Annotated in this window: 102 protein-coding genes, 3 pseudogenes, 1 CRISPR repeat array and 1 riboswitch (2 of these 107 running past the window's edge); of the genes and pseudogenes, 50 read left to right on the forward strand and 55 right to left on the reverse strand. The window is 64.6% G+C overall.

Annotation, left to right across the window (positions count from 1 at the left end; all coding sequences use genetic code 11):
- The 4 genes from A0O31_RS11510 to A0O31_RS11525 all read left to right on the forward strand — a co-directional run.
- Positions 1 to 961, forward strand: partial view of a di-heme oxidoredictase family protein gene (locus A0O31_RS11510; RefSeq protein WP_071678087.1) — the 3' portion only. 227 nt of this gene lie to the left of the window's left edge; only the last 961 of its 1188 coding nucleotides appear in the window; its start codon lies off the left edge, out of view; its stop codon occupies positions 959 to 961.
- A gap of 94 nt (positions 962 to 1055) precedes the next feature.
- Positions 1056 to 1196, forward strand: a riboswitch (adenosylcobalamin (AdoCbl) riboswitch).
- A 129-nt stretch (positions 1197 to 1325) separates the two neighbouring features.
- Positions 1326 to 1679 (forward strand): acyl-CoA thioesterase, encoded by a 354-nt coding sequence (locus A0O31_RS11515; RefSeq protein WP_071678272.1) that lies wholly within the window; start codon positions 1326 to 1328, stop codon positions 1677 to 1679.
- The gene (locus A0O31_RS11520; protein ID WP_071678088.1) at positions 1679 to 2650 is read left to right on the forward strand and encodes a ribonucleotide-diphosphate reductase subunit beta; all 972 of its coding nucleotides are present in this window, start codon (positions 1679 to 1681) and stop codon (positions 2648 to 2650) included. The genes A0O31_RS11515 and A0O31_RS11520 overlap by 1 nt, the downstream gene beginning before the upstream one ends.
- 12 nt (positions 2651 to 2662) lie before the next feature.
- On the forward strand, positions 2663 to 4333 hold the full coding sequence (locus A0O31_RS11525; protein WP_071678089.1) for a ribonucleoside-diphosphate reductase subunit alpha: 1671 nt from the start codon (positions 2663 to 2665) through the stop codon (positions 4331 to 4333).
- Here the strand turns inward: A0O31_RS11525 and A0O31_RS11530 are convergent.
- The 9 genes from A0O31_RS11530 to A0O31_RS13625 form a co-directional block, all read right to left on the reverse strand.
- Positions 4330 to 5025 carry a glycosyltransferase family 2 protein gene (locus A0O31_RS11530; RefSeq protein WP_071678090.1) on the reverse strand — a complete coding sequence of 232 codons (696 nt, stop codon included), beginning with the start codon at positions 5023 to 5025 and terminating at the stop codon, positions 4330 to 4332. The genes A0O31_RS11525 and A0O31_RS11530 overlap by 4 nt on opposite strands.
- On the reverse strand, positions 5018 to 5752 hold the full coding sequence (surE, locus tag A0O31_RS11535; RefSeq protein ID WP_071678091.1) for a 5'/3'-nucleotidase SurE: 735 nt from the start codon (positions 5750 to 5752) through the stop codon (positions 5018 to 5020). Before surE ends, A0O31_RS11530 begins: the two co-directional genes overlap by 8 nt.
- 81 nt (positions 5753 to 5833) lie before the next feature.
- Positions 5834 to 7153, reverse strand: coding sequence for an ABC transporter substrate-binding protein (locus tag A0O31_RS11540; RefSeq protein WP_071678092.1), 1320 nt, complete (start codon positions 7151 to 7153; stop codon positions 5834 to 5836).
- 12 nt (positions 7154 to 7165) lie between these two features.
- On the reverse strand, positions 7166 to 7981 hold the full coding sequence (locus A0O31_RS11545) for a carbohydrate ABC transporter permease (RefSeq protein WP_071678093.1): 816 nt from the start codon (positions 7979 to 7981) through the stop codon (positions 7166 to 7168).
- Complete coding sequence (locus tag A0O31_RS11550; RefSeq protein WP_071678094.1) at positions 7974 to 8828, reverse strand: carbohydrate ABC transporter permease; 855 nt, start codon at positions 8826 to 8828, stop codon at positions 7974 to 7976. Before A0O31_RS11550 ends, A0O31_RS11545 begins: the two co-directional genes overlap by 8 nt.
- A 58-nt stretch (positions 8829 to 8886) precedes the next feature.
- Complete coding sequence (locus tag A0O31_RS11555; protein ID WP_071678273.1) at positions 8887 to 9639, reverse strand: sugar phosphate isomerase/epimerase family protein; 753 nt, start codon at positions 9637 to 9639, stop codon at positions 8887 to 8889.
- 1166 nt (positions 9640 to 10805) lie between these two features.
- Entirely contained in the window at positions 10806 to 11414 is a 609-nt protein-coding gene (cas6, locus tag A0O31_RS11560; RefSeq protein WP_071678095.1) for a CRISPR-associated endoribonuclease Cas6, read from the reverse strand.
- A 513-nt stretch (positions 11415 to 11927) separates the two neighbouring features.
- Positions 11928 to 12143: a DUF4926 domain-containing protein gene (locus tag A0O31_RS11565; protein WP_071678274.1), complete on the reverse strand. Its 216-nt coding sequence runs from the start codon at positions 12141 to 12143 to the stop codon at positions 11928 to 11930.
- A gap of 119 nt (positions 12144 to 12262) precedes the next feature.
- Positions 12263 to 12421 carry a DUF6883 domain-containing protein gene (locus A0O31_RS13625; protein WP_420855820.1) on the reverse strand — a complete coding sequence of 53 codons (159 nt, stop codon included), beginning with the start codon at positions 12419 to 12421 and terminating at the stop codon, positions 12263 to 12265.
- A 305-nt stretch (positions 12422 to 12726) separates the two neighbouring features.
- Between A0O31_RS13625 and A0O31_RS11570 the strand changes: the two genes are divergently transcribed.
- From A0O31_RS11570 to cas2, 7 genes are read left to right on the forward strand one after another with little or no spacing between them, the layout of a single operon-like run.
- Positions 12727 to 14973, forward strand: a complete 2247-nt coding sequence (locus tag A0O31_RS11570) for a CRISPR-associated endonuclease Cas3'' (protein WP_071678096.1) — start codon at positions 12727 to 12729, stop codon at positions 14971 to 14973.
- Positions 14974 to 14981: 8 nt separating this feature from the next.
- Positions 14982 to 15668 carry a type I-C CRISPR-associated protein Cas5c gene (gene cas5c / locus A0O31_RS11575; RefSeq protein WP_071678097.1) on the forward strand — a complete coding sequence of 229 codons (687 nt, stop codon included), beginning with the start codon at positions 14982 to 14984 and terminating at the stop codon, positions 15666 to 15668.
- Positions 15652 to 17406, forward strand: coding sequence for a type I-C CRISPR-associated protein Cas8c/Csd1 (gene cas8c, locus A0O31_RS11580; RefSeq protein ID WP_071678098.1), 1755 nt, complete (start codon positions 15652 to 15654; stop codon positions 17404 to 17406). The genes cas5c and cas8c overlap by 17 nt, the downstream gene beginning before the upstream one ends.
- Complete coding sequence (gene cas7c / locus A0O31_RS11585; RefSeq protein ID WP_071678099.1) at positions 17403 to 18560, forward strand: type I-C CRISPR-associated protein Cas7/Csd2; 1158 nt, start codon at positions 17403 to 17405, stop codon at positions 18558 to 18560. The genes cas8c and cas7c overlap by 4 nt, the downstream gene beginning before the upstream one ends.
- Positions 18550 to 19131, forward strand: a complete 582-nt coding sequence (gene cas4 / locus A0O31_RS11590; RefSeq protein WP_071678100.1) for a CRISPR-associated protein Cas4 — start codon at positions 18550 to 18552, stop codon at positions 19129 to 19131. The genes cas7c and cas4 overlap by 11 nt, the downstream gene beginning before the upstream one ends.
- Entirely contained in the window at positions 19128 to 20147 is a 1020-nt protein-coding gene (gene cas1c, locus A0O31_RS11595) for a type I-C CRISPR-associated endonuclease Cas1c (protein WP_071678275.1), read from the forward strand. Before cas4 ends, cas1c begins: the two co-directional genes overlap by 4 nt.
- Before the next feature lie 2 nt (positions 20148 to 20149).
- On the forward strand, positions 20150 to 20449 hold the full coding sequence (gene cas2 / locus A0O31_RS11600; RefSeq protein WP_071678276.1) for a CRISPR-associated endonuclease Cas2: 300 nt from the start codon (positions 20150 to 20152) through the stop codon (positions 20447 to 20449).
- A 193-nt stretch (positions 20450 to 20642) separates the two neighbouring features.
- Positions 20643 to 21273: a CRISPR direct-repeat array (repeat unit 38 nt; unit sequence GGTTGCACCGGTCCGAAAGGACCGGTGAGGATTGAAAC).
- 175 nt (positions 21274 to 21448) lie between these two features.
- On the opposite strand, the pseudogene A0O31_RS13265 reads toward cas2, so the two are convergent.
- From A0O31_RS13265 to A0O31_RS11625, 5 genes and pseudogenes are all read right to left on the reverse strand, one after another.
- A pseudogene (locus A0O31_RS13265) lies at positions 21449 to 21766 on the reverse strand (PD-(D/E)XK nuclease family protein); the annotation flags it as partial.
- Positions 21661 to 23382 (reverse strand): PD-(D/E)XK nuclease family protein, encoded by a 1722-nt coding sequence (locus A0O31_RS11610; protein ID WP_071678101.1) that lies wholly within the window; start codon positions 23380 to 23382, stop codon positions 21661 to 21663. The gene A0O31_RS11610 and the pseudogene A0O31_RS13265, both read right to left, overlap by 106 nt.
- A gap of 10 nt (positions 23383 to 23392) precedes the next feature.
- Complete coding sequence (locus tag A0O31_RS11615; RefSeq protein ID WP_071678102.1) at positions 23393 to 23590, reverse strand: hypothetical protein; 198 nt, start codon at positions 23588 to 23590, stop codon at positions 23393 to 23395.
- A gap of 2 nt (positions 23591 to 23592) precedes the next feature.
- Positions 23593 to 24063 (reverse strand): beta propeller repeat protein, encoded by a 471-nt coding sequence (locus A0O31_RS11620; RefSeq protein WP_071678103.1) that lies wholly within the window; start codon positions 24061 to 24063, stop codon positions 23593 to 23595.
- Between the two features lie 53 nt (positions 24064 to 24116).
- Entirely contained in the window at positions 24117 to 25121 is a 1005-nt protein-coding gene (locus tag A0O31_RS11625) for a hypothetical protein (protein ID WP_071678104.1), read from the reverse strand.
- A gap of 1178 nt (positions 25122 to 26299) precedes the next feature.
- Here A0O31_RS11625 and A0O31_RS11630 point away from each other — a divergent pair.
- From A0O31_RS11630 to A0O31_RS11650, 5 genes are all read left to right on the forward strand, one after another.
- Positions 26300 to 27235, forward strand: coding sequence for a transposase (locus A0O31_RS11630; protein WP_071676838.1), 936 nt, complete (start codon positions 26300 to 26302; stop codon positions 27233 to 27235).
- Positions 27236 to 27307: 72 nt separating this feature from the next.
- Complete coding sequence (locus A0O31_RS11635; RefSeq protein WP_152024476.1) at positions 27308 to 27634, forward strand: hypothetical protein; 327 nt, start codon at positions 27308 to 27310, stop codon at positions 27632 to 27634.
- Positions 27631 to 28650 carry a hypothetical protein gene (locus A0O31_RS11640; RefSeq protein ID WP_071678106.1) on the forward strand — a complete coding sequence of 340 codons (1020 nt, stop codon included), beginning with the start codon at positions 27631 to 27633 and terminating at the stop codon, positions 28648 to 28650. Before A0O31_RS11635 ends, A0O31_RS11640 begins: the two co-directional genes overlap by 4 nt.
- 372 nt (positions 28651 to 29022) lie before the next feature.
- Complete coding sequence (locus tag A0O31_RS12795; RefSeq protein ID WP_152024477.1) at positions 29023 to 29811, forward strand: hypothetical protein; 789 nt, start codon at positions 29023 to 29025, stop codon at positions 29809 to 29811.
- 791 nt (positions 29812 to 30602) lie between these two features.
- On the forward strand, positions 30603 to 32192 hold the full coding sequence (locus tag A0O31_RS11650) for an ankyrin repeat domain-containing protein (protein ID WP_071678108.1): 1590 nt from the start codon (positions 30603 to 30605) through the stop codon (positions 32190 to 32192).
- A 140-nt stretch (positions 32193 to 32332) separates the two neighbouring features.
- Here A0O31_RS11650 and dnaE read toward each other — a convergent pair whose 3' ends face one another.
- From dnaE to A0O31_RS11680, 5 genes are all read right to left on the reverse strand, one after another.
- On the reverse strand, positions 32333 to 35377 hold the full coding sequence (dnaE, locus tag A0O31_RS11655) for a DNA polymerase III subunit alpha (protein WP_071678109.1): 3045 nt from the start codon (positions 35375 to 35377) through the stop codon (positions 32333 to 32335).
- A complete protein-coding gene (locus A0O31_RS12800) occupies positions 35350 to 36681 on the reverse strand; it encodes a Y-family DNA polymerase (protein WP_071678110.1) in 1332 nt (443 codons plus the stop codon). The genes dnaE and A0O31_RS12800 overlap by 28 nt, the downstream gene beginning before the upstream one ends.
- On the reverse strand, positions 36682 to 37308 hold the full coding sequence (locus A0O31_RS11665) for a LexA family protein (RefSeq protein ID WP_071678111.1): 627 nt from the start codon (positions 37306 to 37308) through the stop codon (positions 36682 to 36684).
- Positions 37309 to 37437: 129 nt separating this feature from the next.
- Positions 37438 to 38796, reverse strand: a complete 1359-nt coding sequence (locus A0O31_RS11670) for a M12 family metallopeptidase (protein ID WP_161489869.1) — start codon at positions 38794 to 38796, stop codon at positions 37438 to 37440.
- A 2084-nt stretch (positions 38797 to 40880) separates the two neighbouring features.
- The gene (locus A0O31_RS11680; protein ID WP_071678114.1) at positions 40881 to 41177 is read right to left on the reverse strand and encodes a hypothetical protein; all 297 of its coding nucleotides are present in this window, start codon (positions 41175 to 41177) and stop codon (positions 40881 to 40883) included.
- Positions 41178 to 42640: 1463 nt separating this feature from the next.
- On the opposite strand from A0O31_RS11680, the gene A0O31_RS11685 reads away from it, so the two are divergent.
- The gene (locus A0O31_RS11685; protein ID WP_152024478.1) at positions 42641 to 43279 is read left to right on the forward strand and encodes a hypothetical protein; all 639 of its coding nucleotides are present in this window, start codon (positions 42641 to 42643) and stop codon (positions 43277 to 43279) included.
- A 296-nt stretch (positions 43280 to 43575) separates the two neighbouring features.
- Positions 43576 to 45168, forward strand: coding sequence for an MBL fold metallo-hydrolase RNA specificity domain-containing protein (locus tag A0O31_RS13405; protein WP_071678116.1), 1593 nt, complete (start codon positions 43576 to 43578; stop codon positions 45166 to 45168).
- A 216-nt stretch (positions 45169 to 45384) separates the two neighbouring features.
- On the opposite strand, the gene A0O31_RS11695 is transcribed toward A0O31_RS13405, so the two are convergent.
- Together A0O31_RS11695 and A0O31_RS11700 are read right to left on the reverse strand one after the other, a co-directional pair.
- Positions 45385 to 45828 carry a hypothetical protein gene (locus A0O31_RS11695; protein WP_237259075.1) on the reverse strand — a complete coding sequence of 148 codons (444 nt, stop codon included), beginning with the start codon at positions 45826 to 45828 and terminating at the stop codon, positions 45385 to 45387.
- A 242-nt stretch (positions 45829 to 46070) separates the two neighbouring features.
- On the reverse strand, positions 46071 to 46298 hold the full coding sequence (locus A0O31_RS11700) for a ribbon-helix-helix protein, CopG family (protein ID WP_071678117.1): 228 nt from the start codon (positions 46296 to 46298) through the stop codon (positions 46071 to 46073).
- A 361-nt stretch (positions 46299 to 46659) separates the two neighbouring features.
- Between A0O31_RS11700 and A0O31_RS11705 the strand changes: the two genes are divergently transcribed.
- Together A0O31_RS11705 and A0O31_RS11710 are read left to right on the forward strand one after the other, a co-directional pair.
- Positions 46660 to 46917 (forward strand): AbrB/MazE/SpoVT family DNA-binding domain-containing protein, encoded by a 258-nt coding sequence (locus tag A0O31_RS11705; RefSeq protein WP_084720346.1) that lies wholly within the window; start codon positions 46660 to 46662, stop codon positions 46915 to 46917.
- On the forward strand, positions 46914 to 47345 hold the full coding sequence (locus A0O31_RS11710; protein ID WP_071678119.1) for a PIN domain-containing protein: 432 nt from the start codon (positions 46914 to 46916) through the stop codon (positions 47343 to 47345). The genes A0O31_RS11705 and A0O31_RS11710 overlap by 4 nt, the downstream gene beginning before the upstream one ends.
- 830 nt (positions 47346 to 48175) lie before the next feature.
- Here the strand turns inward: A0O31_RS11710 and A0O31_RS11715 are convergent.
- The 10 genes from A0O31_RS11715 to A0O31_RS11760 all read right to left on the reverse strand — a co-directional run bounded on the left by A0O31_RS11715 (position 48176) and on the right by A0O31_RS11760 (position 55631).
- The gene (locus tag A0O31_RS11715; protein WP_071678120.1) at positions 48176 to 48379 is read right to left on the reverse strand and encodes a hypothetical protein; all 204 of its coding nucleotides are present in this window, start codon (positions 48377 to 48379) and stop codon (positions 48176 to 48178) included.
- Positions 48376 to 49821 (reverse strand): HD-GYP domain-containing protein, encoded by a 1446-nt coding sequence (locus A0O31_RS11720; protein WP_071678121.1) that lies wholly within the window; start codon positions 49819 to 49821, stop codon positions 48376 to 48378. Before A0O31_RS11720 ends, A0O31_RS11715 begins: the two co-directional genes overlap by 4 nt.
- A 79-nt stretch (positions 49822 to 49900) precedes the next feature.
- A complete protein-coding gene (locus A0O31_RS11725) occupies positions 49901 to 51577 on the reverse strand; it encodes a putative bifunctional diguanylate cyclase/phosphodiesterase (protein ID WP_071678122.1) in 1677 nt (558 codons plus the stop codon).
- Positions 51574 to 52158 carry a protoglobin domain-containing protein gene (locus A0O31_RS11730; protein WP_071678123.1) on the reverse strand — a complete coding sequence of 195 codons (585 nt, stop codon included), beginning with the start codon at positions 52156 to 52158 and terminating at the stop codon, positions 51574 to 51576. Before A0O31_RS11730 ends, A0O31_RS11725 begins: the two co-directional genes overlap by 4 nt.
- Before the next feature lie 10 nt (positions 52159 to 52168).
- Positions 52169 to 52534 carry a roadblock/LC7 domain-containing protein gene (locus A0O31_RS11735; protein WP_071678124.1) on the reverse strand — a complete coding sequence of 122 codons (366 nt, stop codon included), beginning with the start codon at positions 52532 to 52534 and terminating at the stop codon, positions 52169 to 52171.
- A gap of 3 nt (positions 52535 to 52537) precedes the next feature.
- Complete coding sequence (locus A0O31_RS11740; protein ID WP_071678125.1) at positions 52538 to 53134, reverse strand: protoglobin domain-containing protein; 597 nt, start codon at positions 53132 to 53134, stop codon at positions 52538 to 52540.
- Positions 53131 to 53679, reverse strand: a complete 549-nt coding sequence (locus A0O31_RS11745; RefSeq protein ID WP_071678126.1) for a protoglobin domain-containing protein — start codon at positions 53677 to 53679, stop codon at positions 53131 to 53133. Before A0O31_RS11745 ends, A0O31_RS11740 begins: the two co-directional genes overlap by 4 nt.
- A 19-nt stretch (positions 53680 to 53698) precedes the next feature.
- On the reverse strand, positions 53699 to 54232 hold the full coding sequence (locus A0O31_RS11750; RefSeq protein ID WP_071678127.1) for a GTP-binding protein: 534 nt from the start codon (positions 54230 to 54232) through the stop codon (positions 53699 to 53701).
- A complete protein-coding gene (locus tag A0O31_RS11755) occupies positions 54229 to 54870 on the reverse strand; it encodes a DUF4388 domain-containing protein (protein ID WP_071678128.1) in 642 nt (213 codons plus the stop codon). The genes A0O31_RS11750 and A0O31_RS11755 overlap by 4 nt, the downstream gene beginning before the upstream one ends.
- Positions 54849 to 55631, reverse strand: coding sequence for an IclR family transcriptional regulator domain-containing protein (locus A0O31_RS11760; RefSeq protein ID WP_071678129.1), 783 nt, complete (start codon positions 55629 to 55631; stop codon positions 54849 to 54851). The genes A0O31_RS11755 and A0O31_RS11760 overlap by 22 nt, the downstream gene beginning before the upstream one ends.
- A 152-nt stretch (positions 55632 to 55783) precedes the next feature.
- Here A0O31_RS11760 and A0O31_RS11765 point away from each other — a divergent pair, with 152 nt between their 5' ends.
- From A0O31_RS11765 to A0O31_RS13285, 3 genes and pseudogenes are all read left to right on the forward strand, one after another.
- Positions 55784 to 56719, forward strand: coding sequence for a transposase (locus A0O31_RS11765; protein WP_071676838.1), 936 nt, complete (start codon positions 55784 to 55786; stop codon positions 56717 to 56719).
- A gap of 598 nt (positions 56720 to 57317) precedes the next feature.
- A pseudogene (locus A0O31_RS13280) lies at positions 57318 to 58532 on the forward strand (GAF domain-containing protein); the annotation flags it as partial.
- A 54-nt stretch (positions 58533 to 58586) separates the two neighbouring features.
- Positions 58587 to 60242, forward strand: a complete 1656-nt coding sequence (locus A0O31_RS13285) for a putative bifunctional diguanylate cyclase/phosphodiesterase (RefSeq protein ID WP_237259079.1) — start codon at positions 58587 to 58589, stop codon at positions 60240 to 60242.
- Positions 60243 to 60383: 141 nt separating this feature from the next.
- On the opposite strand, the gene A0O31_RS11775 is transcribed toward A0O31_RS13285, so the two are convergent.
- Positions 60384 to 61349, reverse strand: coding sequence for a site-specific integrase (locus A0O31_RS11775; RefSeq protein ID WP_237259054.1), 966 nt, complete (start codon positions 61347 to 61349; stop codon positions 60384 to 60386).
- 1284 nt (positions 61350 to 62633) lie between these two features.
- Between A0O31_RS11775 and A0O31_RS12805 the strand changes: the two genes are divergently transcribed.
- Both A0O31_RS12805 and A0O31_RS11785 read left to right on the forward strand, forming a co-directional pair.
- The gene (locus A0O31_RS12805; protein ID WP_237259055.1) at positions 62634 to 63554 is read left to right on the forward strand and encodes a tetratricopeptide repeat protein; all 921 of its coding nucleotides are present in this window, start codon (positions 62634 to 62636) and stop codon (positions 63552 to 63554) included.
- Complete coding sequence (locus tag A0O31_RS11785; RefSeq protein ID WP_071678133.1) at positions 63551 to 63994, forward strand: hypothetical protein; 444 nt, start codon at positions 63551 to 63553, stop codon at positions 63992 to 63994. Before A0O31_RS12805 ends, A0O31_RS11785 begins: the two co-directional genes overlap by 4 nt.
- Before the next feature lie 464 nt (positions 63995 to 64458).
- Here the strand turns inward: A0O31_RS11785 and A0O31_RS11795 are convergent, their stop codons facing one another.
- From A0O31_RS11795 to A0O31_RS11805, 3 genes are all read right to left on the reverse strand, one after another.
- The gene (locus tag A0O31_RS11795) at positions 64459 to 64758 is read right to left on the reverse strand and encodes a DUF6992 family protein (RefSeq protein ID WP_084720348.1); all 300 of its coding nucleotides are present in this window, start codon (positions 64756 to 64758) and stop codon (positions 64459 to 64461) included.
- A gap of 320 nt (positions 64759 to 65078) precedes the next feature.
- Positions 65079 to 65564 carry a PIN domain-containing protein gene (locus A0O31_RS11800; protein WP_071678135.1) on the reverse strand — a complete coding sequence of 162 codons (486 nt, stop codon included), beginning with the start codon at positions 65562 to 65564 and terminating at the stop codon, positions 65079 to 65081.
- Positions 65515 to 65757 (reverse strand): AbrB/MazE/SpoVT family DNA-binding domain-containing protein, encoded by a 243-nt coding sequence (locus A0O31_RS11805; RefSeq protein ID WP_071678136.1) that lies wholly within the window; start codon positions 65755 to 65757, stop codon positions 65515 to 65517. The genes A0O31_RS11800 and A0O31_RS11805 overlap by 50 nt, the downstream gene beginning before the upstream one ends.
- A gap of 1351 nt (positions 65758 to 67108) precedes the next feature.
- Here A0O31_RS11805 and A0O31_RS12810 point away from each other — a divergent pair.
- Positions 67109 to 69001, forward strand: coding sequence for a sialidase family protein (locus A0O31_RS12810; protein ID WP_152024481.1), 1893 nt, complete (start codon positions 67109 to 67111; stop codon positions 68999 to 69001).
- Positions 69002 to 69584: 583 nt separating this feature from the next.
- Here A0O31_RS12810 and A0O31_RS11820 read toward each other — a convergent pair.
- On the reverse strand, positions 69585 to 70178 hold the full coding sequence (locus A0O31_RS11820; RefSeq protein WP_152024482.1) for a hypothetical protein: 594 nt from the start codon (positions 70176 to 70178) through the stop codon (positions 69585 to 69587).
- Positions 70179 to 72128: 1950 nt separating this feature from the next.
- On the opposite strand from A0O31_RS11820, the gene A0O31_RS11840 reads away from it, so the two are divergent.
- The 3 genes from A0O31_RS11840 (at position 72129) to A0O31_RS13475 (ending at position 77307) form a co-directional block, all read left to right on the forward strand.
- Positions 72129 to 73628 carry a multicopper oxidase family protein gene (locus tag A0O31_RS11840; protein ID WP_071678142.1) on the forward strand — a complete coding sequence of 500 codons (1500 nt, stop codon included), beginning with the start codon at positions 72129 to 72131 and terminating at the stop codon, positions 73626 to 73628.
- A gap of 229 nt (positions 73629 to 73857) precedes the next feature.
- Positions 73858 to 76254 carry a heavy metal translocating P-type ATPase gene (locus A0O31_RS11845; RefSeq protein ID WP_071678143.1) on the forward strand — a complete coding sequence of 799 codons (2397 nt, stop codon included), beginning with the start codon at positions 73858 to 73860 and terminating at the stop codon, positions 76252 to 76254.
- A gap of 315 nt (positions 76255 to 76569) precedes the next feature.
- A complete protein-coding gene (locus tag A0O31_RS13475) occupies positions 76570 to 77307 on the forward strand; it encodes a PD-(D/E)XK nuclease family protein (RefSeq protein WP_071678144.1) in 738 nt (245 codons plus the stop codon).
- A 329-nt stretch (positions 77308 to 77636) separates the two neighbouring features.
- Here the strand turns inward: A0O31_RS13475 and A0O31_RS13300 are convergent, their stop codons facing one another.
- Positions 77637 to 78182 (reverse strand): hypothetical protein, encoded by a 546-nt coding sequence (locus tag A0O31_RS13300; protein WP_237259056.1) that lies wholly within the window; start codon positions 78180 to 78182, stop codon positions 77637 to 77639.
- 292 nt (positions 78183 to 78474) lie between these two features.
- On the opposite strand from A0O31_RS13300, the gene A0O31_RS11860 reads away from it, so the two are divergent.
- The 4 genes from A0O31_RS11860 (at position 78475) to A0O31_RS11870 (ending at position 82216) form a co-directional block, all read left to right on the forward strand.
- Positions 78475 to 78801, forward strand: a complete 327-nt coding sequence (locus A0O31_RS11860; protein ID WP_071678278.1) for a nucleotidyltransferase domain-containing protein — start codon at positions 78475 to 78477, stop codon at positions 78799 to 78801.
- Positions 78779 to 78928 (forward strand): HEPN domain-containing protein, encoded by a 150-nt coding sequence (locus tag A0O31_RS13305; RefSeq protein WP_237259057.1) that lies wholly within the window; start codon positions 78779 to 78781, stop codon positions 78926 to 78928. Before A0O31_RS11860 ends, A0O31_RS13305 begins: the two co-directional genes overlap by 23 nt.
- Positions 78929 to 79003: 75 nt before the next feature.
- Positions 79004 to 79267: a HEPN domain-containing protein gene (locus A0O31_RS13310; protein WP_237259080.1), complete on the forward strand. Its 264-nt coding sequence runs from the start codon at positions 79004 to 79006 to the stop codon at positions 79265 to 79267.
- Positions 79268 to 81031: 1764 nt separating this feature from the next.
- Positions 81032 to 82216 carry an RCC1 domain-containing protein gene (locus A0O31_RS11870; protein ID WP_071678146.1) on the forward strand — a complete coding sequence of 395 codons (1185 nt, stop codon included), beginning with the start codon at positions 81032 to 81034 and terminating at the stop codon, positions 82214 to 82216.
- A gap of 636 nt (positions 82217 to 82852) precedes the next feature.
- On the opposite strand, the gene A0O31_RS12820 is transcribed toward A0O31_RS11870, so the two are convergent.
- Positions 82853 to 83335 (reverse strand): hypothetical protein, encoded by a 483-nt coding sequence (locus tag A0O31_RS12820; RefSeq protein ID WP_152024483.1) that lies wholly within the window; start codon positions 83333 to 83335, stop codon positions 82853 to 82855.
- A gap of 1259 nt (positions 83336 to 84594) precedes the next feature.
- On the opposite strand from A0O31_RS12820, the gene A0O31_RS11880 reads away from it, so the two are divergent.
- Positions 84595 to 85122 (forward strand): hypothetical protein, encoded by a 528-nt coding sequence (locus A0O31_RS11880; protein WP_071678148.1) that lies wholly within the window; start codon positions 84595 to 84597, stop codon positions 85120 to 85122.
- Positions 85085 to 85858, forward strand: a complete 774-nt coding sequence (gene cas6 / locus A0O31_RS11885; RefSeq protein WP_071678149.1) for a CRISPR-associated endoribonuclease Cas6 — start codon at positions 85085 to 85087, stop codon at positions 85856 to 85858. The genes A0O31_RS11880 and cas6 (A0O31_RS11885) overlap by 38 nt, the downstream gene beginning before the upstream one ends.
- A gap of 385 nt (positions 85859 to 86243) precedes the next feature.
- Here the strand turns inward: cas6 (A0O31_RS11885) and A0O31_RS11895 are convergent, their stop codons facing one another.
- The 9 genes from A0O31_RS11895 to A0O31_RS11925 form a co-directional block, all read right to left on the reverse strand.
- Positions 86244 to 86525 carry an SWIM zinc finger family protein gene (locus A0O31_RS11895; RefSeq protein ID WP_071678151.1) on the reverse strand — a complete coding sequence of 94 codons (282 nt, stop codon included), beginning with the start codon at positions 86523 to 86525 and terminating at the stop codon, positions 86244 to 86246.
- Between the two features lie 81 nt (positions 86526 to 86606).
- Positions 86607 to 86771, reverse strand: a complete 165-nt coding sequence (locus A0O31_RS12900) for a hypothetical protein (RefSeq protein WP_161489870.1) — start codon at positions 86769 to 86771, stop codon at positions 86607 to 86609.
- Between the two features lie 31 nt (positions 86772 to 86802).
- A complete protein-coding gene (locus tag A0O31_RS11900) occupies positions 86803 to 87048 on the reverse strand; it encodes a hypothetical protein (RefSeq protein ID WP_203226816.1) in 246 nt (81 codons plus the stop codon).
- A 372-nt stretch (positions 87049 to 87420) separates the two neighbouring features.
- Positions 87421 to 87813: a HEPN domain-containing protein gene (locus A0O31_RS13630; RefSeq protein WP_071678152.1), complete on the reverse strand. Its 393-nt coding sequence runs from the start codon at positions 87811 to 87813 to the stop codon at positions 87421 to 87423.
- On the reverse strand, positions 87813 to 88256 hold the full coding sequence (locus A0O31_RS12825; RefSeq protein ID WP_152024484.1) for a hypothetical protein: 444 nt from the start codon (positions 88254 to 88256) through the stop codon (positions 87813 to 87815). The genes A0O31_RS13630 and A0O31_RS12825 overlap by 1 nt, the downstream gene beginning before the upstream one ends.
- Before the next feature lie 118 nt (positions 88257 to 88374).
- Positions 88375 to 89115, reverse strand: a complete 741-nt coding sequence (locus A0O31_RS11910; protein ID WP_071678153.1) for a TIGR04255 family protein — start codon at positions 89113 to 89115, stop codon at positions 88375 to 88377.
- Positions 89116 to 89549: 434 nt separating this feature from the next.
- The gene (locus A0O31_RS11915; protein ID WP_071678154.1) at positions 89550 to 89996 is read right to left on the reverse strand and encodes a type II toxin-antitoxin system VapC family toxin; all 447 of its coding nucleotides are present in this window, start codon (positions 89994 to 89996) and stop codon (positions 89550 to 89552) included.
- A complete protein-coding gene (locus tag A0O31_RS11920; protein ID WP_071678155.1) occupies positions 89993 to 90283 on the reverse strand; it encodes a ribbon-helix-helix protein, CopG family in 291 nt (96 codons plus the stop codon). The genes A0O31_RS11915 and A0O31_RS11920 overlap by 4 nt, the downstream gene beginning before the upstream one ends.
- 632 nt (positions 90284 to 90915) lie before the next feature.
- Complete coding sequence (locus A0O31_RS11925; protein ID WP_071678156.1) at positions 90916 to 91863, reverse strand: TRM11 family methyltransferase; 948 nt, start codon at positions 91861 to 91863, stop codon at positions 90916 to 90918.
- Between the two features lie 137 nt (positions 91864 to 92000).
- Between A0O31_RS11925 and A0O31_RS11930 the strand changes: the two genes are divergently transcribed.
- Genes A0O31_RS11930 through A0O31_RS11940 form a run of 3 tightly spaced genes read left to right on the forward strand, consistent with a single transcriptional unit; the run spans position 92001 to position 93553 of the window.
- Positions 92001 to 92219 carry a hypothetical protein gene (locus tag A0O31_RS11930; RefSeq protein WP_071678157.1) on the forward strand — a complete coding sequence of 73 codons (219 nt, stop codon included), beginning with the start codon at positions 92001 to 92003 and terminating at the stop codon, positions 92217 to 92219.
- 34 nt (positions 92220 to 92253) lie between these two features.
- A complete protein-coding gene (locus A0O31_RS11935) occupies positions 92254 to 93267 on the forward strand; it encodes a hypothetical protein (protein ID WP_071678158.1) in 1014 nt (337 codons plus the stop codon).
- Positions 93268 to 93274: 7 nt separating this feature from the next.
- Entirely contained in the window at positions 93275 to 93553 is a 279-nt protein-coding gene (locus A0O31_RS11940; RefSeq protein WP_071678159.1) for a hypothetical protein, read from the forward strand.
- Here A0O31_RS11940 and A0O31_RS13320 read toward each other — a convergent pair.
- The gene (locus A0O31_RS13320; protein WP_071678160.1) at positions 93550 to 93732 is read right to left on the reverse strand and encodes a PIN domain-containing protein; all 183 of its coding nucleotides are present in this window, start codon (positions 93730 to 93732) and stop codon (positions 93550 to 93552) included. The two genes, A0O31_RS11940 and A0O31_RS13320, sit on opposite strands and share 4 nt — an antisense overlap.
- A gap of 606 nt (positions 93733 to 94338) precedes the next feature.
- Between A0O31_RS13320 and ago the strand changes: the two genes are divergently transcribed.
- Entirely contained in the window at positions 94339 to 96408 is a 2070-nt protein-coding gene (gene ago, locus A0O31_RS11950) for a protein argonaute (RefSeq protein WP_071678161.1), read from the forward strand.
- Positions 96409 to 96526: 118 nt separating this feature from the next.
- Here the strand turns inward: ago and A0O31_RS11955 are convergent, their stop codons facing one another.
- The 4 genes from A0O31_RS11955 to A0O31_RS11970 all read right to left on the reverse strand — a co-directional run bounded on the left by A0O31_RS11955 (position 96527) and on the right by A0O31_RS11970 (position 99325).
- Positions 96527 to 96829, reverse strand: coding sequence for a hypothetical protein (locus A0O31_RS11955; protein ID WP_152024485.1), 303 nt, complete (start codon positions 96827 to 96829; stop codon positions 96527 to 96529).
- Positions 96830 to 96948: 119 nt separating this feature from the next.
- Positions 96949 to 98220 (reverse strand): sensor histidine kinase, encoded by a 1272-nt coding sequence (locus A0O31_RS11960; RefSeq protein ID WP_071678163.1) that lies wholly within the window; start codon positions 98218 to 98220, stop codon positions 96949 to 96951.
- Positions 98217 to 98879, reverse strand: coding sequence for a response regulator transcription factor (locus tag A0O31_RS11965; protein WP_071678164.1), 663 nt, complete (start codon positions 98877 to 98879; stop codon positions 98217 to 98219). The genes A0O31_RS11960 and A0O31_RS11965 overlap by 4 nt, the downstream gene beginning before the upstream one ends.
- Positions 98879 to 99325: a c-type cytochrome gene (locus A0O31_RS11970; RefSeq protein WP_071678165.1), complete on the reverse strand. Its 447-nt coding sequence runs from the start codon at positions 99323 to 99325 to the stop codon at positions 98879 to 98881. Before A0O31_RS11970 ends, A0O31_RS11965 begins: the two co-directional genes overlap by 1 nt.
- Before the next feature lie 88 nt (positions 99326 to 99413).
- Here A0O31_RS11970 and A0O31_RS11975 point away from each other — a divergent pair, with 88 nt between their 5' ends.
- The 5 genes from A0O31_RS11975 to A0O31_RS11995 all read left to right on the forward strand — a co-directional run bounded on the left by A0O31_RS11975 (position 99414) and on the right by A0O31_RS11995 (position 103715).
- Complete coding sequence (locus A0O31_RS11975) at positions 99414 to 100643, forward strand: Nramp family divalent metal transporter (RefSeq protein WP_071678166.1); 1230 nt, start codon at positions 99414 to 99416, stop codon at positions 100641 to 100643.
- 109 nt (positions 100644 to 100752) lie between these two features.
- Complete coding sequence (locus tag A0O31_RS11980; protein ID WP_152024486.1) at positions 100753 to 101220, forward strand: NHL repeat-containing protein; 468 nt, start codon at positions 100753 to 100755, stop codon at positions 101218 to 101220.
- Positions 101221 to 101318: 98 nt separating this feature from the next.
- Complete coding sequence (locus tag A0O31_RS11985; RefSeq protein WP_152024487.1) at positions 101319 to 101597, forward strand: NHL repeat-containing protein; 279 nt, start codon at positions 101319 to 101321, stop codon at positions 101595 to 101597.
- 10 nt (positions 101598 to 101607) lie between these two features.
- Positions 101608 to 102726: a polysaccharide deacetylase family protein gene (locus tag A0O31_RS11990; protein WP_071678169.1), complete on the forward strand. Its 1119-nt coding sequence runs from the start codon at positions 101608 to 101610 to the stop codon at positions 102724 to 102726.
- Complete coding sequence (locus A0O31_RS11995; protein WP_071678170.1) at positions 102723 to 103715, forward strand: DUF5009 domain-containing protein; 993 nt, start codon at positions 102723 to 102725, stop codon at positions 103713 to 103715. The genes A0O31_RS11990 and A0O31_RS11995 overlap by 4 nt, the downstream gene beginning before the upstream one ends.
- A 106-nt stretch (positions 103716 to 103821) precedes the next feature.
- Here A0O31_RS11995 and A0O31_RS13580 read toward each other — a convergent pair.
- Positions 103822 to 104695 (reverse strand): annotated as a pseudogene (locus tag A0O31_RS13580) (transposase family protein).
- Between the two features lie 101 nt (positions 104696 to 104796).
- Here A0O31_RS13580 and A0O31_RS12005 point away from each other — a divergent pair.
- Entirely contained in the window at positions 104797 to 105291 is a 495-nt protein-coding gene (locus A0O31_RS12005; RefSeq protein ID WP_071678171.1) for a VIT1/CCC1 transporter family protein, read from the forward strand.
- 135 nt (positions 105292 to 105426) lie between these two features.
- Entirely contained in the window at positions 105427 to 105945 is a 519-nt protein-coding gene (locus A0O31_RS12010; RefSeq protein ID WP_071678172.1) for a YetF domain-containing protein, read from the forward strand.
- Here the strand turns inward: A0O31_RS12010 and A0O31_RS12015 are convergent.
- Both A0O31_RS12015 and A0O31_RS13585 read right to left on the reverse strand, forming a co-directional pair.
- Positions 105942 to 106880: a PIG-L deacetylase family protein gene (locus tag A0O31_RS12015; protein WP_071678173.1), complete on the reverse strand. Its 939-nt coding sequence runs from the start codon at positions 106878 to 106880 to the stop codon at positions 105942 to 105944. The two genes, A0O31_RS12010 and A0O31_RS12015, sit on opposite strands and share 4 nt — an antisense overlap.
- Positions 106850 to 107443: an ATP-binding protein gene (locus A0O31_RS13585; RefSeq protein ID WP_338061441.1), complete on the reverse strand. Its 594-nt coding sequence runs from the start codon at positions 107441 to 107443 to the stop codon at positions 106850 to 106852. Before A0O31_RS13585 ends, A0O31_RS12015 begins: the two co-directional genes overlap by 31 nt.
- Here A0O31_RS13585 and A0O31_RS12020 point away from each other — a divergent pair.
- The 4 genes in view from A0O31_RS12020 to A0O31_RS12035 are tightly spaced (at most 42 nt apart) and all read left to right on the forward strand, a layout consistent with a single transcriptional unit that may run on beyond the window.
- A complete protein-coding gene (locus tag A0O31_RS12020; RefSeq protein WP_071678280.1) occupies positions 107433 to 109106 on the forward strand; it encodes an ABC transporter permease in 1674 nt (557 codons plus the stop codon). The genes A0O31_RS13585 and A0O31_RS12020 overlap by 11 nt on opposite strands.
- Before the next feature lie 10 nt (positions 109107 to 109116).
- Positions 109117 to 110388: an ABC transporter ATP-binding protein gene (locus A0O31_RS12025; protein ID WP_084720351.1), complete on the forward strand. Its 1272-nt coding sequence runs from the start codon at positions 109117 to 109119 to the stop codon at positions 110386 to 110388.
- A gap of 42 nt (positions 110389 to 110430) precedes the next feature.
- Complete coding sequence (locus A0O31_RS12030) at positions 110431 to 111321, forward strand: tetratricopeptide repeat protein (protein ID WP_071678175.1); 891 nt, start codon at positions 110431 to 110433, stop codon at positions 111319 to 111321.
- A 2-nt stretch (positions 111322 to 111323) separates the two neighbouring features.
- Positions 111324 to 112442, forward strand: partial view of an APC family permease gene (locus A0O31_RS12035; RefSeq protein ID WP_071678176.1) — the 5' portion only. It continues 738 nt past the right edge of the window; 1119 of the gene's 1857 nt are visible here — the first part of the coding sequence; the start codon lies at positions 111324 to 111326; the stop codon falls past the right edge of the window.

Below are 112442 nucleotides of genomic sequence, written 5' to 3' on the forward strand. Positions count from 1 at the left end.
CGTGCGGGATGGCCGGGGCAGGTTGGCCTTTAACGAGCGCAGCGAGGCCTTGGTGCGCACCCGGGCCGAGAACGGGCTTGACCCCCATCCCCGTTTTGGCCTCCAGCTCCAGGACCACGCCCTTTTGGGATCGGTTCCGGAGGGACGGGTTCGCCTCCGCTTTGAGGAGGTGGAGGGGCGGTACGAAGACGGCACCCCTTACCGTTTGCGCCGGCCGGTGGTGGAGGTTCTGGATGGGCAGGGCGCTCCCGTTCCTGGGCGGTACAGCCTTCGCCTGGCGCCGCCCGTGTTTGGCCTAGGGCTTTTGGAAGCGGTGCCGGAGTCCGTACTGGCGGGTTTGGAAGACCCCGAGGACCGGGACAGGGACGGCGTATCGGGGCGGCTTGCCCGCCTTGCGGGCGGCAAATTAGGCCGCTTTGGTTGGAAGGCGAGCGTGGCTACCTTGGAGGAGCAAAGCGCCGTGGCCTACCTGGAGGACATGGGCCTTTCCACGCCCCTTTTCCCAGGGCCGGATGGCCGGTGGGAAGTGACCAGGGAAGAGTTGGAGCGGGTGGCTTTTTATTTGCGCCACCTGGCTGTTCCGGCCCCCCGGCACCGTCCGCAGGACCTTAAGGGAAGGCAGCTCTTTCGGGCGATAGGGTGTGCCGCTTGTCACCGGGAAAGCCTGGCTGGCTTGCCCGCTTACACGGACCTCCTCCTCCACGACATGGGCCCTGGACTGGACGACGGCGTGGCTGAGGGGGTGGCGCAGCCTCAGGAATGGCGTACCCCTCCCCTGTGGGGCCTTGGGCTAACCCGCAGGGTGTTGGGCGAGGAGCTTTACCTACACGACGGTCGGGCCCGGAGCCTCGAGGAGGCCATCCTCTGGCATGGGGGAGAAGCGGAAGGGGCCAAAAGGCGTTTTCTCGCCCTGTCCAAAGAGGACCGGGAGGCCCTCCTGGATTTTTTGAAAGGGCTATAGGCCCGATGCTTGACCCCATACCCAACTTGTGGTAGTTTCCCATGCGGGGTACCCAATACCTGGGGTACCCTGGCCGCGATGCCAGGCCGACAGGTCTGGACGCCTTTGGGCGGTGGGGGAAGTCCGGTGAGAGTCCGGCGCTGTCCCGCAACGGTAACCGGCCCCCTGGCCGGAAGCCCGAGTACCCGCTTCGCGGCCCTACCCCGTAGCCCTCGAGGCAAGGGTGAAGGTGGTGATGCGCATGGGACCTTGACCTAAACCCTTCCCCCAAAACCCGCAAGGACGGGTGTACGGCTCATCTAAGGAGCCAACGGCCCTAGGCTTTTGTCCGGTTTATGAGGAGGTGTTCGTGCGGGAAACCCGCATGGTATACCCGGTGTTCCCGGGAGAAACCAACCACTACGGGACCCTTTTTGGCGGCACGGTTATGGCCTGGATGGATCAGGCGGCTTTCGTGGCCGCCACCCGCCATGCCCGGCGTAAGGTGGTCACCGTGCACGCGGATGCCGTGGACTTCAAGCATCCCGTGCCCCTGGGCTCCATCGTGGAGCTGGTGGCCCGGGTGGTGGAGGTGGGGCGCACCTCCATGCGCGTGGCGGTGGAGCTTTGGGTGGAGCCCTTGGAAGGAGAACGGTACCTGGCTGCCCAAGGCGGTTTTGTGCTGGTAGCGTTGGACGCGTCGGGCCGGCCCACGCCGGTGCCACCTTTGGAGGGATGATGCTCACCGAGCCCAGGTTGCACTACCGCCCTTATGAGTATCCGGGGCTATTGCGTTTTCGTGACGCTATCCGCCATAGCTACTGGGTGCATACGGAGTATAGCTACACCGCCGACGTTCAAGACTACGCCCTGGTGGAGGAGAAGGAGCGCTCCATGGTGCGGCGGGCCCTTCTCGCCATCGCCCAGGTGGAGCTTGCGGTGAAGCTCTTTTGGGCCCGCCTCTACGAGGTCTTCCCCAAACCCGAGATAGCGGAGGTGGGCATGACCTTCGCCGAGAGCGAGGTGCGCCACGCCAACGCCTACGCCCACCTTTTGGACCTTCTCAGCCTAGAGGGCCTCTTTGCGAAAGCCTTGGAGGAAGAAACCCCCCTAAAAGAGCGAAGCCAGGCCCTTGCCCAGGTGCTCAGCCGGTGGCGGGAGGGCACGTTGCGCGCCCATGTTCAGGCCCTTCTCCTCTTTTCTGCTTTTACCGAACACATCTCCCTGTTTTCCCAGTTCTACGCCCTCATGGCGCTAAACCGCCGGGCGGGGCGTTTTAAGGGTATCTCCAACGCGATAGAGGCCACGAGCAAGGAGGAGAACATCCATGGCCTCTTTGGGGTGGAGCTCCTGCGCATCCTCCGGGAGGAGGAGCCCCAGCTCTTCGCGGAGGGCTTCGCCGAGGAGGTGCTCGCCTTTGCCCAAAGGCTTTACCAGGGGGAGGAAGCCCTTGTGGACTGGATCTTCGCCGCGGGCGACCTCGAGGCGGTATCCCGGGACGAGGTGGTGGAGTTCCTGAAGGGGCGGTACAACGAGGTCCTGTCCCTCTATGGCCTGCCCCAGCCCTTTTCCGTGAACCCCGAGCGCCTACGGGACACGGAGTGGTTTTCCTTGGAGCTTCTTGCCGACAAAGAGGTGGACTTCTTCAACAAGCGGAGCGTGGCTTACGCCCGCAGGCTAAAAAGCTACGAACCGGACGAGCTTTTCTGAGAGGAGGGGTGCATGATTCGTACGGAAACGGAATACCGGCCCTGGTACTGGGCCAACGAGTGGACCCGGCTCTACATGCCCCGCGGCTATCTCTTGCCCGGGGTGGGCGTGGAGGAGCGGGTGCGCCAGATTGCCCTTCGGGCCGAGGCACTTACCAAGATCCCGGGTTTTGCCGAGAAGTTTGAGCGCTACGTGGCCTACGGCTGGTACTCCTTGGCCACCCCCATCTGGGCCAACTACGGCCTCAAGCGGGGCCTCCCCATCTCCTGCTACGGCACCTACGTGGAGGACGACACTGCTTCCATTCTGCAGGCGGTGGCGGAGATTGGGATGATGAGCAAGCAAGGGGGGGGCACCTCGGTCTACTTGGGGACGCTACGGCCCAGGGGGGCACCTATCCGGGACAACGGGGAGAGCAACGGTTCCTACGCCTTTGCCAGCCTCTTTGACCGGGTGATTGAAGTTTTCAACCAAGGCTCCACCCGTCGTGGCCAGTGCGCCGCTTACCTGCCCATAGAGCACCCCGATTTCTGGGAGTGGACCCGGATCCAAAGGGAGAACTCCGAGATCCAGTCCCTCTTCTGGGGCGTTTCCGTGGGGGATGCTTGGTTGGAGGCGATGATCGCCGGGGACCGGGAGAAGCGGGAGCGCTGGGCTGCTGTGCTCAAGAGCCGGGCGGAGGTGGGGATCCCCTACATCTTTTTCCGGGACAACGCTAACCGGCAGGCCCCTGAGATTTTCCGCGGGCTCGGCAAAACGATTCACGCCAGCAACTTGTGCACGGAGATCATGCTCCCCTCCAGCCCGGAGGAGAGCTTCGTTTGCTGCCTCTCCTCCTTGAACCTCCTCCACTTTGATGAGTGGAAGGACACGGACGCCGTGGAAACCCTGGTCATCTTCTTGGACTCTGTTTTGGACGACTTCATAGAGAAGGCGGAGGGCATCCCCTACATGGAGCGGGCCGTGCGTTTCGCCCGCCGCTACCGGGCCATCGGCATCGGGGTGCTCGGGTGGCACAGCTACCTCCAGTCCAAGGGCATCCCTTTGGAGAGCGCGGAGGCCCTTTTCCTCAACAACCTCATCTTCAAGACCATCCGCGAGCGGGCTGAGGAGGCTTCCCGATGGCTTAGGAAGCGCCACCCGGAGGACGAGTTGGCGGGGCTCATGGAGCGCCGGAACGCTACCCTCCTGGCCGTGGCCCCCACCAAGTCCAGCTCCTTCATCCTGGGCCAGGTCTCCCCCTCCATTGAGCCCTATACCAGCAACTACTACCTCAAGGACCTGCAGAAGGCGCGGGTGCCCTTCAAAAACCCCTTTTTGGAGAAGCTCCTGAGGGAAAAGGGCAAGGACGAGGAAAAGGTGTGGCGGAGCATTCTGGAACACAACGGCTCGGTGCAACACCTGGACTTTTTACGGGACGAGGAGAAGGAGGTCTTCAAAACCTTCGGGGAGGTTTCACAAAAAACCCTGGTCAACCTGGCCGCTGCCCGGCAAAAGTATATAGACCAGGGGCAGTCCCTCAACCTGGTGATCCACCCCGACGCTCCGCCCAAGGACGTGAACGAGCTCGTACTCCATGCGTGGCGCTCGGGGCTCAAGAGCCTCTACTACCAGTTTAGCGCTAGCGCCGCCCAAACCTATAGCCGGGACCTGCTCCTTTCCTGCCGGGCTTGTGAGGGCTAGCGGAGCTGGAGGTGGTCCTTGAGGGGGATAAAGGGGAGGCCGTGCTTAGCCCGCAGGCGGTCCAGGTAAAACCTCCGCTCTTGCCAACGCTGCCCGTAGCTTTGGTTCCCCCCGTGGAGGCGCACGCCGATGTTTTGCCCGCGGAGGTAGTAAAAAGGGAGCCCCTTCTGGTAGGCGCGGAGCCAGAGGTCCCAGTCCCAGTAGTCCCCCATCTGGGGGTCAAGGCCCCCGAGGCCATGGAGGGTCTCCCGGGGAAGGGCTGTTCCGGAGGCTAGGATACGGTTGTCCCGGAGGAGCCATGGGCCCACGGTTCCTGGGGCGAAGGAAAGGGTTTCCGTACCCACCAGGAGGACCCCCTCCCCATAGGCAACCCCTTCCCTTTGGGCCAAGGCCCGCCACACCCGCTGTAGGTAGGCGGGGTCTAGCAGGAGGTCGTCATCGTCCAGGAAGAGGACGAGTTTGCCCCTAGCCTCTTCAAGCCCGGTAAGGCGGGCTTCAACCTGCCCACGGCCACGGTTCCTAAGGGCCCGGATGCGGGTATCCGGGAAGGAGCGCGCGGCCAAAAGACCTGCCCCGTCGCCGTCCTCTACCACGATGGCCTCAAAGTGGGGAAAGCTCTGCCGCTGAAGGGAGCGGAGGGCCTCGAGGAGAAAGTGGGGGCGGTCTTTGGTGGGTATCAACGCGCTAATCATGGGCCAACTCCGGCTGGAGCCGGCCTTCGTCCGTGAGGTCCAGCCGCAAGGGGGTGGCGGCGATGAAACCCTGTTCCACCGCCCAGCGGTCCGTGCCCTCCTCCGCCTCCTTAAGGGGTTTAGCGGCAAACCAAAAGAGCGGCCGGCCCATGGGGTCCTCCCCGGGCACCACTAGCCCCTCGTAGGCCCGCACCGACTGCCGGGTCCAGAGGAAGCCTTTGGGCCTTTGGGGGAGGTTCACATTCACGAGGAAGGGGGGTTCCAAACGGAGGAGGGTTTCCAGCGTCCGCACAACCCAGGGCTTTAGCAGGGCGAAGTCGGGCATCTTCCCGTTCACCGGCACGCTGAAGGCGGCGGCGGAGAGGCCGAAGAGCCTCCCCTGCTTGGCGGCGGCCACGGTGCCCGAGTGCCAGATCTCGTGCCCCAGGTTGCTCCCCAGGTTGATTCCGGAAAGGACCAGGTCTATGGGCCCAAAGAGGTGGAGTCCCAGGGCGACGCAGTCCGCCGGCGTGCCCCGGATGCGGTAGGCGGGGAAATCGGGCCCCGGCAAGGGGGCGGGATGGGGGAAGGCCCGCACGGGGTGGGCGATGGTGATGGCATGCCCCGTGGCGCTTTGCTCCGTTTCCGGGGCCACCACGAAGACCTCTCCCAGGTGGCTTGCCGCCTCGGCCAGGGCCCAAAGCCCCGGGCTAAAGATGCCGTCGTCGTTGGTTACCAGGATCCGCATGCCCTCAGGCTAAGGGGCAGGTGTCAGGGGGGTATCAGAAAACCACCCCGGGCCCGGCCCGGGGTGGCGCCCCGGTGAGCGCTAGCGACCCGCCACGCTGCGGTTGTACCGCTCCAAAGCGGCGTCTGCTCTGGCCTTGGCCTCCCTTAGAGCCTCGCGGGCGGGTTTACCCTTGAGTACCTCTTCCCATGCCGTCTGCACGTACTGCCGGATCTCGGGGAAGGAACCCATGAGGCAGCCGGCGCTGGCGGTGTTCACCTTGCTGGTGGCGAGCTGTTGGATGGCCGTGGTGTAGTTGGGTTGCCGCACGTGGGCCTGGCGCACCTCGGGAAGCTCCGTCACCCCCTTCACCACGGGGAAGTAGCCCGTGTCTAGGTGCCACTGGGCCTGGGTCCTGGGCTCCAGAAGGAAGCGCACGAACCGCCAGGCGGCCTGGGTTTCCGCCTCGGGGGCGCCCTTTAGGATGTATAGGGCCGCCCCGCCGATGGCCACGCCGCTCCGCTCCTTCAGGTAGGGGTAGAAGGCGGTGCGCAAGGGGAAACGCCCACCCACCTGCCGGAGAACCCCCGTGAGGCTTGCCGTGGAGTAGGCGGCTATGGCCGCCTGGCCTTGGGCAAAGAGGCTTTGGGAGTCGGCCCAGTTCCGGCCCGTGTTGGCCGCCACCCCTTCCCGTACCAGCCGGGCGTACATGTCCAGGAAGGCCACCGCCGCTTCGTTATCAAAGGCCACCGCCGTGGCCCGGGCCTTGCGGCCGTTCTCGTTGTTGCAGAAGTACTGGCCGGAGTTGTAGGAAATCTGCTCCACAAACCAAGAGTCAATGGGGATGGAAAGCCCATACCGTACGGTGCGCCCCTGGGCGTCCTTCTTGGTGAGGGCGCGGGCCGCCTCCTCCAGGTCCTTCAGGGACCAGGTGGGTTTGAAGGGGATACCCGCCTCCTGGAAGGCGGCCATGTTGAGGTAAAGGATGGGGTTGGAGGAGTTGAAGGGGAGGCCGTAGAGTTTGCCCTCGAGGGTGTAGTAGTTTCGGGGTTGGGGCAGGAAGCGGTCCAGGTCAAACCCGTCCCTGCGGGCCAGGTCCTCCAGGGGCACCACCGCGCCGGAGTCAGCCATGATCCGGGCGCCAATATCGTAAACCTGGATCACGTGGGGGTAACCCCTGCCGGCCCTTAGGGCGGCGAGGAGCTTGTTGATGCCGTCGTCGTAGCTCCCCACGTACTGGCTTTTCACCTGCACGTCCGGTTGGCTCCGGTTGAAGGCCTGTACCAGCTTTTCCGTAGCCTCCCCCAGCACCCCTCCCATGGAGTGCCAAAACTCCACGGTGGTCCGCTGGGCCAGGGTGGGGGAGAGGAAGAGCCAACCCAAAGCGCCCGCCTTCGCTAGACTTACAAGCCAGGTCCGCATACCACACCTCCTTCATCCCTTAAGCCCGCCCAGGGCGATGCCCCTTATAAACGCCCTTTGGGCGAGCAAAAAGGCCAACAGGGTAGGCAGGAGGACCAAGATGGCCCCCGCCGCCACCACGTTCCAACGGGCTACCTCCTCGTTCAGGAGGTAGTTCACGGCGATTTGGGCCGTCTGCATCTCCCGGCTTTTGGTGACCACGAGGGGCCAAAGGTACATATTCCAACTGCCGATGAAGGTGAGGGCGGCCAGGGCGCCTAGGGCGGGGGCGGCGAGGGGCAAGGCCACGTGGCGCAGAATCTGGCCATGGTTGGCCCCGTCAATGCGGGCGGCGTCAAAGTAGTCCTCGGGAATGGTTCTCAGGGCCTGCCGGAGGAGGAAGACCCCCAGGGGGCTCGCCACAAAGGGAACGATGAGGGCCCAGTAGGTGTCCAGCCAGCCAAGCCGGTCCACCAGGAGGTAAAGGGGCAGGAAGGTCACCTCCCCCGGTACCAGGAGGAGGGCCACCGCCAGGCCAAAGAGGGCCTCCCGGCCCCGGAAACGCATCCGGGTGAGGGCATAGGCGGCGAGGAGGCTCGTGGCCAGGACCCCGAGGGTGGTGCTGATGGAAACCAGGAGGCTATTCAGGAGGAAACGCCCCAAGGGGAACTTGGCCAGGGCCTCAGCGTACGGAGCGAGGGTGGGGTTGGGAGGGAGGAGGGTGGGGGCGTAGAGGTCCCCCTCGCTCCGGAGGCTTGCGGAGAGGAGGGTGAGGAGGGGGAGGATGAGGAGGAAGGCGTAGGCGGTGGCGAGGAGGTAGGTGGGGAGGAGCCTTAGGCCTCTACGCATAGTGCACCCTCCGGCCTAGGAGCCAGAACTGGAGGGCCGCAAGGCCCAGGAGGAGGAGGAAGAGGAGGAAGGCTTCCGCCGCTGCCAGGGGAACTTGGAAGTTGAAGAAGGCGTCCTGGTAGACCCGGTAGATCCAGACCATGGTGCTCTCTGCGGGGCCGCCCCGGGTGAGAAGGTGAATTTGCCCGAAAGCGGTGAGGCTTTTGAGCACCACCAGAAGCCCCACCAGGAAGAGGGTGGGGGAGAGGAGGGGCAGGGTGATGCGGAAGAAGCGGGTCCAGGGGCCTGCCCCGTCCACGGTGGCCGCCTCGAGGACCTCCTCGGGGATGTTCTGGAGCCCGGCGGTGAGGAGGATGGCGGTGAAGCCCACCCCAGCCCAGGCGGTGATGACCGCCAGGGTGGGCAGGGCGAACTCTGGTGAGGTAAGCCAGGGCTGGGGGGTAAGGCCCAGGGCGGCCAGGGCCCGGTTGGCCCACCCCCCCACAGGGTGGAGGAACCACCCCCAGGCCACGGCGGCCACGGCCGTGGGGACGGCGGTGGTGAGGAAGAAGAGGGTGCGGAAGAGGGCCACGCCCGGGTACGGCCGGTACACCAGAAGGGCGGCGAGGAGGCCCAAGAGGAGCTCCAGAGGGGCGGTGATGAGGGCGAAGGCCAGTGTGAGTTGGACGCTTTTCCAGAACTCGGGGCGGGAGAGGGCCTCGAGGTAGTTCCCCAGCCCCACCCATTCCCGCCCTTTGCCGAAAAGGTTTTCCTGGTGGAGGGAAAGCCAGAGGGCCTCCCCCACGGGTAGGACGAGGAAGAGGAGGAAGAGGCCATAGGCGGGGAGGAGGAAGGGCAAGGGCTCCAATGTGTAGCGTCTTGCCTTTCCCCTCCCGTGAGCGAGAACCCGTTCCACGGGCCTCACGCTACGCGCCCTCGGTCAGGGAAACGTCAAGCCCTTGGTGTAGGCGTGCCAGGAACTCTAGGGACGCCTGGGGGTGTCCCCTTACCTCCAGGACCAGGGGCAGGTCCAGGTAGGGGGGAAGCCAGCGGGCGTGGTCCAGGATGCCTTCGCCCAGGTTCCAGTGGCGGTCGTAAACCCCGTCGGTATCGTTGAGGTGAAGGTGCTCTGGGCGCAGGGAAAGCCAAGCTTCGGGCTCAGGTGTTCTGCTGAACACCCGGGCGTGGGCGGCGTCAAAGCAGTAGCCTAGGGCCTCGGGGTAAGCGGCAAGCACTGGCCGGAGGGCCTCGGGGTGGGGTTCATGCGTGTTTTCCAAGAGGAGGCGGATGCCCAGGGTTTGGGCCCTCCGCACCACGGGGCCGAGCCTTTCCACCAAGCCCTCTGCCCGCGCCCTGGCTTCCTCCGGCGTCCTTCCGTGGGGGATGCCCGAGTGGAAGACCGCCCGGTCCGCCCCGAGCTCCGCTGCCCGCTCCAGGCCGAAGAGGAGGCGCCTGAGGGAGAGGGTGCGCACCTCGGGGTCGGGGGAGAGGAGGTCCAGGTTCCAAAAGGGGAGGTGGACGGAAGGGGCCCGTCCCAAGGTGTGGGCAAAGCGGTGGAAGAGGGCATCGTCCTCCAGGTGCTCGGGATCCAGGTAGACCTCGAGGCCCACCCCCAAGGCTTCCACCTGGGCGCGCTTGGGGAGGACCTGGTCCACGGGCAAGGCCAGGCGGAGGTCCATGGCGCCCACCATAGGCGCCTCCTGTCATGGCCGTGTAAGGGAGCCGCCATGCCTTTCTAGGGCTGCGGGCAAGAATCACCCCCGACCCCGGCGGTGGGGGCGGCCCTGGCCCCGCCGCGCCCAGGAGGCCCCTCCAGGGGGCGAACCTCTGGGTCCCCTCCCACCGGGCCTTCCGCCCAGGCTTCACCTCGGAGGCCCTCTGGGCCCAGGGCCTCTCCCGCTTGGACCGGGTGGTCCTGGGGGCGGTGGGGTACCCGGGTAGCCTGCTTGGACCGGGTTTGGGCGGAGGCGAGCCCTCCCCGGATGCGTCCAGCGCGGCGACCACCTCCTTTTCCCCGACGGGCGCGCGGGCTACTTCGTCGGTTGGACGGGAGGGGAGGAAAGCCTTTGTGGGGGTGGATGGGGGGCCTACCTGGTGCCCAAAGAGCGGGTGGTCCGGGCGGAGGGGCTGGAAAAGCGAGTTTGCCCCCGATAACACCCCAAGGGGGATCTGCCGGGCAAGTCTAGGGCATGCCAAAGGCTACGCCTGCCCAGATGGGCAGGGGTAGGTTCTCCTGGTATTCCGCTTGAGCTTTGGTGTACTTTAGACATTTTACCTTCTTGGATTCCTCTACTCTTAGGTCCCCTTGCAAAGGGTCCGTTGAGTAGGCCCGGTGGGTGGGCCTAGGTTCAAGACCCACCGTAACTATACCACCACCGCAGGTCCGCGGCAGCCCCTGCAGTGGGCCCTCGTTTACCCCGTGGGGCAAGCCTGGCCCAGTCTGGGATTCTTCCCCCCGTTGGGGTTCCCCTTCCTACCCGCTAGAACGAGGAGGGGGATCCCCGAGGCCGCCCTCGGGGATCCCCCGGGGGTACGCCTACCGCCTCCCGGATGGCCACGAGGCCCGCACCGAGCACCTACCCTGACATATCCCCGCCGGGCGAGGGAAAGAGGGCAATGGCCTAGGCTCTTGTGTAAAAAATGATGGACGTGCCCCCCAATCCACCACCCCTTTACCTGCTGGGGTCATTACTCCCTGTCCTGTAGACCGGAGTTCTAGCGCCGCATAGGCTAACCAGCACGCCTCTTCTCCCATGTCCCTAGCGCACCTGTAAAACCAGGTCTCCACAGGTTAAGTACGGTGCGTTTCCCAATGCCTCAGGGCGTAAAACGGGCGGGGTTTCCTTTACCAAGGGCCGGGGATATAGCTCTTGCTACTTCGCCGCTGACTCTCCCGAACGAAGCCAAAGCCCTGGGGGTTCTTGGCTCCAAGCCCAGCGGTGAGGGCCAGGTGGAGGAGGTGCGGGTCCCCTAGGAGGGCGAACTGGCCTATCCACCCCTTCACCCAAAACCCCTTGTACCGCTCCATCCGGGACGTGTTCCCCCCAAGGGGAACCACCCGCACCCGGCCTGGGGGCAGGTGAAGGGCCTTGGCCTTCCGGTTGAGGTTGGCCTCAAGAAGGGGGGAGAAGTCGGGATCCTCTGGGGAAAGGTAGTGGGTTTCCCTCCCCACCGTACGATAGACGGTGATAGGGGAAAGGGCCTTCACCTGGAGGAAGTCCTGGGGCTCGGGTAGGGGCAGGGGCTCTAGGAGACGGAGAGGCCAAGGCCGGCCATAGAGGACAAGCTCCCCGGTCTCTTGCAGGGGGCGGAGGAAAGCCTCTAAAAGCCCCGGTAGCGGGGAGGCGAGGAAGAAGCGCACCTCTTGGCCCTCGGGGTGGAAGCGGCGGTCCTCTCCTAGGTGCAAAGGGGAGAGCCGGCTAAAGACGAAGAGCTTGAGGGGCCTGCCGTCCACCTGGAGGTCCTCCGGAGGGCTTCTTGAAAATGGGGATTAGAGGGAGATGACAGGACGATTTCCTGGAGGGCACTTTGGCTGTTTGTAACCTACCCATGGGGAATCCAAGCCGTCACATCCAGGATGGTGTCAGTGTGGTTCAGAACGGTTTGACGTGCTTACGAGGAATCCAAGTGAAGTTAGGATCTGTCCCGTAATAGCTTTCTCCGGTTTCCCGGATATAATTAATAGGGGGTGTAACTTACCTATAAGGAATCCCCGTTCCGGGAGGCCCAAGAGGTCCTGCGGGCTGGCTTCCTCCTGTTTTGTGCGAACCCATGAGGAATCCAAGCGAGGATGATGCCGGTCCAAGTGAACGCTTTTGAACCCGTGTTTGTAAAGAACCTATGAGCCCACTAGAACCACGCCCCGCCCGGGTGGAGAGAAGCACGGCCCTCCCGAACTTTACAAGTCTGGAACTCCCAAAGCCCCCCGAGAAAAGCCCCCCGCCAGGGGAGCTGGGCGGGGACAGGCTTAGGCGCCCTTGGCCCGGAGGAGAGCGGGGCCCTTGAGGGGCGCCACTTCCTCTTCGGAAAGATCCAGGAGGGCCAGGGTGTTGCCCTCGTGGTCCACGAACTCCACCAGGTAGCCCCCATGGGGGTAGACCAGGACCACGGTGCCCACATCCCCCGCCTTTAGGCCCCACGCCTCCTTGTCCCGCTTCAGGACTACCAGGTCGTGCTCCCGCATTCCTTCCTCTTCCTCCTCAAGGTACCAAGCGCTCTGCACGCACGCCTCCCCTTTGGGGCCCCGTAAGGGCCCCCTCAGGACCACCAGCACCCCTTGGCCTTGGAAGCCGAGCCGGCCCTCTACCTCCTCCGCTTCCCGGGCATGGCCCAGGAGGGCCGCCTCCAGGACCGCGGGGGAAAACCCAAGCCTGCGAAGATGCGGGCCTTGCCCCCTCCCGCCGGGTGCTTGGGGTCGAGCAGGTACCCTGCAAGCTTGGCCCGGGGCACCTGGAAGTGCATGGGGCCAGTATATTGCCTCCTTTGCCTCCCGTAGTGAAATCCCTTTTCCTCACCTCCAGCGGGCAAAGTCCTGGACGAAGGCTAGAGTCCTTGTAGAGTATCCGTTGAAGGGAAGGGCTGCGAGCAGGGTGAAGGTGAGGAATATGGTTGCGAGTGTTTAGGTATCCTCTTCGGCCTTGTGGCAAAGGAGGGGAGGAAGTTGGCCAGAGCGCAGAAGGCTGGTATAGTTTTTTGATGCATAGTGGCCTTTCTTTATTGCGTTTCTGGGGTAAGGGATGGGTAGAAACCTGGATTAGCATAAAAGCATGGAAACCGGCAAGACCTTACGCGCCCATACGCCCAACGGAGAGGGGAGATGGCATTTTCTGAAGGACCACCTCGAGGCCGTTGCCCAACGGGCCAGCGAGTTCGCTCAGGCGTTTGGGACCCCAAAGTTGAACAGAGCTTTGGGATATCTCCACGACGCAGGAAAGGCCACAGAAGAGTTTCAGGACTACCTCCAGAGAGTAGCGAGGGGTGGGCGCTTGCAAAAGGTGCCCCACTCCATCTGGGGCGCTGCTTTAGCGTATGCGCTTTTATCTTTCACCCACAAGGAAAAGGGCAAGTTTGCCCAAAGCGGCTGGGAGGCCTTGGCGCTACCCGTGCTGGGCCATCACGCAGGCCTTCCCAGCAGGGGCGAGGCGACCAGCAAGTTGGGCAAGACTGGGGAACGAGCCCGACAAGAGGGAGTGTTCCAGAGTATTCTTGACTTCCTCGAAGAGGAGGGTTTGAAGGAGGCCACACTCCAGGCCCTGAAGGAGGCTCTGGAGGAGGTGAAAACCAAAGTAGCGGGGCACGAGGCTACGAGCCTTAGGCTTGATCTCCTAATCCGAATGGCCTTTTCGGCGCTCGTGGACGCAGACTACCTGGACACGGAGGCGCACTTTGACCCCCACCTGGCCTCCCTCCGCCAGGGGCAACCTACTTTGGAAAGCCTTTGGCAAAGACTCCAAAGAGCTCAAGAAGCCCTCCTCCAAACCGCCCCCAAGTCCCCCGTGAACAGGGTTCGCAGCGAGGTGTACGAGGCTTGCTTGAAGGCGGCGGAGTTGCCTCCCGGCCTCTTCCGCCTCACCGTACCCACGGGTGGGGGTAAGACGCGTAGCGGCCTCGCCTTTGCCTTAAAGCACGCCCTAAAGCATGGCCTCAGGCGTGTGGTGGTGGCCATCCCCTATACGAGCATCATTGACCAGACCGCAGGGGTCTACCGGGAGATCTTGGGCGAGGAGGCCGTATTGGAGCACCACTCCGCCTACGAGCCCCCTCAGAACGGGGATGAGGCCCAGGACGAGGGGTTATTGCGCCAGCAACTTGCCACGGAGAACTGGGATGCGCCGCTCATTGTCACCACCACCATCCAGCTCTTTGAGAGCCTCTTCAGTAACCGCCCATCCAAGATGCGGAAGGTGCACCGCTTGGCCCGGAGCGTGATCCTCCTGGACGAGGTCCAGACCCTACCCCCTGAGCTCCTTGAGCCCACTCTGGATGTCCTCCGCTTGCTCGCTACCCCCGTAGAGCAAGGCGGTTACGGGGCCACCGTGGTATTCTCCACGGCCACCCAACCCACCTTTGAGGCCGTCCCTGGTTTCCGGAGCTTAGAGATACGGGAGATCGTCCAAGACTACCCCCAGCACTTCAGCGTCCTCCGGCGGGTGGAGTACGAGCTCCGCCAAGAACCCCTCTCGTGGAAGGAGGTGGCGGGAGAGGTGGGAAGCCGTGAGCAGGTGATGGTGGTCGTCAACACGCGGAAGGACGCCTTGGCGCTCCTCGATGCCCTGGGCGAGGAGGAGGGGGTTTTCCACCTTTCCACCCTCCTCTGCCCCGCCCACCGCCGGGAGGTCCTAGCGGAGGTGCGGAGGCGGCTTTGCGGGGGAGAACCCGTTCGGCTGGTGAGCACCCAGGTGGTGGAAGCCGGCGTGGACCTGGATTTCCCCGAGGTGTGGCGGGCCATTGGCCCCTTGGACCGCGTGGTCCAGGCTGCGGGACGGTGCAACCGGGAGGGCCGTTTGGAGGCGGGCCGGGTGGTTCTCTTTTGGCCCAAGGAGGGAACCAGCCCCCAAGGGCCCTACCGGGTGGGGACAGAAAAGGCCCGGATCCTCCTCAAGATGGTGTCCTCTCCCGAATGCCTCCACGATCCCGAACTCTACAGGAAGTACTTCAAGGAACTCTACGAGGCGGTAGAGACCGACCGGGAGATCCAGGGGTACAGGCAGGAGCTGAACTTCCCCGAGGTGGCCCAGCGCTACCGCCTCATCCGGGAGGACACCGTATCCGTTGTGGTGGACTACCGGGAGGGGCTTAAGTGGCTGGAGGCCTTTCGTAACGACCCCACCATTACCAACTGGCGGCGGCTTCAGCCCTACCTGGTGAGCCTGTTCCGGAAAGAGGCAGAGCAAAAGCGCCACTTCTTGGAGCCTGTGCCGGGCCACACCGATCTATACGTGTGGCGAGGTGCCTATGACCAAGTCCGGGGCCTTGCGGAAGGCTATACTGATCCTAGCGATCTCATCGTTTAGGGGGTAGGGTGGCAGGGGTTACTGTTAAGGTTTGGGGCGATTTCGCCTGTTTCTCTCGGCCCGAGTTCAAGGTGGAACGGGTTTCCTACCCCGTTCCCACCCCGAGCGCTGCCCGGGGTATCCTCGAGGCCATCTTCTGGAAGCCAGAGTTCCGATACGAGGTGCGCCGCATTGGAATCCTTAAGATGGGGACTCCCTTTGCCATCCTGCGCAATGAGGTGGAAAACCACATGGTCCAGCCCTTCTTCGTGGAGGACAAGCGCCAGCAACGGGCTAGCCTGGTCCTGAAGGGCGTGGCCTACCTGATTGAGGCGGAGATGGTCTTGCGGCCGCAGGCCACGGACCCCATCGCTAAGTACTGGGAGCAGTTCGCGCGCCGCCTGGAGCGGGGCCAGTACCACCACACCCCCTACCTGGGGACCCGGGAATTCCCCGCCTACTTCGCCCCGCCGGACGGGGAGGAGCCCGATGGCAGCCTGGACCTGGACCTGGGGCCCATGCTCTTTGACATCGCCTTTGTGGAGGACCCAGCCCGCCCCCAGTTGACCTTTAAGCGTCCGGGAAAGGGCGAGGTCAAGGGGTACGCCCTCCCCCTCTTCTTCCACGCCCGGATCAAGGGGGGATGGCTGGAGGTCCCGAAGGAAAAGTATCAAGAACTCTACCGCTTGGAGGGGGGCCATGCTCCGGGAACTTAAGGAAGCCTTCCGGCGGTTCCATGAGGAAGGCGTGTTGCTTCCGACGAATTACAAGGAGAAAAGGGTTTCCTGGCTGGTCCGCCTGGAGGGGGAAAAGGCTTGTTTGGAGCACTTGGGTAGGGGAAAGGGCGTTAAGCCAATCCCCGCCCCGGACCGCCAGCGCTCTGGGAAGGCAAGCGAAAACAACCTGAAGCCCTACCTTCTCGTGGACGACGCCCGTTACGTATTGGGGATTCCTGAGAAGGGGAAGGAGAAGGAGGCTCGACTCCTTCACCGAAGCTTTGTGGGGCTCCTGGAAGAAGCCTGTCACGAGACAAAGTTGCCCGCCTTGGAAAAAGTCCTCCAGTTACTCAAATCGCTGAAAGTAAGGACCATCAAGAGGCAGTTTCTTAACCAAGGGGGAAAGCCCAGGGACCTGGTGGCGTTTAAGGTGGATGGCGTTCTGCCTACGGACCTCGATGAAGTACGGGACTTCTGGAGCCGTTTTCTAGCCAGGAAGCTTGAGAAGGAAGAGGGCTACTGCGGCCTGTGCGGCGAGAAGAAAAAGGTTGTGAGCACTTTTCCTAGGGAGGTTGTGATTCTGGGACAAAAGTGCCAGATGGTATCCTTCAACAAGGGTGCTTTCAACTCTTTCGGAAAGAAGCAGACGGAGAACGCTCCCACATGCTATGCGTGCGCCTCCCAAGTGGTGGACGCCCTGGACTACCTGAGCCGGTCGGAACGCCACCACCGTACCCTGTACTGGGAGGCAAAGGGCGGGCTGCAGAACCAGCTCGCCGTCTTCTGGCTGAAAGAACCAGTGACGGTACCATCTGAGGGGCCCGCAGGTTCGCTGGACTTGGAAGCGGCCCTTGGGGGTCTCCTTAGCGAGGAAGTGGGGCCCGACACTCCCCTCCCCGATCTCGCCCAACTGCGAGAACTTCTAAAGGCTCCCTGGACGGGTAGCCAGTGGCCCACCCATCTAGACGAGGTGAGTTTCTACCTGGCTGTCCTTTCGGCCAATAAGGGACGGCTCGTGGTCCGGGAGTGGTTTGCCGTGTCCCTGGGCCGCCTGAAGGAGGCGGTGGCCCGGTTTCTCGAGGCCACCCGGCTTGTGGGCCCACGCGGGGAAGACCCCCGGCCCATGGCCATAGGCGCCCTGATTCAGGCCCTGGGGGAGGCTAACCCTACGCTTGCCCGGGACCTCATCCGCACCGCCTTCCTGGGTGCGGCACCGCCCCAGGAGCTCCTGTTGGCCCTTCACCTTCTCAGGAACCCTAAGCTCCTAAGCCCAAGCGGACCGAAGGAGTGGGGGCGGCTTCACGCCCTGATGGCAGCGGTAAAGCTTTGGCTCTTTTACAAGAAGGAGGGCACCTGTATGGCTGAGTTGGACCGGGAGCAGAGGAACCCCGCCTACCTGGCAGGCCGCCTGTTGGCGGTTTTGGAAGAGGCGCAGAAGAGGGCCTTACGCTACAGGGTAAAACAGACCTTGGTGGACCGCTTCTATGGGGCGGCCTGCACCGCCCCTGCCGCCACCTTCGGCAACCTGTTGCGGATCGCCACCACCGCTCACCTGCCGAAGGTGGGTTCGGAGCTACGGAAGATGGTGGAGGAGATCCTCGCTGCCCTGGACCAAGCTGGGGGGTTCCCCCGAACCTTGGACCTCACGGGACAGGCGGAGTTTGCCCTGGGGTTTTACCAGCAACGGGCGGAGCTTCGGGCGAAGTCCCATAAGGAAAGCGGAAAGGAGGCGCAATGAACGAGCGGCACCTTAATCCAGAAGTGCGGCACGAATTCGTCTTTCTCTTCGAGGTCTGGTATGGAAACCCCAACGGCGACCCGGATGCGGGCAACCTGCCCCGGGTGGACCCGGAAACCATGCACGGCCTGGTCACGGACGTGGCCTTGAAGCGCAAGATCCGGGACTACATCGCCCAAGTCTATGAGGGGCAGCCCCGCTTCTCCATCTTCGTCCAGAGCAAAGTGGCGCTAAATAGGCTAATCCTCGAGGGCTTTCAGGAGGCAGGGATTGAACCCGTATCCCTTCCTCTAGGCCAGCTTGGCTTCGCGGTAGACGAAACGCTATTGGAGTATCTGGATAGCCTCTCGGAGAAAGGCTTTAGCCGGGAAGGAGATACCCTCTACTTTACCGGCGAGGCAAAGAAGGAAGAAGAGTTCTCGGCAATTCTGGTTGATGAGGGAGAGAGCCTACCTGACCCGCTTAAGGAAAATTTGAAGAAGATAGCTAAGGAATTGGCCAAGGCGGCACGGAACAAAAAGCTCACGGACGAGGACCGGAAAAAGGTTAGGGAAAAACTTGCGGAACGCTTCTTTGACGTTCGCATGTTCGGCGCGGTCCTCAGCACGGGGCTCAATGCGGGGCAGGTCCGAGGGCCCGTCCAGCTCACCTTCGCCCGCTCCCTGGACCCGGTAGCGCCTCTGGACGTCCGCATCACCCGGGTAGCCATTACCCGGGAAGAGGACCGGGCCCGCAAGGAAACGGAGATGGGCAGGAAGCCCGTGGTGCCTTATGGTCTGTACCGAGCACACGGCTTCTTCAACCCGTTCCTAGGGAAAGAGACGGGCGTCCGCAGGGAGGATCTTGAGGCCCTTTGGAATGCGATGAGCGAGCTCTTTGAGCTAGACCGTTCTGCGGCGCGAGGTGAGATGGTGGTGCGCGGCCTCGCCGTCTTCAGCCACGAGGACCCTAAGGGGAACGCTCCCGCTCACCGCCTCTTTGATCTGATTAAGGTTGAGCGCCGCCAAGATGTGAGGACTCCCCGGAGCTTCTCAGACTACAGGGTGATGGCACCAATGGGCGGCTCCCTAGAAGCTTACGGCTTCCCCAAGGTGCACCTGACCTGGCTTGTCAGGCCGGAGGGCATGGAAGAGCTGCCAAGCGATGTGGGATGAGGCCATCCCCATCTCCGCCCTGCAGCACTTCGCCTACTGCCCAAGGCAGTGTGCGCTCATCCATGTGGAGGCGGCTTGGGAAGACAACCTCTACACCTTGAGGGGCCGCCGGGCTCACGAAGGGGTGGACCTGCCCGAGGGCCTTGTCCGGGAGGGGGTTAGGGTGGAGTTCGCCCTGCCTCTCTACTCAGAGCGCCTGGGGCTTGTGGGGCGGGCGGATGCGGTGGAGTTTCACGGGGGGGTCCCCTACCCTGTGGAGCACAAGGTGGGCCCGAGGCGCACCAGGCGGGCAGACGAAATCCAGCTATGTGCCCAAGCCCTTTGCCTGGAAGAGATGCTAGGGGTTGAGGTGCCCAAAGGGGCCCTTTTCTACCGAACATCTAGGAAAAGGCGGGAGGTAGTCTTTACGCCTGAACTTAGGGCCCTCGTGGCCGAGGTCACCGAGCAGGTCCGCACCTTACTCCACTCTGGCCACCTTCCCCCACCTGTTAAGGACGCCCGATGTCGGGACTGCTCCTTGGTGGAGGTCTGCTTGCCCCACCTGATGGACACCTTGGAGGAAACCCTCTGAACCGCATCCTGCTCAACTCCCTGTTTGTCCAGACCCAAGGCGCTTACCTTCGCCTGCAGGGCGATACCGTGCGGGTAGAGGTGGAAGGAGAGCTGCGGTTGCAGGTCCCCCTGCACCACCTGGGGAGCCTCGTGCTCTTCGGCAACGTGCTGGTGAGCCCCCACCTCCTGGCCCGGTGTTCGGAGGACGGTCGGTCCGTCGTCTGGTTGAGCGAACACGGAAGGTTCCAGGGACGGATGGTGGGCCGGGTCTCGGGAAACGTGCTTTTGCGGAGAGCGCAATACCAAGCCTTGGACGAGGAAGAAAAAGCCCTGGCCCTGGCCCAAGCCTTTGTCCAGGCCAAGGTGCGCAACGCCAGGGTGGTTTTGCTTCGGGCGGTCCGGGAAGGGGGCGCCTCCGAGGTCCTTAGCCAAGCGTTGCGCGAGCAGGAGGCGGTCTTGTCGGCCCTACCTCGCGCCAACAGCTTGGACGAGGTGCGGGGCCTCGAGGGGCAGGCAGCTGCCGCTTACTTTCAAGCATTCGGTGAAATGCTCCTAGTACCCGGTTTCGCCTTTGCAGGTAGGGTCAAGCGACCGCCCCGCGACCCAGTCAATGCCTTGCTTTCGTTCCTCTATACCTTGCTGGTTAGCGATGCGGTGTCCGCTTTGGAGGGGGTGGGACTTGATCCCCAGGTGGGCTACCTGCACGCCTTGCGCCCCGGAAAGCCCGCCCTTGCCTTGGACCTTGTGGAGGAGTTTCGTGCGTGGTGGGCCGATCGCCTGGCCCTAACCCTCCTGAACCGCAGGCAGTTGGGACCCAAACACTTCCTAGAGAGGCCCGGAGGTGTGGTGTACCTAACCGAAGATGGGCGAAGGGAGGTGCTTGTTGCTTACCAGAAGAGGAAGCAGGAAGAAGTAATCCACCCCCTCCTTCGGGAACCAGTACCCGTAGGACTACTGCCTCACTTGCAAGCGAGGCTCCTAGCCCGGTACCTTCGGGGCGATCTGCCTAGGTATCCGGGTTTTGTGGCGAGGTGAACGTGGGGCGTGTAGATGTTCTTGTAGCGTATGACGTGGATACCCTTTCGGAAGAGGGACAAAGGCGCTTAAGAAAGGTGGCCCAGATCTGTAAGAACTACGGGCAAAGGGTCCAGCTTTCCCTCTTTGAATGTCGTCTCAGCCTAGCTCAGTTAGAGGACTTGGAGGCCAAGCTTCTCAAAGTCATGGACCTGGAAAAGGATAGCCTTCGGATTTATGTGCTTCACGGAGGTAGGGCGAAATCTCTCCGTGCCCACGGTAGGGACAAGTACATAGACTTTGACGAGCCCCTCGTTCTATGATGTCAACGAAAGCGCGAACCTCCTTTGGGTGCGAAATATTTGGGGGGTTCGCGCAAGGCGGCAAACGCCGTCGGGGAGCTTGAAAAGGAGTTTTGGACCGTGTGCTCCAGGGGTGCGGGGGAAGGGGGTTTCAGGCCTGGTCCGCGCAAAAGGGGTTGGTCCTCACGTCCAGAAGGCTTATCATGGAGGGAGGAGTTGCACCGGTCCGAAAGGACCGGTGAGGATTGAAACAGGGTGAGGGCGTTCAGGAACCCGGTGACGATGCGGAGTTGCACCGGTCCGAAAGGACCGGTGAGGATTGAAACCATCGCTGAGGCAGCCCGCCGATAGTGCGGGGCTGCTCCAGGTTGCACCGGTCCGAAAGGACCGGTGAGGATTGAAACCTGGACCTCTCGTGGGAGACGGTCCACGGCCTGGGCGTTGCACCGGTCCGAAAGGACCGGTGAGGATTGAAACCTCATCTCCCCGGAAGGGGTGATGGCGCTAGGGAAGGTTGCACCGGTCCGAAAGGACCGGTGAGGATTGAAACCTCGTTTTCCGGGAGCGGTGGGAAGACGCCACCTGGTTGCACCGGTCCGAAAGGACCGGTGAGGATTGAAACTTCGTCATCCTCTCACCTCCACCCCCACGCTACCACGGTTGCACCGGTCCGAAAGGACCGGTGAGGATTGAAACCCCACCGCCTGGGGACAGTAGCCCGACTCCACCCAAACGTTGCACCGGTCCGAAAGTACCGGTGAGGATTGAAACATCTCCAGGGGGCGCCCCACCCGGGACACCATCCCTTGTTGCACCGGTCCGAAAGGACCGGTGAGGATTGAAACCTTCCAGGAAGAGGCCGTTTTCCAGGGCACGCTTGAGCAGGAAAACAAGCTTCCCCTTGCGGTATTCCCAAGCTCTTTGGCGGACGAGGTAGGAGAGGCTGGGCTCTTCCCTCCAGGCCGCCTCCACCTCCCTAAAGGCCTCGTCCAGGTGTTGCGCCACGTGGTCCTTAACCGCCGAAGCCTCCCTCTTGCCCGCCTCCAGGGCCCGCCGCACGGCCTTGGCCAGGACCTCGTGGAGGAACTGCCCCTCATCGGCCCGCTCCCCGTCCCCCGCTTCCCCATCCCCCCGGAGGCGGAGGCGGTGCTTCGCATAGAAGCGGAAGGGGCAGGTGACGAGGTCCTCGAGGGCGGAAACGGAAAGCCTCTCCGGAGGCCAGGGCTTCCCTCCTACCGCCAGAGCCGGGGCCCAGGGCTTTGCTCCTCCGGGCAGTACTTCGCCCCCTCCAGCTCCAAGGCCCTCTCCAACTGGGCCTTCAGGGGATCGCCCTCCCAGTGGCCGAGCCTCCTGGCCTCCACCAGGCTCCCCACGCGCCGGGCCTTGGGCGCTGGCGGGTTGGGGTGGAGGCCAAGCCGCTCCAGGAAGGGGCTTGGGGGGACGGGGTCCTTGCCCACGGTCTCCGGGTAGGTGAGGTGGAGGCTACCCCCTTCGGCGACGCTACCCAGGAGGGCGGCGAAGATGAGGGCCTCCCGCGCCGCTCCTTCCAGGGGCTCCTCCACGGGGATGCCCTTCTCCCGCAGGGCTTTCGCCTCGAGGAAGCCCAGCATGGGGTCCTCGCTCAGGGGAGGCGGGGTAAGGCCTTCGGCCATGCCCAGGACGACAAGGTGGCGGTACTCCCCCCCGTAGCGGGCCAGGGGCGTGTGGAGCTCCAAACCCCCATAGCCGGGTTGGGCGGGGACGGTGAAGTGGAAGAGGAGCTCGGGAAGGCCCAAGAGAACCCCTTCCCGGTCCTCCTCCTCCAGCTCCCTTAGCCCGGCCAGGAGGGCCTCGAGGGCCATTCGCTCCCGGGGCCAGGAGCGGACCCGATCCCGTATGGAGCGGAGGAGGTTCCTGAGGCGGGCTACCAGGTCCTTCCCATCCGCCACTTGGCCTAGCTCCCAAAGCGCCGAGGGCAGGCCCACCTTCCGCCAGGCTTCCCCTTGGGGCCGGAGCCTGCGGGCATGGTCCAGGTCTATCCCTCTCCACTCCTCGGGGACGAAGGGATGGAAGAGGAGGCGCAGGGTAGCCTCGTAGGGGAAACCCTTCAGAACCTCGGCCAGGAGGGCCACCAGGCTACCAAGCCGGGTTTCCCCCAAGGGGATGCGGTAGAGGAGCCGGACGGGCAGCCCGTACTCAAACCCCACCGCGGCCACCAGGGGGCCGTAGCGGCGGTCATCCCGAACCACCAGGGCGAGCTCCTTGGCGGGCGTTCCCTCCTGGAGCAATGCCTTAAGGTGGGCGAGGGCGTACCGCACCTCCTCCTCCATGCTCGGGAAGCGGAGGGCTTCCACCGTGAAGCCCCCCGGGACCCCCTTGCTCTGGAGGAAGGCCTCCCCCAATGGGGAGAGAACCAGGGGCTCCACGCGGACGCCCACCTCCTCGAGGGCCTTCTTGGCCCCTTCGTTGGCCTGGCCCCAGGGTCCTTCGGGAAGGAGGAGCTCCACCCGGCTACCGGGGGAGGCCGCGCCCTTCAGGAAGGCCAATTCCCCTTCCCCTAGGTAGGGCTGGCCACGCACGTTTAGGCGGTGTTTCCCTTGCGCGCTCTTTCCCGCCTCGGCGAAGACTTCGGCGGGGTCCACAAGGTTTTCCTTCCGGAGGAGTTCTCGGTAGCGGCGGGCCACCTCCACGAGGCGCGCTAGCCGTGGGGGAAGGCCCTTAAGATCCTCGAGGCTCCGTCCGGTCCGCAGGAGGGTGCGCACCCCTCCCTCCAGGGCCGCCGCCATTCCCTTGGGGTCCTTCGGGCAAAGGGCTTCCTTCACCGCCCTCACCAAAAGGCGGCGGGCCCGGTAGGGGGACGCCACATCCAGGCCCGACTGCACCACCACCTCCTCTGCCAGCCTCCTCAGGGGTCGGTAGGGCACACCCAACCGGCGGGCCACCGCCCGGTTAGGGGTTACAACCGGCTCCTCCATCCTCACCCCCCTAAAGGGGCCGGGTGCCCTTGATGCGGCCCCGGGCGTCGTAGTGGTAGACCCGCCGTCCCCGGCGGACGATCACCGTGTCCGCCGTCCAACCCAGGACCTCGTCCTGGCTTGAGATGCTGATGTGGCCGATGATCCGCCCCCGCTCGTCAAACACGTCCAAGACGTTGCCTCGCCTGCGCACGGATGCGATCCTCATGCTCATCGCCCCTTTCCCCAGTGCACGTCCACCGTCACCACCTGAAAGACGCTGCCGCCGAACACGAACCGCCCCTTCCCGAAATCCCCCCTGTATATCTCCAAATCGTCCCCGGCCACCTTAAAGCGATGGAAGCGGCGCAGGTCCCGGCTTACCAAGAGTTCATTCAAGCCAGACACGAAGACGTAGGTGCCGTTCCCATAGGCCACCCCGAAGAGGTCCCACCCCCGGTGGAGGCGAAGGGTTTCCCAATGGAGGCCGTCCCGCGAGCGCATGAGCACCCCGGCGTTGCCCACCGCCAGGAAACCCGCCTCCGTGTGGACAATGGCGTTCATGCGGGCCGGGGCCGGCACCTCCCGCCACACCTCCCCATCCTTTGAGACCAGGAGGCGGAAGGGGGTGACGGCCACAAAGACCCCCTGGCCGAAGGCCACGTCCTCTACGCTCCCACCCGCCTCGTCCACCGCGTGCACCCGGGCCTCCACTTGGGGCGTGGGCGAGGAGGAGGCCCACCAGGACCCACGCCCTACTCCACCGCCCGCAGGAGGAGTTCCTCGGCGAACCCCGCATAGATCCGCACCATATTTGAGTCATGGAACTCCCCTAGCTGTTTCGCTTTCTTCCAACGGAGGAGGTTGTATTCCACGAATGCGCTTTTTATCTCGACTACCCGTACACCGGGTTTAAGGGGCAGGAGTCCAGGGACAAGGAGGAAAGGTGGGCGCCCACGTGCCGGAAAGGCGTAGCCCCACTCTCCTAGCTCGTTCCAAAGGCGACGCCAGAAGTACCACCACTCGTCCCAGTCCCGATCAGGCCGGCGCCAAAGGTACTGCCAACGCAAGGCTCGCTCTTCCAGCCACTCCCACCACTCCCTGTCCCCTGGATCTACTATCCCCTCTTCCACGGCCAAGTACCCCCAGTATTCGGGGGGCTGCCCCTGGATGAGCCGTTGCACCCACCGGGCCTCCCGACCCCGGAAGCGGCTGTAGGCGATCCAGTTGGCCAGGCTTTCCTCAATGATGCGGCACCAGAGCTCCCCGTAGGGGGTGGGTCCTGTGTCCATGAGGGCGTGGCCCAGCTCGTGGTAGTAGACCTTGTCTAGGACCAGGTTGGGGTGCACCCCTTCCCGGCCCGCCCAGGAGAGGATGCGTTCCGGGCAGAGAAGGATGGCAGGCCCATCGTGGTGCTGGAGGGCCTCCACTTCCGGGTCCCCTTCCGCCAACCGGAGGAGCTCCCGCTTTTTCGCCCCATCCATTTGGTCTACGTAGAGGCCCACCGCTACCGTTTCCCGGTACCAGTCCCAGGGCGCTGTGTCCAGGCCCTGCAGGGGCTCGCCCTCGTCCCCGTCCCTCCGCCTGCGCCTCTCCTGGGCCCAGCGGCGGGCCACCTCGGGGTGGAGGAAGCGGAGGCGTTCCCGGGGGTAGAGGTAATCCATCTGGCGGGGATTTGCCAGGAAGACGGGTGTTTCCACCGCCTTCTTCCCCATGGCCCCGTCCATGCGCCCCCAGAGGACATCCCTGGAGAAGTCCATCTTTCCTGCCTCCTTAGAGCCGAGATTCGCCAACTTAACCGGTATAGGTTTTGCCATATCCTTCACCTCTTCCTCTAAAATAAAGGTAGGCTACATAGTCGCGCTCCTTGCCACGAAAAGCGAAGGGGCAAATCCCTTTGAGACGGCGTTTCTCTCCATTCGCTCTTCGCATTTAGGACTCAAACCAACCTGCATCCCGAAGACCCAGGATGCCGTCGGCGGAAGTCCAACCATCCGCTCTATGGGAGCCTAGCGCGCTTCATCCGAAAAATAGGTCCTTCCCCTATGGTCCCCAAGCCTAGGGTGGCCAGAACCTTGCGGGATGGGAGGAAGCGCTTTGGGGCTAAATCAGGCGTCGTGTGTGACAACTCCTCGGACTTCAGCCCGTGGAGTTGTCAAGGCTCCTTCATACCCGGATACTGGAACCAGAGGTATGACAACAACGGAGGAACAGCACAGCTATCTGCTCCCCAAGTACCTCTTTTACCAGGTCTTGGTGTGCGTGGTGCGCTACGGCCGCAAAGACGCTTCTCTAGGGCCCAAGGGGAGGGCGACCCTTTGTTTGCTCTTCTTGGCCTTGGAAGCCCTGGGGACCTTGGGGGAGACTCGGTGGTCCCAGGGCGTGCCTGATCTTCCGAAGGTGGCCAGGGCTCTAAAGGATGGGCGCGGCCGGCTGGGTACGGCTTTACGGCGGGCATTGGAAAAGCACTTAGACCTTCTTCTCCCCTTTGTACCAGAGGAGATAGGAAGGCTCCCGAAGACGAAGCGGGCATCGGCGCTACGCCGTTACCTGGCCCAGGAAGTCGGAGGCTATAAGGCGTGGGATCTTTGGCGGGAGTTGCTGAGGGGGATTAATGATGCACTCCCGGACCTAGGTAAACCCCTGCCCGATTCTCGGGGATGCGTCTGCTTGCCCCTGGTCCCGGAAGCAATCCTGGCCCTTCTCCCTTTTCCGGTCTTAGGGGTAGCTTTCTTCCAGGCTCTGGCCAACAGCTGGCGGTTCCAAAACGAGCGCTTGCAGGAGGCCACGGCGGCCCACTTCGTCTATGGCTTCGTGCGTCAGGAGGAGAGGTTTCCATTCAATAAAGGAGCGGCAGATCTTTTTAGGGACCCCCCTTTCGGATATTCAATGCATACCCCCTTGACAAGCCAAAGGAAAAGGGGGCGCTTGGTGAGCTGTGGAAGAACACCAGACGCCCCCTTCCATCCTACCCCTGCCCCTGGAGGAACTGGTCCCCCTGCTCCAGGCATGGCTCCAAGCCCGCTTGCCAGAAGGGGAGAGAAAACCCGGCAGGCCCAGGACCTTCTCCGACCTCAGCCTCTTTCTCTTCCACCTGGTCCGCGCCCTCCTGGGCTTCTCCAGCGAACGCATGCGCCGGGAACTGGCCCGCAACCCTAGGCTCCGCAAGCGCCTCGGTCTAGAGCGCGTTCCCTCCTCTGCCACCCTCAGCGAGCGGAGCCGGAAGCTACCCTGGCCCCTCCTGCGGGGAGGGAAGCGGGTGGGCCGGGGGAGGCGGGTGCTGGCCATGGACGCCACCCTTCTCCCCGCCCAGAGGTCGGATGGGGAGGCGGCTTGGGGCGTGGGCTCGGATGGGGGCTGGGTTTATGGGTACAAGCTCCACCTCCTCGTGGACCTGGACACGGGGGAGGTGCTGGCCCTACGGGTGACCCCGGCCTCATGGCACGACTCCCCGGTGGGGCGGGGGATGCTCTGGGGGGTGGAGAGGTTTCCTGGGGAGAAGCCCCCCGTGGTGGTGGCGGACGCGGCCTACGAGGGGGAAGCCAACTTTCGGTTGACGAGGAGGCGAGGGATGCTTCTGGTGACGGGGCATAACCGGAGACGGGGAAGGCCAAAGGGGAGGGGGCGGCTTTTGAACCTGCGGCGGCGGGGGAGAGGTGCGTACCGGAGGCTTTTGGGGCGGCGGTGGGAGCTGGAGACGGTCTTTGGTCTGCTGAAGGGGCCGATGGGGCTGGTGGGGGCGGTGGGGAGGGTACGGGGGCTGAAGGCGGTGGCCCTGCAAGTGGAAGCTTGGGTGATGGCCTGGAGCGTGGTGGCCCAGCTTCTTGGGCAGGCGGGTCTGCCCATCACCCGGGTGTTGCGGGCGGTGGCGTGAGGTGAGTACGCAGGTGAATATCCGAAAAGGGGGCTTTTTAGGGACATAAAGCCTTTGCGTAAGGAAGGGGACATGGACTGGGCCTATCTGGACTGTGACGCAAAGGGAACGGTATTGGAAGCCAAGCGAAAGGACGCCAACACCCTCTGCTTGTCCGCCTACCTGGAAGAGGACACCCGCCTGAAAGGCACCCGCCTCCGGAAGCATTTGAAGATGTGGTATGAATTCGCCGACGTTTTGGCCGCTCACTATCTGAGGTGTGGAGGAAGCCTCCACCCAGGAAATGGGGGGTATGATTGGGACCTGATTGAGGAGTACCATGAGGCCATCCTCCGGTGGCTGCGGGACGGTCGTTGCCCCTTCAAGGGGGACTTGGAGGGGGAAGGGGTACGTCGGTGAGGAGCTTCCGCGAACTCTTGCAGGAGGCCTTGGATGCGTTGCAAGCGGGCAGCCTGGACCTGGGCGAGCACTTCCGGAGGGAAGCCATTGCCCAGGTAACCCGGGGGCCTTTAGGGGAGGACCCCGTGGCCCAAGCTCTGGCGTTGGGGCGCAAGGCGCTTCTGGCCCTTGCTCAAGGCGCCAAGGACGAAGCCCGCCGCTTCCTAAGCCAAGCAGTACGCCTCCACCCTGGGCTGGGCGGTGGGTTAGCCTTGGAACTCCTGGCCAGGCTGGCCGAGGACACCCCGGAGGTAGGAGAGGTCCGCGCCCTCCTGGAGAGGGAGCGAAAGGCCTGGGAGGAAGCCCCTTTGGGCCTACTGCTCCTTCGGGCCCTTGGGGCGGTGCCCCCCGAAGGGTGGGTGGGCCTCCTAGCGCCTAAAGAAGGGGCGAGTGCCCGGGATTTGCCGGCCCGGCGGGCCTCGAAGGGTAGGTGGCGGGAAGGGGGTTCTAGGAGAGCTAGCCGGGAGCGGGGCCCCACCCGGCCAACCCTCCGCTTGCCCTTGTGGTACTGGGAAAGGGAACGAACATTTGACGAGAGGGGGAAGGTATTGGGCTTTCTTCCCGCCTTTTCGCGGGATAAGCCCAAGTCCGGGCGAGAGGGAGGGTGGCGTTCACCCGAAAGCATCCTGCGCCTAGACATGGGGGGATACCTTACCCTCCGCATGGACCGTCTACCGAAACCTTGGGGTGGGCTGTTGGTCCTCTCGGGTGGCCTAGGAAGTGTCCTTCTGCCCCTGCCGTGGAAGGCTCCCGAGCCGCGCCTGCGCGCCCGTATCCCCCTGCCGGCGGAGCCCGGGGAGGAGGTGGAGGCCCTCTTTTGGGCCTGGGAAGATCTCACGCCCGCGACCCTCCGGGCCCTCCTCACCGCACCGAGGGTCCTATACGGAAGGGAAACGCTCCTGCCATGGCTAGATGAAGCCGTCCGCAGGGGGGTTGCAGACCCGGTAGAGTGGGCGGAGATCTTGGACGCTCTCTAAGAAGTGGAGGCAATCCTGGGCCTTAGGAGGCCTCGTCTCCTGGTCGTCAGGTCCCGGAAAAGCTCCCACCGAAGCCGGAGAGAGCGCGCTTAGGGGAGGGAGGCGTTCCTGAAAACCGGGGGTGCCTGGCGGCCCGCTTGGAATCCAGGGTTAAAGTTATCTCGTGTGGGGACAAGTCATCACCCGCCTGTAGTTGGGGTTGAAACGCTGAAAGCTGATGGGGTTCTTTGGGATATGGCTTTTTTAGATGCATCTGCAGGCCTAATTCTGGAGGGGGGTAGATTGGTTTTTGTGATGAGGGAGAGGCGAGCGTTTAGGGTATGCGGTTGACTTTGGGGTGGTCCCATGGGCTATACTTAGGGCGAGGTCTATATGTTCTCTCAGGAGGAAGCGTACAAGGAGCTAATTGGCTCTGTGTTGCGATCTCTTAAAGATAGGGTATTGGACATCACGGGTGGTTATGCTCCGACTTTTTTGGAACAAAAGAAAGGCATGTCCAACATTTATTGTGCACATTTTCACGAGGAGGATTTGGACAGCGTTTTAGACATTTTTAAAGATGTAATGATTACCTTTGCGCGGCATTTCGCAGGAGACTTCTTCGGTGATAGAATAGAAACCAAAGTGGCACCAAAAGTTTTTTCTTTAAAAGTTGACATAGAGAGGACAAATGAGCTCGAAGTAAGCTTGGTTCCCGAACCGTATTTTGTGAAGATTACATCTTCTAAATATTTGCATGCTACGCTATCTATGAACCTCATTCCGGTCTTTTGCTCCATAAGCGGTAAAGAGTATAGCTTTTTTCAAAGGGCTATACTCCCCCTTTCTGAAGAAAATTCGGAAATAAAAGTTGCCGACGAATTATCCCTGACAACTGTGTTCACAGATACAAAAAGAATGCGTTGGGTATTTGATTATTTATTGGATCTTCGCGATTCGGGTTGGATACTTGGAGAGAAACCCCAAAAAATAAACCTTGAAGATGATTATAAAGTACATTACTACGCTACCCTTTATCATAAAGACGCGATTTCTAAAATCCAGTGGCGCCACAACCACGAGGGAACCAAAATTCATATAGGCAAAGAAGTTCTGAATGGGCCTCTGGCGGTAGCTCTCCTCCTGGAGATACATTTTACGCTCCCTCGGGCCAAAGTCTGAGGCTACAAGCCAGGCTTTGCCTGGCCTCGGAGTACAGAACGGCCTCCGCGGGAGCCCTTCCGAAGGGCCGCGTTCAGGTCCTGGCCAGGATGTTCGGCACAGTGGCAATGTTTCGGTACCATTTGGGCTACACGGCGGACAAGTGTGATCTCTTCCTAAAGCAGCACCTACTCCCGATAGCCACATGAAGGGCAACCTTAGCACGTATATCGTTTAGTCCCCTCCTACCTCCTTCCGCTATGTCGGCGACATTGTGTGGCATTCGCACCTAATCTGTGTCCTACACTCCCTTGGTAGTTTCATCGCAGGCTAAGCCAAGAGTTTTCTTGTAGACTATGCGAAATGCAAGCGTCAGGTAAGTAGAAAACCCTTTTAGAAGAGGACTTTTGTGCGTTTTTTCGTGCGGGAAAGCAGCCCGGTCGTTGTTTCCTTATCCTGAACCCAGAGGTGATGCCCATGAAAGACACGATTGAGATTGGGGCGCACGTGGATGGCCAAGTGTCCCTAGCGCCGGACTTTTTCCGGGAAGTCCTTTGGACGTCCATAAGATTGACTGCTTTCTGGGAGACGTGGTTAGGGTGGAGCCGATTTTCAGCCGCATCACCATCTCAATCCAGGACGAGGTCCTGGCTTGGGCGGCGGATGGGGTGACTATCCGCCGGGGGCGGGAGGTCTTCTCCTAATGACACCCGAGACTGGATTTACCCAACCCTAAACTAGGTTCTGGGAATGCCGACAATCGTGACCCATATAGGGAAGCCAAACCTAGGGACCCAAGAAGCAGGGCGGAGGTGAACGTGAACACTGGAGACAGAAAAGCGGACATTGCTCTTCTTGAAGCGGTTGAGCGTGGGGACTTGGCTCTTGTCAAGGCTCTCTTGGAAAGGGGCGCCGACCCAAACTATGACTCCCTTTTGTATGGGGGACCTCTTCACTTGGCAGCAAAAAAGGGATACGTCGAGATCGCCCAGGTCCTTTTGGAAATGGGTGCTGATCCCAATGTCCAGGACCGTGAAGGGGAAACCCCCCTCCACGTGGCGGTGGAGGAGGGACACGCCGAGTTTGTCCGGATTCTTGTGGGGGTGGGTGCTGATCCCAATGTCCGGGACCGTGAAGGGGAAACCCCCCTCCACGTGGCGGCGAGGGAGGGACACGCCAAGGTTGTCCGGATTCTTTTGGCAGCGGGTGCTGATCCCAATGTCTGGGACCGTAAAGGGGAAACCCCCCTCCTCAAGGCGGCGAGGGAGGGACACGCCGAGGTTGTCCGGATTCTTGTGGGGGCGGGTGCTGATCCCAATGTCCGGGACCGTGAAGGGGAAACCCCCCTCCACGTGGCGGCGAGGGAGGGACACGCCAAGGTTGTCCGGATTCTTTTGGCAGCGGGTGCTGATCCCAATGTCCAGGACCTCGAAGGGGAAACCCCCCTCCACAGGGTGGCGAAGGAGGGACTCCGGAAGATTTTTGAAGCCCTTTTTGAAGCGGAAGGGGAAACCCGGCACGTGGCGGCGGAGAAGGGACACGACGTGGCGGCGGAGGAGGGACACGCCGAGGTTGTCCGGATTCTTGTGGGGGCGGGCGCTGACCCAAACGCTAGGGAATGGCATCGTGCATGGACACCCCTCCACTGGGCGGCATGGGAGGGTTACCTCGAGATCGTCCAGCTCCTATTGGAAACGGGTGCTGATCCCAATGTCCAGGATGAGCACGGGGAAGCTCCTCTCCACAAGGCGGCGCAAAGGGGGCACATCAACATCGTCCAGCTCCTCTTGGAGAGGGGGGCCGAACCAAGCTCAAGGGACAAACGAGGAAACACCCCCCTCCACATGGCATTGAGGGGGAAACACTTCGGTGTTGTTCGGGTGCTTTTAACAGCAGGCGCCAACCCGAACGCCCGGGGCGAGAATGGGAAAACTCCCCTTCATCTGGCGGTGGGACAGGGGCATATCGAGGTCATCCGGGCTCTTTTAGCGGCGGGTGTCGACGTGAACGCACCGGACGATGTGGGTAATACCCCCCTCCACTGGGGGGCGGCGAGCGGGAACCTCCGCGTCGTCCAGCTTCTTCTGGAGGCGGGGGCCGACCCCAACCGAAAGGGTATATGGGGGAGGACTCCTCTTCACCGTGCGGCGTTTTTTGCGCACCCCGAGGTTGTCCAAGCGCTCTTGGGGGCAGGAGGTGATCCAAATGCTCAGGACGCGAACGGGATGACTCCCCTCCACCTGGCGGCGCGGGAGGGGCGCCTCGAGGTGGTCGGAGCGCTCCTAGATCGGGGGGCGGATCCGACGATAGCAAATGCTGAGGGGAAAACTCCCCTAGACCTCGCCCTCCTAAACGGACACGATAGCGTTGTTCACCTCCTCCGGGAGGCTTTGTCCAGGTAGCCGAGGATACCTCCCTCCCCCGCCTACCAAAGGCGGGGGTTTCTTCTGTCAAAACCGACCTAAGGGAAGCCCAGGGAACAGCGCAGCCCTGGCCCTTCCGGGAGACCATCGGCACACGGGGGACACGGATGGGGACGGGGCTAGGCGGTGGACCCTTCCAGGTCCCACACCTCCTCCACCCGCATGGCCCCTCCTTGGAGCGCTCCCTGGACCAGCAAGACCCGGGCGTCCCGCAGGGTGGGGTAGCGCCTCGCCCACACCTCCGGGGGGATGACCGCCTGGAGGCGGTGGGGGCCGTCCTCGAGGACATAAAAGGCGTAGCCCCGGGCGGTCGGGGGCTTCTGCTTGGCCACCACGAGCCCGGCGGTGAGGGCAGGTCCTGGGCGGAGGAGGGGAATGGGGGTGGCCCCGAGTTCCTCCAGCCGGCCCCGGAGGAGGTCCATGGGGTGGAGGGGGAGTTCGGAAAAACCCTTGGCCTCGAGGTCCAAGGCGAGCCGCTCCCCGGCCTCCAAAGGGGGGAGGGGTGGGGGCGGGACCCCTTCCGCCAGCAGGGGGCCCTGGGGGGCGAGGCCAGCGCGGAAAAGGGCCTCCCGCCTGGGGTGGAGGCCTTCAAAGGCCCCGGCCCGGGCCAGGGAGAGGAGGGCGTCCTGGGGTGGGTCCAGGCGGGCGCGGAACTCCTCCAGGGAGCGGAAAGGCCCCCGAAGCCTCTCCCGCAGGATGGCCCGGGCCACCCCTTCCGAAACCCCCTGGGCGGCGGTGAGGGGCGGGCGGAGGGCCTTCACCCCCCCTTGGACCTCCACCCGGTAGTGGAGGCCCGAGCGGTTGACGCAAAGGGGCAGAAAGGGCACCCCAAGCCGCCTCGCCTCCTGGCGCAGGGTGGAAAGGGGCCACATGCCGGGGGCCTCGGAGAGGAGGCCCGCCAGGAACTCCGCCGGATAGTGGGCCTTGAGCCAGAGCGTGGCGTAGGCGTGGCGGGCGAAGGCCAGGGCGTGGCTCTCCGTGAAGCCATAGCCCCGGAACCCCTCCACCATGCGCCACAGGGCCTCCGCCTCCTCCCCCGCAAGGCCCAAGGTGGCCGCAAGGCCCCGCAGGAACCTCTCCCGCAAGGGGCGGAGGTCCTCCTCGTCCCGGGCCTTGGCCACCGCCTTGCGGAAGGCCTCCGCCTCCGGCCAGTCCATCCCCGCCCCGTGGTGGAGGAGGCGGAGGAGTTGCTCTTGGAAGAGGAGGACCCCTTGGGTCTTCCCCAGGATGGGCTCCAGGGCCGGGGGCAGGGGGGGCCTCGCCTCCTGGCCCAGGCGCCGGGCCAGGTAGGGGCGCACCGTTCCCGACTGGATGGGCCCCGGGCGGACCAGGGCGATCTGGTGGGCCAGGTCCTCCAGGCTTCTCGGGCGGAGCTTCCGGCCCATGGCGGTCTGGGCGGGGCTTTCCAGTTGGAAGACCCCCAGGGTTTCCCCCCGCCAGAGGGGGCGGTAAACCGCCTCCTCCTGGGGGAGGCGCTCCAGGTCCAGCCAGACCCCCTCCAGGCGGAAGACCTCCTCCCGGGCCCTTTCCAGGGCCGAGAGGGTGCGCAGGCCCAAGAGGTCCAGCTTCACCAGGCCGAGGGCCTCGAGGTCGTCTTTGTCCAGGGTGAGCATGCGGATCCCCCCGGTGCTCCGCACCACGGGGGCGTAGCGGGTGAGGGGGCCGGGGGCCACCACCACCCCGCCCACGTGGGGGGTGAGGTGGCGCACCTGCCCCTTTTCCATGCGGGCGAGGAGGGCGAGGAGGAGGTCCTTCACGGGCGCCTCCCCCAGCACCTCCCGGAAAAGGGGCTCCGCCTCTTTTGCCCGGTGGGGGGAGAGGTGGCGGAAGTCCCGGCCCAGGGCCCGGGTGAGGCGGTGGCGCAAGGGGGCGGGCAGGCCTAAGGCCCGCCCCAGGTCCTGCACCGCCAGGGGCAGGCGGTAGGTGACGTAGGCGGCGGCCATGGCCTCCTCTGCCCCGTAGGCCTCCTCCAGGTGGCGGATCACCTCCTCCCGGCGGCGGCTCGCCAGGTCCAGGTCAATGTCCGGCAGGGCCTTCATCCCCCCGTGGAGGAAGCGCTCGAAGAGGAGGCCCTCCGCCACCGGGTCCACGGGGGTGAGGTCCAGAAGGTGGGCGAGGAGGCTCCCCACGGCGCTCCCCCGGGCGGAGGCCAGGATGCCCCGGCTCCGGGCCCAGGCGGCCACCCCGTGGGCCAGGAGGAAGAAGCCGGCGAGGCCCAGGGCCTCCACGGTGGCGAGTTCCTCCCTGAGGCGCTCCCGGTAGGCGGGCCTTTGGGGGTAGCGGCGCTCCAGGGCCTCCCAGGCCAGGCGGGAAAGCGCCCCCATGGGGGTCTGCCCAGGGGGGAGGGGGACGGGGGGGTCCAGGCTCCTTTCGGGCAGGAAGGGGAAGGCCAGGGCCTTCCCCAGGGCGCGGGCGTTGGCCCAGGCCTCGGGGAAGGGGAGGCGGTCCAGGGCCTCCTCCCGGCTGGGCAGGGCCAGGGCCTCGTTCCGGGGCCGGTCCGGGTGGGGCACCTCCACGCTCAGGCCCAGCCGGGCGCAGGTGAGGGCGTCCAGGAGGGGGTAGAGGTCCGGCGAGGCCTGGCGCACCTCGAGGGCCGCCACGTAGGGCAGGCCCCGGTCCTGGGCCAGGGCCCGCAGGACCCGGGCCCGGCGGTCGTCCCCCGGGAGGCGGGCGTGGTAGAGGGAGAGGAAAAGCCGATCCCCAAAGGCCTCCTTCAGGGCCTTCAGGAGGCGGTCCAAGGCCTCCAGGCGCCTTTGCGCCAGGAGGCGGCTTGGGAAGCCCTCCCGCCCCCCTGTGAGGAGGACCAGGTCCTCGTTGGCCGCCAGGAGGGCCTCCAGGGGGAGGCTCCCCTCCGCCAGGGCCTGGGTCAGGTGGGCGGAGAGCCGGGCGTACCCCTCCCGGCTCCCCGCCAGGAGGAGGACGGGGAAGGTGCCCTCCGGGGTTTTTAGGGGAAGCCCCGCCCCCAGGAGGGGCACCACCCCCAGGGCCTCGGCGTGGCGGTGGAGGCGCACCCCCCCGGAGAGGGAGAGCCAGTCCGTGAGGGCCAGGTGGGTGTGGCCCAGGGCCGAGGCCACCTCCAGAAGCCTCTCGGGGGAGGAAACTCCCCGGCCGAAGTAGGACTCCGTCCAGAGCAGGGCTAGTCCAGGATCCGGCTCAGCACCCATCCTTCCCCCTCCCGGTAGACCTCCAGGACAAGCCCCCCCTCCACCTCCAGGAGGAAGTAGTCCCGCCCGGGCTCAAGGCGCCACCAGCGCCCGCCGGCCCGCCAGCGGTCCAGGAGGCGCACCACCCGCCGCTTCCTGCCCAGGACCACCCACCGGGGTTTCCCCCGTGGCAGAGGACCTTTAGGGGCACCAGGTAAAGCCGCATCCTCCACCTCCAGGCTCCGGTAGCGGAAGCCCCATTCCGGGGCCAGGGCCTCCGGGTCCAGGACCTCCACCCGCAAAAGCGCCCCGGGGTAGCGGGCCAGGAGGGTTGCGAGCCCGGTTCCCGGCCGGCGGAAAAGCCCCTCCTGGTGGGCGGGGCGGTGGAGGCCCGAGGCCACCGCCCGCACCTCCTCCAGGGGCATCCCCCAGGCCCCGCTGCGCCGGAAGGCCAGCTCCAGGGCGAGCCGCACCTCCTTCTCCCCCCGCAAGGGGGCCTTGGCCAGGTGCTCCCCGCGGAAGCGAAGCCCCGCCCCCACCGCCTCCACCGCCACCCAGGTGGCGGCCTGGCCGGCGAGCCCCCGGTGGAGCCTCTGGGCCAGGTGCGCCAGAAGCCCAGGCCCCCCATCCACCTCGAGGTCCAGGGGGAGCCTGGCCTCCACCCATCGCCCCTCGGGGAAGCGGGCCACGCCAGGGCGCCAGGGGCCGTGGAGGTAGGGGAGAAGCCTTTCCCCTTCCGGGAGGTAGGCGCGGAGCTGGGCGGGGCTCCAGGCGAGGAGTTCGCCCACCCGCTTTAGGCCCAGGAGCCGGAGCTTCCCAAGCCCCTCGAGGCCCAACCCCACCCCCCTCAGGAGGTAAAGGGGGAGCCGGTCCAGGAAGGCCCGCTCCGCCCCTTCCGCCACCACCCGGGCTTCCCCTTCCCGGGCGGACCAGGCGGCCAGGAGGGCCACCTCCCGCCAGGCGGCCACTCCCACCCGCACCCCGTACCCCTCCGCCAGGAGCCGGGCCTCGGCGGGCGTGAGCCGGAGGAGGACGGCTCCCTCCGCCAAAGGCTCCACCCAGGGGGTGAGGCGGTAAAGCTCCTGGAGGAGGGCCCGCCAGGCGGGGGCGGCGTGGGCGGGGTAGGGGAGAAGGTGGAGGCCCGCCGCCCGTATCCGGGCCACCTCCACCCCCATCCCCTCCCGCACCCCGAGCCTTTGGGCCTGGGGGGAGAGGGCCACCACCCGCCCGCCCCGGTGGAGGGCCAGGGGGAGGTTTTTGAGCTCGGGCCGCTCCCGTCCAAGGAGCCAGACGGCCCAAGGGCGGAAGAGGGCGGCGGCCACCATCTAGAGCCTCCGCAGGATCTTGAGGGCCTCCAGGGCCTCCCGCCCCCGCAGGAGGAAGCGGAAGACCCCCTGCACCTCCACCTCCCCCGCGGGGAGGCGCAGGGTGGGGTAGGCGGGGTTGTGGGGCCTGAGGACCACCTCATCCCCCTCCAGGTAGACGTACTTCAAGGTGGTCCGCCCTTGGTGGAGGACCGCCGCCACCTCGCCCCGCCTCGGCCTGGGCCCCCGCTCCACCACCACCACGTCCCCCTCCAGGAGGTACTCGGCCATGCTGTCCCCCTCCACCACCAGGGCGAAGAGGCCGGGCCTGCCCGGGAGGGCCAGGAGGCCCTCGGCCTCCTCGAGGGACTCCTCCAGGGGGCCTGCGGGGATGCGGCCCACCAAGGGGATGGCCGTCCCCGCCACCAGGAGGCCCTCGGGGGTGAGTTCCAGGTGGGTGGGGCGGCCGTGGCCGGCGGGGTGGAGGCGGAGGAGGCCCTTCCTCTCCAGGGCCTCGAGGTGTTGCCGCAGGGTTTGGGGCCGCAGGCCAAGGAGGCGCGTGAGGTCGTGGGCCGTGGGGGAAAGCCCCTCCTGGACCATTTCCGCCACGGCCTTCAGCACCCGCTGTTGCCCGGAAGGCAGTTTCATAGGAACCCCCTAATACCTGTTATATAACAGGTATTAGGGGGCGTCAAGGCCCACGCCGAAGCGAGACCGTGAGCCCCGGACCACCCCCCTGGCGATCTCCTTGTGGGCTTGCCCGTTATCCCCTGGCCATCACGGGACGACGTGGCAAGCCTCGGCCGAGGTGGGGGGATTCACCGTGGAGTCCAGGGGCGTGAGGGTGAGGCACACCTCCTGACCGCTCCGCCCTTCCAGGCGGAGTACGGCAGCGTAAAGGGGCTGAGGCCGGTCCATCTGGATTTCGCTGTAGGGCGTGGAAATCGCTTGTTGGCCCACCTTGGCCTCCAAACGGTATCGCTTAGCCCAACTCCACTCGGCAAAGGTGAGCTGCAACGATTCGGGACCCACGGGGTCAAGCCGTAGCAGGGTCATCTGGCGGGGTTCTTGGTTGCGGTAGCAGGCCCGGGTGCGGGCCAGGGTGTAAACCGTCCCTCCTTCCAGCTCTAGGCGCAGGGTATCGGTTTGTAGGCCGGGCCCGGGGCAGGCCTTGGCTTTGAGGCCCAACGGGACGCTTGCACCAGGGGGGAGAACACCTGTGGGGGGCGTGGCGTCTTCCAACCAGGTCCCGCCCACCTCCACGCGCAAGACCTGGAAAGGCACCGCCCCGACATTGCGCAGTTCTTGCGAAAAGGCATAGGCCTCCAAGAAGGTGGTTTGGTGGAACCAGCCCTGAAGGCGCAAGAGCGGCGTCCCGTAATAGGCCTGGATGGCCGCGATGTCCCCCTGACTTAGCCCTTGGCGTTGCCCGAGCCGCTCTGGGGGCACCCCGTTCTTGGGCCGGATGGTGAGCTGGCCGTTCTTGGAGAAGGCCCGGGCGGAGTAGTGCATGACGGAGTCATAATCGTAAGCCCCTTGGAGGCGCCCTTTCAGGCCTAGCTTATCAAAGGCGTAGCGGTACTCGTCCACGATGTTGTCCCAAAGGATCTCCACGTACTCATCGCGGTCGCTGCGGCTATGCTCGTGCCAAAAGCCCAGGGCATGGAGGATCTCGTGAACCACCGTGCCCGTGGACGGAACCCCATCTCGGCCGCAGTACACGTCCAAGTCCTGCGCGCCACCTACCCACCCTACGGGTGACCAACAGGTGTCCTGGTCGTTGTCCACCATAAAGCGCACGTAATCCGGCTCGCTGGTGCGCTCTACGAAGCGGATGGAGGTCTTCTCCTCAATGTGCGCGATGGCCTCGAGGATCCGGGCCCGCTGGGCCTCGTTCACCGCTGGGTCAATGGTGTAAGGTACCCGGCCCTGGGGCCACAAAGCTCCATAGAAAAAGGGCTCCAAAGTAAACCCCTGCGGCGCAACCTCTCCAGGTCTTGGAAAGGAGCGCCGCGGCACCAGGATGTCCCCTTCTACCAGCAGGTGGTTGGGGTCGTGGGGAATGACCCTGCCCATTACCAGGGCTTCCCGTCCGTCCGGTAACGCCACCCACACGGGCTCCCAGGGAGCTGCCACGCCCCCCTCACGTTGCGTTGGCTGGGTGCACGACGCTAGCACCACGAGAAGGAGCCAAACCTTGCGCATACCCTACCCCCCGCATCCGGCCGCGCATGGGGTCGTGGCCAAGATAAAGTCCAGAGTTTTTTCCAGCGCGCCCACTTTCACGCTCAAGCGCGCTGGAGCGGCCAGGTACGTCCAGACCTGCTTTGGTTCAGGCCCCCTAAACTCCAACACCAACCGGTCTGGGCCCGAACGGTCGGGCCGGTACCGGCAGGCCACCTGGTCCACCGCGTCGCCCACCAATGGCCCCGTCAGGACCACGAGTAGGGCTTCCGGAGGAGCGTTAAAGCCCTCGACCCGCTGAAGGGGCACTGCTACCTCCACGACAGCTCCGGCCGGGACCACCACAGGATCGGGCACCGGTCCTAAGGTGAAGTCCCCTACCCGGGCCGCAAATCGCGCCTCTACCCGCCGGTTCTGGGCCATATCCAGGCTGCAAGGGGCGTAGCCGCTGCAATCCCCCACCCAGCCGGAAAAGAAATAGTCCCCTTCGGGAAGCGCCCGGAGCTCCACGCTCCTGTCGGGGCGAAGCCGGTAGGCGCACACTTGCCCTGATGGACAGACTTCGGTCAAGCCATCGTGTCGGACCGCTACCCGGCCACCTTCACCAACTTGAACCACGAGTTCCCGCAAGTTTGTGCTCCCGCCGGTGGGATCGGTACAGGAGGCTACGAATAGGAGTAGCCCCAGAAATAACGTCGCTCCTGCCCTCCGTTTACGCATAGGCTCCACCCGTCTTCAACAACCTACCCGGAACTTGCCACCCACCTTGTGCTTGGGTGCATAGGGATAGCGGCTAATGGGCTCCACAGCAGGGTGGCGAGCTTCCATATTGTAGCCGGCCCGCTCCAGGGGCTACAAGGGTGATCCATAGACCGAAATCTTCTCCAACGTCCTAACCCTTGCCCAGACCGCATCCCAAAGAGGCCTTTAGACCCTCTTGGGCAAACCACCGTGAGGTGCTGCACAGGCATGGGCGAGCGCGGCTTCCCTCGCCGAGAACCGACCCCCCAAGGAGGCCCCCAGTCCCGCTCCGCCTGGCCCAAGACGTAGCCCCTCCCACCCCCAACGGTCAAAGAGGTAGATCCCGGCGCTACCCCCGCGCCCTCTATCCCACCTCCCTCCACGACCTGTGAGGGGGAGTAGCCGCCTTCTGGAAAGGCCCTTTTTACTACAACCTTGCCTGCCTTTTGGACCGGTTGAATGGGTGGGGTGGACTAGCTTGCAAGGCGAGTAAAGTCTACTTGGCGGACTACCTACGGGGCACCCGGATTTCTCCCCGCTGGTTGGAGCGCAAGAGGCCCTCCTTTACCACAACCACAGGGTGCGCACCCTCATGGGCTCGGGGCTTGTAGCCTTTGCTAGCCTCGAGGACCTGGAGGCGCACCTCAAGGAACGCCCCGAGCGGAGGGGGGGCGGATCCTTATCTGGTAAGAGGCTTTACGCGAAGGGGCCAAGCGGACCTTTGTTCTCGTGGACATTTTCTCGCCGCGGAGCATTTCATGACCGGGCTTTTTTGGAAACAGGTGCCACCCCCCTTTCAATCTTTTTTTTGAATGCTCCCGGGACCCGGCGTGAGGATCAAGCGTCAAAAATAGAAGGGCTCGAGGGACCGTTCAGGAGAAAAAAGAGGGGGTAAAACCCCCGTTAAGAGAAAAAACGAAGGTTTATGAGTCGGAGGGGGTGTCCTTCGGTCAAAAAGTGCGCTCTCCGGGGGGAGACCCGGAGAGCGGACAGTCTAGAACCCTGCCCGGTTAGTGGGGGGTGGGGGCAGGTCGCGAGAGGGGGCAGAGCATCTCTATTGTCCTGAGAGCGGGGAGTTCGCTCCCCAAGCGGCTTCCGTGGGGGTGAACCCTCCCCGTTCTAATCCTCTTCTCAGCAAAAAACGGGGTACTATTGACGCCCCGATTTTCGCCGGAAAAGAGGGATGCCCCCCTCGTGGCCTCCTTACGGAACAAGGAGACCGCCTCGTGGTGAAGGAAGAGGCGGAGGGGCGCCCTACACATCAGGTTAACTATAGCGCCCAGGCTCAGCGCCGATCAGATTTTCCATCCCGCTTTTATCAAGTATTCCTCCCGCAACTTAGCGACAAACGCTTTCTCCTGCGCCGACCCATTCGGGGTTCCTGCTTTCATCCACCAAGAACTCCATTTGCCCTTGAGGTCCTCGTTCCAAGTGCCCTTTTTGTAGCGGGGAATGAGGTACCAGTAGCGGGCTCTCCACTCCCGAATACGTTTCTCGTCCTGCAACCCCATGAACACGGCTAGCTCCACGAAGATCTTCCGGTGTTCCATAGGGACCTCGGGGCGTTGAGCGTAGGTGATGTAGAGACCCATCTGGGGGGACCATTTGTTCCCCACCAGCTGTCGTAGGCGTTTCGGGGTAGTTCAAGGGCCTCCCGAGGAGGAAGAGGTACCGCAGGATGCCTGGGGGAATGTCGGGTAACTGGGGGATAGAGCGGAGACCCACGACCCACTCTTCCACCTCCAAGGGGTCCGGCCAGGGGAGGTTGTAGTAGAAGAAAAGGGTGCTCGCCTGAGAAGGGAAAACGTAGCCATAGAGGGCGCGTCTCACTCCTTCGTGGCCCCCAACAGTGGCTTCCCAAGAAGCGTACTTCTCTCGGGGTATGTCTATTTCCCGCATCCACCGGAGCACCTGGGACTCCGGGACGTTCCCTTGGGCGAGAATGGACTCGAACGTCAGTTGCGCATAGGCCACAAACTCGGCCATCTGGTAGCTGGGGGGTTGAGTGGGGGAAATATGTGAATGGGGGACGAATGGCTTCCCCTCGTAAATAGCCCAGAGAAGGCGGCTAAGGTTGTTGGGCTCGTCGAAGGGGGCTAGGGGGATGACCTTGGGGTCCTTCATAGGCATAAGGATAGAAACAGGGGCCCCTCTTCTTGAAAAAAGTGGGGTGGGGGCAGGAACGGGGCCCGCCTCGGCCCTGGCCTTCCTGCATGGGCGTGGAAAGGGGGGTAGGGTTCCCCTCCCCCTGGGCCTTCACCGAGCGCTCCCGGACCGAAGTCCGGGGAACCTTCACGCAAGGAAGCGCAGCTTCGGAGCGCGACATCGGGGGGGTCTCTCTGTGGGGCGTCTTAGTGCGCGGAAGGTTGTAGGTTACTGAAGGACGTGTTGGGTGAGCGCGTTTTCTCATCCATCCCCACCTCGCCTTAGGACAAACCCCTCCTGGGTCACAACGTGAATCGGCCTAGGGAATGTCCTACGCGACCTCCTTTCCGCTCTCCCCATCCATTGCCGCTTCTGGAGCGCCAAGCACCGCAACAGCGGCTATGTGGGGCGCAAGCCCATGGCCCGGCTTCCCCTTGCGTCCCGCCCAGGCGATGACTTGAACCGCCAGGTGGGCGGAGAGGCTCAGGGTCCGGAAACCCGGAAGACCAGGCGCTACAGCGTGAACCGTTGGGGTTCCCCGTTCCCTTGGCAACCTGGGAGGCGGGGATGCCCCCTTGGGTAATGCGCCCTACCGGGGCCTCGAGCGCCGCCTATCCCTAGGTGGCTCTAGAGGTGCACTGGGATTAGCGTTGGCAAGGAGGGTGTGTAGTATGTCGTGGAAAGGGGGTGAGGGGGTTCCGTTGCCTGATGGCAACCTGGGGTTATGCCTATCCGACCAAATGTTTGGTCGGGGTATCGTGCCCTAGACCCTAAGGGAATGGGATTGCAGGTGCTTCTCCTACTGGTCGTTTTGGCCCTGGGACCTCTAGGCCTCGCTCAAAGGCCCCTCAAAACCGTGGCGTGGGGCGGCTACACCCTGCGCATAGAGGGAAAGCCTGAAGGGGGTCAAGTGGCACGAATCCTGGCGGGCGAGCGCACCCAGTTGGAGATCCAGGGGTGGTTACTCAACGCCTCCTTTGGCGAGGTGACGGGTAAGGCTCCGAAGGAACTTCTGATCACTGACTTCTCGGGCGGAGCTCACTGCTGCCTTACCGTTTACCTGTTCACCCAGGAAGGGGGGGTGCGCAACCTGCTCTACGAGGAATTGGGAGATGGAAGTCTTGAGCTTCGGGATCTCGATGGGGATGGCCGCTTTGAACTGGTGCTGGCCCGTATCTACAGCTATTTCGGTGACCTGCCGTTTGCCCTCTCCCCGGGAGTGGTTCGGGTTTACGCCTACGACGGCTCGGTGTTTTACGAGGTTACCCGAAACCTTCCTAGCCTCACCCTCCGGGAGGTGGCGAGGTACCGGAAGGCGTTTCTGGAGGGGAAGCGCCGGGGCGATCTGGAGGCGATGAAGGGCAATGCCCTGGGCTACTGGGTCAACGCTTTGGTCGTTGGGCGCGGGGTGGCGGCCAAGAGCTGGCTGATGCAACATGCTCCTTTTGAGGTTAGGAGATGGCTTTTGGTTAACGAGGAGGCCCTTTTGCGGAGCGTTTCGGCGTTGGGTCTGAGTTACAACCGCACCCTACCTCCGAACACGCCCTAGCCTAAAGGCCCAGGCAAGGCTAGCCCAAAGAGGCTGCAGAAGGGCTCCAGGCTGGGTTTCCCAGTCGGCGCCCCCAGCCTCCATCTAGAACTTGGATGGAGCACCTGGTTCGGTCGGGGGTTAGCCTGAGGGCTCTCGGAGGAAAGGGGGGCTCTGATGCGCCCCACGTTCCTGTAGCGCTCGCGAACAAGGATCGCGGCCCCCTTATCTTCTGGGCTGAGCGGTAAGGTGCGCAGGAAGGTCTTGGTTGCAAGGTATAACCCGACCCATCTTAGAATCTATGCCGGGAGGAGTCTATGAAACGGGTGGATTTAGACCCCCTCCGCCTCACCCTCTTTGGGGGATGGGGGGAGATCGGGGGCAACCAGATCCTTTTGGAGGCGGGGGAGGGGGCGGTGCTCCTGGACTTCGGCAAGCCCTTCGCCCGCTGGGGGAAGTTCTTCACGGAGTTCCTCTCCCCCCGCTCCGCCTTGGGCCTTAGGGACCTCCTCCTCCTCGGGCTCCTTCCCCCCATCCGGGGCCTCTACCGGGACGACCCCCAGGACACCCTCTTCCTCTCGGAGGCTGAACGGAAGGGCCTCCTGACGGGGGAGCTGGACGGGGAGCGGATCCTCGCCCTCCTCCTCACCCACGCCCACCTGGACCACACCGGGGCCGTGGCCTACCTTAGGCGGGACATGCCCATCGTGGCCAGCGCCGCCACTGCCGCCATCGTCAAGGCCATGCAGGACACCGCCCAGGTGGGGATGGATGGGGAGGCCGCCTACGTGACGCCCCGGCAGCCGGGGAAGGAGGGGGTTTTGGAGGGGGACCGGAAGCGCTACCTGCGCCGCCCCTACCGCCTCCTCCACGGCACCCTGAAGGCCTTCCCCCACCAGAGCCCGGCCAAGACCAAGACCCTGGAGGGCCACCCCTGGGAGCCCGCGGAGGCCCCCTTGTCCCTAGGGCCCTTCCGGGTGCACCCCTTCCCCGTGGACCACTCCGTGCCGGGGGCGGTGGCCTACGCCCTGGACACACCCGCGGGCCTCGTGGTCTACACGGGGGACCTGCGGGGGCACGGGCGCTGGGGGGCGAAGACGGAGGACTTCCTCCGCGCCCTGGAGGGGCGGGAGGTCTTCCTCCTGATGGTGGAGGGCACCCGGCTTGGCCGCCCGGGGAAAGCCCCCACGGAGGGGGAGGTGCGGGAGGCTCTGCACGGCCTCCTGAAGGAGCACCCGGAGGCCCCCGCGGTGGTGGACTTCGCTCCGAGGAACCTGGAGCGCCTCCTCTCCTGCCTGGAAGTGGGGAGGGATCTGGGCCGGGCCCTGGTGGTCACCCCCAAGGACGCCTACCTCCTCTTGGCCCTGGCAGAGGCGGAACGCGAACCCTGGACGGGGGTCCTCCGGGAGGTCCTGGTCCTCCGGGAACCCAAGGGGCGCCGGGACGGGTGGGAGGAGGCGCTTTGGGCCCAGGGGGGCATCCGCCCCGTGACCCTGGAGGAGGTGGCCCAGGACCCCGCCGCCTACCTCCTCGCCCTGGGCTTCTACGAGATCAACCGCCTCCTGGACCTGCGCCTTCTGGAGAGGGCCTCGGGGCGGCCCTCCCGCAGGGGGGTCTACGTTTTCTCCAACGCCTTCTGGGCGGACCAGGAGCAGATCCTGGACCTTAGGGTCCTCCTGGAGTGGCTGAAACGGCTGGAATTTGACCTCTACCCCAAGTCCCTCCGCCCGCTTCCCGATGACCCCTCCCGGGTGGAGAACCCCTACCACACCTCGGGCCACGCCCCGGAGGGGGACCTGGTGGCGTGGGTGCGGCGCCTGAAGCCCAGGTACCTCCTGCCCGTGCACACGGAGGCCCCCCACCGCTGGCAGGAACTCCTGGCAGGGGAAGGGGTGGAGGTGCTCCTATAGCGGCTTCTGGGGGAAGGGGGAAGGCCCGCCGAGGGCCAGGGGGGGAGGTTGCCCTAGACCCGCCCCCCTCGTCCCACACCTCCAGGGCGTTGCCGCGCCTGGGCGTGGAAGGGGCCTAGGCCCCCGCACCGCCTCCGCGCGAGGCCGGGAGAGGGGCTGCAGGCCTGGGGCTGGACCGGGGAGGCGCGGATGCCCGCAACCCTTGCCGGCGGCGGCCTAGCGCGGTGGACACGTGAAGGGAACCGGTTCGGGTGGGGTCAGGGCCACCTCCAGGCGGTAGCGGTCGGGCAGGGCCAAGGGCTGGAGCAGGAGCCCCACCCCTTCCCCCCCACGGGCCATCCGCACGATCCAGTAGGCGTCCCCCAAGAGGGAGAGGTTCTCCCGCCGGCAGATCACGGAAAACCCCTGGGCCCGTAGCTGCCCCTCCAGGAGGGAGCCCACCCCCCTAAGGTCCTCCACGCTCCTGGGCCGGTAGCCGCTTTGGGGAGGATAGGTGAACTCGGTGATCTCCACGCTCCCCTCCTCCACGCGGGCGAGGAGCTGGGCCTCAGGCAAAACCAGGCCGAAGCGCTTGGAGACCAGCAGGGTTTCCGCTCCCACAAAGACGGGAACGCAAGCGGTAAGGAGGAAGAGGGTGAAGGGAAGGAGGCTGGTCCGCATGCCCTCATGGTGCCCATGGCCGTTCCTTCCCAACCTTGAGCCTTCCTTAACCTTCCGCTTGGGGCCACAATCAAGGGAGGCAGCCTGGCGGTGGGGGTGCCCATGCCGAATAGGCCCTCCGCGCCGCCAGGAGAGAAAACCTTCCCATTTGGGGGCGATCCGGGAGGGAGCGGGACGCTCCTGGGGGAGCCGGATAGCGAGGAATCCCGGTAGCTCCTTCGCCAGGTAGGAAGAACCCGGTGTCAAGGCCGGTCACGCCGCCCCTCTTCCAGGAGGCGGTGGGCTTCCTCGGTGAGGCGGGTGCGGCCGGCCACTTCCAGAACCTTCCGCCCTAGGGCGGTTCGGCGCCGGTCGCGCAAGTAGAAGGCGAGGGCCTTGGCGGTGAGGGCGCTTAAGGACTTGCCCTCGTGGGCGGCGGCTTCCCGCAGGAGGCGGGCTAAGTCCTCGGGAAGGTACACGGTTAGGCGCATACACGCATAGCATAGACCACGTTACCGGCTAGCCCCTCCTCCCCCCTAGGAGCCAGATACCGTGGACTAGGAGGGAGGCGAGAAGCTTCGGGACGAAACGCGTGAGCCTACCTTCCGCCTATCTCCCCCTTAGGACGGAGGACCTCATGAGTGTAGCGGCGACTCAGGGGTGGTAGCCCTCCTTTCGTCCGCCATGTCGGCGCGGGAAGGCCTCTCGGCTAGCCTCAGGAGAATCGGGAGGACCTCGGCCACATTTTCCTTCACCGCTTCCCGGGGGGTCGCCGGTAGGCTATCCCCCGTCCGTGGGGTACCTCCTTGTGCGAACCGGACAGGTTCATCTTACATTTGGTAAGATATTCGTATGCCGCTCACCCGTCTCTCAACCAAAGGCCAGGTGGTCCTACCCAAGCCGGTACGGGAAGCCTTGGGCCTCAAGGCCGGGGATGAGCTTCTTGTCCAGCTGGAGGGGGAGGCCATCCGCCTCATCCCGTGGAGGAGGCGGAGCCTTGCGGAGGTCCTGGATGCCCTTCCCGGCCATCCCCCCAGGACCAGCTTCCCAAGCCCAGAAGCCCTCTTCGCCGCAGAGCGGGAGGAGGCGCGCCAGAGGTGGCGCCGATGATCGTGGACGCCAACTTTCTCCTGCGCCTCCTCACCCGACACCCTGAGCCCATGTACCAGGCGGCCCGGGCCTTCGCCTTGGAGGCGGAACGCCGTGGCCTTGCCCTTGAGGTGCACCCAATACACGTGGCGGAGGTGGTCTACGTCCTGGAGGGACGCCTTTACGGCCTCTCCCCGAGGGAGGTGGCCCGCGAGCTCCTCGCCCTTCTTTCGGCACGGCCTTTTGTTCCGCGAGAGGAGGAGGCCTTGCGGGGCGCCTTGGAAGCATATCCGGAAAGCGGCCTGGACTTTCCTGACCTCTTCTTGGCCGAGCTTGCCCGGGCTGAGGGCAAGCCGGTGGTGAGCTTCGACCGCAAGATACGGCGGACCGGGGTCAAACTCATCGTGCCCAAAGGGCAAACTTGGACGGACCTCGGACCAAAGCCCTAGGCGTCGTCCCGTAACCGCGGTATGCCCCGATAGGGCCGGAAGCTGCGGAGGGGAGGCCCCTGGTGGCGACACGCGCGAACATCCGGCCCACCTGAGGGCCCACCTGCCTGGCCGGGGGTGTGGCCATGAACCCCCGGGATCACGGGGCTCTTCGCGCCCTTTAGGATAGCCGTTGGACGGGGCACGGGGTACCGGGCTATGCAGGTGGCTCAAGGAGGCGGTTATATCGGCTCTATGAAATTGAGTTGCACCGGTCCGAAGGGGCCGGTGAAGAATGAAACTGAACTGAGAGGCCGAACACCGCTTCCGGCTCGGGAAACCTAGGGTCCCGCACCTCCATCCCCGCTTCGCCTTCCGAATAGACCGTACGCCCTCTTTTCCTAGCTTTCGTCACCGCCACCAGAACACACCCTGCAAAAGCTTCCAAAGACGCTACTCCTAGGGTGGCCTCGGGGGGGCACAGCTGTAAACCTGGTGCCTGTGGGCCAAGGGGGCATGGACGTTTTGTAGGGTGCGGTAGAAGGGGAAAGGTCAGAGGGAGAGGAGAAAAAGGTTTGCGGAAAATTTTGGCAGTGAGCTTGGCCCTTGCCGAGGTCTTGGCCCGGGAAAAAGAGGACGAGGGAGAGGGATTTGGCGAGGGTATTTTCTAGATGCCGTTGAGGTCTTTGGAGTTTGCGGCCCTGGGTTTGGAGGGAGTCGTCTACTCCGACGTAGGTGGACACCGAAGGGGTTTGCGCGTCGCGATGGTAAGTCGGCCGTAGGCCAGGTTGTGGGGACGCTCAAGGTTGAGTGTCCCTATTGGGTGAAGGTATTCCCCTTTCAGGGGGTCCTCAGCGCTCGGGAACGTGGCCTAGCTCGATCACCAAGCGGAGCCACCTTCGCTCCCGCTCGTCCACCCCGGAAAGCAACCGCACGGGGTGGCCCGGCAGGTACCGGGCCACCACCGCTTCCAGGTCCTGGGCCAAGGCCTGCACCTCCGCCTCCGGGAGTTCCGGGGCGTCCAGCAGGATCTCCAGGGTATCTTTGCTCGTCATCTTTTCTTTACCTCCTCCCTCGCGGCACGCAGGGTCAAAAAGAGCTGAACCAGCCTCGGGTCTAGCTTCTTCCCCGCCATAGCCCTAAGCTCCTTCTCCGCCCGCTTCGGGTCGTAGGCGGGCTTGTAGGGCCTTGGGCTCACCAGGGCGTCCCACACATCCGCCACGGCGAAGACCCGGACGTGCAAAGGGATCTCCTCCCCCTTGAGCCCCCGGGGGTAGCCCGTGCCGTCCCAATGCTCGTGGTGGTAGAGGACCACCTCCAACGCCGCCTGGGATAGGAAGGGCACCCGGGCCAGGACCTCGTACCCCAGCTCGGGGTGCGTCTTCACCAGGCGCCACTCCCGGGTGACCAGGGGGCCATCCTTGTCCAGGATCTCCCGGGGGACGAAGAGCTTCCCCAGGTCGTGGAGGTAGGCCCCGATGCGCAGGCACTCCAGGTCCTTCACCCCCGCCCTTTCCCCCAGGGCCACGGCCAGCTCCGCCACCCGCCGCATGTGCCCCTCGGTTTCGTAGTCCAGGCGCTCTAGGATGGCGGAAAGGGCCATGAGAAGCCCCTCGGTTTGGAGGCGCCGCTCCAGGTACCCCTCCAGCTCCTCCCGGGCCACCCGCAGGAGGGCCACCCCTTCCGGGGAGACCTCCACGGGGCGGGCGAAGCTGGCGAGGGCCAGGGCGCCATACGGCTTACCGGCCCGCTCCAAAAGGGCGAGGACCACGGTGCGCAAGCCCGCCTCCCGCATGGGGGGGAGGGCGTGGGGGAAGGTTTGGTAGTCGGGGATGACGGCGAAGTCACGCCCCTTTAGGAGGGCCGTAGCCCCCATGCCCAGACGCACGGCGTGCCGGCGGTACAGCTCGGGGTAGTCCGGCGGGTACACCCCGGCGAGGACCCAGGGCCGGAAAGCTTCTCCCTCCAGCCGGAAGAGCACCCCCACTTCCAGGCCGGTGCGCTCCAAGAGGACCTCCAAAGCCCCCCGGATCTCCTCCGCCAAGGAAGCGCCTTGCCGTAGCCTTCGGGAGAGGGAGAGGAGGACCTCCAGGGTGGAAAGGCCCGCCATGCGGCCCTCCCGCAGGGCCACTGCCTCCAAGAGGGCCTCCAGAACCTCCTTCTCCTCCCCCAAGGGTCCTACTCCCTCCAGGGCCAGGACCAGGGAGCCGCGGCGGGCCATGTGGCCGAGCCGCCTTTTGCCGTCCGGGGAGAAGCCCAAGGGGCCGGGGGGTGGCGTGGTCCCTTCCCGTGGCTCCCACTCTGGGGGCAGGCGGAGGCCCCGGGCCAGCCCCGCTGTGCCCGCTGCCCCCACCACCCGGTACCGCCCCGCCTCCAACCGGAGGAGGTAGGCGCCCTCGGCCCCCAGGTGGGCCATGGCCCCCTCTGCCGCCCGGGCGTAGAGCTCCGGTAGGTCTTGGGCTTGCATCAGGCTAAGGAAGACCGCGGCGGTGCGCATGGTACCGTAACCTCAGGGGTGGGAGATGGCCAGACCCCCTCTGGCCAAGCGGCCATTCTACCCGGGCCCATCTCTTGCTCTAGTCCTCTTTGGATCCGTCGCCGACCTGGCTTTCCCCCTTTTCTAGCCAGCGTCGGGGAAGGAGGGGGTGCGCTTCGGGCCGGTGAATGTGGAATCCTTGGGCGAAATCCGCCCTGAGCTCCCGGGCCAAGGCCAGTTGCTCTGGGGTTTCGACCCCTTCCAGCACCACCTTCAGGCCTAGGTCGTGGGCCATCCCCACCAGGTGGCCGAGGAGCGCCCGGGAGGGGGAACCTCCCGGCCCCGGGGGGCTCAAGAGCTCCCTCCCCACCTTCAGGAGGTCTAGAGGGAGCTGGCGGAGGTGTCCGAGACCCGTGGCCCCCGTGCCAAAGTCGTCCAAGGCTAGGCGGAAGCCGAGGCCTTTAAGCCGCCACAAGGCAGGGGCGATGCGCCCCAGCTGGTGGGTAGCGGTGCGCTCGCTGACCTCGATCACCGCCCGCCCGGGGTCAAGGCCTTGATGGATCAGGCGTTCCGCCAGGTTTAGAAAGCTGGTGTCCCCTAAGGACCACGGGGTCACGTTCACCCAGACCGTGAGGCCAGGATGGGTGGACTGGAGCCGTTGGAGTTCCTGCAGAACAAAGCGATCCAAGACCTCGTTGAGGGCCCGGCGGGACAGGTCCATCTGGGGCAGGGGGTTGACGTAGCCTTCGGGGCGCCGCAACCGGAACAGCACCTCGGCGTCCTCCAGCCGGTCCTCCTTTAAGTTGAGGATCCCCTGCAGGAAAAGCTGGCTCTGGCCCGTGGTTAAGGCGTGATGAAACTCCGCTTCCAGCGCCAGGGCTTGCGGCGTGAGGCCATCCAGGTCTGGGGTAAAGGCCTCGGGTTCCTTTAGCCGGAAGAGCTTCGCCCGGTACATGGCCAGGTCGGCCCGCCGCAATAGCTCCTGCAGGCTCACCCCATGGTCCGGGAAGAGGACCAAGCCCAGGCTCGCCTCCAGGCGCACGGGCTGGCCGTGAACCGACACCTCTACGGATGCCGCCCGGAGCAGGAGCGCGGCCTTGGCTTTGGCCTCCCCGAGATCGTCGGCGGGGTACCAGGCGGCAAACTCGTCCCCTCCCAGCCTTCCCACCACCGCCTGGGGAAGAGCACCCTTCAGGTTCCGGGCCAACTGGGCCAGCACCTCGTCCCCCGCCGCGTGCCCCAAGGTGTCGTTCACCGTTTTGAAGCCGTCCAGGTCCAGGTAGGCCAGGGCCCGGCGGCTCCTTGCGTAAAGGATGTCCTTCTTCACCCGCTCGGCGAAAGCCCTTCGGTTCAGGAGACCAGTCAAGGGATCCAGGGTGGAAAGCGCCTCCAGCCGGGCCCGGAGGGCCATCTCCTCGGTGACGTCGCGGCTGGTGGCCACCAGGTACTCCACGGCGCCGCTGGGGCCCCGGATGGGGGTGACCACCTTTTCCTCCGTGTAGAGGGTTCCATCCTTGCGGCGGTTGACAAAGACACCCCGAAAGGGGTGTCCCGATAGGATCTCCTCCCAAAAGCGCCGGTAGAACTCCAGGGGATGGTGGCCTGACTTGAGAAAGCGAGGGTTTTTCCCCAGCACCTCCTCCCGCCCGTACCCCGTGAGGCGCTCGAAGGCGCCGTTCACGTAGACGATGCGCCCCGTGGCGTCGGTGATCAGGACGCTCTCGGCCAGTTGCTCCAAGACGCTTTGGAGCACATGGGGCGGGAGGAGGCGGGTCATGCCCCTTCTTTGCGGATGGCCTCCAGCATCTCCCGCGCCTCCTCCACGGTGAGGCGCTCCAGGAGGGCGGGCTCCATGCCGGCCACGTTGTAAAGGGCGAGGGCCCGGTAGCGGTCGTACCCGTGGGTGATCACCGCTCCCACCGCCATGCTCAGCCGGTAGAAGGCCTCCGTTAGGGGATCCGCCTCGGGGTGCCCGCCCTCATGGGTCTTGTGCTCCACGAAGGCGGCCACGAAGGAGGCCATGGCCAGCATCATGGGGTTTTCCACCCCCCGCACCACGTGCACCAGGCCCACCTTGGCCATCCAGGCGAAGTACCCCTCGTCCAGGGGCCCCTGCACCGTCCGTTGCCACCAGCGCCTCAGGGTTTCCTCCCGGTCGGGCCTTTCCCCCTCCCGGAAGACCCTGGCCGTGGGGGGATGGGCGAAGAGGGTGTCGTAGAAGGCCCCCACCAGCTCCTCCGTCCAAGAGAGGAGGGTGTCCTTGTGACGGGCGATCACCGCCGCGTCCTCCGGACGGAAGCGGGTTTCGGGCGGCATCTGCGCCAACGCTTCCTTGGCGATTTCCAGCATCTTGGTCATGGTTCACCTCCTAGCCCAGGATTTGGGCGATCCGGCTCGCCGCCTGGCGGGCTTCCAGGTGGATGAGGCCCAGGTTGGCCCCCATGGGGGCGGTGACCGCCAGCACCCCCTTTTCCCCGGCGGCGTAGACCACGAGGTAGCCTTCCCGGCCCCGCACCACCACTTCCTCCAGACCGCCAAGGGCTGAGGTCTGGGCGATGCGCTTCCCCAAGCCCAGGGCCGTGGCCGCCATGGCCGCCGCCCGGGCGGCCTCCGCTTCTGGGAGGTCCGTGGCCAGGGAAAGGCCATCCGTGGAGGCCACCATGGCCCCGGTAAGCTCCGGTACCGCTTGCCTCAACGAACGCACCACCCCTTGCAGTTCTTCGTGACGGCTCATGCTCTACTCCTCTCCGGCCGTTTTGGCCATCTGCTCGTACAGCTCTCGGCTAATCCCCGTGGCCTTAAGGAACTTGGCCAGGAGACGTTCCTCCAGTTCCCGTGCTTGGAGCTCGCTTTCGTAGGTGTACTGTTGGGCGACGATGGCGAGGTTGTACAAGGAAACCAGGGCCAGGGCCCGGTTCAACCGGGCCAAAAGGCCCGGGTCCTCGTGGAATAGCTCGCTGAAGACGCGGGTCCACTCGTCCACCCAGAGGCCGTAAATCCCCGCCACCAAGGTGCCGGTGCTGAAGCCCGCTTCCAGGTAAGCCCTACCGGCCCGCGCGCGCCTTTCCAGGTACTCCGCGTCCAAGGTAGGCCGCGCGAAGTAGACCTGGGCGATGGCGGTGAGGGCCTGGGTCACGTCCTGGATTTGCTGGGTCAGGGGATGGTGGCGGAGGCGCTCGGCGATGCGGCCGGCGACCACCGGGAAGTAGGGCTCCACCTGTTCCCGGACCGAAGCGAGAAGCTCCCAGTCCGAGAGGACCCCCATGAGCTCGGCCATCTGCCGAAGGTAGGCCGCGCGTTCCTCTGGGGTTAGGGCGAACAGGTTCTTGATCATCCCATCCCCTCCACCGCGATGCGCACGCTCCGCTCCAAGAGTTCCTTGCTCTGGCCCGTGATCTCCCGGGCTGCTTTTAGGTAAACCTCCTTGTAGCCCTCGGCGATGAGGGCGGCCACGGTGGCCATGAGGCGGTTGACCGATGGGGCCGCCTCGGGCAGGCGGTCCGCCACGAACCGGGCCACGAAGGCGGCGTGGCCCAGCATCATGGGGTTGGACACATCCCGCTTGAGATGTACCAAACCCACGTACGCTTGCCAGGCCCAGTAGTCCAGGTCAAAGGGACCCTCCACCGTCCGCCGCCACCAGCGCCTCAGGGTTTCCTCCCGCTCGGGCCTTTCCCCCTCCCGGAAGACCCTGGCCGTGGGGGGATGGGCGAAGAGGGTGTCGTAGAAGGCCCGCACCAGCTCATCCCCTAGGGCGAGCAACGCCCCCTTGTGCCGGGCGAGGGCCTCGGCGTCCGCCTGGGAGAAGCGGTCCTCCGGGGGCATCTCGGCCAGAACCCGCTGGGCCAACCCTTGGAAAAACCCGTTGTCCTTGTCCATTCCCACCTCCTCCTTAAGCTCACCAAACCCCCTGCCACCTTTCCCCCGTCACCAGCTCCAGGATGCGGATGAGGGCCAAAGTGGCGCTGGTGGGGCTCGTGGCGTTCATCCCCACCACGTGCTCAGGGGGGAGGCCGAAGTAGTCGGCCACCTCCCCGGGGGTCCACACTTTGGGAAGGTCCTGCCGCGTCACCCCCACCACGAAGGGGACGGGGTGGCGCGAGGTCAGGTACTCCAGGATGTGGCGGGCTTTGGGAAAGTCCCTGGGGCTATCCCCCGGCACCAGGACCACCAACCCCAAGGCCCCCTCCACCAGGACGTCCCACATGAAGTCGAAACGCTCCTGGCCCGGGGTGCCGAAGAGGTAGATGGGCACGCCGTCCAGGGTGAGTAGGCCGAAGTCCATGGCCACGGTGGTCCGCTCCTTGCCGATCTCTTCCGAGGCCCACTCGTCCGTTTCCACCACGGGGATCTCGGAGAGGGACTGGATGAAGGTGGTCTTCCCGGCGCCCACGGGACCGGAGACGAGGAGCTTTAGGGGTTTCCCCCTCATCCCCGCCTCCCCATGAGCGAGGCCAGAAGCCGCCGGAGGAGGCCCCGCTTCTCCTCGTCCGGCCGGGTTTCCTGGTAGGCCCGCACCGGGGCCACCTTGCCCGCCAGGCGAAGCTTGTGCAGGTAGTAGGCCACCTCTTCCACCGGGAGCCCCAGCCGATGGCCGAGGTCCTCGGCGGAGGCTCCTTGGGCCAAGAGGGGCCTGGCCCGCTCCCAGAAGGACCAGAGGGGTTCTTCCAGCCAGACCTCCAGGGCCACCGCCTGGAACCGGGTCTTGGGGTCGGGCAGGTGGGGCCGGTAGGCGGCGAGTTCGTCCACCACGGTGGTGGTGGTGAGGAGGATCCGCTCCAGGGGCCAGCCCAGGGCCTGGCCGTTGGGCGGCGGGGGCGGGGTACCTTGGGCGAACTCGAAGGCCCCCTCTTCCGCCCGGAAGAGTTCCTGCAGAACGGAACGGGCCTGGACGGGGTCCAGGACCTTGGTCCCTTCCCGCACCCAGAGGACCTTTCCCCCATCTAGGGCGATGGTGTAGCCCACCTTGCGGCCTGGTAGGTGGAACACCTCCAGCACCCCACTCCTTCGGCCCAGCATCCCCACCAGGTCGGGGAAAGGCATGTCCTTCAGGCTGCCGAAGATGGCCATAGCTCCGCCACCACCTCCTTTAGCGCCGGGGCCAAGGCCCGGCAGGCACGACACGCTTTGGGCGCTTCGGGGGCTTCAAACACACAGGGATCCCCCATGGGGAGGGAAAGGCCCAAAGCGGCGAAGGCTTCCCCCGTGGCGGCGCGCAGGGGTACGGCCAGGCCACAACGGTCCGGGATCGCTTCCCCACGCGCCCGGGCGAAGCCCAGCTGGCGCACCTGGCCCAGGTCCGCTTGCACGGCGGCCACGGTGGAGAGGGTACGTGGGGTGAGGGGTTTCGGGGGAAAGCGCTGGAGGTGGGCCCGGAGGGCCTCCTCCCGCAGGAAGGCCAGGATGGCCTTCCCCCCGGCGGAGGCGTGGGCGTGGCCCGTCACGGGGCGCCGTTCATCGCGGAAGGGCCAGAGGCGCTGGCCACGGTTGCCCGAGGTCGCCTCCACGTGGAGCCCCCAAGGACGCACCGTGAGGACGTAAGCCCGGAGACCAGTGCGGGAAAAAGCCTCATGCGCCAGTTCCTGGTAGAAGAAGGGGTCGTCGGGGGCTTCGGGTATGGGGATGAAGGGATGGGGGTAGCGGAGAACCCACCGCCCGGTCAGGGGGTCCCGGGCGGCGAAGCCTTCCACCCGTAGGGCTTCTAGCGCCTTGGCGAGGGAGCGGGGGCTCACGCTCAGGCTTTTCGCCAGCTCTGTGGGGCGTAACCCCAGGGGATGGGCATAGAGGGCTTTGAGTGCCCTGAGGGGTAGGTGGAAGGAGCTCCTGGGCATCCCGCATATTGTTGCCAAAAGCCTTCGGAAAGTGCAAGAAAGCGAAAAGCAATCGCCATGAAGTGTTTTGGAATATGCACACAACCCCCCTTTCGGATATTCAATGCATACCCCCTTGACAAGCCAAAGGAAAAGGGGGCGCTTGGTGAGCTGTGGAAGAACACCAGACGCCCCCTTCCATCCTACCCCTGCCCCTGGAGGAACTGGTCCCCCTGCTCCAGGCATGGCTCCAAGCCCGCTTGCCAGAAGGGGAGAGAAAACCCGGCAGGCCCAGGACCTTCTCCGACCTCAGCCTCTTTCTCTTCCACCTGGTCCGCGCCCTCCTGGGCTTCTCCAGCGAACGCATGCGCCGGGAACTGGCCCGCAACCCTAGGCTCCGCAAGCGCCTCGGTCTAGAGCGCGTTCCCTCCTCTGCCACCCTCAGCGAGCGGAGCCGGAAGCTACCCTGGCCCCTCCTGCGGGGAGGGAAGCGGGTGGGCCGGGGGAGGCGGGTGCTGGCCATGGACGCCACCCTTCTCCCCGCCCAGAGGTCGGATGGGGAGGCGGCTTGGGGCGTGGGCTCGGATGGGGGCTGGGTTTATGGGTACAAGCTCCACCTCCTCGTGGACCTGGACACGGGGGAGGTGCTGGCCCTACGGGTGACCCCGGCCTCATGGCACGACTCCCCGGTGGGGCGGGGGATGCTCTGGGGGGTGGAGAGGTTTCCTGGGGAGAAGCCCCCCGTGGTGGTGGCGGACGCGGCCTACGAGGGGGAAGCCAACTTTCGGTTGACGAGGAGGCGAGGGATGCTTCTGGTGACGGGGCATAACCGGAGACGGGGAAGGCCAAAGGGGAGGGGGCGGCTTTTGAACCTGCGGCGGCGGGGGAGAGGTGCGTACCGGAGGCTTTTGGGGCGGCGGTGGGAGCTGGAGACGGTCTTTGGTCTGCTGAAGGGGCCGATGGGGCTGGTGGGGGCGGTGGGGAGGGTACGGGGGCTGAAGGCGGTGGCCCTGCAAGTGGAAGCTTGGGTGATGGCCTGGAGCGTGGTGGCCCAGCTTCTTGGGCAGGCGGGTCTGCCCATCACCCGGGTGTTGCGGGCGGTGGCGTGAGGTGAGTACGCAGGTGAATATCCGAAAAGGGGGAATATGCACACAAGTATTGCTCGCCTTGGCTGGGCCCTAAAAGGGGCAATATCCCATTCCCCCAAGAAGAGGACGCCTCGGGATTGTCCGCTCCGGGGGAAACCGGGAAATTGCGCCAGTCGGCTTCGGCATACGGTTCCGCAGGATGGGGTGGGAAGGGCGCTGTGGCCAGCCTCCCCGGCCTCCCTTGGGCACTTTTTTGTGGATTGGAGTGCTGTGGGCTGGGCCGGCTAGGACACCAGGGGTACTCGGGCGAAACCGATAAAGGGCGGTGGTTGCTCTTGGGAGAAGCCGCGAGCGCGAGGGCGGGTGGGGCAGCAAGGGCCCCGGTGCCACGCCGGGCGACGGCTGCTGCCGGAGCTTGGGCGCTGGCCGCTGCGTCGTTTCAGGATGCGGAAGGTGGTAGCGCTTTAAGAAAGGGGCGTTGGGGAAGTATATAATTCGGGTTGGACCGATGCCCCGCCGGACAAATGCGACTCTTCATCTTATGAAACTTCTCTTAACCGATGCGCCGTTTCTTCAAAGGCTTGACGCTTTCTTGAGCGCTCTCTTGGATCTTCCCTGGATGTCCCTGGAAGGCAAAGGGGCTATCTTTCTGCGCCAGGGACAAGGCTTGCGCTTGGTGGTAGGGCGCTACCTGGATGAGCCGTTGCAGCGCCTGTGTGCTCGGGTTCCGTTAGGGCGGTGCCTGTGCGGAAGGGTGGGGCTTTCGGGCAAAGCGCTTGTGGTCCAGGAGGTTGGCGAGGCTCACGAAATCCGCTATCCCGGCATGCCGCCGCATGGCCACGCTATCTACCCTTTGAAGGTGGGGGAGCGGGTCTTGGGGGTGCTTACCCTATACCTGCCACCAGGGAGGTTGCTCTCGGCGGAGGAGGCAGCCCTGCTGGAAACGGCGGCGGGCCTGCTGGCCTTGGCGGTTTTGCGTGAGCGGGCGGAGCGGGCGGCTAGGGTCGTGCGCCGGGCGGCTTTGGCCCTGTGGCAGGCCTCGGACGAAAGGGCTTTTCTTCAGGAAGTGTGCAGCCTGCTAGTGGACGAGGGATATCTACTGGCCTGGGTGGGGGAGGCGTTGCCTGGGGGCCAGGTGCGGGTGTATGAGGGGGCAGGGGCAGTGGGTTACCTGGAGGGCCTCTTGGTACGCTGGGATGAAACCCCGGAGGGCCAAGGCCCCACGGGCCGCGCCATCCGAAGTGGGGAAAGTCAAGTCTTAAGGGATGTGGAGGGGGACCCTCGCTACGGCCCGTGGCGAAACCGGGCCCAGGCCTTTGGCTTTGCTTCCAGTGCGGCGTTGCCGCTCAGAGTGGAGAACCGGGTTTGGGGTGCCCTAAACGTTTACGCGCCGGAATCGGACGCGTTTGATGCAGAGGAACTTTCCTTGTTGCGGACTTTGGCCCAGCTGGTCAGCCGAGGGCTGGAGCGCTTCAGAATAGAGGCCAAGGTGCACCTCCTTGCCCAGGTGGTAGAGGAGGTCCCGGAAAGCATCTTCCTAACGGACCTGGAGGGTAGGATCTTTTACGCAAATCCAGCGGCGTGCCGCCGGACGGGGTACACCTTGGAAGAACTCCTTGGGCAGAATCCTCGCCTCTTTAAGTCAGGGAAGAACCCCCAGACCTTCTACCAGGAGCTTTGGGAGACCCTACGCCGGGGAGAGATCTTTCAAGGGGTATTTTGGAACCGTAGCAAGACGGGCCGGATTCTGGTGGAACACAAGATCCTTACCCCAATCCGGGATGACCAAGGACAGGTGATCGCCTTTGCTTCGACCGGGCGGGAAATAACCCGGGAGTACATGCTTTCTCGCCTCCAAGGGGCGATGCGGTCCTACCTCGAGGGCTTGTTGCGGGAGGGGGTGCAGGCCCATGGGCTCCGGGGGCTTTTGCGCGAGGTTCTTGAGGCGGTGCCGGGTGCCGAAATGGCCGCCTTGTTGCTGAAGGGCAAAGATGGGCTTTTCTCCTTCGCGGAACTGGTGGGCGAGTGGGATCCCCGATGGAAGGAATGGGTTCTACCTCCGGAGGCTTTGGCCCACTTGTCCCAATATGGGACCTTGTCCCAGCTCGAGTTGGAGAGGCTGGCGATGCGCTTACCCGAGGAAACCCGTGCCCTGGTGGTGAATGGCCTGGGGACCCTGAAAGACGCGGTGTACGTGCGCTTGGAGAGGGGGGGTGAGACCCGCGGGTTTCTCGTGGTAGGGTCGTACCGCTGGCGCATGGCCCCGGAGGTAGAGGAGGCGTTGCGCTTTCTCGCTGTGGAGATTCAAGGGGTCTTGGAGTGGGAAGAGGCACAGGTCCTGTCACGATGGCTGAGCCTGCACGATCCGGTGACGGGCCTGCCCAACAGAACCTTCTTGGAGATGGAGCATGCGAAGGTTAGGGGACCCCTTGGCTTTTTCCTTTTAGAGCTCGAAGGCGTAAGCGAGATCAACCAAACCCATGGTCGCGCTGCCGGGGACGAGGTGTTGCGCATTTTGGCGGGGCGCTTCCAAACCCTCCTTCCTCCAGAGGGCAAGCTTTATCGTACCGGCGAGGTCGAGCTTCTATTTATCCTCCCCGTGGAGCCTGTACGGGCCGTCGAATTTTACCAGCGGCTGAAGGAGGCCTTGAATGAGCCCGTTTACGTGGCTAACGAGGCGGTGCGGTTGGGTGGTGCAGTGAGCGCGGTTTTCGCTCCTGAAGATGGCCAAGACATGTCGAGCTTGCTCCGCCGGGCAGATTTGGCCTTACGCCGGGCCAAGCGGGAAGGGGGTTTGGCCTTCTTCAACCCGGTGATGGAGGAAGCCCACCGGCGGCGGCAGGATATCTTAAGCGGTCTAGAGGCAGCTTTGCGCGAGAGAGGGTTGCGGCTTTTCGCCCAGCCTATCGTGGATGTGCCTACGGGGAGAACCTTGGCGCTAGAGCTTCTTCTGCGCTGGCCCCGGAAAGGCGAGTTCGTGCCCGCTTCGGAGTTCATCCCCCTGGCGGAGGAAACGGGGTTGGTGGTCGAGCTGGACCTTTACGTACTTCGGGAAATCGTAGCCTGGCCCGAACTGGGCACCTGCCTTCATGTCAACGTTTCCGCCAGGACTCTCCATGACGAGAGACTTCTTGCGGCGCTGGAAGCCTTGAGGGGAAGGCGGCTTCGGTTAGAGGTCACGGAGTATACGCTGGCCGATGCCAAGGCTGAGCAGGTGCTCGAACGCATAAAGGCGATGGGTTTCGGCCTAGCCTTGGATGACTTCGGTCAAGGCTTCGCCTCTCTCAGAAGCCTGATACGTTTTCCTTTTTCCGTGGTGAAGGTGGATCGGGCCTTTACCTGGGGGATAGGTAAGGACCCTAAGGCGGAGGTGGCCTTGAGGAGCATCCTGAGCCTGACCCAGGAGCTCGGGCTCCTGGTGGTGGCGGAAGGTGTGGAGACGGAAGCCCAGCGGACCTGGCTCCTTGAGGCGGGCTATCCATTGGCCCAGGGATATCTGTTGGGCCGTCCGGAGCCTCTGGAGTTTTATATGGACAGCGCCTAGGGTGCCCCCAGAGGGAATGGGGATGAGGGTGCCGCAGTTTGCCATGCCTTCAGGCAGAAGTAAGGAACTTCCGTAGAGGTGCCTTCACGATTGCGAAGACGGCCTCAAGGGAAGGCGTCGGTAGAGGTTGTCTCGCGACCCCTACCCCTCCCCCCACCCGGGGATGAGGAGGCTCCGCATCCCCGTCCAGTAGGCCACCTTCTCCTTGGGATGCCCCGCCTGGAGGTAGTTGCGGATGGCCCGCCACCTTAGGCGGTGGAGGAGGTCCCCCCGGGCCCGGTCCTGCTTGGCGTCCATCCCCGCCAGGCGGGCAAGCTCCTTGAGGAGCCACTTGGCGTCGTCGTAGCTCAAGGGCTTCCCCTTGCCCTTCCGGGGCCCCGGGGAGAGGAGGAGCTGGGGGTAGGGGAGGGGCTGGTGGCTCGCCAGGTAGTCCCGCAAGGGGAGCCACGCCTCCAACACCTGCCGGGCCAAGGGGGAGAGGGGGACCTCCCTAAGCCGCTCCCCCCGCACCAGTAGCCTCTCCCCCTGGAGGTCCGCCCGCCACAGGCCCACCACCTCCTTGGCCGTGAGCCCCACCTCCCCCACCAGGACCAGGAGGACCTGGAGGAGGGGACGCCAGTAGGCGGGGGTGTAGGTTTCCGCCAGGGCCCATAGCCGGGCCCACTCCGCCTCGGTGAGGGGCTTTCGGCTTTGGACGTAGGGGGTGAAGCGGGGAGGGTACTCCACGTGGGGGGGCATGGGATGCCCGGCCCACTCCAGGAAGCGGAAAAGGTGGCCCAAGGCCCCCCGGGCCCTTTCCACGGTGTTCCAGGCCAAAGGCCCCTTGGTCCCCCCGGGGAAGCCGTGCTCCTTGATCCAGAGGAGGTAGGCGCGGATATCCCCCGCCTCCAGGGCGGGCCACCTCCTACCCTGGAGGGCGAGCCAACGGACGAAGAACCGGACCAGGGGGGGCACTTCCCGGTCGGGCTTCTTGCGGGTGCGGACCAGGAAAGCCCAGACGCCCTCCTCCAGGACGCCTTCGTCCCACCGCTCCAGGGCCTCCCCCACGAGCCGCTTCCTTTCCTCGGGGAAGTCCCAGGGCTCCAAGCCTAACCGATCCTCCGTCATCTTCCCTACCATGATACACCCTCCCCCCACCCCCACCCGCGCCTTCTAACCCTTGTGGGAAGGTACTCGGGATGCGGGAATGGCGTGGAGAGCGGTGCGGAGAAGAGTTGGGAAAACGGGAAGGAGGGAAGGAAAGGTGGGGGAGGGGTGGGGAAGGGCTAACAAAGGAAAGGGGTAGGAAAAAGGGATAGGCGCTCAGCACACCCGGAGCACCAGGCCCGAGTCCTTACAAGGCCATGGCGTAGACGCTATCCCGAGCGAGGGCCTGGTCCGCCACCTCCTTCGCGTACCCTGGGGGAGGTGTTCCCCAGACCATGGCCCGCAGAACTCCCCGAAAAGGAGGGCATACCGGAACCAAAGAAGCCTCTCCTCCTAGGCGGGGATGAGGCTAGCGGTGGGGTCCAGGAAGAATTTCGCTTAGGGGGGAAGCGGGCTTACGGTTTCAGATTACGCTGGAGGAGGTTCCCACTCTCCAACCCTTCTCAGGTGAGCCTATCCGGAACCCAAAGCCTCAACCAGGGACCCATCCTGCGCCACGGACCGACGTCCCCAAAGGGTCCCCTCTAGATCCCGCCACGGGATCGCAGCCTTCGGCATCCAGGCGGACCAGGAGACCACATGCCCGCCATCCGGGAGTGTTTCCCCCTCTTCCTTTTCCCCTGGCAGGAGTTTGCCAGAGCTTGTGTTAAGGCGAGGCGGTATGCGAGGGTAAGCAGCGCCGTCTCCGAGCACCTTTGGCGGACTTCTGCCAGTTTCCGACCTTCCTCCTCGAGGCCCCCCTCTTCACCCGATGAGCCCCGCATTTCGCATTCGCGGAGGCCTCGAGGCCAGGGGGAAGCTCCAACCCCGCTACTTCAAGGAGTGTTGGGGAGCTGCAATCCCCCGGTTTTCAAACCGGGAAGGAACTCGCAGACGTGCTACCGGGCCTAGCCGCAGGCGCATCCGCGTCGCATAGGCTCCGATGGTACGCAAAGCCTTCAAATACCCCCTTTCTCCACCAAGTCGCAGAAAGAATACATTGAACGTACCCCCGGACGTTGTCGCCAAAGCTACGGAGGCCCCTCCTCGGTGGATTCAAGGGGAGCCCAGGACGGTTTTCTCCCAAACTGGCCCCCTCCGCCCCGGCGGAAGAGATCCAGCTCCTGGTAGAGAGGATGGGGCAAGTGGTGGTTTGGGTTATAATTTTTCCGAGGTGGAGCCATGAGGGGTTTAGTCGCACTGTTCCTGTTGTTGCTCGGTTCCACTCCCGCTTGGGCCCTTTCTCCCCAAGAGGGCTGGGACCTCGTGGCCGCGGTGGAGAACGGCAACCACGAGGCCTATAGCCGCCTCGTGCAGGCCTACCAGGCGGGCGATTCCGAGGCTGGCGTGGCCCTGGGGATGCTTTACCTCAACGGGATCGCCTACCCGAGGGACCTAGAGAAAGCCCGCCAGTACTTCGAGTGGGCCCATGGTAGGGGGAGCGGTTGGGCCAGCTGGGCCCTAGCCGCTCTCTATATCAACGGCTTGGGCGTGCCGAGGGACCTACAGAAGGGCTTCCAGTACGCCAAGCAGAGCATGGATAGGGGCTACCCCGGTGGAAAGGCGGTGTATGGCCTCTTTCTCGGCGCCGGCCAGGGTGGTTTGAAGCAAGACCTAGACCGCGGGATCCGCCTCATCCAGGAGGCCGCGGAGTCGGGAGACCCGGTGGCCCTCAATGCGCTCGCCCGCTACCTCGCCTTTTTCGACCACCCAAAGCTTCCCAGGAACCCCCAGAAGGCGCGGGAGTACTGGGAGCAGGCCGCGGCGAAGGGCTATTACCTCGCCCGGAGCTTCCTGGCCTATGACCTCTTCTTCGGGTTGGGTGGCCCCCCGAACCAGAAGCGGGCCCTGGAACTCGCCAAGCCGTTTGTGGGCTTTGACCCCGTATCAACCACCGTCTGGGCTGCCGCTCTCTACTTCGGCCAGGGGGGTGTACCCCAAGACCGCCCCCGGGCCTGTGGGATGGCGAAGGAAAGGGCCGAGTTGTTTTCGGGCCTCGGCACCATCTACGGCCTCTGCATCCTGGAAGGGGTGGTGCCCGGGGAGCGGGCCCTGGGCTTCGCCTACCTCCTCGTTGGAGCACTTGACAGCCACCCCCTGGCCCAGTCCCTGGTCCCCGAATGGGAGAAACGGTTGAAGCCCGAGGAGGTTAACCGGGCGAAGGAGCTTCTCAAGAACCTGCCGTGACCTCCTGGCGGGCGAAACCCCGGGCCTGGCTCGGCTACCTTTACGGGTCCCTCTTCGGCCTTTCCCCCCTGGGGCTCACCCTGTCCCGCCTGATCCTGGGCGGTACTCTTTTTGCGGACTGGCTTTTCCTAGCCCGGTGGTACGAAGCCTTTTTCTCGGAGAGGGGGCTTTTCCGTAGGCACGAGGTCCTGGAGGTCTCCAAGGTGGACGTGCCCCTCTTCTTCGGCTCCGAGGCTTGGAACCTCCTCCTCTTTGGGGCCATCGGGGCTCTCTCCCTCCTCTTCGTCCTCGGCTACCGGCCGAGGCTCATGGCCCTCCTCCTCGCCCTCCTCCTCCTCGGGCTCCAGAGCCGGAACCCCTGGGTCTGGAACACGGGCCACGCCCTCATCCAACGGGGCCCTTCCGTGAAGGGCGCGCCCCGCCTCCCGGGGTGGCCTTAGGCGCCAGAAACCCGAGGGGTCGGGCTGGGCCAGCCCCTTGTCGCGCAGGAGGCGCCACACCGCCTCGGGGCTGTAGCCCTTGTGCTCCAGCAAGGGGTTGACCCCCGCCGGGGCGAACTCCTCTTCCCCGAGGAGCCCCCAGAGCCAAGCGTGGAGGGCCTCCGGGTCCAGGGGGGTGGGGGCATTCCAGTGCTTGGAGGCCTCGAGGGCGGTGGGGGAGAGGAGATGTTTGGGTCTCTCCGTATTCACCGCCCTCTTTGGAGACCCCGACAAGAAGGTGGGCTATATGCCCTTGGACGCCCGGGTCCGCTTCCAAGCGGTACAAAACGGCGAGGTAGATGTTGCCTTCCGAAACACCACCGTGACCGGTAGCTAGCGGCTTGGAAGTATGCCCAGCCCCTTTCGCTCCTCCGGCCGGCCTCGAGGCTCAGCCCTACTCCCCCAGGGTCACGGCGTGGTACAGGTCAAAGAGGAGAAGCCACCCCCCCGTGCAGAACGACAGCCCATCCTGCCCCCTGAAGCCGCGCCTCCCCCTTGGAGGCCAGCCACAATCCCCCCGCGATGTAGAGGAGGTCCAAGGCGGCGTTGAGGTAGAGGATGTCCCGGAGCCAAGCCCTGTCCGGCTCCGGTGACAGGAGCCCCACCAGGGCGATGCCCCCGTCCACGGAGGCCCAGAGGGCGTTGGTGAGCCAGAAGCCCCGCCAAACAGGGTCGGCGGCCACGAGCCCCCCAGGGCCCCGGCGAAGGACCAGGGCACGCTCCAAAGGAGAAGCCTCACGGAAAGGGCAGACCCTTGGTAGCCCTCGGGCATGGGCCCAAGGCGGCCCTCCAAGGGAGGTCTTTCCCCGAGCGGGCCGGGCGCCGTCCTGGTCGCCTGGGGTTCTTCGGAGGTGGCGGTCCAGTCCGCCCCCAAGGGTTCGCCCAACCCCTGGCCGCAGGCCAAGCCCGCCAGGAGTAGGAAGACCGCCAGGCGGAGGGGTCTTGCCATGCCCCAAGCTTCCCCTTTCCTCCCCGGCCAGACTGTGGGCCAGGGGAAACTTCCCGGCCTTCGGGACCCCGCAAACCCCTCGTCCAAAAGCCCCCCTCACCCCTGGCTCTCCAGGAGGTCCAGGACCAACCCCAAGGCTTCCCCGAGGGAAAGGACCCAGACCGTACCCACCTTTTTGCCCATAAGGTGCCCGAAATGACGTCGGTCACCGGTCACCAGGGCATCCGCTCCTGCGCTCCAGGCGGCCGCCAGGATGGGTGCATTCTCCAAGGGAAGGTCTTTCGCCAAGGCCCTTTGCACCAAGCCCCAAGGAGCCTCAGGAACCAGCCGCACGCTTTCTCGAAGGACCTGAAGGTACTCCAGGGCCTCCAGCCGTTTCGCCTCCAGGTTGCGCTGGGCCTCCTCCAAGGCGTGGGCGGAGGTGAGGAGCTCTAAGCCCACCTTGGGTGCCAGCTCCGAAAGGGCCCGCGCCCGTCCCGACTGCCAACAGGCGGCGAAGAGGACGTTGGCGTCCAGAAAAAGGCGGCGGAGCTTAGCGGGGGATGGCGGCAAGGCGGGCCCGCTCCTCTTCCGTAAGGGCATCCTCTGCCAGGAGCTCCTGGAGGCGCCCTTCCGCGTACACCTCCAGAGGGTAGACCCCGGCAGGGCGCAAGAGGAGCCCCCCTTCGGGGGCAAGCTCCACCAGGAAGTAAGCTTCCCCCTCCACGCCCATGGCCCTGAGGAGGCGCTTGGGAATGGAGAGTTGGCCCTTTCGGCTGAGCTTGGCCAGTTCCACCGTTCCAGTATATCGGACCCATGGTTTCTCGGTTTGCGGAAATTCCTTTTAGGGGTCTCCTTCCCGAAACCAAGCTTTCAGGCAAGACCGCCCACCCCCCAAGGCCTAGGAGGGAGGGGGAGAGACCAGGATGGCCCTATCCCCTCCCACTGCCATAAACCGTCCCGCGCGGTAGGTCACATCTACGAGGCGATCAGTCTGGATCCTTTGGCGGTCCACCACCCGGGTCCACCGCTCGGCTTTCCGGTTCCCTCCCATCGGTGGAAACAAGGATGGCGCCAGGCTCCCCCAGAGCCACGTAATGGCCGTTGCCGTAGGCCACATCCCTCAGACTCGGCAACGCGGCGCGCCAGGTATCCCCGGCCCCCGGCAGGGGCTTCGCGGTTTCAAGGGACCGCCCGTTCCACCTGGCCGAAGGAAGAACCCCTTGACCCGCCTTAGGATTCGCCCTCGGCGAGCAACAGGGCCCGCACCGCCTCGAGGCCAGGGGGAAGGTGGTGGGCCCCGAGGATGCGAAGCCGTAGAGCGAGGTCCTGCAATTGCCCGCGCACTTCCCCGGAGGGGAGTGGGCCCATTCCAGGGGAGTAAGAGCAATAGGGGATGGGGAAGATAACAGGATTATTGGGGCTTTTGATGCCGATGGTTTTCCAAAGAAAGAGGACGAAGAAGTAGGCCCCTTGGGGGTACAAATTATTCGCGAAAGATACCTTTCGCGAACATTTACAGGAGCGCCCAGGTTTTTTAGACAATCATCGGTGTTATTATGGCTATTAACGCCCTCTTTTGGCACTCGTGGAGCCTTTGGCCACGGGAGGATAGCGTTTCTTCACGGCTCACTAAAGCCGAGACAAGAGGTCGTGGGGGGTTCTTAAACGGGATGTCAGGGTGCTGGCTAGCCGACGGGTCGTCTCCGGGTCCCAACCTACGGAAGGCCCAATCCTCGGACCCCGCAGTCTCTTCCTTTAGGGAATCAACCCCCGCGCATCTGGAAAGCGCTGTCGCACAGAGCCTCGAGGCCCCTATCGCCTTGGCCATGTCATGGCTTCTAGGAGACGTACTTTTAACCTACAAACAAGCGAACGGCCACTCCGAACACAAGCCTGTACTTCACGCTCCGGCTTGTGTCCTTCACGTATGTATAGGGGCATTGGTTTCAATGCCTTTCCCCTACCGAAGCTCTAGCGACGAGCGGGAAGGCTAGCTAACAAGGGCCTACAGGCGTGCACAAGCGGCAGCGCACCCCTGAGCAGGAAGTCTCGGGAGGTGGTGAAACCCCCGTTAAGGGATTTGTAAGGCCCCTTTGGGAGAGTGAAGTATGGGGATGCTTGAATTCCCCATGCGGAGGTGAGCCGTGAAAAAAGCGTGGCTCCTGTTAGGCGTGGCTCTCATTCTTCTAGTGGCTGGTTGTGCTATGCAAGGTAGTCCCGATCAGGGAAATGGCGGCGGGGGCAACGGGGGAGGCGGCAACGGGGGAGGCGGCGTTCTTGCTTGCTCCCCTACTGCTGGGAATCCCGGCGAAACGTGGAAAGTTGCCTTCAGCTACGCTCCAGAAGCCATAATTTTTGCTGGGGGCTGCTACGTGGCGGTGGAAGGCTCTTCCGCCTTAATCTCACCGAATGGCCTCATGTGGCATGTAACCCAGTTGAACGCAAACGAGGAACTTTCCGACGTGGCGTTCGGGAGGGGGCTTCTCGTTGCGGTGGGGCGTGGCCTTTACACCTCCTCTGATGGGCTGAATTGGAACCGAACGTATCTCCCGTCAGCGCCGTCGTGGTTGTCCGGTGTCGCTTACGGGGAAGAGAGTGGGCTTTTTGTAGCTGTGGGGTCTGAGGGTGCGATTTACAGTTCCGTTGATGGAGAAAACTGGGAACGCCGTAGCTCCCCCACCACCTCTAACCTGGCTGATGTGGCCTACGGTGGCGGGAGCTTTGTTGCGGTGGGTCGGAATGGAGTCATCGTTTATTCGCAGGACGGGGTAAACTGGACGACTGCTCAGGCAAACGGCGCCGATGACCGCTTCTCCGTTGCGTTTGGAAACGGGAGGTTTGTGACAAACGGCCGAGGCGGTCTCTTCCTCTCTGAAGACGGGGGTGCTAGTTGGAGTAGGGCGAACGCTCCGGTGAACATCTTTTCCACAGTGGCGTTTGGCCGTGGCACTTTCGTCATAGGGGGCGGGACGCCAGGAACTGTGGTCCTATCGCCGGATGGAGAGAACTGGGAAACCATCCCTGTGCCCACGCAGGCAACGGTTGACTTCGTTGCGTACGTTAACGGCAAGTTTTTGGTGTTAACCCAATATGGGGATGTCTTGGTGTCAACAGATGGCCGCAACTGGGAAACTGCATTCAATCCAGGCCAGGATCCTATAGCGATCCGGCACGTCAACAATCGGTTCTATCTCCTCCTAGAGGGACCCCGTATTACCAGAATCGCCTCATCCCCAGACGGAATATCTTGGACCTTGCATGACCAATCCATTCCAGGTGTGATAACAGCTTTGGCTTACGGGTCGAACCGGTATGTGGCCGTCGGGAGGGACGGCGCCCTCTACTACTCCGAAGACGCACAGGAGTGGTTCCCCGGCCAGGTAGCTGGGGCATCCAGCGAGTGGGACCTGACGGACGTCGTTTATGCGGATAACCGCTTTGTGGCGGTGGGACTAGGAGGGCTAGTGCTGGTCTCGGAAGACGGAGAGCGTTGGGACGTAAAACAACCTTACGGCCCTACTGAAAATGACTTCTACGCCCTTGCCTATGGGGCAGGCACGCTCTTAGGCGCTTCTGAGGATGGATTTTTATGGATCTCCTCCGATAGGGGTGATACCTGGACGACGGTTGACACGGGCGCAGGGGAGAATTTAAACGCCATCATCTACACCAACCAGCGCTTCGTTGCCGTCGGCGACAGAGGAACGATTGTAGCGTCAGACCCGTCTAATGTGGAGACCTGGACCCTCGAGGAAAGCGGCCTTACAGGTTACTCAGTCTACGGCGACCTTTACAGTGTGGCCTACGATGAGCAGCGCGACGTTTACCTCGCGGTCGGGGTCTTCGACGGCTACATCGGCGGAGAATGGTACAGCTGGCCAGTCATTCTCCGGAAATGGGGAAACGACAGCCACAACCCCTGGGAACCTCTCACGCGGGATTTCGACAACAGGAGTTTTCTAGAATTTCGCTCCATCGTTTTCGGCAACGGCCGATTCGTGTGCGCTGGTCCCTATAGCGTTGGCGTAACACCCTAGCGCTCAAAGCGGCGCGCGAGAAACGTACCGTGCGCTTGAAGGCGCTGACGTAAGGGACGTGTTAGCTGGCCTGCCTGCTAGAGGCAGGCCAGCAGGTTTTCCCCGGCTTACCCCTACACGGGGCTCGTTGTTTGGCCGAGGGAGTAGACGGGGTCGAGGCGCACCACCTAAAGTAGGTGAGCAGGAAGAGCCTCTTCCCTCCCAACCTCCCAACCAAGGAATACCGCTCGTACCCCCGCAAGAGAAGCGGTCAGCGGAGGATCCTGGCTCGTGTGTCCAATCCGGCGCCCTCTGGTCCGAGGCACCGCCTGGGTCTACACATAAACCGCAGCACATGGGCAGGTAGAAAGGACTCCGCCTCCAGCTTGGATGAGGGTATGAAACACTTACCTTACAGGTTGTTCATTAGTGGCTCACGGGTACAAGCGGGCTGCAGCTTAGCCCACCGGCACGTCCACGCGGGTTTCATCGGAGAAAACGTTGGCAAGGGCGGGAGGCATGACGTTGCAAGGGTTGCAGAGCCCACATGCACAAGGATCCCCGCCCTTGCACCCAGATGCGTCGCGGGGTGAAGCTACCCCTCTTAAGGGGAACGCGAGACAATCACTTTGCCGACGCCCACGAACTTGCCGTTTCCGTAAGTCAGGCCAAAGATATCCGTGGGTTCACCGACCACTACGGAAGCTTCCCGAATATTCGGAGAGGACGCCCTGAGAATCCCCTTGTAGCTGACTTGGAAAAAGCACGTATCCCCGCCACAAGCGATGCCCACGGCCCTTTGGTCCCTGCCTGCCCCGTCGCCGTAGACCTGCCATTGCGTGCCATCCTGAGATTCTAGCACAAATACAGTTTGATTGTTCCCTTCCGTGCCCCCAACAACGAGGAAACGGCCTCTCTCGGCATCGTAGAAGAGGTCTCCCACGTAGGCCGTGGAGGAGTAGGGGTCAGGGCGGTAGTGAGTTAATGTCCAATCCGTTCTGTTTTCGGAGGCAAAGACGACTACCCCGTCCCCCAAATCTCCGAACCCAACCCCCGCCACAACAAAGCGCCCGTTGCCATACGCTACGCGGTACCCGTGCCTTAGCCCATAAATGGGCTGTCTCGTCCAAGTGTTTCCGTCGTAGTAATAGACGCCGTGATCTGAGCCGAACACCCACTTTCCCTGGGCGTAAATCACGCTATAGGGGTAAAACGCGCCCGAGGGAGGCTGGAGGTTAGTCCACGTTACCCCATTCGTGGACGTATAGATGCGGCCAGCAGGTCCCACGGCGATGTAGGTTCCGGAGCCATCGTACGCAGCGTCCCAACGGATCCCCTAGTCCATTGCTCCCCGTCGGACGAGACCCAAATGTCCTGCCGTGGCTCCCCCCCCGCAAACGCGCTCAAAGCCAGGAATCGACCCCCTTTGTACACGACGCGCAAAAGGTCGGGGTTCACCGTCGGTTGGTGCGTGGTCCAGACGGTGAGAGGAACACTTTTTTGTGTAGCGCTGTTGCCATACGCCACCTTCACGCTTAGATCGTGGGCACCGGAGGGCGCGTTGGAGGAAACCGTAACGTTAAGCGTCATCGTTTCTTCACCATTGGATGGAACGGAGATGGTTTGCTGGCTGGAGGAGGGTCTAAGCCAAGTAACGCGCTGGCCGTTTTCCAGCACCTCTACTTCCACTTCACCCTGAAAACCGTCCTGCGAGGACAGCGTAAGCGTAAGGGTTAGATCTTGGCCTTGATAGACCTCGTAAGCGGTGAGCCTTACCGACTCCAGGGTGAGCTGGGAGGAAGTACCTCCACCACTCCCACCGCCCCCGCCGTTACTTCCTCCACCACCGCCGTTACCGCCTCCACCCCCCAACTGTCCAGCGCAAGCAGCGAGCAGAAGGACAAGGCCAAAGCCAACCAAAACCAACCGGAAAGACAGGAGCATACCTTCACCTCCGCTTCTTACGTTAGACATCACCCCCTTACAAGGACCTTAAACGCCCGGTTAGAATACGCTTGCTACACTTACCCGCAGTAAGTAGGCCCAAATATAGTAGAGAAGTCCGCCATTCAGAAGGCAAATGCGCCATGCCGGGCCAGGGGAGCTGGGAAGGCGGGGATGGTGGGATCAGAGGACATCCACGCCTCCCTCCTCTGGATCAAGGAGCACGGCTTCTCTGGGAAGACCAAGGAACCTTTTGCCTGAAGCACCGTGGAAAGGGTTCGGGGGGACTTCCTCCACCACCTAAGGTGGTAGGCCATCCGCCGCTACCTCCAGGTGGGGCGTCCCAAGGAAAAGGTGGCCTACTGGACGGGGATGCGGAGCCTCCTCATCCCTGGGTGGGGGGAGGAGGCGAAAAGGGGGCTCAAAGCCGCCCCCGCCACAGCCAGAACAGGCAGATCCTTGCCCGGAATTGGCATCTAGGAATACCTTAGCCGGCAACACGTAGATCCCCCAGGCCCGGTGGAAGGCTTCCAGGTCCGCCGGGGAAACCCGGGCGTTTTCGGCAAACTCCTCCAGGCGCTCCTCTCCTTCGGCAAAGTGACCTGGCCCCCCGCCTGGAGAGAAAGGTGACCGCGCTGCCCGCGCTTTCAGATCAGTAGAAAATCGGTTATGTCTGGGCAACTTCCTTCAACGGCACGATAGCGCTGCCCCTCGCTGTCCAGAACTGTCGGTCGCATCAGGGCCGAAACGGCGAATTTCAGGATGCCCAGCAATGCAGCACAGTAACCAACACCTAATCCATGGCACCACCGGCATGAACCCGGCCCAGGCTCGCATCGGGGCCCGCGGGCGGCGCCACTACGCACGCCTCGCCCCTATTCGACATTACCCGCAGCGCGGTGACCGGGACATGGAGTCCGCCCACACGACAATTATGATTAGACCCCGTGCAGATTTGCGAAACGGCGAAAGCTTCTTGTTGTGGGACTCCCGGCGGCACGCCCCGGTCTGCCAGGCCTGTGCCGAGGTCTGCCAGGCCATCGCTGACCCCGACGGCACCATGAGGGCCTACGCTGACGCCTGCCGCCACGGGATCAGGAATGCCGCCCCGTGCCCCAGGCTGCCCGCGAGCCCCTAGCCGTGGCCGGGAGTTGCCTATTACACGGGCTTAACACTCCAGGCGCAGGCTAAAGCAGGAGGTGTTATGAACCGACGCGAACTGCTGAAGTACGGTGTCCTGGGCTTGGTGAGCAACTACGGGCTCTCGAGGCTCCCCGCCTTCGCTCAAAGCCCCTTTCCCCAGCCCCGCACGCTCCAGGTGCGCCGGACCGATGGCCTGGTGGAGGTCCAGATCACCGCCCAGCAAAGCCACCTGATCCTGGGCGGCAAGCCTGTCTGGCTGATGACCTACGGCGGCTTCCCCGGCCCCACCCTGCGGGTGCGCGAGGGCGAGACGGTGCGGCTGAAATTCACCAACAACCTTCCCGAGCCTACCAACCTGCACCTGCACGGCTTGCACGTGCCCCCTAGCGTGGACGACTCGATGGCCCTGGTCCAGCCTGGTGAGAGCCGCCTTTATGAGTTCAGGATCCCCAAGGGCTCGGCGGGGACTTACTGGTACCACCCCCACGTCCATGGCCGGGTGGCCGCACAGCTCTACGCGGGGCTGGCCGGCCTGCTGGTGGTGGAGGGGCCGCTCGACGCCCTGCCCGAGTTGAAGGAGGCCGAGGAATACCTCCTGGTGCTCAAGGACTGGGTTTTCTCCGGCGACCGGATCCCCGCCTGGACACAAATGGACTGGATGAACGGCCGGGAGGGCAGCCTGCTCACCGTCAACGGTGCCGTGCGCCCGACCCTGCGTGCGCAGAAAGCCACCCTGCGCCTGCGGCTCCTAAACGCCAGTAACGCCCGCTACTACCGGCTGGCGTTGGAAAATCAGCCCCTCTACCTCATCGCCACCGATGGCGGCTTCCTCGAGAAGCCCGTCGAGCTCACCGAGCTCCTGCTGGCCCCCGGTGAGCGGGCCGAGGTGCTCGTGCGCCTGAGCCGGCCCGGCACCTACCGGCTGCAGGCCCTCCCCTACGACCGCGGGGCGATGAGGATGCACGGGGGCATGCACAGCGTGATGGGCGATCAGGGCATGGGCCAGGGGATGGGAACGATGGACCACGGCGGCATGGGGGGGATGGGCGACACGGGGACGATGGGCTCCCTGATGGGCATGGGAGCCACCCGCCTCGAGACCCTCCTCACCATCGTGGCCCCAGCCAACCCCAAGCCCATGCCCCTGCCCACCTCGCTGGCCCCCATCGAACGCCTCGATCCCGCCAAGGCCGCTGCCACCCGCCGCCTGGTGCTGGGCGAGCGCATGATGCAGGCCGAGTTCTTCATCAACGGCCGGATGTTTGACCCCGGCCGGGTGGACATCCAGGCCAAGCTGGGGACGATCGAGGTCTGGGAGCTCGTCAACGAGACCGAAATGGACCACCCCTTCCACCTACACACCTACCCCTTCCAGGTGCTCTCGCGGGACGGCCAGCCGGCACCCTACCGGGCCTGGAAGGACACCGTGAACCTGCGCCCGAACGAGACCGTACGAATCGCGGTGCCCCTACGCGACTTCGGTGGGATCACCGTCTACCATTGCCACATCGTCGAGCACGAGGACCGGGGGATGATGGGGGTGCTCGAGGTACGGCCCTAGCCCCCCTTCCCCGGTACCGGAGGGGAGCCATGGTATCCTCGAAAAGGCCCCGCACGTCCAGCGGCGCATCCTACTCCGCGCGGCGGTTGGGATCGGTGCCGGGGTGCCCCTGCGCCGGTACGCCCACGCCCGTTAGTCCTTCTAGGAGGAGTTCCACCGGGGCCTCGAGGCCCGCCCCCTGCCCGAGCTCCCCGTGCCCACCAAGGCGCCGCTGTAGGAGGTGCAGGCTATGTCGAAGGCAGTGACCCGCCACGGCGCTCACCCACACGGATCGGTCCTCGCGGTCGCCCTGAGGAATTGCTACGACGGTTCGGAGTACGCCGACCTCGAGCGGCAGCTCGCCCGGCTGGAAGGCGTCCTGCAGGTCCACCTCGACCGCACCCGGGGCGTCGCCCACCTCGCCTACGACCCTGCGGTGACGAGCGCCCAGCGGCTCGAGGCCGAGATCAAGCAAAGGGGCTACGCCTGCGACTGCACCGACTGCGCCCCCTCCCAAGCCCAGCCCGGGCACCCCAGCGTGGGCTCGGAGGGCCACGCCCACGCCCACCACGGCCACGCCGCCCGTCCGTCCCCAGCCCACGACCACACCGCCGTGCAGCGCCGGGAGCACACGGGCTACGAGGGGCACGATACGCACACCGGGCATGGGGCCGCGATGGTGAACGACATGCTGCGGCGCTTTGTGGTGTCGCTGCTGCTGACCCTGCCCATCGTGGTCTTCTCGCCCATCGGCAGGGCGCTGGGCTTCCCCGACACGCCACCCTTCGGCCTTTCGCTGGGGTTGTGGGGCTTCCTGCTGGCGACCCCGGTGGTGTGGTGGGGAGGATGGCCCTTCATCCATGGAGCCTGGCGGGCTTTGCGGCAGGGCCAGGTCAACATGATGACCCTCATCGCCACGGGCATTTTGGTCTCCTACACCTACTCGCTGGGGGCCACTTTCCTCTTCGAGGGCGAGGTGTTTTACGAGGCGGCGGCCATGCTCACCACCTTCAGCCTCGCGGGGCATTGGCTGGAGATGCGCGCGCGCTTCGCCACTGGACGGGCGGTGGAGGCCTTGCTCAAGCTGGCCCCCGCGACGGCCCGGGTCCGGCGGAACGGGCAGGAGGTGGAGGTGCCCCTCGAGCAGGTGATGGTGGGCGATGAGGTCGTGGTCAAGCCCGGTGACCGGGTGCCGGTGGACGGGATAGTGATCTCGGGGCAGAGCTATGTGGATGAGAGCATGATCACCGGAGAGCCTATCCCTGTCGCCAAGACTCCCGGTGCGAAGGTGATCGGGGGGACGGTGAACCTAACCGGGACCTTCATCTTCCGGGCCACCGCCGTGGGCGCCGACACCGCCCTCTCGCGCATCGTGCAGATGGTGCGCAACGCCCAGGCCTCCAAGGCCCCGGCGCAACGCCTGGCCGACCTGGCCGGGAAGTACCTGGTGTTCATCGCGCTGGGCTCGGGCGTACTCACCTTCCTCTACTGGTACTTCCTGGCGGGGCAGGGGCTGGTCTTCGCCCTCACCGTGGCGGTCTCGGTGGTGGTGATCGCCTGCCCCGACGCGCTGGCCCTGGCGACGCCCACCGCGATCACTGTGGGGGTGGGGGTGGCGGCCCGGCAGGGCATCCTGTTCAAGGACGCGGCCGCCCTCGAGGCCACCGCCACCATCGACACCGTGATCTTCGACAAGACCGGCACCCTCACGGAGGGCAAGCCCACGGTGACCGACCTCGAGCCCATCGCCCCCTTCACCCCCGAAACGTTGCTCGCCCTCGCTGCCTCCGCCGACCAGCCCTCGCAGCACCCCCTGGCCGAGGCCATCGTGCGGGCGGCCAAGGAACGTGGCCTGGACGTGCAACCCCCCGCCGCCTTCGATTCTGTCCCCGGGCACGGTGTGGTGGCCCAGGTTAAGGGGCGCAGGGTGCTCATCGGCAACCGGAGGTTCATGGAGCGGGAAGGTATCGAGGTGGGCCAACTGGAAGAACTGGTGTCCCGGCTGGCCGCCGAGGGCAAGACGGCCATGTACGTGGCGGTGGACGGCCAGCCCGCAGGGGTGATCGCGGTGGCCGACGTGGTCCGCGAATCCGCCCGCAAAGCGGTCGAGACCCTTCACGCGCTCGGTATCCAGACCGTGATGCTCACCGGCGACAACCGCCGCACCGCCGAGGCCGTAGCCCGTCAGATCGGCATAGATACGGTAATCGCCGAGGTCCTGCCCGAAGACAAAGCGGCCAAGGTGAGGGAACTCAAGGCCCAGGGGCGTAAGGTGGCGATGGTCGGGGACGGCGTGAACGATGCGCCCGCCCTGGCCGAGGCCGATGTGGGCTTCGCCATCGGGGCGGGCACCGACGTGGCCGTGGAGACCGCCGACGTGGTGCTGGTGAAGAACGACCCCGCCGACGTGGCCCGCAGCGTCATCCTGGCCCGCAAGGTACGGGGCAAGATCAAGCAGAACCTCTTTTGGGCGGTGATCTACAACCTGCTCGCCATACCCGTCGCCGCGGGGGCGCTCTACGACAACTATGGCATTTTGCTCCGGCCGGAGTGGGCGGCGCTGTTGATGAGCACCTCGACCGTGATCGTGACGGTGAACGCCCTGCTGCTTGGGATAGGGCCGCTCTGGCGCTTTACACGGACTTAGCACAGGCCTCCCACCATCTGGCACGAATGCGAAGTATCGTGGCACGCACTTCGGCCCTGGGCCCAGCTCGGGCTCCGATCGATCGCGCCCAGCACGGTGGGATGCCCATGAAAAGTGGGGGAGCGCTCGAGAAGCTCTCCGGCAAGAGCGTCCGCGTCGCTTCCGTGTCGGTGGTGATCGAGCACCACCAGGGCGCGCCGGTCACGGAATCTGTTGGGTAGGCAATTGGATAGGGGGAAGAAAGCCCTTAAGAATCTTTTCCCTTTTTGCTTCACCCGGTATGCGGGTAAAATGGAAGGCGCCCAAGGAGGGCCCATGTATCAAGACTGGCTGTTCAAGGACCATCCCAGCGGCTGGCGCCTGCGCTACAAGCGGGGTGGGGGCGGGTACGAGGCCTCCTTGGACGGGATGAACTGGCAACCCGTCCCCTCCGTTACCCAAATCACCGGCCTCCTTAACAAAAACCTCCAGGAGTGGGCGGTGCGCCAGGTGGTGGAGTACCTGCGGGAAGAGCTGGTTCCGGGCCTCGTTCTCACGGAGGAGGAGGCGGGGCGGATCTTGGACGGGGCGGCCAAGGCCCACCGCCAGGCGGCCCAGAGGGCGGCGGGCCGGGGCTCGGACTTCCACGCCTGGGCGGAGGCCTACCTGAAGGGCCTTTCGGCGCCCCTCCCTTCCGAGGAGCCCCTGCGGGTCATGGCCCAGGCCCTGGTGGAGTGGTGGGAAGGGAACGGGGGTAGGGCGGTGCGGGGGGAGGAGGCGGTCTTCCACCCCGAGCACTTCTACGCCGGGCGGGTGGACCTGGTGGCCCACTTTGGGGGGCGGCTCATCGTGGTGGACCTGAAGACTTCCTCCCGGGTGTACCCGGAGCACCTCCTTCAGGTGGGGGCCTATGTCCTGGCCCTCCAGGCGGAGGGGGTGGCCGTGAAGGGGGGGATGGTCCTTTCCCTGGGGGACGGCCTTAAGCCGGTGGAGGTTCCCGTGGAGGAGGCGGCGGGGGCCTTCCTGGGGCTCCTCCAGGCCTGGCGGTTCGTGAGGGGCTTGGGCTTACCCTGAATTCTAAGCAATAACTTTTAACTGCGTAACTGCGAAACGATCTGGGTTTTGGGGGCAAGATTGAGGTACACTTAAGAACTCCGTGGAATGAATCTGACGGAAAACCCCTTGAAGAGGCTTCTAGCCTTGGGGGACTGGTTTAAGTTAAATAACTACAGGCAACTATTTTTGGCAGTTCCCACTTTGTGCTTTGCTTCGACACTCGTTGCAAAGCTCTTCGCCATCGGGCTTTGTGTACCTCTCTTCGTAATCGCTAGTAGGCCACTTGCTACAATTCCTGCAGAAATGCCAAGTATCCGAGCCCCTTTTTTTACGGTAAGCCATGCTATTCACCCCCTTAGTATTCTTTTATACCACACCTTGAGGGCCTCGAGGTCGGCGCACACCACCGCCCGGCTCCCGTCGGGGTAAAAGCGCACCTCGTACCGCCGGGTGAGGAAGGGCAGGTTCCGCTCCACCCTTGGCCACCCCAGGTCCAGGGCCTGGGGCCTAAGCACCAGGTAGTAGGGCCCCTCCCCGACCAAGCCCATCACCTGCTTGGGGGGGAGAGGGGGCGGCAGGCCCAGGGTGGCGGGCTCCTCGGGCTCCTCCGGGGCCCGCCAGACCCGCACCGGGTCCCGCCTCGGGCGCTCTGGCTTGGGCTTGGGGGCCTTGGGCGGTTCTGGGGAGGGAGGCGGGGGCGCCTCGGCCCGTGGCCCTTCCTCGGTTTTCGGGGCCTTCCGCCCGGCCTCCTCCAGGTAGGGGTTTCTCTCCCCAGCGATGGGCTCGGGCTCGGGGCCTCCCTTTTTCCAGGCCACCCACTTCCCCAAGGGGAAGGCCCTTTCCGCCAGGAGCCTCCCCTCGTGGAGCCTCCCCTCAAAGCGGTAGGCCTTCATGGGCTCCAGCCGGGCGGTGAACCCCCTGTCGTTACCCGCTTCGCTGGGGGACCAGGGCTTTCAGCTTTGGGTGTGCTCGTCAAGGTTTCACCGAATAGCCCAGTCAGGGTGGAGATGGGGGGGCGGGTAGACCGGCGTCCGGTGGCCCACAACCCCATTCAAGGCCAAGTGTTGTTGAAGGATGCGGGGTGGAGACTTGCGGACGAGCTAGCACACGCAGAAATCGGATGATGGCGGCTAGAGATCTCCCTGTGCACACCTTTGGGCCCTTGGGATGCCTTACGCTATGAGCATGGACGCTCCCCTGCAGGCGTACCTGGTCCAGGCCACGGAGCGGCTTAAGGGGGCTCTAGACCTGGAAGCCCTCTACCTCTTCGGCTCCCACGCCCGGGGCACAGCGGACCGAAGGTCGGACCTGGACCTCCTGGTGGTGGCCCGCACCTCCCTCCCGCCCCTGGCCCGCCTGGAACTGGTCCTCAACCTCTTGGCCGATGCTCCCCTCCCCGTGGAAGCCCTGGTCCTGACCCCCGAGGAGCTCGCCGAAAGGAGCGACCTCCCCTTCCTTAAGGGGGTGCTCCGGGAGGCCATACCCCTTTATGAGCGTGGAAAAGCGGCGTGAGGAAGGCCAGAGGTGGCTCGCCCAGGCCCAGGACGACTGGGAGACGGGGCAGGCCCTCCTGGAGGTGGGGAAGTTCGCCCAAGCGGCCTTCTTGGCCTATCAGGCAGGCAGGGGAAAGGGCCCTTAAAGGCCTCTGGATCGCCCAGGGCCTGGCCCCAGGGGCCACAGCCTAGCCCGGCTGGTTCGGGAGCTTCCCGGGGATATCGGAGAGGCTCTCCGGTCCTTGCTCCCTCAGGCCCTCGCTCTGGACAAGCTCTACATCCCCACCCGTTACCCCGACGCCCTACCTGGCCTCACCCCCAAGGAGGCTTACACCCGGGAGGAGGCGGAAAAAGCCCTCCGGGACGGCCAGGCTATCCTGAAGGCCGTGGAAGCGCACTTTGGAAGGGAATGGGTCTTTGGGATGATGCTGCCTTGTTCTATCAACCGGTGGCCGCAAAGTTCTGGACTTGATGGGGCGCCCTAACCCCCCATCGTCCGCCGGGGAAGCTTGTGGGCCACGGCTACCAGAGCTTTCCGTCCCGCTTCCCTGGCGCGAGCAAAACCTCGTACGAGCCCCACATCTCCTCATCCCGCCGCGCCGCCAACAACGTTGCGTAGAGCACCCTGCGAAAAAAGGGACGGACTCTTCTTGGAAAGCCGGCTCCCCTCCACCCTCTTCCCCGAAACCGCCCACTCTGGAAGGAGGCCCGCACAGGAAGCGGCGGCCTTGGCTCGGCCTTAGAGATTGGGGGAGAAGGGGGCCGGGGGCGTCGCGCCCGCGGTGGGGCCCACCCGGGGAAGCCGGACCTGGGCTAGGAGGCCTTGGAGGTGGGCAAGCTCCTCGCGCGGTAGGAGAAGGACCCAAGGGGTTTACCGTGCCCTTGAGCGCTCCAAGCGAACAGCTCTGGTGGCTTTGGAGGTGGAAGTAGAGAAAAGTCTTCTAACCACTACAGAGTGCTTTGGGCTTTAAGGCCGAGGATTCGTTCGTGGTCCCGGTAGGAGCGCCATCCGCCTCGTTCACTGGAGAAAGCTAGGCTTTACCGACGTTCCGGACGCCCCTCCTGGCCGCACCCCTAGGTCCCATTCCCTAAGTCCAGAAGGGTACTTCGCCGCAGCGCGGGAGAAAGCGCGCGATTGGTGGCGTCATGGGTGGTGGAGGGCAGCCTCGTGCCGCACCTCCTCGCCCCATACCCCGAGCCCGTGGACCTGCCGCCCACGCTTCCCTATTGGAGGCGGAGGACTATGGCGTTGTCCTCCGTGCACGCCCGATGCGCGAGGCACCGGGGGTGTACGTCCTGGAGGGACACTTCCCCCAGGGGAGTTAGGGAGGAAACCCCTTGCCTCTGCTTCCGCCAGGCCTTTTGCCCCTGGGAGGAGAAGACCCTTTGGGCCGCCTCCGACGCCCATCCAGAGAGCGAAGTGTCCTCTCCTACGCGGCGTTCGCCCAGGCTCGGGCAGAGCCGGTGATCCCGGCGGTAAGGTGGCCCTGACCAGGGCGGAGCTTGTCGTGCCCGAAGCGCGAGCCCTCTTTCCTTGCGCGAACGCCCATCTCCCCGAATCAGACCGCCGGGAAAGCCGGTGAGGCGGGCGCACGGCCGGCGGTCCCCCGCGCGACGCTTCCCACAGGGAAGAAAGTTCCAAGGGGCCCCCTATCCGGACGTGCGTTTGCTTGACCTGGGCGGGAGAAGGAGCTACCCGATTCGCCAGGGGGGCAACGGGAAACCGCTGGTGACCGAGGCCTCCACACCCTTACCCCGTGCCTCACCAGGGAGGATGGACGTGAGGCGGCTTCCCGCGGCGCGGTCCACCCTTCCGTCTAGGTCCCCACGCAGAGGCCCCTCCGCATCCCCAAGGGGGCCTGCCTCCGTAGGAGCGCCTTCCCCTCCTCCAAGGGCAAAGGAGCGGTTTAAGGGATTTGTAAGGGGCGGTGGAGAAGCTTAGAGATGGAGCGCTTAGGCGCTCCGACAGGAGGCAAACCATGGGCAAGCCTTGGATGCGGTCAGGCAAGGGTGCCCTTCCCCTCGAGGGCGCGAGGCCACAAGGGGATAGCGCCCGTTCCCACCAGGAGGTGTCCGCGGTTTCGCTAGGCGTGGCCACCGCGCTTGCGGGGCTGGGTTTGTAGGAGGGAACTATGGGGAAGCGTGTCACCTTTTTGGCTTTCGTGGTTGGGTGCTTGGCTGTCCTCTCTGGTTGCGCTGGGCCCACGGGAAGCCCCCCAGAGGGCGGCAACGGTACCCATGGTGACCCTATGCGGTTCCAAGGAATCCTCGCCGCGGGAACCGACTTCGTTCTTCTCGTGAAGCCAGATGGCGTGTATGGCTGGGGCGATAACCGGTTTGGGCAGCTGGCGGAGGACCCGGATACCCTGCCTTTCCGGTCAACGCCCGCCAAGATACCGGGCTTGGACGAGGCTATCGCGGTGGCAGCCCAGTTCGGCATAGGCGAAAACCAAAGACATGCCTTGGCCCTAATGGGGGACGGCCGGCTGCAAAGCTGGGGTGTGAACCCCTATGGCCAGCTGGGCCGTCCGCAGGGATACCCCACCGGAACCCGTACCTTTGAACCCCCGGATTATGTGGTGGCCGAAGGCGGCAGCGAGCACCTCGCAAATGCGGTGGCTATAGAGGCAGGGCGCGACTTTAGTTTGGTCATCCACGTGCGCGATAATGAACGCCGGGTCTTGGGCTTTGGGGATAATGTCAACCACTCCCATGTCCTCACCCAAAATGACGACTGGTACTACGACCCCAGGCCTCTTCTCCGGGCCGAAGGGCAACCCCTGGTGGGTGTGCAGAGCGTGGATGCTGGGGATGGCCATGCGCTCCTTCTTTTGGAGGACGGTACCGTGTGGACCACTGGCAGCAACTCGCATGGCCAAAGGGGAATAGCGAATGTGAGCGACCGGTACGCTCAACAGGTCCCCGGCCTCGCCGACGTGGTGCAAGTGGCTGGGGGTAGGGAACATTCCGTCGCCTTGAGGAGGGACGGGAGCGTGTGGGCCTTTGGGAGCAACGCCGAGGGCCAGCTGGGACAGGACTTGTCCTTGACAAGCACCTCCACACCCCAGCGCGTGCCCTTTCCCTCTGGGGTTCAGATCCGCTTCATCACGGCAGGGGGAACCCACAACCTGGCCCTTGACCAAAACGGCCGGGTGTGGGCCTGGGGGAGCAATGACCACGGCCAGTTGGGCCAGGGCAATTCTGGCAACTCCTCCCCTACCCCGGTGCAGGTCAAAGGCGAAGGGTGCACAGGTACTCTCAGCGGGGCCGTGCTGGTGAAAGCGGGGTACGATTTCTCCTTGGCTGTTGTCCAGGAGGGTGGCAACCTTGTCCTCTACGCATGGGGTCTCAACGACCGGGGTCAACTGGGTATAGGAGACACGGTGGACGCCCTTTGCCCGAGAAGGATCCTCGCCTGGGCGCCTTCTCCTTAAAGCAACCCCGCCGGGGGCAGGCGCGCAAGGCTTTGGTGCCTTCCTCCGTGAACCAACTTGAGAGCTCGGGGGGTCTTGTGCCTCCTTTACCTTAGGGTAGGCCTCCAAGGCGAGCCCCCTTGCCCCTTGGGGGGACCTGAACCGGGCGGGATTCGCACCGGGGGGCGACAGGCCTCGCCAGTTTGAGAGCCTAAGCGGAGAAGGGGTACTGCGGGGGGCGTGTGGGAGGGCCACGCGTGCCACCACCACCAGGGCCGCCACATCCGGTCATCTCCGAAAAGGGGCTTTCCCCGCACTCCCGCCCAAGACCGCACTGCGGGCCCAAGGACGGCGCAGAAAGCCTCGGCCCTCCAAGCCTAGGAGGGTGGTAACCCTGCCGGTGCCCGCGCGGGGAAAAGAGGGCCTCGAGGACCTCCCCAACGGTTCAACTTGGGCTAGGAGGGCTACGAAAGGAGAGAAAACCCCTCTATCCCCCGCGGGGCAACGGGTTGAAGGCCCGCGCTCTAGGGAAATGCGCCTCGCCCGCACCCCGGATGGGGCGAACCGGGAGGGTATGGGGGAACGCCGCTACGACCCGCACCCCGGGAAATCCTCCCTTTCGCCCAGGCTCGTCCCTCTTTCCCCGCGAGGTGACCTTCAGTCTCCCTGGCCCACGAACAGGCTAGCAACGGCGAGATCTAGCCCCCGCAAGGTGGCCTCATCGGGCATAGCCCCTGGGGCAAAGAGGATTGAAGGCAAGCTGTTATTGTTGTTCCGGGTGAAGGCCAAAGCCTCTACCGAATACGTGTCCGAAGGCGCCACCCCATACCCGAGTTCCTCGCCAGCGTCCGGAGGTGTGTACACAACGGCCCCGCCCTCTGGGAAGAGGATGGCGAAAAGGGGGATTTCGGCCTGGGTTTCCCTATCCCGCAAGAAGCCGTTCGCTTGGAGGGCATAGCTAAGCGCGCCTGGGTAGTTAAGGGTCAGCGTGGCGCCCGAAACGGTCAGGCCACCCTCGGGCCAGGGCGGGGGCATCTCCACCGTCCAGTCTTGCCCTCCGATATCCTTCAAGACAGCGAACTTTTGCCACCCAGTCCCGCTTTCGGAGAAGACATAATCCACAGCGATGCCAAGGTACACGCCCCCTTCCCGGGGTGGAAGGGTACCGTACTGGCAGGCCAAGGTACCGTCGGAAAAGCCAACACCGCCCAGGCTCCGCATGCCTTCCCTAAAGTAGGCAACGTAGATCGAAGGAACGCCCGGGTTATTACGAGAAGACACGCTTAGCGAGGGCGTGGCGTGGAATGGCTGCCACCCCTCTTCCCCCACGGTGTAGCTTTGACTACCCCGAATATCCAGCTGCACCCGCTTCCACCCCATTGGCGCCAGGCAGTGTATAAGGCCCGTACCCGTAACGCCCGTATTCGCAACCGTCAGGACAACATCCTGCAGACCTACAGGCAGGTAAGGCCTCGCCTGAGCCCGGCGGGATTGTACCGCCCCACCTTCCGGGATTAGAGCCCACCCCAGGAGGGGGAAAAACCTCACGTCAAGCTCGGCTGTTAAGCTGGTGCTTCCATCCTCAACCGGCCTCTGGCCGATGGTGGGGGGGAGCTGGGCGGTGAGGGTGACCTGCACCTGCGGGGCATCCACCGTAGAACAGGGGATCACCACGCGGTCCATCTGGGTGGGCGTGGCTTTGGTGTGGTAAACCCTGTCCGGTTCTCCCCGGCAACGCGCCACCACTTCGTACACCCCGCTCGCCTGGAAGGTGGCCTGCCCATCCGCGAAGCGGAGCTCCCGCCACTCCCCCGAACCCACCCGGTAGACGGCCCCCACCAGGGCACCCGCCGGGTCCACGAGGGACACGGTCACGTCGCTGGTGTCCCTGCCCCCCGTCCCGCCCCCACAGGCGGCGAGGAGCAAACCCAGGGCTAGCAGGGCCAAAGTCCATTTGTTCCGCATGGTCCCACCTCGTTCCAGGACCTTTGGGGTCCTCGATGCCTATGCTCCACAGGGGGGCTTACAAATTCCTTAAACGCACCGCCCCACCCGCCACCCCAGGAACCAGAAAAGCGGGGCATTTGCGGGACCTTCGCTGCAACCTTCGGATGCCCTGAAACCAATGCCGGGACCCTCGCGAACCGCCTCCCCCAAGGAAACCCCCTAGGAGGTGCGGCGCGGGGCGCTCCCCCAACCCATCGGCGAGGGAGCTTGGGCTATCGCACCCACCTCATGGGGGCTCGTGGCGGCCCTGGGCAGTCTTCGCTATCCCGCCGAAAGCTCCTTTAAGGGAGGTGTAAGGCCAGGCCGGTGGCGACTCCTCGGACTAAGGTCCGAGGGGTCGTCACGTTTACGGCCTCGACCTGACCCAGGAGCCCCTTCACCGTAAGGGGTTCGTGGCCACCCGTAGCTGGACGCCCAGCGTGCGCCTGCGCAAAGGTGAGGACGAGGTGGAGGTCCCCATAGACCGCCTCGTGGGCCGGAAGGAGGAGCTCACCCCGACCCAGGTGGTGGAACGGGTCTGGGCCAACCGGGAAGAGGGGGGGCGGGGGTGGTACGAAACACCCCTCCGCTCCGGAGAGCTCTACGGGCGGGAGCTGGTGGTGGAATACCCCTTTGACTACGACCCCGAACTGGGCTTCGTAGAGTTACCCAAGGTCTTCCTACGCATTCGCCATCCAGACCCGCAGCGGGTCCAGCTGGTCTATCCGGGGGGGATTTCCGTAGGGACACCAGGGGAAGTCTTGGACTCCGACCAGCTCCCGGGCAAAACGCGTGCGGTCATCTCATCTGGTACCTGGCGGACTCGGCCTGGGCAGAGCCAATGGAAGAGGTTTCCCAAGACGAGGAAGAGGAAGCCGAAGAAAACGAGGAAGAGGAGTCCTGATGCCCTACGCCGTGGTCCTGGAGCTCTTGGGAGATAAGCCCCTCCTCTACCCCGCCAAGTACGCCCATGGCCTCTTCTTCGCCCTGCTCTCCCGCTTGGACCCCCAGCTTGCGGCCCGGCTCCACGGGGCCCCACGTAAGCCCTTCACCCTAGCGCCCATCGGCGGGAGGAACGGGGTTCTCCTCCTACGCTTCACCACCCTGGACGATGCCCTGTTCGCCCCCCTATTGCGGACCCTGTTGGAGGCTGCCCCCGAGGGGCTTCTCCTAGGGGATAGCCCCTTTCGCTTGAGACGGGTTTTAGCAACCCCCGAGGCTCATCCCCTGGCCGGAGCAACCTCTTGGGAAGCGCTCAGGTTAGCTCCCCCAAGGAATAGATTGCACCTTCGGTTTCTCAGTCCCACGGTTTTCATCACCTCAAAGCCGGGCGGGCGCACCCGCTTTACGCCCCTTCCGGAACCACGGCTAATCCTCGGCTCCCTCTTGGACAAATGGCAAGCCCACAGCCCTTATCCCTTCAACCCCAAGGAGGAGGCGGCCCTCCGGGAGCTCTTTGAGCTAGACGCAGAACTCGCGGGTTTTCACGAGTTGCGGTTCCACAGGGTTCAGGCGGGGAAGGCATTTTTCCCGGGTTTCACAGGGGAGGTCCGAGTAAAACTCTGGAGCGAAAGCCTGGATGCCCAGGAAGCCCTGGGGCGTCTCCACGCGTTTTCCTTTTTCAGCGGGGTAGGGGCGAAAACCACCTACGGCATGGGCCTGGCCAAGCCGATCTAAGGAAAAGAGGAGGTGCGGGGGGCTCGTGGATCCCCCTGGACGCAAAAGCAAAGGATTATAGCTCCCCCACACCCTCTCTTTTCCCTAAAAGCCCGGTCTGAATGGACAGAGTAACCCAGCCCAGGGCCCATGAGGAAGAGGGACAGAAGAAGGGCCTCCACGCCCACCTCCGAAGGGCCCGGGTTAGGGCGGCCTCGAGGCCGCCCCTCCCTACCCGCACCGCCTTCCCTCCAGGGCTCCGTGGCTCCAGAAGGGTCCGCCATCCTTGGCGCATCACCCTCACCTCGAGGCCCTTCCTTTTCGCCGCCATCTCCAAGGCCCAAAGCTTGCTTATGCCACCTCCCAAAAGCGTGGGGGGCTTTGACCCCCCGGGACCACGCTCGTACTAGGCGACCGGCCCTTCCCCCACCGCCCGCGTGGCATGTCCGGTCCTTCCTCCCTCCCTCCACAGGTGGAGCACCGCCGCCAAAGGGTGCTTGCATGGGCGGCTCTTGCCCTGGGTCCAGGCGGGGCACGTGCAAGTCTCCGCGCCCAGGTCCACCAGGTAGTGCCCCTTTCCCTCCTGGCCCTCCACCACAAAGAGGTCCTTGCACCCCATCACGGGGAGCAGCTTCTCCTCCTTCAGGAGCGCCTCCGCCTTCTTAAGCTTGTCCAGAAAGGCCAGCATCCGCTCCTTGGGGGTTGTCCGTTCCGTCCAGTGCCTCCTTTCTGCCCTACGCCGTGGGGGAGCAAGGCCCCCGGGCTGTTGTCAAGCCCGTGAGGCGGGCATGGGCCGAGCCTTCCAACTCCTTCCCCCTTCCCCTTTGAACCTCGGGTATTTGGGCAAAAGCTCTCCCAAGGCCCGCACCTCCGCCAAGAGGAAGGGGGCGGCGGCCTCGAGGCGCTCCGGTTCCTGGTCCACTTTTGCGCTCACCAGCTACCTCCTATTCCCCCCCGTGGGGCCGTTAGGCCCCCAGGCCCTCTTCCCGGTACGCCACCCGCACCCGCTCCGGGCTCACCAGGACTATGCCGTCCCTCCCTGGGGCGAAAGCGTCCACCACCTCCTGGGCCGCCTCTTGGACCAGGGCGTGGTGGGCCCCCAAGAGGGGACCGGCTACCCGCTCCGCCTTACCCCGCACGAAGGCGACGGCGAGGGGACCAGAGAGCCGCGCCAAGGCCTTCAGGGCTTCCAGAACCTCAGGCGACGGCATGGCCCCCTTGGCCGTGGGCGAAGCCCCGTGCCCTAGGGAACCCTCGAGGGCGCTCGGGGGCTATCCCCTGAGGGGGGAGGGCGGTCTAGGGGTAGGGGGCCTTGAGGGCATCTAAGCGGGAATGGTATTGGCAGCATCATGAGGATGGGGCCAGCAAGAGCAGATTCAGCCACGCTGCCAAATCCCACCAAGCGTCTGTCCAGTAGGGGCAAAGGAAACGCACCCACCAAGAAGCATGGAAACACGTTCAATGAAGGTGGCTTTGAAGTGCTTGCGGGGCCTTGGGCTTGAAGCGTTTTGAGAGTGAGGTCTACGATAGATACTGCGGTCAGTCGCAAGCTAGATAGTGGGTTTGTACGTCAAGATGATAATTCAGCCGCAGACTGAGTTCCGGGAATGCCCTAAAGAGCGTATTATATGTTCAGCAGTGGAAATCGCATTTGACACCATTGTATTGAGATCGCCGACCTCATCATCATAATCGCAATCGTTGCGCCATACACGCAATTCCCTCAAACAGTCAACGATACTCCTCCAATCCTCACCGCGTTTTTTTAGGTATTCCCCAAGTTTTTGATGGTCTGAAGGTCCTTTTTTGCGCCGAAAGCCCAAATGTTTTTCCGCATAGTTTCGCAGACAACAAAAGGCTGCGTAGTATGCACGACTGACTGCCGATCGTTGCGCAGCTTCTAGTGAAAAAGAAGACGGGGGAGGATTTCTCAAAAAATTGGCAATTCGTAGGTATTCCTCCCAATCAAACGCCACTACTCTACCTCCTGTGGGCTACGAAAGTCTGTTGTCAGCAATGGCCAATCTGGCTCATCACCCAGACGCGACAGAAACGCTTTCCGGGCTTTGCGAATCCTCGGCACAGTCTCTTGATCGTAGCGTGCAAATCGCGCATAGAGCACAATGTGCTCTTCGTCCGTTTCGGGATCCAAATCAATCTCCAAATACAATTTGGCATCTGGGAGTTTCTCACGGGCAATTATTGCTAGATCGAGCGTTGTCTTAATAAGCCGTGGGTGTTTTACAAAATATCGCAATAGCGTGTCAGATGCAGCACGTATACGGACGCTCATATTCCTGAGCTGCTTCAACATCTCTGTAACTTCCTCCGTGAAAGCAAGAGAACGCGTAATTTCTCTTTTGGGAGCAGAAAGATTAGATAGATAGACCGACAATTCTTGGCTCTTTACCGGTATCACTTGTACAGGGAAAGAGGGCTCCTGAGAGCCAAACTGCAACGATTGCGACAAATGTATTCCACCCCACACACCACGCGCTTTGCTTTCCACTAGGTGAGTGCTGCCTCTGACTGGCATCTCACTCCACCTCCTCAAACAATTCCCTAAGGCGGTCCGTTATACAGCCTTCAAAAACATCCTCCACGTGTCGGTGTGCTTCTTCAATCCAATCTGGAACCTCAGAAACATTAACGCCTGAAGGCTGGGTTAAAAAGTAGTCGATATCCAGGATAAACGCTTTCTTAGCCTCGGAAGGTTCGGGCGAAGGCGCAAGCTGAACGCGACAGCAATCTCTACCCCCTGCGTAAGAGAACTCCCCACCTACGATAAAGGTGGACAAATTCTGCGGCAGCCGAGGTCCAACGAACGGGTAGAATTCAAAATAGTCCCACAGCCTGGCCTCTGAACTGGGCAATTCAACTTTGTTAATGTATCGCAAACCTATCCGTTGCAAGCCCCTTATCTCCAAAACTTGCCCTAAACTTTTCCAAGCCATTTCAATTAGCGCCTTAAACCTTTGCCACGCAGGATAGGGCCTTAGTGCGTTGATCACCAAGAGGTGAGGGCCGAGCTGGATAAGCATCTTCCTGTCTTGTGTAAACAGCAAAATCATCTCTTTGGTGCGAATCTGCTGCTGAATGCCGTGAGGCCCTTGTATAAGTTCAACTTCCTGAACAACCCGTTGTTCTTTTACCGGAAACTCATGTTTTACCGTTTCGTAAAACAAACCGGGAATTGTCATATCCCACGGTGTATCCGGCGTTAACCTGAATTCGCAAAGGGCTTCCACAAGAGGAGGGCTACGGTATTTCCTTCCCATAACAAGTTCCTCCTTTTTTATTCCAAAAGGCTTCTACCACTCCTATTCCCTCAGAAGTATATCACACCCTGGCATCACGTGGTATGACCGCGCACGCTCGCACCTGCTACCCGGGGCCGGACGGAAGATGCCTATTGGCAACATCTGTGATGACCGCACATGCCCGCCCCTGCTACCCCGGTGGTGCTCATTGGCAACATTTGGTATGACCGGGCATGCCCGCGCGTGCACGCCTATCCGCTTGGGCGAGGTTGTGGAGGGGGGAAGGGGGGAGTGATTGGCAACATCTGAGGCGATCGCAAGTGCACGCGAGCGCGCGAGCGCCGGCGTACATCCCCAGGCAAAAGAAGAACCCCAGGAGGATACGGGCGTCCCCTAGGTTGCTGGGGCTCACACCCGGGGAGGTCCAATAACCTCGAAGGACCCGCTCCCCCTCACACCCGCCTCACGGCCAAACCTTCCGCCTCGGCCGCTTTCGCCTGCTCCTCGTCCGCCGTCCAAAAAGGGAGTTCCTGGGGGTGCAACCCGCCTACCCGGGCCACCACCAGGGCGGTGGCCAGGTGTAGGGCGTCGTAGGCCCGGAGCTTGTGGCGCAAGAGAAGGCGCTTGGCCTCCCGCAGGACAGGAGGCCTCGGAGGCACGGAGCGGTACTGGAGGGCGGCGTGCGCCTCCAATGCCTCCACGGCCAGGTGTACTTCCTCGGGGGTGAAAACCCCTTGCCGCTCCTTGATCCGGAAGGCCGACACCGCCTCCACGATCGCCAAGGAACTGACCAAGACTGCTTTTGCCCCTTCCAAAAGCGCCCTTACCTCTGAACCGCCGGGCTCGTGCGGATCGTAGCGTTTCACCAGGGCCGAAGTGTCCAAAAAGGGGGGAATCACCGCCCCTCCCGATCCGCCAAGACGGCTTCCGAGAGCCCAAGCCTGCGCCCCGCCAACCGCTCCAGGTAGCGGCGGTAGGCCTCCTCCATCCCCTTGGGGGTCACCACCCGTTCGGGAACCTCCAGCAGACCCTCTTCGGCTAGCGCCAAGAAGAGGGGGGCCTCGTCCTCCGGGAGGAGATCCAGGGCTAGGCGGAGGATCTCCGCCTCCGTGCGCCCCGTGGCGCGGGCCAAACGCTTCAGTTTGGCGTCCTCCGCGGGGGTGAGGTAGACCTGCTTGCGCAGCATACATCGCTATTGTACATCACAACACCCTGGGAGGAGGGGGACTCGCCCTCCGGAAACCGCGTTTGGCGCGCGTATGGGGGGATGCGACGCCTTCTTTTTTGGCAAGCCATCGGCCTTGTTGTGCCTTTAGCACCCTATTTGTACCCCTCAACGGGGTCTCTCCCCAATGGCCTCGAGGATGGCCCCCCTCGCAGGAGGGAGCCCAGGGAGTACGAGGAAGCCTACTGGGTCCCTTCCCGCCAAGAAATAGGGGCCCTCTAAGCCCACCCAGACCGCCTCCCGGTGGACCACCCATTCGGGGCCCATAGGATCGCCCGTGCTTGTGGGCAGAACACGCAATAACGCTACGCCTCCCATTCACCATAGCTTTCCCCCTTTCCTTCCGCACCCGAGTCCCAGAACACCTCTTCCTCCTCACGATGGCCGAGCAGGTGGAGGCGGAAGTGGGTGTGGGGCCAAAGCCTCGACAGCCGCACCAGACGGGGCTCCTCTTGGGGCTCCGCAAAAGGGGTTTTCCCGTTTGTTGCCTGAGGAGATGGTGGAGGCGCTGGCGGTGATGCCGTGGGGCCTGCATGACCTCGAGGCCCCCCTCCTCCTTTGCGCCAGGCCAAGGGGGCGGGGAGCGGTGGAGGCTAGCCGGCTTCCCCCACGAACACGTGCCAGTCCTGACGCCCATCCCGGCTCACCGCCAGGTGATAGCGGACGGGCCTGAGGGAAAGCGCCTCGGCCAGGGCGCGCTCAAAGGGGGAAAGGAAAAAGTCCCGCCCTTCCTGGGCCTCCTTGGGGGAGATCTCCTTCCTCGGGCTCACCACCAGGGCGAGCCTGCCCCCCTGCCGCAGGGCGGGGAGGCTGTACCCCACGAGGTCGGTGAGGTACTGGACATAGGCGGCGTACCGCTCCTCCGGATCCAGGTCCCGACCTCCTTCCTTTTGGAAGGCGGCGAAGGTGGGGGGGTGGAGCACGAGAAGGGCCGCCTCCCGGCGGAACCGCTCCCTTAAGTGCCGGATGTCCGCCCGCTCCACGGAGGGCCCCAGGGGTTGGATGTCCCCACCCCAGGCCCTGCGGCCCAGAGCGCGCGCGGCCTCCACCACGGTGCCGTACCCCGCCATGGGGTCCACCACCAGCTCCCCCCGCTGCGTGTACCGCAGGACGAGGGCCTTGGCCACGACCGGGGAAAGGGCTTCCCTTCCCCTTGGATCCGGGGGGAAGAGCCAGATGGGGGCCTCGAGGGGAACCTCCAGGTCCGGGTAGGGCAAAGCCGCCAAAGCCTCGGGGGGCTTCCCTTCCAGGTCCTCAAGGGTCAGGAGGCCCCGGCGCACCAGGCGGTGGAGGCGGTGGGCTTCCCGCAAGGGCAACCCCTGGCGCAAGGCCTCCCGCAACACCTCCGGGAGATCCGCCACCGGCAGGAGATCGTGCCGGAGGTACTTGGGGCTGAGCCCAAGCCTCTGGGCGAAGGCCCGGAAGGCGCTCCGGCCCAGGCGGCGCAGGGCCCGCACGATCTCCCCCTCCCCTACGCCCAACCCTTCCCGCCGCGCCGCCTCCAGAACCCACTCGTACACTTCCCAAGCGCTCCGCCTCACGGGATTACCCTACCCCAACCCCGCGATTTCCGTCCAACGGAAATTCTACCCCCCGTATCCTGAGGATGGAAAGGAGAGACGATATGGCACCCGACAGGAAGGGCAAGGGAAGCGATGGGGCAAGGTGGCAAGGCGGCGTGAGGAAGGTGCGCCTCTCCGATCTCCAGGGCAACCTGCTCTACGAGGGGGACGTGGAGGGGCTTCCCCCGGGAGAGGCCCGGGAGTACTGGGAGGCCGTGAAGGCGCACTACGGGGACGGGTACGCTTGGGAATACCTCAAGGCCAAGGCTCCCCCCCTCGCCCTGGTCTACCGGGGCTACGCCTTGGAGGTGGTGGAGGAGGGCGATGACGCTTAACCTAATCCCCCGTCCCTAGGAAAGGAGGCAGGGTATGAATGCGGTGGACTGGTTCTTGCAGGAACTCAAGAAGCGTGAGTGGGGCGAGAAAGCCCTTTCCCTGGCGGAGAACCTGGATCGGCGTGGGCTGGAACTCTGGGCCTCGGCAGAGCTCCGGATGAGGGAACGGGGTGGCCTCGAGGGGTGGGAGGCGCCCACGTGGCGCGAGGAGCCCGAAAAGGTGGCCGCTTGGGCTAAGGGCGGTTGGCTCCAGCGGTGGGTGGCGGCACTCCACCCCCAGGCCCCTCAAAGGGCGCTAAAGGACTTGGCCGCCGATTCCGTTCCCTTCATCGCCCGCTTGGCCCAGGCCCGGCTTTCCCCCTTCCCTCCCCCGCCACCCATCCCGGTGCGCATCGTGCTGGCGGAGCGGGATGCGGGCGAGATCATGATCCTGAGCCCCGAGTGCGAAAACTGGTGGTTGAGGGATCTGCGGGAGCTCCAAGAAGCGGTGCGGTTAGGGCGTATGCCTCTGCAACGGGCCCTGGACTTCGTGCGCCACCTGCCAAGGAGCTGGGTGGCCTCGCAGCTGGACAACCTCTTGGATTGCGCCGAAGGCCCCCAGGAGGAGGTCGGGGCTCGAGGCCAAGACCCGGCCCTCCTCATCGCTTACGCGCACGAGCTCCCCACGGATGGCATCTACGATACCAACGCCTCGCAGGCAGAGGACCTCCTAATTGAGCTCCTTTGGGAGCTTGACCTCGACCTCAAAGAGCCCGTCCACCAGGCCTTCTCGGAGGAGGAGCTCCTGGAGTGGTTGTCCATGGGGTACGTGGGGGGGATAGACGACCTTTTGCTCAAGGCCGTGGGCTTTTACCCCGAGTATGCCCATCTGGCTACCTTCCCGGGGGGCTCGCTCCTCATGGTGTACTTTGACGGGATGACGGGCGGTGAAGCGCCTTTTATCATGGGCACCCCCTTCCCCGAGGAACTCAAGGGGTGGCAGGGGCTTGGCAGGATCCTGGAAGCGGTACGCCCAGGGCACTACCTGCTGACCTGGGACTGGAGGTAAGCAAGCCATGTCCGAGAAGCGCACCCTTACCCCGGAAGAGTGGGCAGAGATGCTGGCTTGGCTTCGGCCCCGGCTATCGGTGGGCGTGCGGGACAACCCCATGCTGTTGAGCCTCAAACCCCGTGAGGCGGCGGAGATCGTCCTGAAGCGCCTGAACGCCCAGCACCTCACCGAGTTTCAGGAGGAGTGGGTGATAAGGGAGCTGGTGAACCTGTCCCGCACGCCCCTCTCCTTCATGTTGAACCTGGAGGCGTTGGTCCGGTATCGGCTGGGCCTGCGGGATTAGCGGGCCTGGGGGATGGCGCACCAGGTGGGGCTCACCTCCAGGCGCACGCCGAGGGTGAGCCCCACCCACCAGGGCTCAGGGGCGAGGGCACAAAGCCCCAATCGTTCCCCCAAAGCCAGACACGCCCGGTCCCCAAAGGAAAGCCCTGCGGAGCGGGTCAAGGGCCGCAGGCAGGCCACCTCCAGATTAGGTGGTTTTCAACCCGTCTTCCCCCCACCGCTTTCGCCCTCGCCCCCTTGGCCCACCGCCACTCCCCCCTTGCCCTCCACCGCGCTATACCGGGGCCACGTGTGGAAAGCGCGCGGGCGGGACCAACGGGGAGGAAATCCCCACGGGGATATCCTCCGGCTTTCCCTCGAGGCCATCCACCCGAGCCCTATCCGGGCGCACCCCGCCGAGGACGAGGCGGTACCGGGCAGTCCAAGCCCTGGGGGTGTGCGCTACCAAGGCTCGGATCTAGCCGGTTCCATAAAGGGGACCCTATTTCTTTCCGCAGGGGAAACGTTGACAACCCCTGGGACCGAAGTCCCCGGCGTCTTCTCTGCGGATTCCAAAGCCCCAAGGGTAGGGTTGCCGCACCTATACCACAGGGAAACCGCCAAAGGTCGCAGGGGAGGCCTCGAGGCCCGCCCTACCGCCCCCAGGAGGCAGGGCTTTGGGAGTGGGCTTGGCTCCCCACCTGCCCAATCCCATGCCATTTGCATCTTTCCCAAGCCCTAGCCTTGTCCACTAGAACGCCTTAGCCCCCTTGCTTGGATTCCATTGCTCGTTTAAACTGCTACCGAATGATGGGGGATTCCAGAAGCCTCGAGGTTCGTCTCAACCGCTTCCTCCTGCGGCCTCTCCGTCCAGAGGAGCGAGAGCCCTGGCTCTTGGTTAGCGAGCTCAACCCACCCCCTAGCAGGGAGGACGTGCATGCCCTCCTCGCCCTCCTGGCCAACCGGGCGGGAGGGCGAACGGCGCGCATGGGGGACTCGCTCCTCACCTGGTCGCCGCCGGAGTCCCTCCTGCTAGAGGGAACCCTTAGCTGGCGGGGCAACACCTACACCTACCGCCTCCGCCCCCTGGCGCGAAGGGTCTTGAACCCCCGCAACCCCTCCGAGCGGGATGCCCTTTCCGCTCTGGCCCGCAGGCTGCTTCGGGAGGTGCTAGAACAGTTCCGCCGGGAGGGCTTCTGGGTTGAGGGGTGGGCGTTCTATCGGAAAGAACACGCCCGGGGCCCCGGGTGGCGGGTACTAAAAGGAGCGGCTCTAGACCTTTGGGTCTCCGCCGAAGGAGCGATGGTCCTGGAGGTTGACCCCACCTACCGTATCCTCTGCGATATGACCCTCGAGGCCTGGCTCGCCCAAGGCCACCCCCCACCCAAGCGGGTTAAGAACGCCTACAATGACCGCACCTGGGAGCTCCTCGGGCTAGGGGAGGAAGACCCCCAAGGCATCCTGCTTCCAGGGGGCCTGAACCTTGTGGAGTACCACGCTTCCAAAGGACGGATTCGGGATGGCGGGTGGGGCCGGGTGGCGTGGGTGGCAAACCCCAAGGACGCCAAGGAGAAAATTCCCCACCTGACGAGCCTGCTCATCCCGGTGCTTACCCTCGAGGACCTCCACGAAGAAGGGGGATCTAACCTAGCCTTGTCCATCCCTTGGAACCAACGCCAGGAAGAAACGCTCAAGGTTGCCCTCTCGGTGGCGCGAAGGCTCGGGGTGGAACACCCCAAGCCCGTGGAGGCAAAGGCGTGGCGTATGCGCATGCCCGAGCTTCGGGCCCGAAGGAGGGTCGGCAAGCCGGCGGATGCGCTACGCGTGGGGCTTTACCGGGCTCAGGAAACCACCCTGGCCCTCCTCCGCCTGGATGGGGGGAGAGGATGGCCCGATTTCCTCCTTAAGGCCTTGGAAAACGCTTTTAGGGCAAGCCAGGCCCGGCTCCATGTCCGGGAAATCCATGCGGACCCTTCCCAGCCCCTCGCCTTTCGCGAAGCCCTGGAAGAGGCGAAAGAGGCGGGCGTTCAAGCCGTACTGGTTCTCACCCCACCCCTTTCTTGGGAAGAGCGCCACCGCCTTAAGGCCCTCTTCCTAAAGGAGGGGCTCCCGAGCCAGCTCCTCAACGTCCCCATTCAAAGAGAAGAGCGCCATCGCTTAGAAAACGCCCTTCTTGGGCTTCTCGCCAAGGCGGGGTTACAGGTGGTAGCGCTGGAAGGGGCCTACCCCGCGGACCTAACCGTGGGGTTTGATGCGGGAGGCAGGAAGTCCTTCCGCTTTGGGGGCGCCGCCTGTGCCGTGGGGAGCGATGGCGGGCATCTCCTCTGGAGCCTTCCTGAGGCGCAGGCGGGTGAACGCATCCCTGGAGAAGTGGTCTGGGACCTCCTGGAGGAGGCCCTTCTGGTCTTTAAGCGCAAGCGTGGAAGGCTTCCTTCCCGGGTTCTCCTCCTTCGCGACGGTCGCCTGCCAAAAGACGAGTTCACCCTGGCTCTGGCGAAGCTTCGCCAGTTAGGGATCGGCTTTGACCTGGTATCCGTGCGGAAATCTGGGGGTGGCAGGATTTACCCCACCCGTGGCCGCCTCTTGGATGGCCTCCTCGTGCCAGTAGAGGAGAGGACGTTTTTGCTCCTCACCGTACACCGGGAGTTCCGGGGCACGCCGAGGCCTCTCAAGCTGGTGCACGAGGAAGGGGAGACGCCCCTAGAGGCCTTGGCGGAACAGATCTACCACCTGACCCGACTTTACCCGGCAAGCGGTTTCGCCTTCCCTCGGCTCCCCGCACCCCTGCACCTGGCGGACCGCTTGGTTAAAGAAGTGGGCCGGCTCGGCGTGCGCCACCTAAAGGAGGTGGACCGGGAAAAGCTCTTCTTCGTGTAGGCCACACCCTGGCGGGCATACGGGGAGTGGGATCCTCCCCAACGAACAGGGAACCCCCACCGCTGGTCCCGGTGGGGGGGTTGTGCTCTACGGCGGGCTTAGGAAAACCGGATGACCTCTAGGGCTTCTTAGGGAGAGCGGCCTTAGAGGAAGTAAGGGCTTTCACCATTCCCAAGTTCCCATCCTTTCCAATGGCCACGTGCCTATTCTTGAGCAGGACACTAAGGGCGTAAACGTTCTTGCCCACCCGCACCCTTACCGAGGCAAGGCTGGTGGCCTTTCCCACCACGGGGTAGCGGTAAGTCTCCCCCGAAGGCAAGGAAAACACTACGTAAGCCGCCTTGCCCACCTCCTCCGCGCTCGGGAGCGTGCCCTTACCCGTCTGCCACAGCGCCATCCCCTTGGCGTCCTCCAGGACCAAGACCGTACCCGGAGGCAAGCTCCTGGGCGGGAAGACGCTCGCCACCTTAAGCCCGTTATGCCCACCCACCGAGGCCGCCATGGCCATGGCCGAAGCGAGAAGCAACCCCATTACCCTTTTCATCCTTTCACCTCCGGAGCATCCGCTCCAGGGACCATTAAAGGGGAGGACCCTGAAACAGCCCTGAAGCGCAGGCGCACGGCAAACCCCTGCTCGCGGCGCAAAAGAACCTCTGCGCCAAGCGCCTCCGCCACCTGGCGCACCACCCGTATCCCTAAACCCTCCGCCCTCCCAGGGGCAGGCCCCTGTCCCTCGTCCCCCACCTCCACGAAGGGCCTGCCCCCTTCTACCCCCACCCGCAGACGCACCGCCCCTTGGCCGTGGACCAGGGCGTTGTGCACCAGGTTGTTGAGGGCGCGCTCTAGGAGGCGCGGATCGGCTTGAACAGCGACGGGCTCCGTTTCCAGGAGAATTTCCCGGCCCCGGGCCACCGCTAGAGGTTGGAAGCGGTCAAACACCTCCCCGGCCAGGACCACCAGGTCCACCTCCTCCCACCTTAGGTCCTGCGCTTGGGCGCGCGAGAGGGCGAGGAGGTTCTCCGCCAGGGCCTCGAGGCGCTCCGCTTGGAGCTTAAGCCGCTTAAGGGTTTCCCGGTCCACCTCCCGCGCCCGCAATAGGGTCTCTAGCCCCACGCGGAAGGCAGCGATGGGCGTCTTCAGCTCGTGGCTTGCCAAAGCGAGAAAACGCGCCTCCCGCTCCCGTTCCGCCTTGAGGGCGGCGAGGAGGCGGGCAAAGCTTCGGGCGAGCCGGGCCACCTCGTCGTTCCCTGGGGGAGGGTCCACCACGGTAAACCGCTCGGCCCCCTGGGCCAGGCGGCGCAAGGGCCAAAGGGCTTGGCCCACAGAGAGGTAGGCGAGGATGCCCGTAAGGACGCCCAAGCCTAGCCAGATGGGGAGGCTTAGGCGAAGGAAAAGGGCGGATAGCCGGTCCACCACTCCCAGGGGTTGGGCCACCACCACCCGGTATCCTCCCTTCGCCAAGGCGTACACCCGCCATCCGGTCACAGTGGCCGGGCGGTCCCCCCCATAGGCGCGCAATAGGTCGGGGGCCGAGCCCAGCCCACCCTCCCAGCGGAGTTCCTCCCGCTCGTAAAGCCAAGCAACCCCGGGGAAATCCCCTCCTAGGGTCTCAGCCTCCATCTCCGGGGGAACCCGGCGGTCCGGTTCCGCCAAGGCAGCCTCCAGGAGAAGGCTTGCCTGGAGGCGTAGGGTCTGGTCCACCTCCCCCAGGGCCAGGCGGGAGAGGAGAAGTGCGGAGAGGAGAAGGCCCAACCCCAAACCCACCAGGGCCACGAGGGAAGCGGCAAGGGCGAGGCGAAGCCTGAGGCTCATCCTGGGGCGCGGTAGCCAAGGCCCCGCACGGTTTCCACGATCCCCTCTCCCAGCTTCTTGCGCAGGTTTTTCACGTAGACCTCCACCAGGTTGGAGTTGCTCTCGTACCCCGGACCCCAGATGCGCTCCAGGATCTCCTCCTTGGAGAAGATGCGGCCGGGGTTAAGGAAGAGGAGCTCGAGCACCTGGTACTCCTTGGCGGTGAGGCCCACGGGGGTACCGCCTTTCAGAACCCGCCTCGCCTCCACCTCCAAGACCACGTCGCCAACCTCCACCCTCCGCGGCCGGAGCTCCCCCCGGCGGAGAAGGGCACGGACCCGGGCCACAAGCTCGGGGAGGGCAAAAGGCTTGGTGAGGTAGTCCTCCCCCACCTCTAGGCCCGCGAGGCGGTCCTCGAGGGCGTCCTTGGCGGTGAGGAAGAGGATGGGGAGGGCGAAGCCGGACTCCCTCAAGGCGCGGGCCAGAGCGAAACCCGCCTCCTCGCCCTCAGGTAGGCGCACGTCCAAGACCAAGAGGTCAAAGGGCTCTTCCCAGACGAAAACCCAGGCTTCCTCCTGGTCCTTGGCCCAGCGCACGGGAAACCCCTGGGCCTCCAAGGCCCGGACCACGAGTTGGCCTAGGGTAAGGTCATCCTCCACGAGGAGAAGCCTGGGTCCCATCAGAGCTTCAGGGCCTGGCGGAGGGCGTAGACCTTAGCCGGGGTGAGGTTCTTGGCCCGCTCCGCCTTGACCTCCGCCGGGGTGTAGGGCTTAAAGCCCGCAGGGGGCTTGTTGCCGAAGCTACTAGCCACGTAATTCAGGATGGCGGCGACCTGGTCGTCCTTGAGCTGGGGCCCCCAGGCGGGCATGGCCCCGTTGTAGGCCTGCCCCTTGACCCGGATCTGGCCCTGGAGGCCAAAGAGGACCAGGTCCACCAGGTAGGTACGGCCATCCTTCTTGGCCAGGATCTCCTGTACGTGCCCCGCCAGCGGGGGGAAGGCGCCGGGCACCCCTTGGCCGTTCGCCTGGTGGCAGGTGGCGCAGTACTGGCCGTATAGGGCCTGGCCGCTTTGGGCGGCGGCGAGCCCAAGGGAAAGGCCCAGGGCGAGCATAAGAACCTTGCGCATGTTTCACCTCCTCCCCACCAGGCTACACCCAGACCTGAAGCCTGGCTGAACTGTAGCCCTCCAGGGGAAGGCGTGTTAGCCTAAGGGTGTGGCGCTTTTAGGCACACCTAAAAACCGCCCCTGGTGGTGGTATTTGGGCCCGGGGTTCCTGGTATCCGTGGGCTACATGGACCCGGGAAACTGGGCGACGAGCCTCGAGGCGGGTAGCCGCTACGGTTACCGCCTCCTCTTCGTGGTGACCCTGGCGAGCGCCGTGGCCTTCCTATTCCAGAGCTTGGCCGCCCGCTTAGGGGTGGCCACGGGAAAGGACCTGGCGGAGCACCTGAGGGAGCGGTACCCCGGAGGGTTCGGGCGCATCCTCTTTCTCACCGCCTTTGTGGCCATGGTGGCCACGGACCTAGCGGAGTTCATGGGCATGGCGGTGGCCCTGAACCTCCTCCTAGGGCTTCCCTTGGTCCTGGCCGCTTGGATCACGGTGCTGGACGTCTTCCTTATCCTTTACCTGGAGCGGTATGGCTTTCGGGCGGTGGAGCTTGCGGTGTCTGCCCTGGTGGGGGTTATCGGCCTGGCGTACATGGTGGAGCTCGGCCTCGCCCGGCCGGATCTGAGGGAACTCGTGCACAACCTTTTCTTGCCCAACCCTACCCTCCTGGAACCCGGGGCCCTCTACGTGGCCTTGGGCATCCTGGGGGCCACGGTCATGCCCCACAACCTCTTCCTGCACTCGGCCCAGGTGAAAACACGGATTGGGGAGCATGACCACAAGGTGTACCGGTATCTCCTGCTGGACACCGGCCTGGCCCTGGGAGGCGCCTGGCTGGTGAACGCGGCCATCCTGGTGCTTTCCGCGGCGGTGTTCCACGGGCGGGGCCTCGTCATCACCGATCTAGCCCAGGCCTACCACACCCTCACCCCCCTCCTGGGTTCCCTGGCGGCCACAGCCTTTGGGGTGGGGCTTTTGGCGAGCGGGCTTTCCAGCACCACCACCGGCACCCTGGCCGCCCAGGTGGTGGTGGAGGGCTTTTTACATAGCCGGAGTAACCCCGCCCGGCTCCGCCTCCTCGTGAGGCTCCTAGCGGTGCTCCCCGCCTCCCTCGCCCTCACCCTCCACGCTTCCCCCATGGGCCTCATCGTCCTCTCCCAGGTGATCCTCTCCCTGCAACTTCCCTTCACCCTTTTCCCCCTCCTCACCCTGGTGGGAAACCCCCGGCTGATGGGCCCCCTAAAGGTACCCGGGTGGGTCGGCCTCCTGGCCTGGGGGAGCGCCCTCTTGATCCTGGCCATGAACCTTTTCCTCCTGGCTCAGGCCCTAGCCTAGGCGCTTTCAGACGCCCTTCAGGTAGGGGTTAAAGCGTTTACGCATGCAACGATGGCTTCCCCTCGTGCTGGCGCTCTCCTTAGGACTGGCGGCACCCTTGGGGAAGGGTTTGGTCATAGCCGACGCAGGCAACCACCGCCTGGTGGAGCTCTCGCCGGAAGGAAAGCTGGTGCGCACCGTGCCCCTCCCGTCGTCATTTCGCTACACGGACGATGTCTTCTTGGCCCCTGGTGGGAAGGTGGCTTACATCACCGACCCCGAGGTGCACGCCGTGGCTGCCGTGCGCTACCCCGGGGGCGAGCTCCTTTGGGCCTACGGCAAGCCAGGGCGTCCAGGGCCGGGGCCTGGCCAGTTGGACAACCCCGATGACCTGGTCCTCCTGCCCTCGGGCCTCTTGGCGGCGGCCGACATCCGCAACTGCCGTGCCCTCCTCCTTACCGCTCAGGGAAAACTTTTCCGCACCTTTGGCCGAACCCGTGTCTCCCGCAACGGGGACGGGTACTTCATCAAACCCAACGGCGCTTTCCCCTTGGCAAGGACCGGCTCGTGGTCACGGAAATCCTGGGGCACGACGTGACCATCGTGGACCTTTACGGCCACCGCCTTCGCACCCTGCCCCTCCCTCTCCACTACCCCTCGGACGCCAACCTTACCCCCTAGGGTACCCTCTTCGTGGTGGACTGGTGGTCTCCTGGGGCGGTCCTGGAAGTGGACCTTAAGGGACGGGTCCTCTGGCGGTATGCGCCCACCGGTAAGGCCGAACGCTTGGACCACCCCTCCGTGGCGATTGGGCTTGCTAGCGGCCTCGTGGTCCTCACCGACGACCGGCGCCACCGGGTCCTGGTAGTGGACCCCAAGACCAACCGGGTGGTCTTCCAGTACGGCAAAACGGACACTCCTGGCTCTGGGCCCGGGGAGCGGCGCTTCCCCGACGGCCTAGACCTCGCGCATTAAGATTGGGCCTATGTGGCCCCTTGTTCTCCTCCTAGCCCCACTCCCGTGGGGGGAAAAGGACACCCCAGCCAAGCCCCTCCCTCACCAAGACCTGCGTGCCCTCCACCTAACCCTACCCGGGGTGGTGCGGGCCGTGTACCTGGATAACGGCTACGTGGAGGCCGCCCACGTGGTGCTGGAGGCCGAAACGAGAAGCCCCGAACGCCTCCTACGCCTGGCCCAACGGGGAGCGGAGGAGGCCTGGAGGGCGAGGCCCTCCCTGGACGAGGTGGACCTCTCCGTCTACGGGGCCCCCTACCGGGGACCCGAGGACCTTCCCCTCTTCACCGCCAGCGTACCCAAGCCCCTCGCCCCCGCCTTTTTCGCCCTGAAGGCGCCCGAGGGGTACGAGCGCCTCTGGCTGAACCCAGGAAAGACAACCCGCTATCCCTCCGAGCCCGTCCTGGAGGACCACCCCGCCTTGGACGGTCCCGAGGCCTTCCGCGCCAGGGAAAGGGCCAACCAGATCCTGCAAAGCCGCGTGGGCGTCAAGGGATCCCTCCTGTACCACGGGGACCCAACCCGGCCCTTCACTGCCCTCACCTTTGATGACGCCCCCCATCCCCTCTTCACCCCCCTCCTCCTGGACCTCCTGAAGCGGCTGGGGCTGAAGGCCACCTTCTTCGTCATCGGGCGCAACGCCGAGGCCTACCCCTACTTTGTGCGGGACATGGTAGCGGCAGGCCACGAACTCGGCAACCACACCTATCACCACGTGCGCCTGCCCAAGCTTCCCACGCAGGAGATCCGGCGGGAACTCCTGCTCTGCAACGAGGTCCTAAGGGCCATCACGGGCCAGGTGCCCAAATACTTCCGCCCGCCCGGGGGAAGGTACAGCCCGGCCGTGCTAAAGGTGGCGGAGGAGCTTGGCCTCACCACGGTGTTCTGGACGGATGACCCTGGGGACTATGCGGGTCTTCCCACAAGCATCCTGGAGCGCCGCCTCGAGGCCCACCTTCGACCTGGAGGGATCGTCCTCCTGCATGACAACGTGGTGGGAACCCTGGAGGTCCTGCCCCTCTTCGCCCGCAAGGCGAAGGCCCGGGGGCTCGCCCTGGGCACCGTGGGGGGCCTCCTTGCCAAGCGATGATGCGGGACATCCGCTTGGACGCCTTCCGGGGGCTCACCGTCCTCCTCATGCTCTTCGTGAACAACCTTCCCTCCGGAGCGCCCCCCTGGCTCGGCCACGGTCCCTTCGGCCGGAGCTACTTCGCGGCGGATCTGGTCTTCCCCTGGTACCTCCTCGCCATGGGGGCGGCCATACCCTTCAGCCGGGAGGGGGCCTTACGCCGAGGGGTTTCCCCCCTGGCCTATGAGCTCCGCCTCCTGCGCCGGGTAGCTCTCCTCTTCCTCCTCGGCCTAGGCCTCACGAGCCTTCAGGCCAAGCGGCCCGTTTTCGCCCTGGACGTGCTCCAGCTCCTCGCCCTCGCCTACTGGGTCGGGGCCTGGCTCTACGACCTCCCTCCCTTGCGGCGTACCCTCCTGGCCCTCCTCCTCCTCGGCATGTACGAGGCGGCCCTCCTCTTGGTGCCGGTGCCCGGGGTGGGTAAGGGGGTCTTTCGGGAAGACGCCAACCTCCTCCTCCACCTCAACCGCACGTACCTGGCCCCCTTGGGCCTCCGGGGCCTCCTTTCCGCCGTACCCACGGGGGCCTTCGTCCTTTTGGCCACCGGCCTCGGCGAGGCCTTACGCCAGGGGAAACCCCTCTGGCCCTGGGGCCTTTTGGGCTTGGTGGGGGGAGCCCTGACCGGAGTCCTCCTCCCCCCGGACAAGACGTACTGGACCCCTGCGTATCTCCTCTTGGCCCTGTTCCTGGGGGTAGCGGTGTTCGCGGTTCTAACCCGCCTGCCAAGGCTGCAGGCGGCCCTTCGTCCCTTTGGGACCAATCCCTTGTTGGCCTACGCCGTCCCCGTAGGCCTCAAGCTCACCTTCCTGGGCGGGCCCATGGCCGCCGCCCTCGGGTATTTGGGGTCCCGGTTCGGCGCCTGGGGCGGGTACGGGTTCACCTTGGGGTACGTCCTCCTTTGGGCCGTGGTCCTGTGGCTCTTGGACCGCAAAGGGGTCTATCTCCGCCTTTAGGCCGGGCGGGACGGGAGGTCTACATCCACCACCTTTACCCCTGCCTCCGTCCGCAGAGGGCTAGGAGTGGGGAGCAAATCAATTGCTAATACCTTCGTGTGCTACCTCATAGCTCCCCCCTAGCCATTTTCAAGAGCACCCGGCTACGGATGAGGTTGTGGACCAGCAGGATGAGGTTCACCCGGGCCACTAGACCCCAGTAGGACCGAACCTCTATCCGGTGAAGCCCCAAAGAGCGTACCATCACGCTAAACCGGGTCTCGATCCAGTTGCGTACCCTCCCCATCCACTCTCTCCACCCCGTCTCCACCACCTTTCCTCCCCTAAGCCGGTAGGAAGGTGTCTTGACCCCCTGGACCCAGCGAAAACCCCGGTCACCAAGGACCGCGGGCAAACCCTCCAGAAGCTCCCCTGCCCAGGTCTCCCGGGCATTCCCGGGAAGAAGAGTCCAACGAAAGAAGAGGCCCCGCTCGTTCATCACCGGCACAAGGACGTACCCGCCAAAGGCTCCCAGGGGACCCACCCCCACCGCGGCCTCAGGAAGAGAGAGGCCGTGGATACGGTGGCCGTGGGCCAGGGGGATGGGCTTGAGGTCTACCACCTGGAGCAGGCCTTGTCCCCCGGAGAGCTTTAAGGCGAGGTGGGCCAGCAGCCCATGAGCCTTCTGGATGCTTCCCCGTCTAGGGGAACATCTTGCGGATCCGGTAGAAACGGGAGAGGTGGGGGAGGGAGGGGAAGTAAGCCTTCAGGGTAGTCTTGGCCGCGAGGTAGCCTTTGGCGAGGTCCTGGCCCTGAAGGAGGAGGAAGATGGCGAGGGCCAGGAGTTCGGCCAGGGTGGCCTTTTGGTGCTTTTGCTTTTTGGGGAGCTTGAAACCTTGAGCGACGAGGGCTTTGAGTTCGTCATCCACCCAAATGTAGGTAGCCACGATGAGGGTCTCTGCGTCAAGATGGTAGAGGAGGTGCTCACGGTCTTGTGGCATAGCACCCCCTCTTTTTTCACACCCTGGGGGGACAGATCAAGTAGCACACGAAGGAATAAGACCTACTCGCAGTAAGTGCGAGCCCACGATGACCTAAGGTCATGGACCCCCGCACCCTGCCCAAAGACGAACACCGGCTCGTCCTCCAGGTGGTCCAACCGGGCCTCCTTGGGCTCATGGACGGGTCCGTCTCCACACTCGCTCCCCTCTTCGCCGCCGCGGGGCTCACAGGCAACCCCCATAGCACCTTCCTGGTGGGGATGGCTGCCGCCCTGGGTGCGGCCCTCTCCATGGGCCTCGCCGAAGCCCTTTCGGACGATGGGAAGCTTTCGGGCCGCGGGCACCCCGTGTTCCGGGGAAGCGTCACCGGAGCGGGAACTTTTTTAGGAGGAACCTTCCACACCTTGCCCTTCCTCATACCCCACATGGGGGTGGCCTTGGCCCTGGCCTCCGCCGTGGTGGTTTTGGAGCTCCTGGCCATCGCCTGGATCCGCTACCGCTACATGGGTAGCCCCCTGGGGGCCACGGTGGTCCAGGTGCTGGTGGGTGGAACCCTGGTCTTCCTGGTGGGCCTCACCCTGGGGCGGCTAGGCTGAGGGTAAGCTCGGCGGGGAGGCGCCCCATGGCGGGGCGCCCTGGGCCCACCCCTCACGGGGAGGCTCGCCTGGGGGTCCCTATTCCAATCATTCGCCCAAACCCGCTTTGCCGCCCCCTTGCCGCATCATGGGAGTATGCACAATCCCTGGTTAGAAGCCCTAGGCGACCCTGTGACCGTGCTCTTCACCCTCATCCGCGTAGGGGTCGTCTACCTCACCCTTCTCCTCTTCCTTCGGTTGAGCGGGAAAAAGGTGCTGGGACAGATGACCCCCTTGGACCTCCTCACCCTGCTCCTCCTCTCCAACGTGGTGCAAAACGCCATGATCGGCCCCGACAATAGCCTGGTGGGCGGCCTCTTGGGGGCTGGCCTTCTCCTCCTCCTGGACCGGGCCCTTTCCCGTAGCCGCCTGCGGCGCTCCCTCATGGGGGAGCCCGTTCTCCTGGTCCACGAGGGAAAGCCCGTGTGGGCGCACCTCCGGCGCGAGGGGGTGGAGCTTGAGGAGCTCATGGCCGCCTTGAGGGAGCATGGGGTGGCCCGCCTCGAGGACGTCCTGGAAGCCGTCCTGGAGGTGGACGGCACCATCAGCGTGGTGCCCAAGGACCACCTCGAGCCCAAGCGGGTGCGGAAGGTACGTTCTAGCCGGAACCGCTAGGGGCTTTCGGGCCGGGAAAAGAGCTCGTTCCTGCGCACAAAGGCCTCCATAAAGCGCCCCAGGATCTCCATCTGGCTCCGGTGCGCCCTTAGGGCCTGGAACTTCCGCTCCGCTTCCTCGGTAGACAGGTCCAGGCGCCACCAGGGGAGGTGCCGGCCCCGGGGTGGGGGCTCCAGGTAAAGGCCAGGGTGGAGGCCCTTGGGGAGGGGCCACTCCAGACCGCCGTGGACGATGTAAAAGCGAAGGCGATCCAACGCGCTCCTTTCCCCCATGAGGCGGAGGGCCATGTAGGCCGTGGCCCGGTGGTCCACGTGGGCGTCCTCGGGGGCGGGGACGAGGACCAGGTCTGGCTTCGCCCGGAGCCACACCCGCTTGAGGTCCTCCTCCCAGGCCTCTCCCGTGTAGGGTGCTCCTGGACTCAACGTTCCCGGATAGGCCACGTGGTCCAGGCGGGTGGCGGGGGACCGGTAGGGTGCGTAGAAATTCTCCAGAAACAAGTGGAGAAGGCCGCGGTCAGGATAGCCGAGGAAGAAGAGGTGGTCCTCGGGCACCCCTAAGGTGCGGGCTGCCGCCTTGGCCTCCCCCATGCGCACGAGGGCGAGGCGCCGCAGGTCCTCGGGCGTGGGACGAAACCGCCGGTCCAGGAGGGCGGCGTCCCACTGGAACCCGTCTCCCAAGGTCATCCAGGCGATGTAGACCTCTCCCCCAGCCCGCAAGACCTTCTGCATCAACCCAGCCGCGGCCAGGCTCTCGTCGTCCGGGTGAGGGGCCAGCACCAGGAGCCTCACCTTGAGGGGATCAGGGTAAGGGGGAAGCCCCCCCACCTTGCCCCGGTAGTACCAGGCGTAGGCCTGTTGTAGGAGCCAAGGGGCGTTGATGAAGAGGGCAGCTAGTCCCGCAAGCACTAAAAGCCACCAGAGCCATTTAGATCCCATCCCCACCTCCTTGCGGGGAGAGGCAGATGCGGAACCTGGCCCCGCCCCAAGGACCCGCTTCCGCGCGGGCGGACCTCGGCCACCCGGCGGACCAGGGTGAGGCCAAGCCCGCTCCCACCCCCTGGCCCCAGACGGAAGAAGGGGCGGAACACCGCCTCCCGCATTCCCTCGGGGATACTGGGGCGATCGTCCACGAGGAGGCATGGCCCCGGGAGAAGGCGTACGGCGATGCAGGTGCGGGCGTGGCGCAGGGCGTTGGCGACGGGATGGCCCACCATGGCCTGGAACAGCGCAGCACGTCTGGAGTAAGGAAAGGGGGACGTGAAGCCCGGATGCCCACGCCTCCCGCCCAAGGGCATGCCCTCCATGGCCCTAAAGATAACCTTAGAGGGAGGGGACCTTGGCGTCCCCTCTTGTGGAAACAAGTCCCCACCCCCGTGTCGGCGGTCCCTTTTGGCCTTGGGGCCTTTTGGGATTTCTTTGAAAGGGCCTTGCGGGCGTAGAATGCGCCAGGGTGCCGTCAACCCCGGCCTGGCACTTGGGGGAAGCGCCATGGTACCCATCCTTCGCGAGCGGCCCAACCGCTACGACCTCCTGGCCCTGGCCCTCACCCTGGGCCTTCTCGCCTTCTTCCTGAAGGCCTCCCAGGAGGCGGCGGCCCCCTTTGCCCCAACGCCCATCGACCTAGACCCCATCCATCTACCGGAGTACGCCCTGCGCACGGCCTTCCGCATGGGGCTCGCTCTCATCCTCTCCACCCTCTTCACCTTTCTCTATGCTCCCCTGGCGGCCAAGACCCGCCTCGAGCCCTTCCTGGTGGCCCTTTTGGACATCTTGCAATCGGTGCCCATCCTGGGCTTCCTGGCGGCGTCCGTGGGAGCCCTGGCCGGCCTTTTCCCGGGGCGGGCCCTGGGGTACGAGCTGGCGGCCGTGTTCGCCGTCTTCACCTCCCAAGCCTGGAACATGGCCTTCAGCTTTTACCAGGCCCTGAAGACGGTGCCGCGCGAGCTGGACGAGGCCGCCAGGCTTTTCCGCCTCACCCCTTGGCAGCGGTTTTGGCGGCTAGAGCTTCCCTTCGCCCTACCCGGTCTGGTGTGGAACGCCATGATGTCCATGTCCGGGGGCTGGTTCTTCGTGGTGGCCTCGGAGGCCATCGCCGTGGGCAAGACGGAGGTGGACCTGCCTGGGATCGGTTCCTATATGGCCTCCGCCCTGGCCCAGGGGAACCTGCAAGCCTTGGCCCTCGCCGCCGTGGCCATGCTCTGCGTCATCGTCCTCTACGACCAACTCCTCTTCCGCCCCCTCGTGGCCTGGAGCCAGCGCTTCAAGTACGAGGAAAGGGCCGGGCAGGAACCGGCGCGGAGCTGGGTGCTGGACTTTTTGCGGCGCACCCGAACCGTGCGGGTCCTTTTGGAAAGAGGAGCAAACTGGGCTCTGGAGGCCCTCCTCCGCTACGAGCGCCGCCTCCGTCCCTCCCGCCCCCTTCGCCTCCCCACGTGGCCCCTTTACCCAGCCCTGGCCCTGTTGGCCCTCTGGGGCCTATTCGCCCTTTTCGCCACCCTGCGCCCCTTGAGCCTTGCCGAGGTCGCCCACGCCTTCGCCTTGGGGTTTTTTACCCTGTTGCGGGTACTGGGTGTCATGCTCCTCGCCAGCCTGGTCTGGGTTCCCGTGGGCATTCTCCTCGGCCAGAAGCCACGGCTCGCCGTGCGGGTCCAGGCCCTGTTGCAGTTTTTGGCCGCCTTCCCCGCCAACCTCCTCTACCCCTTCTTCGCCTATCTCCTTCTAAGGTTCCACCTCTCCTTAGAGGTCTTCTCCGCCTTCCTCATGGCCTTGGGCACCCAGTGGTATATCCTCTTCAACGTCATGGCCGGAAGCATGGCGGTCCCCGGGGACCTCAAGGAGGCCGCCCGGGGGTTTGGCCTACGGGGATGGGCGCTCTGGCGGCGCCTCCTCCTCCCCGCAAGCTTCCCCTACCTGGTCACGGGCCTCATCACGGCGAGCGGGGGCACGTGGAACGCCTCCATCGTGGCCGAGGTGGTCACGTGGCATGGGAAGACCCTCGAGGCCACGGGCCTAGGGAGCTACATCGCCCGCTGGACCCTGGCGGAGGGCCAAGGCCCGCACCTCCTCCTCGGCATCGCCGTCATGAGCCTCTACGTGGTGGCCCTGAACCGCTTCCTCTGGCGGCGGCTATACCGGCTGGCGGAGGAACGGTACCGCTTATAGGGGGATGGGGATGCTACTGGAAGCCCGGGACATAACCAAGGCCTTCAGCACGGGGGGAAAGCCCTTCCCCGTTTTGGAAGGGGTAAACCTCGCCGTGGGGGAAGGGGAGATCGTGGCCCTTTTGGGGCGATCGGGCGGGGGCAAGAGCACCCTCCTCCGCATCCTGGCTGGGCTCATCCCCCCAGACCGGGGAGAGGTGCGCTTCCAAGGCAAGAGGGTGGAGGGGCCAGCGGAGGGCATGGCCATGGTCTTCCAGTCCTTCGCCCTCTTCCCCTGGCTCTCGGTCCTGGAGAACGTGGCCTTGGGCCTCGAGGCCCGTGGGGTGCCCAAGGAGGCGAGGTTGCGGCGGGCCCGGGAAGCCATTGCCCTCGTGGGCTTACAGGGGTTTGAGGAGGCCCTGCCCAAGGAGCTTTCCGGGGGGATGAAGCAACGGGTAGGCCTGGCCCGGGCCCTGGTGGTGGAACCCTTGGTCCTCCTCCTGGACGAGGCCTTTTCCGCCCTGGACCCCCTCACCGCAGAGGGCCTACGGGGAGACCTCCTGGACCTATGGCAGGCGGGGCGGCTTCCCGCCCGGGCCATCCTCTTGGTCACCCACAACCTCGAGGAAGCGGTGGCCCTGGCGGACCGGGCCCTGGTCCTCCAGGGAAGCCCGGCAAGGATCGGCCGGGAAATCGCCATCCCCTTAGCCCACCCCCGGGACCCCCACCATCCCCGCTTCCGGGCGGTGGTGGAGGAGATCTACCAGGCCCTCACCCTGCGGGAGGAGGTGGAAAGGCGCCTGGAGGAAGAGATGGTGCGCCTGCCCTCGGCCTCCGTGGAGGCCCTGGCGAGCCTGGCGGAGGCCTTGGCCCGGCACGGGGGGCGGGCGGACCTGCCCGTGCTGGCGACGGAGGAGGGGCTGGAGGTGGACGACCTCTTCCCCCTCCTCGAGGCCTTGGAGCTTCTGGGCTTCGCCCGGGTGGAGCGGGGGGACGCCGAATTGACACCGGCGGGCACGGCCTGGGCCTCGGCCACCCCCGAGGAGCGGAAAATCATGTTTGGCGAGCACCTCCTGCGCCAGGTACCCCTTTTCGCCCGCCTCCACCAAGCCGTCTTGGAAAGGCACCGGGTTCCCGAGGAGCGGGTTTTGGCCCGGCTCCGCCAGCACCTGCCCGAGCCCGAGGCCAAGCGCGTCCTCGCCGTGGTGCGGGAATGGGGGCGGTACGCTGGGCTCCTCGGCTACGATGACCGGGCCAGGGTCTTTTTCGTTCCCGAGCAGATGGAGGAAGCCCCCGAACTCTAGCCCCATACCTCTGGGCGCTCGCCAGGTGTATAGTTCGTGTCTGTGATACCCATCCTTCGGGTTTTGCTCTACCTCCCCAGCGTCTCCGCAACCCTGGTGCGGGGCTCGCACCGCGAGGTAGCGGGGGCCCCGCCCTTCCTCCCCTGGTGGGAGGAGGCCTTCCGGCGGGCTTTCCCCGAGGATGTTCGGAGCGCCCTCAACCGCCAAGCCCATGCCCCGCCCCTGGAGTCCGCCCCGTGGGCCCTCCGGGTCATCAAGCGCCTCCTCCCCCGCTTCCGCCTCGAGGAGGGCTACGAGTTCGCCTACGCCGCCCTCAAAGGGGAAAGGCGGTGCCTGCTCCCGGCGGTCCTGGTGCAGGGCATGCTCTCCTCCATGGGGCTCACCTCGGGGGTCTACACGGTGTACGAGAGCCCTGAGGGGAAGCGGAGCAACCTGGGCCATGCGGTGGCGGTTCTGCGCCTGGGAAAAGGGGACTACCTGATGGACCCTTCCGAGCCCACCCCTTTCCCGAAGCACCGGGGCCCCTTCGTGGCCACCCCTAAGGGACTGCGCTTCGCCGAACCCCAGCACGCCCCGGATGGGGCCATCGTGGGCTACCGGACCAGGGAGGGCACCCTTACCCCAGATCCGGTAGCACCTCTCTCCTTCCCCTACCTCCGGAGCCAGTTCTACTACTACCGGGGCGAGCAGGCCAAGGGCGGGGTCTTCCGGGGGCCCAGCACCCCCGAAGGCCTCCCCCGTTCCGAAGCCATGCTCCGCAAAGCCGTGGCCCTGGCCCCGGAAAACCCCTTGGCCCAGTACGTCCTTGGCCCCACCCTGCGCAAGGAGGGGCGCCTCGAGGAGGCGAGGGTGACCCTTGAACGGGCACGCCGCCTTTACGAAACAGCCGGCTTCGTGCCCCCAGGGGTGGAGGCCGCTTTGAAAAGGTTATGAATATGAGCGCTCAAAGACACACGGACGAAGGCCGATACTCCTGGTGGCAGGTGCTCTGCCTCACCGGGGTGGACCTCTTCTCCTCCTTGGGCTACCAGCCCGGCATCGCCCTCCTGGCGGCGGGGTTCCTTTCCCCCCTCGCCAACATCGCCTTGGGCCTTTTCGCCCTCCTGGCGGTCTATCCGGTGTACCGGCGCCTGGCGAAGGAAAGCCCCCACGGGGAAGGTTCCGTGGGCCTTCTCACCCGGCTTCTACCCGGCTGGCGGGGCAAGATCTTGGTCCTGGTGGTTCTCGGCTTTATGGCCACGGACTTCGTCATCACCATCACCCTCTCCGCCGCCGACGCCGCCGTGCACCTCATCGGGAACCCCTTGGCCCCCACCTGGCTCCAAGGGAACCAGGTGGGCCTCACCCTCCTCCTCATCGCCCTCTTGGGTTTCGTCTTCTACCTGGGTTTCCGGGAAGCCATCGGCCTGGCGGTGCCCATCGCCTTGGGCTACCTGACCCTGAACGCCATCACCCTCGGGGTGGCCCTCAGCCACGTGGGTCCCGAGCACCTGGCCCACTGGTGGCAAGGGCTCCTCCAAGCGCACGCAGACCCCCTAAGCCTCGTCCTCGCCACTGCCCTCGCCTTCCCCAAGTTGGCCTTAGGCCTATCCGGCTACGAAACCGGCGTAGCGGTGATGCCCCTTATCCGGGGGGGACCCCAGGACACCCCGGAAAGTCCTTGGGGCCGGATCCGGGGGGCCCGGCACCTCCTCCTGGCGGCCGCCCTCGTGATGGCCTCCTTCCTGGTGGCAGCAGGCTTCGCCACGGCCCTCCTCATCCCCCCCGAGCTTTGGGGAAGCGAGGAGGTTTCCGGAAGGGCCATCAGCTTCTTGGCCCACCGTTACTTGGGCGAGGGATTCGGTAGCCTATACGACCTCTTCTCCATCGTGATCCTCTGGTTCGCCGGGGCCAGCGCCATGGCGGGCCTCCTCACCCTGGTGCCCCGCTACCTTCCCCGGTTCGGCATGGCCCCGGAATGGGCCCGCCAACGCCGTATCCTGGTCCTCTTTTTCACCGGGGTGGCCTTCGCCATCACCCTTCTCTTTCGCGCCCAGGTGGAGGCCCAGGCGGCG

Source organism: Thermus brockianus, from assembly GCF_001880325.1.
Classification (GTDB): domain Bacteria; phylum Deinococcota; class Deinococci; order Deinococcales; family Thermaceae; genus Thermus; species Thermus brockianus.

What these genes read in the sequence shown, in the direction of transcription:
- A0O31_RS13405 (WP_071678116.1), top strand. Translation starts at nt 43,576, where the DNA reads ATGAAACGGGTGGATTTAGACCCCCTCCGCCTCACCCTCTTTGGGGGA.
- A0O31_RS11745 (WP_071678126.1), bottom strand. Translation starts at nt 53,679, where the DNA reads ATGGACAAGGACAACGGGTTTTTCCAAGGGTTGGCCCAGCGGGTTCTG.
- A0O31_RS11525 (WP_071678089.1), top strand. Translation starts at nt 2,663, where the DNA reads ATGATTCGTACGGAAACGGAATACCGGCCCTGGTACTGGGCCAACGAG.
- A0O31_RS13300 (WP_237259056.1), bottom strand. Translation starts at nt 78,182, where the DNA reads ATGAAGGCCTACCGCTTTGAGGGGAGGCTCCACGAGGGGAGGCTCCTG.
- A0O31_RS11940 (WP_071678159.1), top strand. Translation starts at nt 93,275, where the DNA reads ATGTCCGAGAAGCGCACCCTTACCCCGGAAGAGTGGGCAGAGATGCTG.
- A0O31_RS11920 (WP_071678155.1), bottom strand. Translation starts at nt 90,283, where the DNA reads ATGCTGCGCAAGCAGGTCTACCTCACCCCCGCGGAGGACGCCAAACTG.
- A0O31_RS11720 (WP_071678121.1), bottom strand. Translation starts at nt 49,821, where the DNA reads ATGCGCACCGCCGCGGTCTTCCTTAGCCTGATGCAAGCCCAAGACCTA.
- A0O31_RS11635 (WP_152024476.1), top strand. Translation starts at nt 27,308, where the DNA reads ATGGACTGGGCCTATCTGGACTGTGACGCAAAGGGAACGGTATTGGAA.
- cas7c (WP_071678099.1), top strand. Translation starts at nt 17,403, where the DNA reads ATGAACGAGCGGCACCTTAATCCAGAAGTGCGGCACGAATTCGTCTTT.
- A0O31_RS11800 (WP_071678135.1), bottom strand. Translation starts at nt 65,564, where the DNA reads ATGCCCTTACGGAAGAGGAGCGGGCCCGCCTTGCCGCCATCCCCCGCT.
- A0O31_RS11845 (WP_071678143.1), top strand. Translation starts at nt 73,858, where the DNA reads ATGTCGAAGGCAGTGACCCGCCACGGCGCTCACCCACACGGATCGGTC.
- cas8c (WP_071678098.1), top strand. Translation starts at nt 15,652, where the DNA reads ATGCTCCGGGAACTTAAGGAAGCCTTCCGGCGGTTCCATGAGGAAGGC.
- A0O31_RS13625 (WP_420855820.1), bottom strand. Translation starts at nt 12,421, where the DNA reads ATGCACTTCCAGGTGCCCCGGGCCAAGCTTGCAGGGTACCTGCTCGAC.
- A0O31_RS12020 (WP_071678280.1), top strand. Translation starts at nt 107,433, where the DNA reads ATGGTACCCATCCTTCGCGAGCGGCCCAACCGCTACGACCTCCTGGCC.
- A0O31_RS11695 (WP_237259075.1), bottom strand. Translation starts at nt 45,828, where the DNA reads ATGCGGACCAGCCTCCTTCCCTTCACCCTCTTCCTCCTTACCGCTTGC.
- A0O31_RS11610 (WP_071678101.1), bottom strand. Translation starts at nt 23,382, where the DNA reads ATGGAGGAGCCGGTTGTAACCCCTAACCGGGCGGTGGCCCGCCGGTTG.
- A0O31_RS12015 (WP_071678173.1), bottom strand. Translation starts at nt 106,880, where the DNA reads ATGGGATCTAAATGGCTCTGGTGGCTTTTAGTGCTTGCGGGACTAGCT.
- A0O31_RS11960 (WP_071678163.1), bottom strand. Translation starts at nt 98,220, where the DNA reads ATGAGCCTCAGGCTTCGCCTCGCCCTTGCCGCTTCCCTCGTGGCCCTG.
- A0O31_RS11760 (WP_071678129.1), bottom strand. Translation starts at nt 55,631, where the DNA reads ATGCCCAGGAGCTCCTTCCACCTACCCCTCAGGGCACTCAAAGCCCTC.
- A0O31_RS11725 (WP_071678122.1), bottom strand. Translation starts at nt 51,577, where the DNA reads ATGACCCGCCTCCTCCCGCCCCATGTGCTCCAAAGCGTCTTGGAGCAA.
- A0O31_RS11910 (WP_071678153.1), bottom strand. Translation starts at nt 89,115, where the DNA reads ATGGGAAGGAAATACCGTAGCCCTCCTCTTGTGGAAGCCCTTTGCGAA.
- A0O31_RS11565 (WP_071678274.1), bottom strand. Translation starts at nt 12,143, where the DNA reads ATGCGGGAGCACGACCTGGTAGTCCTGAAGCGGGACAAGGAGGCGTGG.
- A0O31_RS11870 (WP_071678146.1), top strand. Translation starts at nt 81,032, where the DNA reads ATGCGGTTCCAAGGAATCCTCGCCGCGGGAACCGACTTCGTTCTTCTC.
- A0O31_RS11840 (WP_071678142.1), top strand. Translation starts at nt 72,129, where the DNA reads ATGAACCGACGCGAACTGCTGAAGTACGGTGTCCTGGGCTTGGTGAGC.
- A0O31_RS11700 (WP_071678117.1), bottom strand. Translation starts at nt 46,298, where the DNA reads ATGCGCCTAACCGTGTACCTTCCCGAGGACTTAGCCCGCCTCCTGCGG.
- A0O31_RS11530 (WP_071678090.1), bottom strand. Translation starts at nt 5,025, where the DNA reads ATGATTAGCGCGTTGATACCCACCAAAGACCGCCCCCACTTTCTCCTC.
- A0O31_RS12025 (WP_084720351.1), top strand. Translation starts at nt 109,117, where the DNA reads ATGCTACTGGAAGCCCGGGACATAACCAAGGCCTTCAGCACGGGGGGA.
- A0O31_RS11730 (WP_071678123.1), bottom strand. Translation starts at nt 52,158, where the DNA reads ATGACCAAGATGCTGGAAATCGCCAAGGAAGCGTTGGCGCAGATGCCG.
- A0O31_RS11740 (WP_071678125.1), bottom strand. Translation starts at nt 53,134, where the DNA reads ATGATCAAGAACCTGTTCGCCCTAACCCCAGAGGAACGCGCGGCCTAC.
- A0O31_RS11900 (WP_203226816.1), bottom strand. Translation starts at nt 87,048, where the DNA reads ATGCCGTCGCCTGAGGTTCTGGAAGCCCTGAAGGCCTTGGCGCGGCTC.
- A0O31_RS11680 (WP_071678114.1), bottom strand. Translation starts at nt 41,177, where the DNA reads ATGGGTCTCTACATCACCTACGCTCAACGCCCCGAGGTCCCTATGGAA.
- A0O31_RS11895 (WP_071678151.1), bottom strand. Translation starts at nt 86,525, where the DNA reads ATGCTGGCCTTTCTGGACAAGCTTAAGAAGGCGGAGGCGCTCCTGAAG.
- A0O31_RS13475 (WP_071678144.1), top strand. Translation starts at nt 76,570, where the DNA reads ATGTATCAAGACTGGCTGTTCAAGGACCATCCCAGCGGCTGGCGCCTG.
- A0O31_RS11520 (WP_071678088.1), top strand. Translation starts at nt 1,679, where the DNA reads ATGCTCACCGAGCCCAGGTTGCACTACCGCCCTTATGAGTATCCGGGG.
- A0O31_RS11750 (WP_071678127.1), bottom strand. Translation starts at nt 54,232, where the DNA reads ATGAGGGGGAAACCCCTAAAGCTCCTCGTCTCCGGTCCCGTGGGCGCC.
- A0O31_RS11545 (WP_071678093.1), bottom strand. Translation starts at nt 7,981, where the DNA reads ATGCGTAGAGGCCTAAGGCTCCTCCCCACCTACCTCCTCGCCACCGCC.
- A0O31_RS13585 (WP_338061441.1), bottom strand. Translation starts at nt 107,443, where the DNA reads ATGGGTACCATGGCGCTTCCCCCAAGTGCCAGGCCGGGGTTGACGGCA.
- A0O31_RS12005 (WP_071678171.1), top strand. Translation starts at nt 104,797, where the DNA reads ATGGACCCCCGCACCCTGCCCAAAGACGAACACCGGCTCGTCCTCCAG.
- A0O31_RS11705 (WP_084720346.1), top strand. Translation starts at nt 46,660, where the DNA reads ATGCCGCTCACCCGTCTCTCAACCAAAGGCCAGGTGGTCCTACCCAAG.
- A0O31_RS11570 (WP_071678096.1), top strand. Translation starts at nt 12,727, where the DNA reads ATGGAAACCGGCAAGACCTTACGCGCCCATACGCCCAACGGAGAGGGG.
- cas6 (WP_071678149.1), top strand. Translation starts at nt 85,085, where the DNA reads ATGCCCTACGCCGTGGTCCTGGAGCTCTTGGGAGATAAGCCCCTCCTC.
- ago (WP_071678161.1), top strand. Translation starts at nt 94,339, where the DNA reads ATGATGGGGGATTCCAGAAGCCTCGAGGTTCGTCTCAACCGCTTCCTC.
- A0O31_RS13305 (WP_237259057.1), top strand. Translation starts at nt 78,779, where the DNA reads ATGAGCGTGGAAAAGCGGCGTGAGGAAGGCCAGAGGTGGCTCGCCCAG.
- A0O31_RS11860 (WP_071678278.1), top strand. Translation starts at nt 78,475, where the DNA reads ATGGACGCTCCCCTGCAGGCGTACCTGGTCCAGGCCACGGAGCGGCTT.
- A0O31_RS11775 (WP_237259054.1), bottom strand. Translation starts at nt 61,349, where the DNA reads ATGACGGAGGATCGGTTAGGCTTGGAGCCCTGGGACTTCCCCGAGGAA.
- A0O31_RS11625 (WP_071678104.1), bottom strand. Translation starts at nt 25,121, where the DNA reads ATGGACTTCTCCAGGGATGTCCTCTGGGGGCGCATGGACGGGGCCATG.
- A0O31_RS11540 (WP_071678092.1), bottom strand. Translation starts at nt 7,153, where the DNA reads ATGCGGACCTGGCTTGTAAGTCTAGCGAAGGCGGGCGCTTTGGGTTGG.
- A0O31_RS12795 (WP_152024477.1), top strand. Translation starts at nt 29,023, where the DNA reads ATGTTCTCTCAGGAGGAAGCGTACAAGGAGCTAATTGGCTCTGTGTTG.
- A0O31_RS11755 (WP_071678128.1), bottom strand. Translation starts at nt 54,870, where the DNA reads ATGGCCATCTTCGGCAGCCTGAAGGACATGCCTTTCCCCGACCTGGTG.
- A0O31_RS11995 (WP_071678170.1), top strand. Translation starts at nt 102,723, where the DNA reads ATGATGCGGGACATCCGCTTGGACGCCTTCCGGGGGCTCACCGTCCTC.
- cas4 (WP_071678100.1), top strand. Translation starts at nt 18,550, where the DNA reads ATGTGGGATGAGGCCATCCCCATCTCCGCCCTGCAGCACTTCGCCTAC.
- A0O31_RS12800 (WP_071678110.1), bottom strand. Translation starts at nt 36,681, where the DNA reads ATGGTGGCCGCCGCCCTCTTCCGCCCTTGGGCCGTCTGGCTCCTTGGA.
- A0O31_RS11515 (WP_071678272.1), top strand. Translation starts at nt 1,326, where the DNA reads ATGGTATACCCGGTGTTCCCGGGAGAAACCAACCACTACGGGACCCTT.
- A0O31_RS11615 (WP_071678102.1), bottom strand. Translation starts at nt 23,590, where the DNA reads ATGAGGATCGCATCCGTGCGCAGGCGAGGCAACGTCTTGGACGTGTTT.
- A0O31_RS11935 (WP_071678158.1), top strand. Translation starts at nt 92,254, where the DNA reads ATGAATGCGGTGGACTGGTTCTTGCAGGAACTCAAGAAGCGTGAGTGG.
- surE (WP_071678091.1), bottom strand. Translation starts at nt 5,752, where the DNA reads ATGCGGATCCTGGTAACCAACGACGACGGCATCTTTAGCCCGGGGCTT.
- A0O31_RS11970 (WP_071678165.1), bottom strand. Translation starts at nt 99,325, where the DNA reads ATGCGCAAGGTTCTTATGCTCGCCCTGGGCCTTTCCCTTGGGCTCGCC.
- A0O31_RS11715 (WP_071678120.1), bottom strand. Translation starts at nt 48,379, where the DNA reads ATGACGAGCAAAGATACCCTGGAGATCCTGCTGGACGCCCCGGAACTC.
- A0O31_RS11665 (WP_071678111.1), bottom strand. Translation starts at nt 37,308, where the DNA reads ATGAAACTGCCTTCCGGGCAACAGCGGGTGCTGAAGGCCGTGGCGGAA.
- dnaE (WP_071678109.1), bottom strand. Translation starts at nt 35,377, where the DNA reads ATGGGTGCTGAGCCGGATCCTGGACTAGCCCTGCTCTGGACGGAGTCC.
- A0O31_RS11735 (WP_071678124.1), bottom strand. Translation starts at nt 52,534, where the DNA reads ATGAGCCGTCACGAAGAACTGCAAGGGGTGGTGCGTTCGTTGAGGCAA.
- A0O31_RS11990 (WP_071678169.1), top strand. Translation starts at nt 101,608, where the DNA reads ATGTGGCCCCTTGTTCTCCTCCTAGCCCCACTCCCGTGGGGGGAAAAG.
- A0O31_RS12010 (WP_071678172.1), top strand. Translation starts at nt 105,427, where the DNA reads ATGCACAATCCCTGGTTAGAAGCCCTAGGCGACCCTGTGACCGTGCTC.
- A0O31_RS11965 (WP_071678164.1), bottom strand. Translation starts at nt 98,879, where the DNA reads ATGGGACCCAGGCTTCTCCTCGTGGAGGATGACCTTACCCTAGGCCAA.
- A0O31_RS11555 (WP_071678273.1), bottom strand. Translation starts at nt 9,639, where the DNA reads ATGGACCTCCGCCTGGCCTTGCCCGTGGACCAGGTCCTCCCCAAGCGC.
- A0O31_RS11710 (WP_071678119.1), top strand. Translation starts at nt 46,914, where the DNA reads ATGATCGTGGACGCCAACTTTCTCCTGCGCCTCCTCACCCGACACCCT.